The organism is Paenibacillus sp. V4I7 (assembly GCF_030817275.1).
Lineage (GTDB): Bacteria > Bacillota > Bacilli > Paenibacillales > NBRC-103111 > Paenibacillus_E.
In genome coordinates this window covers 6167962-6283304 of record NZ_JAUSZD010000002.1, presented here as the reverse complement: position 1 = coordinate 6283304, position 115343 = coordinate 6167962, and the positions used below count along the sequence as shown (strand labels likewise).

At 45.2% G+C, this 115343-nt stretch carries 101 protein-coding genes, 12 tRNA genes, 3 rRNA genes, 1 pseudogene and 1 riboswitch (2 of these 118 only partly in view); of the genes and pseudogenes, 93 read left to right on the top strand and 24 right to left on the bottom strand.

Annotation, left to right across the window (positions count from 1 at the left end):
• The 5 genes from QFZ80_RS29430 to QFZ80_RS29410 form a co-directional block, all read left to right on the top strand.
• Positions 1-1459, top strand: partial view of a sensor histidine kinase gene (locus QFZ80_RS29430; RefSeq protein ID WP_307562289.1) — the 3' portion only. The gene continues 338 nt to the left of window position 1, outside the view; the window shows 1459 of its 1797 coding nt (coding positions 339-1797); its start codon lies off the left edge, out of view; it ends in the stop codon at positions 1457-1459.
• Complete coding sequence (locus QFZ80_RS29425; RefSeq protein WP_307552213.1) at positions 1456-3015, top strand: response regulator transcription factor; 1560 nt, start codon at positions 1456-1458, stop codon at positions 3013-3015. Before QFZ80_RS29430 ends, QFZ80_RS29425 begins: the two co-directional genes overlap by 4 nt.
• A 122-nt stretch (positions 3016-3137) precedes the next feature.
• Complete coding sequence (locus tag QFZ80_RS29420) at positions 3138-4484, top strand: extracellular solute-binding protein (RefSeq protein WP_307552215.1); 1347 nt, start codon at positions 3138-3140, stop codon at positions 4482-4484.
• A gap of 72 nt (positions 4485-4556) precedes the next feature.
• Positions 4557-5432 (top strand): carbohydrate ABC transporter permease, encoded by an 876-nt coding sequence (locus QFZ80_RS29415; protein WP_307562287.1) that lies wholly within the window; start codon positions 4557-4559, stop codon positions 5430-5432.
• A gap of 28 nt (positions 5433-5460) precedes the next feature.
• Entirely contained in the window at positions 5461-6333 is an 873-nt protein-coding gene (locus QFZ80_RS29410; protein WP_307552218.1) for a carbohydrate ABC transporter permease, read from the top strand.
• Positions 6334-6864: 531 nt separating this feature from the next.
• Here QFZ80_RS29410 and QFZ80_RS29405 read toward each other — a convergent pair.
• The 4 genes and pseudogenes from QFZ80_RS29405 to QFZ80_RS29385 all read right to left on the bottom strand — a co-directional run bounded on the left by QFZ80_RS29405 (position 6865) and on the right by QFZ80_RS29385 (position 9975).
• The gene (locus QFZ80_RS29405; protein WP_307564264.1) at positions 6865-7716 is read right to left on the bottom strand and encodes an SDR family oxidoreductase; all 852 of its coding nucleotides are present in this window, start codon (positions 7714-7716) and stop codon (positions 6865-6867) included.
• A gap of 69 nt (positions 7717-7785) precedes the next feature.
• Positions 7786-8235, bottom strand: a complete 450-nt coding sequence (locus QFZ80_RS29400; protein ID WP_307552219.1) for an acyl-CoA thioesterase — start codon at positions 8233-8235, stop codon at positions 7786-7788.
• A gap of 195 nt (positions 8236-8430) precedes the next feature.
• Positions 8431-9017 (bottom strand): annotated as a pseudogene (locus tag QFZ80_RS29390) (AMP-binding protein).
• 160 nt (positions 9018-9177) lie between these two features.
• On the bottom strand, positions 9178-9975 hold the full coding sequence (locus tag QFZ80_RS29385) for a Cof-type HAD-IIB family hydrolase (protein ID WP_307552221.1): 798 nt from the start codon (positions 9973-9975) through the stop codon (positions 9178-9180).
• Positions 9976-10096: 121 nt separating this feature from the next.
• Here QFZ80_RS29385 and QFZ80_RS29380 point away from each other — a divergent pair, with 121 nt between their 5' ends.
• The 5 genes from QFZ80_RS29380 (at position 10097) to QFZ80_RS29360 (ending at position 14032) form a co-directional block, all read left to right on the top strand.
• Positions 10097-10780, top strand: a complete 684-nt coding sequence (locus tag QFZ80_RS29380) for a DNA alkylation repair protein (protein ID WP_307552223.1) — start codon at positions 10097-10099, stop codon at positions 10778-10780.
• A gap of 206 nt (positions 10781-10986) precedes the next feature.
• On the top strand, positions 10987-12033 hold the full coding sequence (add, locus tag QFZ80_RS29375; RefSeq protein WP_307552224.1) for an adenosine deaminase: 1047 nt from the start codon (positions 10987-10989) through the stop codon (positions 12031-12033).
• Between the two features lie 197 nt (positions 12034-12230).
• On the top strand, positions 12231-12434 hold the full coding sequence (locus QFZ80_RS29370; protein ID WP_307552226.1) for a copper ion binding protein: 204 nt from the start codon (positions 12231-12233) through the stop codon (positions 12432-12434).
• Entirely contained in the window at positions 12434-13267 is an 834-nt protein-coding gene (locus QFZ80_RS29365; protein WP_307562285.1) for a hypothetical protein, read from the top strand. The genes QFZ80_RS29370 and QFZ80_RS29365 overlap by 1 nt, the downstream gene beginning before the upstream one ends.
• Positions 13268-14032, top strand: a complete 765-nt coding sequence (locus tag QFZ80_RS29360) for a (S)-benzoin forming benzil reductase (protein WP_307562283.1) — start codon at positions 13268-13270, stop codon at positions 14030-14032.
• A gap of 18 nt (positions 14033-14050) precedes the next feature.
• Here the strand turns inward: QFZ80_RS29360 and mscL are convergent, their stop codons facing one another.
• The gene (mscL, locus tag QFZ80_RS29355) at positions 14051-14518 is read right to left on the bottom strand and encodes a large conductance mechanosensitive channel protein MscL (RefSeq protein ID WP_307552233.1); all 468 of its coding nucleotides are present in this window, start codon (positions 14516-14518) and stop codon (positions 14051-14053) included.
• 122 nt (positions 14519-14640) lie between these two features.
• Positions 14641-15756, bottom strand: a complete 1116-nt coding sequence (hisC, locus tag QFZ80_RS29350; RefSeq protein WP_307562281.1) for a histidinol-phosphate transaminase — start codon at positions 15754-15756, stop codon at positions 14641-14643.
• 166 nt (positions 15757-15922) lie between these two features.
• Between hisC and QFZ80_RS29345 the strand changes: the two genes are divergently transcribed.
• Entirely contained in the window at positions 15923-18616 is a 2694-nt protein-coding gene (locus tag QFZ80_RS29345) for a response regulator (protein ID WP_307562279.1), read from the top strand.
• A gap of 78 nt (positions 18617-18694) precedes the next feature.
• On the opposite strand, the gene QFZ80_RS29340 is transcribed toward QFZ80_RS29345, so the two are convergent.
• On the bottom strand, positions 18695-20845 hold the full coding sequence (locus QFZ80_RS29340) for a 5'-nucleotidase C-terminal domain-containing protein (RefSeq protein WP_307562277.1): 2151 nt from the start codon (positions 20843-20845) through the stop codon (positions 18695-18697).
• Between the two features lie 140 nt (positions 20846-20985).
• A complete protein-coding gene (locus QFZ80_RS29335) occupies positions 20986-21264 on the bottom strand; it encodes a hypothetical protein (protein WP_307552239.1) in 279 nt (92 codons plus the stop codon).
• A gap of 156 nt (positions 21265-21420) precedes the next feature.
• Between QFZ80_RS29335 and QFZ80_RS29330 the strand changes: the two genes are divergently transcribed.
• The 29 genes from QFZ80_RS29330 (at position 21421) to QFZ80_RS29190 (ending at position 42117) form a co-directional block, all read left to right on the top strand.
• Positions 21421-21642 carry a hypothetical protein gene (locus tag QFZ80_RS29330; protein ID WP_307552240.1) on the top strand — a complete coding sequence of 74 codons (222 nt, stop codon included), beginning with the start codon at positions 21421-21423 and terminating at the stop codon, positions 21640-21642.
• 66 nt (positions 21643-21708) lie between these two features.
• Complete coding sequence (locus tag QFZ80_RS29325) at positions 21709-22098, top strand: VOC family protein (protein ID WP_307552241.1); 390 nt, start codon at positions 21709-21711, stop codon at positions 22096-22098.
• Positions 22099-22645: 547 nt separating this feature from the next.
• Positions 22646-24187: ribosomal RNA gene (locus tag QFZ80_RS29320) — 16S ribosomal RNA — on the top strand.
• A gap of 278 nt (positions 24188-24465) precedes the next feature.
• A 23S ribosomal RNA gene (locus tag QFZ80_RS29315) occupies positions 24466-27382 on the top strand.
• A gap of 69 nt (positions 27383-27451) precedes the next feature.
• Positions 27452-27568: ribosomal RNA gene (gene rrf / locus QFZ80_RS29310) — 5S ribosomal RNA — on the top strand.
• Together the 16S, 23S and 5S rRNA genes with 8 tRNA genes alongside form the textbook arrangement of a ribosomal RNA operon.
• A gap of 5 nt (positions 27569-27573) precedes the next feature.
• Positions 27574-27649 (top strand) — tRNA-Asn (locus QFZ80_RS29305).
• A gap of 27 nt (positions 27650-27676) precedes the next feature.
• Positions 27677-27768, top strand: a tRNA-Ser gene (locus tag QFZ80_RS29300).
• Positions 27769-27804: 36 nt separating this feature from the next.
• Positions 27805-27879 (top strand) — tRNA-Glu (locus QFZ80_RS29295).
• Between the two features lie 23 nt (positions 27880-27902).
• Positions 27903-27978 (top strand) — tRNA-Val (locus tag QFZ80_RS29290).
• 71 nt (positions 27979-28049) lie between these two features.
• Positions 28050-28126, top strand: a tRNA-Met gene (locus QFZ80_RS29285).
• 69 nt (positions 28127-28195) lie between these two features.
• Positions 28196-28272: transfer RNA gene (locus tag QFZ80_RS29280), tRNA-Asp, on the top strand.
• A 20-nt stretch (positions 28273-28292) separates the two neighbouring features.
• Positions 28293-28365, top strand: a tRNA-Lys gene (locus QFZ80_RS29275).
• Positions 28366-28409: 44 nt separating this feature from the next.
• Positions 28410-28494 (top strand) — tRNA-Leu (locus QFZ80_RS29270).
• A gap of 176 nt (positions 28495-28670) precedes the next feature.
• Positions 28671-29726 (top strand): LacI family DNA-binding transcriptional regulator, encoded by a 1056-nt coding sequence (locus QFZ80_RS29265; protein ID WP_307552242.1) that lies wholly within the window; start codon positions 28671-28673, stop codon positions 29724-29726.
• A gap of 297 nt (positions 29727-30023) precedes the next feature.
• Complete coding sequence (locus QFZ80_RS29260) at positions 30024-30941, top strand: carbohydrate ABC transporter permease (RefSeq protein WP_307552243.1); 918 nt, start codon at positions 30024-30026, stop codon at positions 30939-30941.
• Positions 30938-31771, top strand: a complete 834-nt coding sequence (locus QFZ80_RS29255) for a carbohydrate ABC transporter permease (protein WP_307552244.1) — start codon at positions 30938-30940, stop codon at positions 31769-31771. The genes QFZ80_RS29260 and QFZ80_RS29255 overlap by 4 nt, the downstream gene beginning before the upstream one ends.
• Positions 31772-31833: 62 nt before the next feature.
• Complete coding sequence (locus tag QFZ80_RS29250; RefSeq protein WP_307552245.1) at positions 31834-33174, top strand: extracellular solute-binding protein; 1341 nt, start codon at positions 31834-31836, stop codon at positions 33172-33174.
• A 96-nt stretch (positions 33175-33270) separates the two neighbouring features.
• Complete coding sequence (locus QFZ80_RS29245) at positions 33271-34236, top strand: mannonate dehydratase (RefSeq protein ID WP_307562275.1); 966 nt, start codon at positions 33271-33273, stop codon at positions 34234-34236.
• A gap of 48 nt (positions 34237-34284) precedes the next feature.
• Entirely contained in the window at positions 34285-35673 is a 1389-nt protein-coding gene (locus tag QFZ80_RS29240; RefSeq protein WP_307555929.1) for a mandelate racemase/muconate lactonizing enzyme family protein, read from the top strand.
• Positions 35674-35702: 29 nt separating this feature from the next.
• Positions 35703-36611 carry an RraA family protein gene (locus QFZ80_RS29235; RefSeq protein WP_307562273.1) on the top strand — a complete coding sequence of 303 codons (909 nt, stop codon included), beginning with the start codon at positions 35703-35705 and terminating at the stop codon, positions 36609-36611.
• Positions 36612-36658: 47 nt separating this feature from the next.
• A complete protein-coding gene (locus tag QFZ80_RS29230) occupies positions 36659-39232 on the top strand; it encodes a beta-mannosidase (protein WP_307562271.1) in 2574 nt (857 codons plus the stop codon).
• A gap of 118 nt (positions 39233-39350) precedes the next feature.
• Complete coding sequence (locus QFZ80_RS29225) at positions 39351-39602, top strand: DUF1450 domain-containing protein (protein WP_307552249.1); 252 nt, start codon at positions 39351-39353, stop codon at positions 39600-39602.
• Between the two features lie 113 nt (positions 39603-39715).
• On the top strand, positions 39716-40225 hold the full coding sequence (locus QFZ80_RS29220) for a ferritin (RefSeq protein WP_057307929.1): 510 nt from the start codon (positions 39716-39718) through the stop codon (positions 40223-40225).
• A gap of 265 nt (positions 40226-40490) precedes the next feature.
• Complete coding sequence (locus QFZ80_RS29215; RefSeq protein WP_307552250.1) at positions 40491-40946, top strand: hypothetical protein; 456 nt, start codon at positions 40491-40493, stop codon at positions 40944-40946.
• Positions 40947-40974: 28 nt separating this feature from the next.
• Positions 40975-41673 (top strand): AIM24 family protein, encoded by a 699-nt coding sequence (locus QFZ80_RS29210; RefSeq protein WP_307562269.1) that lies wholly within the window; start codon positions 40975-40977, stop codon positions 41671-41673.
• A gap of 102 nt (positions 41674-41775) precedes the next feature.
• Positions 41776-41850, top strand: a tRNA-Gly gene (locus tag QFZ80_RS29205).
• A gap of 8 nt (positions 41851-41858) precedes the next feature.
• Positions 41859-41935 (top strand) — tRNA-Arg (locus QFZ80_RS29200).
• Between the two features lie 16 nt (positions 41936-41951).
• Positions 41952-42028, top strand: a tRNA-Pro gene (locus tag QFZ80_RS29195).
• Positions 42029-42046: 18 nt separating this feature from the next.
• Positions 42047-42117 (top strand) — tRNA-Gly (locus QFZ80_RS29190).
• A 294-nt stretch (positions 42118-42411) separates the two neighbouring features.
• On the opposite strand, the gene QFZ80_RS29185 is transcribed toward QFZ80_RS29190, so the two are convergent.
• The 5 genes from QFZ80_RS29185 to QFZ80_RS29165 form a co-directional block, all read right to left on the bottom strand.
• Positions 42412-44244: a right-handed parallel beta-helix repeat-containing protein gene (locus QFZ80_RS29185; RefSeq protein WP_307562267.1), complete on the bottom strand. Its 1833-nt coding sequence runs from the start codon at positions 44242-44244 to the stop codon at positions 42412-42414.
• A complete protein-coding gene (locus QFZ80_RS29180) occupies positions 44244-45239 on the bottom strand; it encodes a ComEC/Rec2 family competence protein (protein ID WP_307562265.1) in 996 nt (331 codons plus the stop codon). The genes QFZ80_RS29185 and QFZ80_RS29180 overlap by 1 nt, the downstream gene beginning before the upstream one ends.
• 81 nt (positions 45240-45320) lie before the next feature.
• Positions 45321-46949 carry an extracellular solute-binding protein gene (locus QFZ80_RS29175; protein WP_307552254.1) on the bottom strand — a complete coding sequence of 543 codons (1629 nt, stop codon included), beginning with the start codon at positions 46947-46949 and terminating at the stop codon, positions 45321-45323.
• A gap of 104 nt (positions 46950-47053) precedes the next feature.
• A complete protein-coding gene (locus tag QFZ80_RS29170) occupies positions 47054-47938 on the bottom strand; it encodes a carbohydrate ABC transporter permease (protein ID WP_307552255.1) in 885 nt (294 codons plus the stop codon).
• Between the two features lie 12 nt (positions 47939-47950).
• Positions 47951-48880: an ABC transporter permease gene (locus QFZ80_RS29165; protein WP_373460441.1), complete on the bottom strand. Its 930-nt coding sequence runs from the start codon at positions 48878-48880 to the stop codon at positions 47951-47953.
• Between the two features lie 244 nt (positions 48881-49124).
• Here QFZ80_RS29165 and QFZ80_RS29160 point away from each other — a divergent pair, with 244 nt between their 5' ends.
• The 9 genes from QFZ80_RS29160 to QFZ80_RS29120 all read left to right on the top strand — a co-directional run bounded on the left by QFZ80_RS29160 (position 49125) and on the right by QFZ80_RS29120 (position 59686).
• Entirely contained in the window at positions 49125-51371 is a 2247-nt protein-coding gene (locus QFZ80_RS29160; RefSeq protein WP_307552256.1) for a helix-turn-helix domain-containing protein, read from the top strand.
• Between the two features lie 102 nt (positions 51372-51473).
• Positions 51474-52277, top strand: coding sequence for a sugar phosphate isomerase/epimerase family protein (locus QFZ80_RS29155; protein ID WP_307552258.1), 804 nt, complete (start codon positions 51474-51476; stop codon positions 52275-52277).
• Positions 52278-52954: 677 nt separating this feature from the next.
• On the top strand, positions 52955-53887 hold the full coding sequence (locus tag QFZ80_RS29150; RefSeq protein WP_307552260.1) for a carbohydrate ABC transporter permease: 933 nt from the start codon (positions 52955-52957) through the stop codon (positions 53885-53887).
• Complete coding sequence (locus QFZ80_RS29145) at positions 53884-54708, top strand: carbohydrate ABC transporter permease (protein ID WP_307552262.1); 825 nt, start codon at positions 53884-53886, stop codon at positions 54706-54708. Before QFZ80_RS29150 ends, QFZ80_RS29145 begins: the two co-directional genes overlap by 4 nt.
• Before the next feature lie 77 nt (positions 54709-54785).
• Positions 54786-56159, top strand: a complete 1374-nt coding sequence (locus QFZ80_RS29140) for an ABC transporter substrate-binding protein (RefSeq protein ID WP_307552264.1) — start codon at positions 54786-54788, stop codon at positions 56157-56159.
• A 44-nt stretch (positions 56160-56203) separates the two neighbouring features.
• Positions 56204-56947, top strand: coding sequence for a glycerophosphodiester phosphodiesterase (locus QFZ80_RS29135; protein WP_307552266.1), 744 nt, complete (start codon positions 56204-56206; stop codon positions 56945-56947).
• Positions 56948-57021: 74 nt separating this feature from the next.
• Positions 57022-57702 carry an MgtC/SapB family protein gene (locus QFZ80_RS29130; protein WP_307552269.1) on the top strand — a complete coding sequence of 227 codons (681 nt, stop codon included), beginning with the start codon at positions 57022-57024 and terminating at the stop codon, positions 57700-57702.
• 78 nt (positions 57703-57780) lie between these two features.
• A riboswitch (cyclic di-AMP (ydaO/yuaA leader) is annotated at positions 57781-57939 on the top strand.
• 2 nt (positions 57940-57941) lie between these two features.
• Positions 57942-58844 carry a C40 family peptidase gene (locus tag QFZ80_RS29125; protein WP_307552271.1) on the top strand — a complete coding sequence of 301 codons (903 nt, stop codon included), beginning with the start codon at positions 57942-57944 and terminating at the stop codon, positions 58842-58844.
• A 182-nt stretch (positions 58845-59026) separates the two neighbouring features.
• On the top strand, positions 59027-59686 hold the full coding sequence (locus QFZ80_RS29120) for a hypothetical protein (protein WP_307552273.1): 660 nt from the start codon (positions 59027-59029) through the stop codon (positions 59684-59686).
• Here QFZ80_RS29120 and QFZ80_RS29115 read toward each other — a convergent pair.
• Positions 59683-61206: a stalk domain-containing protein gene (locus QFZ80_RS29115; protein ID WP_307562263.1), complete on the bottom strand. Its 1524-nt coding sequence runs from the start codon at positions 61204-61206 to the stop codon at positions 59683-59685. The genes QFZ80_RS29120 and QFZ80_RS29115 overlap by 4 nt on opposite strands.
• On the bottom strand, positions 61161-62330 hold the full coding sequence (locus tag QFZ80_RS29110; protein ID WP_307562261.1) for a glycosyltransferase family 2 protein: 1170 nt from the start codon (positions 62328-62330) through the stop codon (positions 61161-61163). Before QFZ80_RS29110 ends, QFZ80_RS29115 begins: the two co-directional genes overlap by 46 nt.
• A gap of 97 nt (positions 62331-62427) precedes the next feature.
• Between QFZ80_RS29110 and yyaC the strand changes: the two genes are divergently transcribed.
• The 5 genes from yyaC (at position 62428) to QFZ80_RS29085 (ending at position 67382) form a co-directional block, all read left to right on the top strand.
• The gene (yyaC, locus tag QFZ80_RS29105; RefSeq protein ID WP_307552277.1) at positions 62428-62961 is read left to right on the top strand and encodes a spore protease YyaC; all 534 of its coding nucleotides are present in this window, start codon (positions 62428-62430) and stop codon (positions 62959-62961) included.
• A gap of 120 nt (positions 62962-63081) precedes the next feature.
• Entirely contained in the window at positions 63082-64794 is a 1713-nt protein-coding gene (locus QFZ80_RS29100; RefSeq protein ID WP_307562259.1) for an ABC transporter ATP-binding protein, read from the top strand.
• Between the two features lie 446 nt (positions 64795-65240).
• Complete coding sequence (locus QFZ80_RS29095; RefSeq protein ID WP_307562257.1) at positions 65241-65540, top strand: iron-sulfur cluster assembly accessory protein; 300 nt, start codon at positions 65241-65243, stop codon at positions 65538-65540.
• A 97-nt stretch (positions 65541-65637) separates the two neighbouring features.
• Positions 65638-65946, top strand: coding sequence for a hypothetical protein (locus tag QFZ80_RS29090; RefSeq protein ID WP_307552280.1), 309 nt, complete (start codon positions 65638-65640; stop codon positions 65944-65946).
• Positions 65947-66872: 926 nt separating this feature from the next.
• Positions 66873-67382 (top strand): hypothetical protein, encoded by a 510-nt coding sequence (locus tag QFZ80_RS29085; protein ID WP_307552281.1) that lies wholly within the window; start codon positions 66873-66875, stop codon positions 67380-67382.
• A 115-nt stretch (positions 67383-67497) separates the two neighbouring features.
• Here QFZ80_RS29085 and QFZ80_RS29080 read toward each other — a convergent pair whose 3' ends face one another.
• Positions 67498-68277, bottom strand: a complete 780-nt coding sequence (locus QFZ80_RS29080) for a helix-turn-helix domain-containing protein (RefSeq protein WP_307562256.1) — start codon at positions 68275-68277, stop codon at positions 67498-67500.
• A gap of 197 nt (positions 68278-68474) precedes the next feature.
• Here QFZ80_RS29080 and QFZ80_RS29075 point away from each other — a divergent pair, with 197 nt between their 5' ends.
• From QFZ80_RS29075 to QFZ80_RS29035, 9 genes are all read left to right on the top strand, one after another.
• On the top strand, positions 68475-69956 hold the full coding sequence (locus QFZ80_RS29075) for an alpha-N-arabinofuranosidase (RefSeq protein WP_307552284.1): 1482 nt from the start codon (positions 68475-68477) through the stop codon (positions 69954-69956).
• On the top strand, positions 69953-70207 hold the full coding sequence (locus QFZ80_RS29070) for a DUF6171 family protein (protein ID WP_307552286.1): 255 nt from the start codon (positions 69953-69955) through the stop codon (positions 70205-70207). Before QFZ80_RS29075 ends, QFZ80_RS29070 begins: the two co-directional genes overlap by 4 nt.
• 13 nt (positions 70208-70220) lie before the next feature.
• Complete coding sequence (locus tag QFZ80_RS29065; RefSeq protein ID WP_307562254.1) at positions 70221-71177, top strand: glycoside hydrolase family protein; 957 nt, start codon at positions 70221-70223, stop codon at positions 71175-71177.
• A 169-nt stretch (positions 71178-71346) separates the two neighbouring features.
• Entirely contained in the window at positions 71347-73179 is a 1833-nt protein-coding gene (locus tag QFZ80_RS29060; protein ID WP_307552290.1) for a cache domain-containing sensor histidine kinase, read from the top strand.
• A 33-nt stretch (positions 73180-73212) separates the two neighbouring features.
• Entirely contained in the window at positions 73213-74373 is a 1161-nt protein-coding gene (locus tag QFZ80_RS29055) for a response regulator transcription factor (RefSeq protein ID WP_307562252.1), read from the top strand.
• A 122-nt stretch (positions 74374-74495) separates the two neighbouring features.
• Positions 74496-75782, top strand: coding sequence for an ABC transporter substrate-binding protein (locus tag QFZ80_RS29050; protein WP_307552294.1), 1287 nt, complete (start codon positions 74496-74498; stop codon positions 75780-75782).
• The gene (locus QFZ80_RS29045) at positions 75783-76667 is read left to right on the top strand and encodes a carbohydrate ABC transporter permease (RefSeq protein ID WP_307552296.1); all 885 of its coding nucleotides are present in this window, start codon (positions 75783-75785) and stop codon (positions 76665-76667) included.
• Positions 76664-76954, top strand: a complete 291-nt coding sequence (locus tag QFZ80_RS29040; protein WP_307562251.1) for an ABC transporter permease family protein — start codon at positions 76664-76666, stop codon at positions 76952-76954. Before QFZ80_RS29045 ends, QFZ80_RS29040 begins: the two co-directional genes overlap by 4 nt.
• Positions 76929-77489, top strand: coding sequence for a carbohydrate ABC transporter permease (locus QFZ80_RS29035; RefSeq protein WP_307562249.1), 561 nt, complete (start codon positions 76929-76931; stop codon positions 77487-77489). Before QFZ80_RS29040 ends, QFZ80_RS29035 begins: the two co-directional genes overlap by 26 nt.
• A 43-nt stretch (positions 77490-77532) precedes the next feature.
• On the opposite strand, the gene QFZ80_RS29030 is transcribed toward QFZ80_RS29035, so the two are convergent.
• On the bottom strand, positions 77533-78045 hold the full coding sequence (locus QFZ80_RS29030; protein WP_307562247.1) for a CBO0543 family protein: 513 nt from the start codon (positions 78043-78045) through the stop codon (positions 77533-77535).
• Positions 78046-78356: 311 nt separating this feature from the next.
• Here QFZ80_RS29030 and QFZ80_RS29025 point away from each other — a divergent pair, with 311 nt between their 5' ends.
• From QFZ80_RS29025 to QFZ80_RS29010, 4 genes are all read left to right on the top strand, one after another.
• On the top strand, positions 78357-78653 hold the full coding sequence (locus tag QFZ80_RS29025) for a hypothetical protein (RefSeq protein WP_307552302.1): 297 nt from the start codon (positions 78357-78359) through the stop codon (positions 78651-78653).
• Positions 78647-79282 (top strand): HAD hydrolase-like protein, encoded by a 636-nt coding sequence (locus QFZ80_RS29020; RefSeq protein WP_307562245.1) that lies wholly within the window; start codon positions 78647-78649, stop codon positions 79280-79282. The genes QFZ80_RS29025 and QFZ80_RS29020 overlap by 7 nt, the downstream gene beginning before the upstream one ends.
• Before the next feature lie 160 nt (positions 79283-79442).
• Positions 79443-79913 (top strand): signal peptidase II, encoded by a 471-nt coding sequence (lspA, locus tag QFZ80_RS29015; protein WP_307562243.1) that lies wholly within the window; start codon positions 79443-79445, stop codon positions 79911-79913.
• Between the two features lie 104 nt (positions 79914-80017).
• Positions 80018-80356 (top strand): hypothetical protein, encoded by a 339-nt coding sequence (locus QFZ80_RS29010; protein WP_307552307.1) that lies wholly within the window; start codon positions 80018-80020, stop codon positions 80354-80356.
• Between the two features lie 47 nt (positions 80357-80403).
• Here the strand turns inward: QFZ80_RS29010 and QFZ80_RS29005 are convergent, their stop codons facing one another.
• Positions 80404-82551, bottom strand: a complete 2148-nt coding sequence (locus tag QFZ80_RS29005) for a DNA topoisomerase III (RefSeq protein ID WP_307562241.1) — start codon at positions 82549-82551, stop codon at positions 80404-80406.
• A 200-nt stretch (positions 82552-82751) separates the two neighbouring features.
• Here QFZ80_RS29005 and QFZ80_RS29000 point away from each other — a divergent pair, with 200 nt between their 5' ends.
• The 6 genes from QFZ80_RS29000 to QFZ80_RS28975 all read left to right on the top strand — a co-directional run bounded on the left by QFZ80_RS29000 (position 82752) and on the right by QFZ80_RS28975 (position 89653).
• A complete protein-coding gene (locus QFZ80_RS29000; protein ID WP_307552311.1) occupies positions 82752-84359 on the top strand; it encodes a sensor domain-containing diguanylate cyclase in 1608 nt (535 codons plus the stop codon).
• Between the two features lie 108 nt (positions 84360-84467).
• Entirely contained in the window at positions 84468-85523 is a 1056-nt protein-coding gene (locus QFZ80_RS28995) for a DUF7847 domain-containing protein (RefSeq protein ID WP_307552313.1), read from the top strand.
• Positions 85516-86169, top strand: coding sequence for a DUF4129 domain-containing protein (locus QFZ80_RS28990; protein WP_307552316.1), 654 nt, complete (start codon positions 85516-85518; stop codon positions 86167-86169). Before QFZ80_RS28995 ends, QFZ80_RS28990 begins: the two co-directional genes overlap by 8 nt.
• A complete protein-coding gene (locus QFZ80_RS28985) occupies positions 86153-87403 on the top strand; it encodes a DUF4350 domain-containing protein (protein ID WP_307562239.1) in 1251 nt (416 codons plus the stop codon). Before QFZ80_RS28990 ends, QFZ80_RS28985 begins: the two co-directional genes overlap by 17 nt.
• Before the next feature lie 5 nt (positions 87404-87408).
• Positions 87409-88329, top strand: coding sequence for an AAA family ATPase (locus QFZ80_RS28980; protein ID WP_307552319.1), 921 nt, complete (start codon positions 87409-87411; stop codon positions 88327-88329).
• The gene (locus QFZ80_RS28975) at positions 88280-89653 is read left to right on the top strand and encodes a DUF58 domain-containing protein (protein ID WP_307562237.1); all 1374 of its coding nucleotides are present in this window, start codon (positions 88280-88282) and stop codon (positions 89651-89653) included. The genes QFZ80_RS28980 and QFZ80_RS28975 overlap by 50 nt, the downstream gene beginning before the upstream one ends.
• Here the strand turns inward: QFZ80_RS28975 and QFZ80_RS28970 are convergent.
• A complete protein-coding gene (locus QFZ80_RS28970; RefSeq protein WP_307552323.1) occupies positions 89648-90619 on the bottom strand; it encodes a stage II sporulation protein M in 972 nt (323 codons plus the stop codon). The two genes, QFZ80_RS28975 and QFZ80_RS28970, sit on opposite strands and share 6 nt — an antisense overlap.
• A 127-nt stretch (positions 90620-90746) precedes the next feature.
• Here QFZ80_RS28970 and QFZ80_RS28965 point away from each other — a divergent pair, with 127 nt between their 5' ends.
• The 3 genes from QFZ80_RS28965 to QFZ80_RS28955 all read left to right on the top strand — a co-directional run bounded on the left by QFZ80_RS28965 (position 90747) and on the right by QFZ80_RS28955 (position 93290).
• On the top strand, positions 90747-91544 hold the full coding sequence (locus tag QFZ80_RS28965; protein ID WP_307552324.1) for an RDD family protein: 798 nt from the start codon (positions 90747-90749) through the stop codon (positions 91542-91544).
• 170 nt (positions 91545-91714) lie between these two features.
• Positions 91715-92008 (top strand): Dabb family protein, encoded by a 294-nt coding sequence (locus QFZ80_RS28960; protein ID WP_307552326.1) that lies wholly within the window; start codon positions 91715-91717, stop codon positions 92006-92008.
• A gap of 259 nt (positions 92009-92267) precedes the next feature.
• Positions 92268-93290, top strand: coding sequence for a hypothetical protein (locus QFZ80_RS28955; protein WP_307562235.1), 1023 nt, complete (start codon positions 92268-92270; stop codon positions 93288-93290).
• Between the two features lie 257 nt (positions 93291-93547).
• Here QFZ80_RS28955 and QFZ80_RS28950 read toward each other — a convergent pair whose 3' ends face one another.
• Positions 93548-94402 (bottom strand): helix-turn-helix transcriptional regulator, encoded by an 855-nt coding sequence (locus tag QFZ80_RS28950; protein WP_307562233.1) that lies wholly within the window; start codon positions 94400-94402, stop codon positions 93548-93550.
• A 146-nt stretch (positions 94403-94548) separates the two neighbouring features.
• Between QFZ80_RS28950 and melA the strand changes: the two genes are divergently transcribed.
• A complete protein-coding gene (melA, locus tag QFZ80_RS28945; RefSeq protein WP_307552330.1) occupies positions 94549-95847 on the top strand; it encodes an alpha-glucosidase/alpha-galactosidase in 1299 nt (432 codons plus the stop codon).
• A 60-nt stretch (positions 95848-95907) separates the two neighbouring features.
• Here the strand turns inward: melA and QFZ80_RS28940 are convergent, their stop codons facing one another.
• The 3 genes from QFZ80_RS28940 to QFZ80_RS28930 form a co-directional block, all read right to left on the bottom strand.
• Positions 95908-96225: a dehydrogenase gene (locus tag QFZ80_RS28940; protein WP_307552332.1), complete on the bottom strand. Its 318-nt coding sequence runs from the start codon at positions 96223-96225 to the stop codon at positions 95908-95910.
• A 237-nt stretch (positions 96226-96462) separates the two neighbouring features.
• Positions 96463-96909, bottom strand: coding sequence for a cupredoxin domain-containing protein (locus tag QFZ80_RS28935; RefSeq protein ID WP_307552334.1), 447 nt, complete (start codon positions 96907-96909; stop codon positions 96463-96465).
• A 110-nt stretch (positions 96910-97019) separates the two neighbouring features.
• Positions 97020-97496, bottom strand: a complete 477-nt coding sequence (locus QFZ80_RS28930; RefSeq protein ID WP_307552336.1) for an HPP family protein — start codon at positions 97494-97496, stop codon at positions 97020-97022.
• Between the two features lie 120 nt (positions 97497-97616).
• Here QFZ80_RS28930 and QFZ80_RS28925 point away from each other — a divergent pair, with 120 nt between their 5' ends.
• The 5 genes from QFZ80_RS28925 to QFZ80_RS28905 all read left to right on the top strand — a co-directional run bounded on the left by QFZ80_RS28925 (position 97617) and on the right by QFZ80_RS28905 (position 101002).
• Positions 97617-98528 (top strand): LysR family transcriptional regulator, encoded by a 912-nt coding sequence (locus QFZ80_RS28925; RefSeq protein ID WP_307562231.1) that lies wholly within the window; start codon positions 97617-97619, stop codon positions 98526-98528.
• 71 nt (positions 98529-98599) lie between these two features.
• On the top strand, positions 98600-99199 hold the full coding sequence (gene uptA / locus QFZ80_RS28920; RefSeq protein WP_307552339.1) for an undecaprenyl phosphate transporter UptA: 600 nt from the start codon (positions 98600-98602) through the stop codon (positions 99197-99199).
• Between the two features lie 76 nt (positions 99200-99275).
• Positions 99276-99842 carry a thioredoxin family protein gene (locus QFZ80_RS28915; RefSeq protein ID WP_307552340.1) on the top strand — a complete coding sequence of 189 codons (567 nt, stop codon included), beginning with the start codon at positions 99276-99278 and terminating at the stop codon, positions 99840-99842.
• Positions 99843-99854: 12 nt separating this feature from the next.
• On the top strand, positions 99855-100478 hold the full coding sequence (locus QFZ80_RS28910) for an MBL fold metallo-hydrolase (RefSeq protein WP_307552342.1): 624 nt from the start codon (positions 99855-99857) through the stop codon (positions 100476-100478).
• Positions 100479-100726: 248 nt separating this feature from the next.
• Positions 100727-101002 (top strand): hypothetical protein, encoded by a 276-nt coding sequence (locus QFZ80_RS28905; protein ID WP_307552344.1) that lies wholly within the window; start codon positions 100727-100729, stop codon positions 101000-101002.
• Between the two features lie 84 nt (positions 101003-101086).
• Here the strand turns inward: QFZ80_RS28905 and QFZ80_RS28900 are convergent, their stop codons facing one another.
• Positions 101087-101389 (bottom strand): discoidin/SUN/FTP domain-containing protein, encoded by a 303-nt coding sequence (locus tag QFZ80_RS28900; protein ID WP_307552346.1) that lies wholly within the window; start codon positions 101387-101389, stop codon positions 101087-101089.
• A gap of 52 nt (positions 101390-101441) precedes the next feature.
• On the opposite strand from QFZ80_RS28900, the gene QFZ80_RS28895 reads away from it, so the two are divergent.
• From QFZ80_RS28895 to QFZ80_RS28845, 11 genes are all read left to right on the top strand, one after another.
• Positions 101442-102350 carry a LysR family transcriptional regulator gene (locus QFZ80_RS28895; protein ID WP_307552347.1) on the top strand — a complete coding sequence of 303 codons (909 nt, stop codon included), beginning with the start codon at positions 101442-101444 and terminating at the stop codon, positions 102348-102350.
• A gap of 241 nt (positions 102351-102591) precedes the next feature.
• On the top strand, positions 102592-103590 hold the full coding sequence (locus QFZ80_RS28890) for an NAD(P)H-dependent amine dehydrogenase family protein (RefSeq protein WP_307552349.1): 999 nt from the start codon (positions 102592-102594) through the stop codon (positions 103588-103590).
• Positions 103591-103809: 219 nt separating this feature from the next.
• On the top strand, positions 103810-106902 hold the full coding sequence (locus QFZ80_RS28885; RefSeq protein ID WP_307562229.1) for a gamma-glutamyltransferase: 3093 nt from the start codon (positions 103810-103812) through the stop codon (positions 106900-106902).
• Positions 106903-107132: 230 nt separating this feature from the next.
• Positions 107133-107849, top strand: coding sequence for a gamma-glutamyl-gamma-aminobutyrate hydrolase family protein (locus tag QFZ80_RS28880; protein ID WP_307552352.1), 717 nt, complete (start codon positions 107133-107135; stop codon positions 107847-107849).
• Between the two features lie 60 nt (positions 107850-107909).
• Positions 107910-109451 carry an ABC transporter substrate-binding protein gene (locus QFZ80_RS28875; protein WP_307552353.1) on the top strand — a complete coding sequence of 514 codons (1542 nt, stop codon included), beginning with the start codon at positions 107910-107912 and terminating at the stop codon, positions 109449-109451.
• Between the two features lie 106 nt (positions 109452-109557).
• Entirely contained in the window at positions 109558-110475 is a 918-nt protein-coding gene (locus tag QFZ80_RS28870; RefSeq protein ID WP_307552354.1) for an ABC transporter permease, read from the top strand.
• A 12-nt stretch (positions 110476-110487) separates the two neighbouring features.
• Positions 110488-111414, top strand: a complete 927-nt coding sequence (locus QFZ80_RS28865) for an ABC transporter permease (RefSeq protein ID WP_373460192.1) — start codon at positions 110488-110490, stop codon at positions 111412-111414.
• Positions 111415-111444: 30 nt separating this feature from the next.
• Positions 111445-112422 carry an ABC transporter ATP-binding protein gene (locus QFZ80_RS28860; protein WP_307562227.1) on the top strand — a complete coding sequence of 326 codons (978 nt, stop codon included), beginning with the start codon at positions 111445-111447 and terminating at the stop codon, positions 112420-112422.
• A gap of 25 nt (positions 112423-112447) precedes the next feature.
• Positions 112448-113464 (top strand): ABC transporter ATP-binding protein, encoded by a 1017-nt coding sequence (locus QFZ80_RS28855; RefSeq protein WP_307552358.1) that lies wholly within the window; start codon positions 112448-112450, stop codon positions 113462-113464.
• Positions 113457-114950, top strand: coding sequence for a gamma-glutamyltransferase family protein (locus tag QFZ80_RS28850; protein ID WP_307552359.1), 1494 nt, complete (start codon positions 113457-113459; stop codon positions 114948-114950). The genes QFZ80_RS28855 and QFZ80_RS28850 overlap by 8 nt, the downstream gene beginning before the upstream one ends.
• 15 nt (positions 114951-114965) lie before the next feature.
• Positions 114966-115343, top strand: the start of a protein-coding gene (locus QFZ80_RS28845; protein WP_307552361.1) for an NAD-dependent malic enzyme. 1044 nt of this gene lie beyond the right edge of the window; 378 of the gene's 1422 nt are visible here — the first part of the coding sequence; it begins with the start codon at positions 114966-114968; its stop codon lies off the right edge, out of view.

Here is a 115343-nt window from a genome sequence, read left to right as displayed (position 1 = left end):
TACGATTACACCGAAAAATGGCAACCCTGCTCTTTCTACAACGACCATAACCAATTCAGGATTATATCCTCTTTCACAGCAATATGAATCCGTTTACAGGCCAGCTTCAAAATGGTGGTCCCCGCTGTATGAAAACCAAACTTCGGACGGACCGAAGAAGGTCGTTTCACTCGTTAGACCCATTCGTGATGTCAGTACGTTCAAGACGTTAGGTACGCTTACCGTTTCGTTGGATCAGGCAGAGATCGAGCGTTATTTGACAAGTTCAGGCTGGGAAAGCAGCGGGTTCGTTCTTTTGTTAGATCAATATGATCAGATCATTTCGGGTGGCGATCCGAGTTGGTTAGCACGAACTGTCGGAGAAGTTTTTCCGAAAATGGGGGAGCTAGCGGAGACAAGCGGTGTGCTAAACGTAAAAAGAGACGAACAGCCGCATACGGTTTTGTATAGTCAGATTCCTCGGCTAGGCTGGAAATTGGTCGGTTTCATCCCTACACAGATTTATCAAAAGCAAAATGGTTACGTGCTCACAGTGACAGCCGTTACGATTGTAATTGCCCTGCTGCTTGCTATGGGGATGGTGCTTTACTTCTTGCAATGGGTAACAAAGCCCTTGACCAAATTGACCAAGTATCTGAAGGATCTGAATCCAGATGAGGCGATTCCTACCTATGAGGTGAAAAGCGTCGATGAAGTCGGACTGCTCGTACACAGTTATAATAAGCTGAGTGAAAGGATAGGAAGACTGAAGGATCAAGTACAGCTGAACGAGGCGATGAAAAAGGAAGCAGATATTATGGCTCTGCAGGCGCAGATTAATCCGCACTTTCTGTATAATACACTCTCCTCCATACACTGGATTGCCTTGATGAATAAGGATCGTCAAATTGCTGAAATGGTGGGCGCGCTCAGTGATTTTTTAAGATTTAGTTTGAATAAGGGCGAGGAGTTTTGTGCCGTTCAGCAGGAAATTTCTCATGCTCAGAACTATGCCTATATACAAGCTATTCGGTTCCCAGACCAGTTTGAGATTGAATTTTTTATCGATCCCGCGATGGTGCAAACCTCGATGCTGAAGCTGCTTCTACAGCCGCTGATTGAGAACAGCCTTATTCATGGTATCCAGAAGAAAAAAGCGAAGGGTTACGTCTATGTGCACGGAGAACTGCAGGATAGTCAAATGAAATTCGTTGTTGAAGATACCGGAATAGGCATGGAGGAGACGAAGCTTCATGAGATTCAAGATCAGCTCTTTTTGGCCAATCGTCAACTGGGTATGCGAAGCGAAGTCGCTAAAGAATCAAAGATAGCTGTTACTAGTTACGGACTCATCAATGTCCACCGGAGATTGTTACTGCATTATGGCGCAGAGTCTGGGCTTATTGTTGAGAGTACACTGGGTGTGGGGACGAGCATTTCATTTTCAATTCCTCTTGGGATGGGAGAACTGGCGACATGAGAATCTTGATTGTAGATGATGAGGTTATTATACGAACAGGTCTTTGTACGGTAATTGACTGGAAAGAGCTCGGGCTAGATCTGCTTCCGGCCGCCTCTTCTGCTGAAGAGGCTTTAGAGCGCATTCCTGAAGAGAAGCCGCATATTGTGCTGACCGATATTCGTATGTCAGGTATGGACGGTATCGAGCTTGCACGAGAGGTGAAAGCGATACTGCCGGATACGGAGATCGTTATCCTTACGGGTTACGATGATTTCAGTTATGCCCAGCAGGCACTGCGCGAAGGTGTGACCGATTACTTACTGAAGACAAGTCGTCCGGAAGAGATTATTAAAGCTGCGCTGAAAGCGAAGCAGAACATCATGGATAAATGGGAGTCGATCAAACAAGATAATCTTCAACAGGCTGCACTGCGTAATCAGTTGTTGGAACGTGTGCTCAATCGCGGTTTGAACGATGATAGGGAAGCTCAAGAGCAGCTGCAAATATGGTTTAGCAAGAATGGTGTGGATGTTCACCCTGAGTCAGGTGAATCTGCAGCCATGCAAGTTCTCCTGATCTCTGTGTCCGGATGGGGGGAGACGCCTATCTTAGAGCTTCTGCAAGGAGCCGCAGAGAATATCCTCTTCGAGCTGCTCCCGTGTGTTACGCTGATGAAAAAGGACCATCTGTTGCTTGTAGTGCGTCACGAAGCCGGGATGACCGATCAAGCTGGGCTCGCAAAGGCGCTTAAGCGCGTTACCGAAACGCTCAAATGCACGGCTTTCGCAGCGCTTGGAAACGTAACGCTGAATTGCGAAGGCCTTCGGGAATCTTATCGTGCGGCGAAAGAAGTTTTTGCTTATCAAGGGCTGCTCGGAGCACATGGACTGTTTGCCGTTGAAGATATCAGGGGGCGCAGCGGAGGTCGGACGGTTTGCACGGAGAAGGAGGAAGCGGAGCTTACAGCGATCTTGATGAGCGGCAATGCCACAGAGCTGAGGCACTGGGTGAACCAGAAGGTGAGGGCTCTGATGGAGGATGCCGCAGCGACGCCGCTTACGGTGCAGGGCTATTTGCAGTCGATGATCATAGCCGGTCATCGATGGCTTGAACGGGCCAGTTCTTCTCAAGACGGGACCGTTCCTCTTAGCACACTGCCTACCTATGAGGGGGAAGGGCGTCCCGAAGAGGAAGTCTTTAAGGTGCTTTCTGCCGTGATGACGCGTTTTCATCAAGGCTTGGATCAGAATCGCTACGCGTATATTCACAAGTCCATTGCCTATATCCGGGACAATCTGCATCAGCCGATTTCGCTGCAGCAGGTGGCTGGTTTCGTGCATGTGAATCCTAACCATTTTAGCGAAGTGTTCAAGCGGGAGACAGGCTGTACGTATATCGAATTCGTCACCCAAGAACGGATGAAACGCGCCGTGGATATCCTTCAGGGCACACAGACCAAAGTCAGTGATGTTGCTAGAAGAGTTGGATATGAAGATATCAAATACTTTACGCAGCAGTTCAAGAAGTATACCGGAAGAACGCCATCCGAATTTCGGCAAGGGAAAAAGGACTGAATAATGTCCCCCTCTGCGCCGAAGTTTCTCCCGTACCCCCTCCTGAATATGTCCTCTATACTAAAGTTCAGAGAGAAGCTTGAACTTATGTATCTACGAAAACTTTTAGGAGGTCAAACAAAATGAAAAAGTCATTGATCGTTACACTGGCGGCCACGTTGTCATTAGCTTTATTAGCCGGTTGTGGTTCAAGTGGAACAACAGAGGGTGCCGCAGGTACCACGTCTCCCAAATCGACAGATGCAGCCAAAGCAGCTGAGAAAGTAAAATTATCGATTTGGCACAACTATACAGGTGAAGATCTCCGCGCCAAAACGATGCGTGAATATATGGAAAAGTTCAAGAAGGATCACCCGAATGTCGAGTTAGATATACAGGGAATTCCGCCCGATGGGTACCGTCCACGGTTAAAAACGGTAGCTGCCGCTAATGAAATGCCAGATCTTTTCGTGATGTGGCCAGGTGTCATGACCAAGGAATTTGTCGGTGGTGATTTGATTCAGCCGATTAATGAGCTGCTCGATAGCAAAGCGGAATGGAAGAACGGTTTCATGCCAGGCTCATTTGATGATTTCACGATCTCAGGCAAAACCTACAGCGCACCGATGGCTCTATCTCCTACTTCGCTCCTTTATTACAACAAAGAAATCTTTAACAAATATAATGTACAGCCGCCTAAGACATGGGACGATCTCATGAAGCTGGTGGATACGTTCAAAAAGAATAATGTTACACCAATCGCACTTGGCAACAAAGCAGCTTGGGTTGCGCAATCCAGCATTCTCAGCTCACTTGCAGACCGTGTAACAGGTACGGAATGGTTCCTGAAAGCAGTGGATCAGAATGGTGCCAAATTTACGGATCCAGAATTCGTTCAAGCCTTGACGTATCTCCAACAGCTGGGTAAGGCTGGCGCCTTCCAAGAAGGCTTCAACAGCATTGATAATACACAAATGGAACAAATGTTTGCTCAAGGTAAAGCAGCCATGATGATCGATGGCGGTTGGGCATTACCGAACTTAGCGTCGAATACGTCCAAAGAAGCTTTAGCTAACATGGCTGTTACCGTTCTGCCCACCGTGCCTAACGGTAAAGGTGATCCGAACTCCCTTTCAGGCGTAGTAGGAACAGGACTTGGTATGAGTAAGAAAGTTACAGGCGCTCAGAAAGCCGCAGCCTATGAACTGATCTATACCTTGTCTGGCCCAGAAGCACAGAAAGCCATCTTGGAAAGCAACCAACTCGTTAGCTACAAAGTAGACTTGGATACAACCAAAGTATCTTCCTTGTTTGCAGAAGTGTACAAAATGATGAACACGGTCAAGAAAACGCCAGTTTACGATGGCAAGCTTAGCTCTGCTAGTGCCGATGTCGTGAACAATGGTCTTCAAGAGCTACTTATGGGTGGCAAGCCTGAGGATATAGCCAAAAAAATTCAAGACGCGCAAGCTAAAGCCGTCGGCAAATAAAGTACGGCCACAGGACTCCAGCCAAAGCCCGGCTGGAGCCTTTTTTCAAAAAAGATAGCAAGGAGGGAAGTTATGACCGTATCCGCAAGAATCAGAGGATTCATTACCATAGGGCTGCTTCCGGCCTTAATACTCTATCTGTTTTTTGTCATTGTACCGATTTTCTGGTCAGCCTACTACGGCTTTTTCGACTGGAAAGGTATCGGAGCTGCCAAATTTATCGGATTTGACAACTATGTAGAAGTGATTCAAGACTCAATCTTCTGGAAAGCTTTTAAAAATAACATGCTTATCGTTGCAGCTTCCGTTTTCGGTCAGGTTCCGATTGCTATGGTATTAGCGCTTCTGCTCATGCGCAGTACACTATTTCAACGTGTTATTCGAGCTTCTGTATTTATGCCCATGGTGCTTTCTTCGGTTGTTGTCGGGATCATCTGGGGATACATTTACCACCCGCAAATCGGTATTCTCAACTTCTTACTTGAGGGCATCGGGCTTGAAAGCTGGAAGAAATCTTGGCTCTCCGATCCGAAAGTATCGATGTTCGCGCTCATGGTGCCGATCATCTGGAATTATATTGGTCCCTACATGATTATGTTTATTGCTGCTCTACAAAATATTTCACCTGAGATTGAAGACGCTGCTCAGCTTGACGGCGTGGGTCCGGTGCGCAAATTGTTTGCAGTCACACTGCCTATGATATGGGATACAGTCAAAGTAGCCGTCGTGCTATGCATATCCGGAAGCTTGAAGGCGTTCGATCTCATCTATGTCATGACGGGCGGTGGACCGGCACACTCCACGGAACTGCTTGCTTCTTATATGTACAACAGCACATTCAATGTGTATCGTTTCGGTTTTGGCAGCGCCATTTCCACGGCAATCATTATTCTTAGTTTATTATTAATCGTTGGCAGTCAATATCTCATGAAACGAGACTATCGTTAGGAAATAAATTCTCTCAGGAGGGACATCTATGGAGCAGGTTGTATCGATGCAGACGGGTTTTCCCGCTGGAGGTAAGAAGCGAAGAGGGTGGGCGCGCGGTGTCATCAACGTCTGTTTGACCCTGTACGCACTTGTTACGCTTTACCCGTTAATTTGGTTATTTATGAGTGCTTTAAAGTCCAATGAGGAATTTCATTCGCGGCCCTTTTTACTGCCGACTGTTTGGAAATGGGACAATATCGTTCGAGCATGGAAAGTATCGGGTATGGGTCTCTCGCTCTGGAACTCTACCGTAGTGACGGTGGCCTCGCTCGTGCTGACCCTAGTCATTGGAGCACTGGCAGCCTTTGTTTTGTCGCGGTTTGAATTTAAATGGAAACCATTTTTCATGGGTTTATTCCTACTCGGAATGCTCATTCCGATCCATAGTACACTCGTACCTCTATTTATTATTATGAAAAAAATCGGCCTGCTGAACTCATACGGCGCACTCATTTTACCTTATGTGGCCTTTGAACTGCCATTAGCCATCTTCGTCATTGCGGCTTATTTAATTACGATTCCCAAAGAAATTGAGGAAGCAGCGTTAATCGACGGTACGGGCTATTGGGGTATTTTCTTTAAAATGATGCTTCCGCTTAGCTTGCCAGCGCTCTCTACGGTTGCGATTTTAGGATTTTTACGTTTTTGGAATGATTTTGCGTTCGCACTAGTCTTTATCAGCAAGCCTGCGCTTAAGACGGTTCCGCTGAGTTTATCTGCTTTTGCTACAGGGTATATGACCGATTACGAATTGACGATGGCTGCACTTGCCATTGCCGTACTGCCAACCATTATCGTGTTCTTGCTGTTCCAGGAGCAGATTATGAAGGGAATGACGGCTGGTGCTGTCAAAGGATAAGTTTGGATATAGAACAAGTCTTATACTATATACAGCAGTCTAAAACCAATAATTAATGGTGTGAATAAATAAAATCACTATCCTTGGATTCCAAATGGCGATACGGTGTTAAAACAGCCAAATCATCTGGTAGGAATTTGGTTTGTTCTAATCAATCCGCTTGATTGAAGCACAAAAGATCCCGACGCAAGTTCATCTTGCCGACCAGGATCTTTTTTTGTGGGGTATTTCGAGAAAAAGAAGAGAAGAAGTAGGGAGATTAGGTACAGGTAAACAGAGAAAACAGAGGGAACCAGGTCGGGAAATAGAGTTGTACATCGTACAACAATTTCCTTGATTTCTCACTGGGCAAGCAGAAGATGTTGCATAACGTGCAACAATGAAGCCTTTTTTTATGCTAGAAAGCTACTTTTTGGCTAGAATTGTTGTGTTAACTCTGCAACATTCACGGGGAAAACGTGGATTAACTTGCGTAATGTTGTGCAAAATACAACATTACGCAAATAAGTAAGCAAATAAGCGTACCTAAAATCACGACTTGCCCTTGCGTGTCATCTCCGCAAGCCCAATCCACTGCTCCTCGGTCACCTCGAGCAGGTCGTTGAACTGTCCGGCGCCCTGCAGCCATTCGCCGCCGTCGATTGTGACCACTTCGCCGTTAATGTACGCGGCGTAGTCCGAAATCAGATAAGCTGCAAGGTTCGCGAGCTCATCCTTCTCACCGACCCGCCGCAGCGGCACGCGGTTCAAGAGCTTCTCCGACAGCTCGGGTGTCGGAGCCAGTCGGCTCCACGCGCCGTCAGTTGGGAAGAGTCCCGGCGCGATAGCGACTTGCCGGATGCCGTGACGCGCCCACTCGACGGCAAGTGAGCGCGTCAGCGCAAGCACGCCGGCCTTGGCCGCAGCCGACGGTACAACGAAGGCCGAGCCGGTGGAGGCGTAAGAGGTGACGATGTTCAGCATCGTACCGCCGACGCCTTGCTCGATCCATCTTTTGCCCACTTCTAACGTGGTATAGAACGTTCCATGAAGGACGATATCCAGCACCGCATCCACAGCGCGCGGAGATAAACTTTCTGTCGGGCTGGCGAAGTTGCCGGCTGCATTATTAATCAGTACATCAATACGGCCATAGTGATGTTCCACGGCGGCTACCATTTCGGCAACTTGAAGCGGGTCACGCACATCACAGCTTTTGTAGAATACTTCTTTGCCATCACTGCCCATTTCGGCAGCCGCTTTAGCGAGTACCTCCTCGCGTCGGCTGGTTATCGCTAGTTTTGCCCCCAAAGTCAGAAATTTCTCGCCCATAGCACGGCCCAGACCGGTACCGCCACCTGTAATAAGAATGACTTTATCCTTCAGCAAGGTTGCATCGAACATATCCATCGCGCCTTTCATCATCAATTTACGCTGCTAATAATTAATGCTGTAAATGCTGCTCTATTGCTGCTACCCTAGGAACGAAGTTTCGAATTGCTCGATACGGCTTGCTAAATCTTCTGGGAGCGGGGTGCCTTTTTGTGTATGAACATCGACATAGACGCCGGTGCTGGTAGCGAAGCTCACAAGCTGCTTATTCTCCCGCTTAACAATGGCATACTGAGTTTCAATCGATGAAATGCCGATCCGGCTCACTTTCATATAAATATCGAGGTTATCGTTAAAATGCGCTTGAGACTTGTATTCGACACTTTGGCTGACGAGAAAGAAGGTTTTACCAGCCAGATTACCATCCGAATTTGCAAAAAATAAACCCAAACCGTTCATATACTCACAGCGGGCTTGCTCCATGTAAATGACAGAAGAAAGGTGACTAAGGTGTCCGTTCGCATCGGTTTCACAGAAACGAACTTTCGTTGGTGTAAAAAAGCGGAAGCCCTCTAATTCAAAATTATTCATTGCTATCTAGTCTCCTGTAAAATAGGTTTGATACTGCTCGCGAAGCTCGCGTTTCATAAATTTACCGACCGACGATTTAGGTATTTCGTTGATAAGTCGAGAGACGAAATCCATTCCCCGCCGCTTTTGACCAGATCCTTGGCCCTGTCCACCAGCTTCACAAATCCTTCACTGTCAATAACCGCGATATCTCCGCTATAGAACCAACCGTCCTGGAACGATTCCTGCTGTATCCGCTAGACCAATGGAGAGGGAATGCAAGTAGATCCCGCGATGAGAATACACCACACCCTTGGGATTGCCCGTTGTCGCAGATGTATAACAGATGCCTGCGGGAGCGCTTTCATTAATGTCGGCAGTGTATGTATACTGAGGGTCGCCGCCTTCTATCATGTTCTCATATAAATAGACGGGATGTAAAGAAGTAGGAGGCAATTCCTTTTTGTCCGTCATCAAAATATAGCCCTCTATCGTCGTAAGTTGATCCTGAATTTTCTCTATGATAGGGAGTAAGGTCTCATCGACGAAGAGAAAACGGTCTTCCGCATGGCGAAATAAGCCTCTAGATGCCAGTGGTGATTCCAGGCAAAAGTAGCAACCCGATCGCCGGGCTTCACACCGAATGCTTGCAGGGAGCTGGATAACTGCTTCGCACGTCTCCTGAAATCGGCATACGTATATCGATGGATGCCGGTGCTTGTACGTGAAACAACCTCTTTTTTGGGGAACAAGGTTTGTGAACGTTCAAAGAGAGAGCGCAGCGTTAATGGAAAAATTCCCATGTGGAAACACCTCCGGAGATGGTCTGATTCTATTGTAATATATAAGCCGGAGGGACAGGATATGTCCAAAAAACAAGCGATTGCAAATAAAAAACCGACTCCTGCACATGTGAACCATGCAGATGGAATCGGTTTAGCTCTTGCGTACTTTTAGGTACTCTTACGTATTCAAAATAAACTTTTCAATAACATGTCTAACGCCATCGTCGTTATTGCTCTTCGTCACGTAGTTCGCCAGCTCCTTGAGCTGCGGCAGCGCATTGTCCATGGCGACGCCAAGTCCAGCGACTTCCAGCATTTCACGATCATTCCAAGCATCGCCCAGAGCAATAACGTCATCTAAGGAGCAGCCGATATGCTCGGCAAGGAAAGTAATCGCATGTCCTTTGGTACCTTCCTTATGCATGAATTCCAAGTAGTGCGGTTTGGACTTCGTAATGTGCAGCTTATCTCCCAGCAGAGGCAGCAGCTCTTCGCGCAGTTGGTCGCAAACTTCCGGTGTATCTACGATAAGCATCTTAGGCTGAGGGATGTCAATCCATTGGCGCAGATCACCAATGATATAAGGCGTCTTGGAAAGACGCACGTAGGCTTTAATCTTTTCGTTATCTTCACCAGCATAAAGCTGATCTCCATGGTAAAGCTGTAGATGAAGGTCGCGCTTTTCGCAGAAATCGAGCAGGAGGCGGGCGCTTTCAACAGGGACTGTACGCTCGTAGAGGACTTCCTCATCAAGTAGATTTTTGATTAAAGCGCCTTGATAGGTGATAATCGGAACATTAAGTCCGATCTGGTTGGCAATCTTGGCGGCGGATGGGAAGCTTCTTCCCGTTGCAATCGTTACGGTTACGCCTTTGGCAACAGCCTGGTGCATAGCATCAATAGTTTCTTGTGAGATGGTTAGATCATCACGCAGCAGCGTATCATCTAAGTCAGCGGCAACTAGTTTGTAAGTCATGTAGTTCTCTCCTCCGATATGTAGTCTATAGCAAAAATTCTGCTATAAGCATACCCGAATTACTTTGGAATTGCTACAATAAAGCATATAGCCGATAGGTTAAAAAGGAGGTACGTAACCGATGGCATCCCCTTATACGGACAAGCTGGAAGCTTGGCTAAGAGCGCACCGTGACACGGCAAATGCACCAAGTATGGAAGCCTACATGAAGAATCATTTCTCATTTCTCGGGATCCGAAATCCAGCGCGAGTAGCATTGACCAAGAAGTTCACGAAGGAACATGGCATCCCTAAAGGTGAGGAGGGGGTCAAAGTTGCCAAAGAGCTCTGGGAATTGTCGGAGCGCGAGTTTGCCTACACGGCATTATTGGTCCTTACAGGGCTGCGAAAAACCGCTGAACGGGAGCATATCGATGTCTTGGAGCATTTCGTTGTGACAAAATCGTGGTGGGACACCGTGGATATGATCGCTGATCACTTAATCGGCTTTCATTTGCAGAGGTTTCCTGAGTTGATTCCATCCTATGTGGATAAGTGGCTAGCTTCGGATCATATGTGGCTGCAAAGAACAGCGATATTGTTCCAACTAAAGTATAAACAACGGACGGATGTACCGCTTCTGTTTAGCTGTATCAAACGCATGGCCGATTCAAAGGAATTCTTCATCCGCAAAGCAATAGGGTGGGCGCTTCGTGAGTATTCGAAGACAGACGCTGCGGCCGTACAGTCTTTCGTTGCAAGTACGGAGCTTTCGCCGCTAAGCGTAAGGGAAGCTTTGAAAGTGATTCATCGTAAGGAAAAATGATATAGGAGATCCACAGAGGGGGATGAATGACCCTGAAGTGGATCTTTTTTTATTTCGAGAATTTCATGCAATGTCACCATACCTAACGCATATATTAATAAAACGAAATATTTGTCATATATATTGACATAATCATGACATTCGAGTAAAGTTATTAAAATTCTTAAAAGCGCGTTACGAGATTAAAAGAAAAGGAGAGATGGAAGATGAATAACATGCGTACTAACGATCTATTAGCGAGATTACCCAAGGTTGATCTTCACTTGCACTTGGATGGAAGTGTGAAGCCAGAGACGATTCTGGATCTCGCTCGTAGGCAAGGCATTGAACTTCCTGTTTATGATACAGATGGACTCATTCCACATATGCGTGTAGGTGAGGAGTGCGGAAGTCTCATTGAATATCTAAGCAAATTTGATTTTACTACACAGTTTTTACAATCTGCTGAAGCTTTGGAGCGGGTTGCTTATGAGGTCGTCGAACAGTCTGCTGAGCATAATTGCAGATATGTGGAAGTTCGTTTTGCACCGCAGCTACACCGGAACAACGGTTTGACGGTTGAGGAAACGATTCATCATGTGGTCGAGGGAATGAAGCGGGGGCAGCGTGATTTCGGTGTGAGAGTCGGCGTCATTGCGATCTGTATGAGAAATCATTCTTGCGAAAGCAACTTAGAGGTGATCGAAGCGGCTGCTAAGTATGTAGGGAAAGGCTTAGTCGCTGTCGACTTAGCCGGTGATGAGGCGTCGTATCCGCCGGAATGTTTCCGGGAGGTTTTTGCGGAGTCAGGAAGACTTGGTATTCCAATCACCATCCATGCTGGTGAAGCAGCGGGAGCGATCAACGTGTTTGAAGCCGTTACGAACCTCGGTGCTGTTCGAATTGGGCACGGTGTTAGATTGAAGGAGAACAGGTCCATATTGGAAATGGTCAAGGATCGCCGCATCCCGCTCGAAATGTGCCCGATCAGCAACATCCAAACGAAGGCCGTTTCCGGTTGGGAAGCCTACCCGATTCGCGAATATTTGGAGCAAGGGCTGGTCGTGACGATTAATACAGATAACCCCAGCGTATCGGGTACGAACATTACCAATGAATACCGGGTGCTCGCGGATCGCTTTGGCTTTACGACACCGGAGCTGGTTAAGCTGATCATGAATGGCGTAGATGCCGCGTTTATGGAAGATGATGATAAGCTGTCGCTAAGACGAGAGATGGAAGAGGAAATGAGTAGTTTGGGCGTGCTCAACTAATAGCCTAATGAGAGAAGAATTCGTTGCGATCAGGCAGCGGGTTCTTTTTTTATTAATGAGACTTGACAATATAGGGTAGGGGGGTATACTATAAAAATAATAGTGGTATTCAAGAAGGCGACATGGCCGTTGTGGATGAACTGCTCAAAACATGAATACCCTAATGAAATAATTAACCCCATAAAGGAGTGTTGAAAATGTCTACTATTATTTTGAAAGTTGAAGGAATGTCCTGCAATCACTGTGTGAATTCGGTTGAGAAAGCGATGAAGGAGCTGGGTGCAGAAGGCAAAGTGAATCTGGCTAACAAAGAAGTCGAAGTACAGTTCGATGAAAGTAAGCTTAGCGTGGAAGCGATCAAAGAGGCGATCGAAGAGCAAGGCTACGACGTGGTGCAATAATGAAGAAAATAGGCGTAATTCTCCTCACGGCGGCTCTCTTATTGAGTGCTTGTGGTAAAGCAACAACTACGGAGCACTCCGCTCATTCCGAAAATAAAGAGCAGGAACATGCTGGCCATGGCAGTGGTGAATCAGCGGATAAAGAAGGAATTCAGGCTATATTTAAGCTTGCCCCTGACCCTGTTCAAGCTAAAAAAGAGACTGAGATGACGATACAGATCCTTGATAAAGACGGGAAATCAGTGGATGATTTTGAACTGAACCATGAGAAAAAGATGCATCTGATTCTTGTTAGCCAAGATCTTTCCTACTACAAGCACATTCACCCGACCTATCAAGGTAAGGGACTGTTCACGATTCGTGCAGCGTTTCCTGCAGGTGGCGACTATAAGTTGTTCGCTGATTTTAAACCTAGCGGGCAAGCACAAATAGTCAAGAGTCACGTCGTTAAAGCAGGTGGAGAGGCTGCGCCAGCCATTGCCCTGCAGCCAGACAGCAAGCTTACCGCAACGGTGAATGGTATGGAGATATCAATGGCGGCTGATCATCTCATGGCGGGAATGGATCTGGATTTGACCTATACCTTCAAGGATGCTGTTACGAAAGCTCCAATAACCAATCTGCAGCCCTATTTAGGTGCAGTAGGGCATGTGGTTATTCTTGATGAGAAAGCAGACCAATATCTGCATGTACATCCTGTAGATGAGAAATCATCAGGGCCAGAAGCCAAATTTAAGACGTCATTTCCCAAAAGTGGTATTTATAAAATTTGGGGCGAATTTCAAAGGGATGGTCAAGTAATAACAATTCCTTTTGTTGTAAAGGTGCCGTAAATGGACATATATATCATCACAGGCGGATCAAAAGGACTTGGTGCTGCGATCATCCAGCAGCTTCTACAGCTGGGTGCTGCGATTCACTGCATTTCCCGCAGCGACAGTAATGCTTTGCGCCAAGAGGCGCTGCGCGCGGAAGGTACACTTACCTTCCACGCTTACGACTTGGCGGACACGCAAGGCTTGGATTCGCTCATGGAGCGAATCCTCAGCACGGTCGATGGAGCGGATTCCATCACGCTCATCAATAATGCTGGCATGCTCGAGCCGATGACGTCGATCGGCCGAGCAGACCATGACGACCTGCAGCGCAGCCTGCAGGTTAATCTCATCGCGCCCACGCTGCTGACGAACAGCTTCATTCGGCTCACGCAGGCGTGGCCGATCATGAAGCGGGTCGCCATCATCTCCTCGGGCGCGGGGAAGAAACCCTACCCCGGCTGGGGGGCCTACTGCACCGCCAAAGCCGGGCTCGATATGCTGACGCGCTGCATAAGCGTCGAGCAGACGAACCAACCGCACCCGGTGGAGATTTACTCCATCGCGCCGGGTGTGGTTGACACGGATATGCAGCGGGAGATTCGCGCTGCTGCAGAAGTGGACTTCCCGCAGGTGAGCCGGTTCGTACAGCTCAAAGAGCAGGGCGAGCTGCAATCACCCGAAGCGACTGCGAGGCAGCTGCTCGACCTGCTTCAGACAAACGCTTTCGAGCAAGGCGAGATCGCTGATTTAAGAACAAAAAAGCCCGAATCACTAAAATGATTCGGGCTTTTATCATACCTATTGAATGCTCCCAGTCACAGCAGTACCTGATGACAGTTCTGAAGTACAGAACTTACAGCGTGTAGCTTGTACGGGAATTTCGGACAAGCAGTGCGGGCAAGATTTGGATGTTAACACCTTTTCTTTCGGCTCTTCTTTCTTGCGGAACTTGCTAAGCTGTCTGATAACAAGGAAAATGACAAAAGCAACAATTAGAAAGTCCAGGAAGGTCGAAATAAATTGCCCGTAATTAAAGGTAGGTGCACTGGCTGCAGCCGCATCTTTAAGGGTATCGTAATGAATGCCATTTAATGAAATAAATAGATCATTGAACTTCACTTTACCTATTAGCAGCCCAACTAGCGGCATAATCAAATCATTCACAATCGACGTAATGACTTTCCCGAAAGCTCCCCCGATAATAACCCCAACAGCCAAATCTACCATATTCCCTTTGAATGCAAAATCTTTAAATTCCTTCAGCATCGCTTCGCTTACCCCCATGAGACAATAATTGTTAGTATTGTAGCATATTTGATTGCACACAAACAATTCGGGGTAGGTTTCCGCTTGTCCTTTCATGGCGTTTTAGAGCTGTGGGGATGCAATCAGGTATGCTGAATAAATATTTCGCGAAGCGCCTTGATTAATATCCTATGATCTTCTGATGTCCCAATTGAAATCCGCACATGTTCAGGGAGGTTCCAAGCCCCGCCGTAACGGATAATAACTCCTTTATTCATCAGCTTTTCATAGATGTTTTTAGCGTCCGGCCCAAGCTCAACCAATAGGAAATTACTCATACTGGGTGTGAAATGAAATCCCATTTCCTGCAAACTATCATATAACTGCTCTCTCCCTTGGGCATTCATCTTACGAGTCGCATCAAGATGCTGATCATCTTTAATCGCCGCAGTAGCGCCAACTTGTGCTAATGCATTCACATTGAATGGTTCTTTGACCTGACGGATACTGTGCAAAATACTTGGTGACGCAATGCCATACCCAACACGTATACCAGCCAATCCATATATTTTGGAAAAGGTTTGTGTGACGACGATGGGGTAGCCCCTACGTACAAGCTCCAACCCATCACAATAATCATTCGCCGTTACAAAATGACTATAAGCCCCGTCAAAAATAACAAGAACATGGGAAGGGAGCTCATCCATAAGCCGATGTAAATCCTGTTTCTTCATATAGGTGCCTGTTGGATTGTTAGGTGAGCAAATATAAAGCAGTTTGGTCTGTTCTGTTACAGCAGCGAGTATATCGTCAACATCATAACGATAATCTTCGCGAAGCGGTACTTGCACGACAAGAGCGCCCATTAAATTAGCCCCGAATTCATATTCGCTAAAAGTTGGAGAAGGAACAATAATCTCATCCCCTGGGTCCAAAAATGTTTCTGAAATAAGCGTAATGAGTTCATCCGCCCCATTGGTTACGAGGACTTCATCAGAAGAAAACTGTAATTTCTCCGCAATTGCCCCCCTGAGGTCTACCGTGTCGGCGTCAGGGTAACGGTGGATATCGGATAGATATGATTGAATGGCTGCTAGTGCCAGTGGTGAAGGGCCTAATGGATTTTCGTTCGAAGCAAGCTTGGTGACCTTATCGATTCCTAATTCTCGTTGAACTTCCCAAATTGGTTTCCCAGGAAAGTAAGGTTTCATGCGAGAGAGAACGCTGCGAGGGCGGATATGTTTAAATGTCCGACTCATAATAATCACTCCTATTTAATTAAATTAGTTTGATTTACTGCGTTACTATAATAATACATTAACTCGGTAAAGTAGTAAAGGATATATAATCACCATATCCCATTTTTTAGGGAACATAGTATAATATATTTAATGAGGTGAATTCTACTAAGGGAAGGACGGCAGCATGATGAGGAAAAGTAGATTTGGTATCCGTTCCAAGATTATGATTGGGTATATGTTCATCATTATCTGTTTAACCATTTCATTTGTATTAGTTAATTATCAAGTGATCTCCATGCAGGAAGATAGAAATTATATCATCGAGCATGATTTTGCCGTCCATATTGAAACGAATCGTATCGAAAAATATGTGATGGATATGGAAAGTGGGCAACGGGGCTATTTACTTACGGGTGTGCTCAGCTATTTAGAACCCTACAACGTAGGAGAGTCGAAATGGAGGGAATCCTACAGTCGTCTCAGTGAGCTAACTCGAGATAATATCATACAGGAGGAAAATCTTGCTTCCATTAAGGCGTCAATCGAACGATGGCTTCAACAGAGTGGAGGAAAGTCCCTATCTTCACTGAGAAATAACGTTAATAACGAAACGTATTTTGATTATAATTTTTTACTTGGGAAGCAAGTTATTGATGATATTCGCTCACAACTGGATCGATTTCGCAGCGTTGAAATGGGACTTACCAAGGAAAGAGCGGCGCATTTAGATGCACAGAATCAGATGCTTACCATGTCTTTATTCGTCATGTTAGCGCTTGTTGTTATATTTTCAATAGCGGCTGCACAATTAATTTCCCGATCTATCGTAGGCACGATTAAACAAGTAACAAGAAGTATTATGAATTTAAGTTCATCGAAAAGAGATCGTTCTAAACGTATACAAGTTACCATGAATGATGAGGTGAAAGATCTTGCGGAAGCAACGAATCTTCTGCTTGAGAATCAAGAAGAGATGGAATGGCAGCAGCGAAAATTAACGGAAGTCGTTCATATGCTGCAAGGGATTTCGGACCTGGAAACGCTCGGGAAAACCTTTATTAGCAAAGCTGCAGAGCTGTTTGATGCTTCTTTCGGTCTTCTCTATCTTCGTTCTACCTATGAAGGCAAGGATTCCATGATTAAATTGGCTTCTTATGCGGTTATGGGGGGAAGTGATGGCATTGGAGTTCATCAATTCCAATTGGGTGAAGGATTAGTTGGTCAATGTGCGGTTGAGAAGCGAATGTTTCATCTAACGAATGTACCAGATAGTTACATTACCCTATCGTCTGGACTTGGAGCGGCGAAGGCTCAAAGTGTTCTGATCGTACCCATTCTACATAACAATGAAGTTATTGCTGTCATGGAGCTGGCCTCCTTTGATAAATTTACTCCGCTGCAGCTTGAGCTGCTTGAAGATATTCTCGAAGTATTAGGTACAATTGTACATAGCGTGCAAACGCGTGTTGAAGTTGAGCGGCTTCTAAAAGAATATCAGATCATGACGGAAGAACTTCAAACGCAACAAGAAGAACTGCACATGACAAATGAACAGTTAGAGGAACAGAATCGTTATGCCGAAGAAAGGTCACGGGAACTAGAGAATATTAAAGCATCTTTTGAAGAACATGCGATTCAGCTGCAGCAAAGTTCTCGATATAAATCGGAATTTTTGGCAAATATGTCACACGAACTTCGTACCCCATTAAACAGTGTGCTGATCCTTTCCCAAATGCTGCAAGAAAATAAACAGGGTTCGTTGACCAAAGAAGAGCAAGAGTACGCCCGTGTTATTCATTCTTCAGGGAATGATCTTCTGCATCTGATTAACGATATTCTTGATTTATCCAAAGTCGAAGCTGGCAAATTAGATATTCATGTCGGTGAAATGAATGTATCAGAGCTTCCAGATATATTGCGGAGTCAATTTGCTAAGGTAGCCGAACAGCAAAATCTCACTTTCAGCATCGTGCGCGATTCACAGGTTCCAGATATTTTCTATACGGATGAACAACGATTAAGCCAAATTATTAAAAATTTACTTTCGAATGCCTTTAAATTTACACATGAGGGCTCCGTTCAGGTGAATTTGAGTATGTGCAGTGAGGAGCAGATTAGAGAGTTTCTGCCATTGGCTAAACATAGACAAGTTCTGGTCTTATCCGTAAAAGATACAGGGATTGGGATATCTCCTGAGAAGCAGCAATTGATCTTTGAGCCTTTTCGCCAGGCGGATGGAACAACGAATCGTAAATATGGAGGGACAGGCCTTGGTTTATCGATAAGCCGTGAATTAGCCCGACTTCTTGGTGGTAGGGTTATTATGCAAAGCAAAGAGGGAGTAGGTAGTACCTTTACGCTTTATGTTCCTTCAATGGAGCATGTTTTTAACGAAACTGAGTCCATACAGAAGGAAGCTGCAGCTGCGTCTTCCCCGATGATAAGTGATTTTCTTCTTAGGGATGCCTATAAGAAAGCCGCTGATCCAGCAGAGAGGAACAATTTTAGTGGAAGAAAAGTACTTGTCGTCGACGATGACGTTCGGAATGTGTTCGCTCTAAGCAATGCTTTTGAGAAAGAAGGAATACTAGTTAGCGTTGCCCATAATGGACAAGAATGTTTGGAGATCATGAAGAAAGATCAAGACATCGATCTCATACTTATGGATATCATGATGCCCGTTATGGATGGCTACGAAGCCATGAGAATGATTAGGAAAGATACCCGATTTGAGAAAGTACCGATTATTGCATTGACAGCCAAGGCTATGAAACAGGACAGGGACATTTGCTTGCAAGCAGGAGCCTCTGATTATATTAGCAAACCGCTTAATTTAAGCCAACTGCTATCCCTGATGCGTGTATGGCTGACCAAATAGAAAGACCTTTGACCCTATCCATTATTGGATGCGGTCAAAGGTCCTTTTTATTTTATGAGGTTAATAATTAATGATAGCTTATTTCTTCAAATCCAAACGCACATCGCGACCATCGTCTTGTACAGATAGTTCTTTACCGGCAGCTTTCAGGGAATTGGCGTAATTCACCCAAGCGTCCAACATGATGGCGCCATCCTTCCAATCCTTCACTTCTCCAAATACGGCAAAGCCATCGCCACTGCCAGTAGCCATGAAATCATTGGTTGTTACTTTGAATGTGCGATCTGTATTCAACTTGCCATCGACATAGATTGGAGTACCATCTACCAGGGTGATTTTGGAATATTTTTCACCGAGTGGCTTCGTGCTGTCCCATTCTACTTTCAAACCTGAGAATTGAATAGCCGGAAGATTGGTATACTTGTCCGTAACTTCGAGTGCCTTTTTGATTTGTGCAGCAGTCATTGTACCCGTCACGTTGTAATTGCCGAAAGGGAACACTTCAAACATTTTGCCATATGTCAGCTCACCTTTGTCTACATCAGCGCGAATGCCGCCAATATTAGTGAATGCAATATCTGATTTCTCAGAAGCGCGCATGGCATCAGTGATGCTGTTTCCTAATTGGGATGCGCCGTCGCGATCAACTCCACCATTGGTAGCAAAGCGGAAAGATTTACGACTTAGCGGCTCTGCAACAACGACTTCAACTTCACCAGATTTCGCCGAAATTTTCGACTTATACTCCTCAACCGTTTGGTGAATCTCTGCGTCAGCAGTCGTCAGGTTTGTATACGTTTCAAGCAAGCTTGCGTTCGAGGAAACAACTTGCTTTGTCGATTTGTCTACAAACAGTTGAATGTGCCCAACCGCATATAGCCAGCTTTGAGCCTCAACAACAGGGATCCCATTCACGATGCCGGCAACGCGCATGTGGGAGTGACCACCAACGATCGCATCAAGAGTACCGTTTCCTGTACCTTGTGCAAGATCAGCAAGCTCACTAATGATTTCAGAGGACTTTTGGTTTTGCTCACCTGGCAGGTGGGAGGTAACCATAATGATGTCTACACCTTTAGCACGCAGTTCAGTAGATAATTCTTTAGCCATAGGAACTGGATTTACAAAGGAAAGGCCCTCAATGTTTGTTGATTTCGTTGTCGTTGTCGTTTGTGGCGTTGCGAAACCGATGATACCGATTTTCAGGCCATCTTTTTCAACAATTACATAGGGCTGTGTCCAGTCTACGCGTTTACCCGTTTTATCATCAATAATATTAGCACCGAGTATAGGGAATTTTGCTTTCTTAATGTTGTCGATCAGAACGTCACGACCGAAGTCGAACTCATGGTTTCCGATAGCCGCGGCATCATACTCCACTTGCGCCATCGTATCCAATACGGATTGACCATTTGTCGTATTAGAGATCAGCGTACCTTGCCATGCGTCACCACCGTCAACAACGACCGTTCCTTTTGGATTTACAGCACGGAAATCGGTCACGATACCGCCGAGTGTTTCGATACCGCCTTGACCTTGATTTCGTTTTTTATCGAAGCCCACTTCGATTTTACCGTGAATATCGTTAGTCGTTAAAATATCAACTACTTTAAATAAAATAGGCTTAAGCGCTTTAGCTACTTCATCACGCGTTACTTCAGCAGTAGGGTTGAAGTTTCCGTCAAGGGTAGGTGTGAAAATTCCGCTGATGACGGCATAAGCGACATAAGGGCGAGATTCTTTAACTATAGAAGAGGAATCTTTGAAGTAGTTCAACACATTCTCGTTTACTTTTGGCAGTTGGCCGCCAGTTACGACTTTAACAATTAACTCAGCAAGCTCTTGACGAGTAACGGGAGCATTCGGATGGAACGTACCATCAGCAAAGCCGCTAATGAGTTTAGCTGCAACGGCATTCGCAACCGCTTGTTTTTGCCAATTCGCAAGGTCCGTGAACGTGACAGAACCAAGATCTGCACTTTTCAGCTTGGCAGCACGGTTAATCATTGTTACCACTTCAGCACGAGTAGCGGCACTTCCACCACGGTAGTCGGTATCCCCGTATCCCTCAACAGCGCCGTTATCAATGGCAAGACGCATATCTGACTTCATTGAGACGGGGGAAGAGGGTGCTGCTGTTTCGGCAAATGCTAGACTACCAGCGAAAGAGCTAGTGAGAACGGTAACAAGAGCGAGCGCTGTAAGGCGGGTGGTCAATGTTTTTTTCATGTGTTAAAAATTCCTCCTTCAAATAATAGAACCGCGGTTAATAAACCCATCTATTAGTATAAGGGGAAATGGTAGATTTTGAGAAGTAAAGAAATTATTATTATATGAATGAACAAAAAAAGCCATTAACCTTCCAAAGGTTACGTGGCTTGACGTTCTGTATAAACTTCAAAATGATAGATGGTATTGCGTGTCAGAACCCGGAAATCCAAACCGTCCCGATCGATAGCTTGAACTCTAGTTGTTTTGAAGGGTATATATCGATGGACGCCTGATAGGATCATGGGGCACCCAACCTCAGTAGGGTTCATTTCACGAAATGTTTGCCCTTGAATTTCATCAAAATCGAACCGTTCCGATCGATGCTTGGGTGTAATCCCATCCACTTCATAGATTTGAAGAAGCTTTAGTAATCTCATATTTGCACCCTCCTACCCCATCTTCTTTACTCTAGTATACACTGACTTTATATCTAAGGCGAAATCTATGAACCTAACATAAACCTAATAAAGTCCTGACACTTTCCTAGATTACAAAATATACAATTGAACCATTGATAATGGGGGTGTTATAGGATGATGCATGCGAAAATCCTAGTCGGGGAAAAAGAAGTTCTTATGTTTTTTGAATCCATATATCAGGATCATTTACAGATTGCGGCCCAAACCATAATGAAGCATTTATCCAATGCTCAAGTGAGAAAAGTATTTGATGATATTGGTTTGGTCAATATTACAAATAAAGAAGTAACGCTCTTCTCGCTGGATGGGGAAATGGAGACGCTCCTTATCTCTTAAAAATGGTCTAGTCCTCTCGTGCTCTTTTCGTTACAATAGAAGGAGATGTTGGGAGGTTATGTACAAATGGCAGTTTTGAAAATGGAGCATGTCGGTATAATGGTAGCGAATTTGGAAGCATCAATTCGTTTCTATGAAGATGTGATTGGACTTAAGCACAAAGGTACCTTGTTACATACGAATGGTGTGATCAAACTCGGCTTTCTTGGTTTTGAAGCATTAAATGAAACGGAAGTTGAATTAATAGAGGGTTATAACGCGGGTTTACCGCAAGAGGGCAAAGTTCACCATTTGGCCTTTACTGTGGATGATATTGAAGCGGAATTTACAAGAATCAAAGGACTGGGAGTTGAGCAGCTGGATGCTGAGATTACGACCCTTCCGAATGGCTCCAGATACTTCTTCTTTAATGGTTTAGATGGAGAGCGTATCGAATTCTTTCAATCTACGCGTTGATTTGTTAATAATCTGCTAGATAATGCAGCCCTTTCACTAGATTTGTAGATTCCCCCTTGAATTTTCCTTCAATAAATAGAATGGAATACGAATGAGCTTTAAAGGATGCGGAAGGACTGCATCCTTTTTGTTTAGATTTTCTGTAGGAACAATTCAAAACAATTGCAATTGTGGAACATTTCCAAAGGGGTTGTAATTGGTTTCTCTGCGTGTTACATTATTCCTCGTTGCTTTGAAGCGGCAAATCACCATGAGACATTAAATGGAACTTGCATTCAAGCAGCAAACTATGTTACTATAGCTTTCCGACAGAGAGCGACAGAAATTGACAAGAAAAAAAGTGCTTGCAATTGATGAACGAGCTGTGGTATATTACTTCTCGCTGCTTCGGTAACACGGCAGTGAACGAAAGAAATTGATCTTTGAAAACTGAACAACGAGTGAGTAAGCACGAACGAGAAATCGTTCAAAAAAGAGATTGCAAAATCTCGCTAGCAAGTCAATGAGCATTTCAGCTTTCAAATATACGGACGAGCAATCGTCCACTATTATGGAGAGTTTGATCCTGGCTCAGGACGAACGCTGGCGGCGTGCCTAATACATGCAAGTCGAGCGGATTTATCCTTCGGGATAAGTTAGCGGCGGACGGGTGAGTAACACGTAGGTAACCTGCCTATAAGATCGGGATAACTATCGGAAACGATAGCTAAGACCGGATAACTGGTTTTCTCGCATGAGAGAATCATGAAACACGGAGCAATCTGTGGCTTATAGATGGGCCTGCGGCGCATTAGCTAGTTGGTAGGGTAACGGCCTACCAAGGCGACGATGCGTAGCCGACCTGAGAGGGTGAACGGCCACACTGGGACTGAGACACGGCCCAGACTCCTACGGGAGGCAGCAGTAGGGAATCTTCCGCAATGGACGCAAGTCTGACGGAGCAACGCCGCGTGAGTGATGAAGGTTTTCGGATCGTAAAGCTCTGTTGCCCTAGACGAACAGCAAGAGGAGTAACTGCCTTTTGTGTGACGGTATAGGAGAAGAAAGCCCCGGCTAACTACGTGCCAGCAGCCGCGGTAATACGTAGGGGGCAAGCGTTGTCCGGAATTATTGGGCGTAAAGCGCGCGCAGGCGGTCAATTAAGTTGGGTGTTTAAGCCCGGGGCTCAACCCCGGTTCGCATCCAAAACTGGTTGACTTGAGTGTAGGAGAGGAAAGTGGAATTCCACGTGTAGCGGTGAAATGCGTAGAGATGTGGAGGAACACCAGTGGCGAAGGCGACTTTCTGGCCTATAACTGACGCTGAGGCGCGAAAGCGTGGGGAGCAAACAGGATTAGATACCCTGGTAGTCCACGCCGTAAACGATGCATACTAGGTGTTGGGGATTCGATTCCTCGGTGCCGAAGTTAACACAGTAAGTATGCCGCCTGGGGAGTACGCTCGCAAGAGTGAAACTCAAAGGAATTGACGGGGACCCGCACAAGCAGTGGAGTATGTGGTTTAATTCGAAGCAACGCGAAGAACCTTACCAGGTCTTGACATCCCGATGTAACACCTAGAGATAGGTGCCCTCTTCGGAGCATTGGAGACAGGTGGTGCATGGTTGTCGTCAGCTCGTGTCGTGAGATGTTGGGTTAAGTCCCGCAACGAGCGCAACCCTTGATCTTAGTTGCCAGCACTTTGGGTGGGCACTCTAAGATGACTGCCGGTGACAAACCGGAGGAAGGTGGGGATGACGTCAAATCATCATGCCCCTTATGACCTGGGCTACACACGTACTACAATGGTCGGTACAACGGGAAGCGAAGCCGCGAGGTGGAGCCAATCCTTATAAGCCGATCTCAGTTCGGATTGCAGGCTGCAACTCGCCTGCATGAAGTCGGAATTGCTAGTAATCGCGGATCAGCATGCCGCGGTGAATACGTTCCCGGGTCTTGTACACACCGCCCGTCACACCACGAGAGTTTACAACACCCGAAGTCGGTGGGGTAACCCGCAAGGGAGCCAGCCGCCGAAGGTGGGGTAGATGATTGGGGTGAAGTCGTAACAAGGTAGCCGTATCGGAAGGTGCGGCTGGATCACCTCCTTTCTATGGAGACTCGGATCTGATAGATCCAGTCAAGTGATATATAGGGATCTTTGATCGTAGATCAAAGTCTCTCATTGTTCACACAAACCGCTTACTCACTCGTGTTCAGTTTTGAAAGAGCAATCTTTCAAAAGTATTATAGTTGTTCCTTGAAAACTAGATAACGAAACAAAACGTAAAGTAAGAACTTAGGTTGTGTTAACCTTCGGGTTACACAAAAATCTTTAACTCTTTCCAATAGGAGAGACTTTTGCTTAGCGCAAAAGATCCCTATAAATGGTTAAGCTAGAAAGAGCACACGGAGGATGCCTAGGCACTAGGAGCCGAAGAAGGACGTGGCGAACGACGAAATGCCTCGGGGAGCCGTAAGCAGGCTTTGATCCGGGGATGTCCGAATGGGGGAACCCAGCTGTGGTAATGCGCAGTTACCATGCAGTGAATACATAGCTGCATTGGAGGCATACCCAGGGAACTGAAACATCTAAGTACCTGGAGGAAAAGAAAACAAAAGTGATTCCGTCAGTAGCGGCGAGCGAAAGCGGAATAGCCCAAACCAAGGAGCTTGCTCCTTGGGGTTGTAGGACCTCGTTGTGGGGTTAGTTCGGTAGGCGAAGTGATCTGGAAAGGTCCGGCATAGAAGGTAAAAGCCCTGTAGCCAAAATCGAACGAAACCCCTAGAGGTATCCTGAGTACGGCGGGTCACGTGAAACCCCGTCGGAATCCGGCAGGACCATCTGCCAAGGCTAAATACTCCCTAGTGACCGATAGTGAAGCAGTACCGTGAGGGAAAGGTGAAAAGCACCGCGGAAGCGGAGTGAAAAAGAACCTGAAACCGTGTGCTTACAAGAAGTCAGAGCCCTCTATATGGGTGATGGCGTGCCTTTTGTAGAATGAACCGGCGAGTTACGTTCCCGTGCGAGGTTAAGTTGAAAAGACGGAGCCGCAGCGAAAGCGAGTCTGAATAGGGCGCTTTAGTACGTGGACGTAGACCCGAAACCGTGTGATCTACCCCTGTCCAGGGTGAAGGTGAGGTAACACTCACTGGAGGCCCGAACCCACGCATGTTGAAAAATGCGGGGATGAGGTGGGGGTAGCGGAGAAATTCCAATCGAACTCGGAGATAGCTGGTTCTCCCCGAAATAGCTTTAGGGCTAGCCTCGGATGTTGAGTTGTGGAGGTAAAGCACTGATTGGGTGCGGGGCCCGCCAAGGGTTACCAAGTCCAGTCAAACTCTGAATGCCACAAACTTAAATCCGGGAGTCAGACAGTGAGTGCTAAGATCCATTGTCAAAAGGGAAACAGCCCAGACCATCAGCTAAGGTCCCCAAGTGTGTGTTAAGTGGGAAAGGATGTGGAGTTGCACAGACAACCAGGATGTTGGCTTAGAAGCAGCCACCATTGAAAGAGTGCGTAATAGCTCACTGGTCGAGTGACTCTGCGCCGAAAATGTAACGGGGCTAAACACGCCACCGAAGCTATGGCTTGCACAATGTGCATGGGTAGGGGAGCGTTGTATGTACGTAGAATTCTGACCGTAAGGACAGGTGGAGCGCATACAAGTGAGAATGCCGGTATAAGTAACGAAAAGATCAGTGAGAATCTGATCCGCCGAAAACCTAAGGGTTCCTGAGGAAGGCTCGTCCGCTCAGGGTAAGTCGGGACCTAAGGCGAGGCCGAAAGGCGTAGTCGATGGACAACAGGTGGAAATTCCTGTACCACCGTAGCCGTTATGAGTGATGGAGTGACGCAGAAGGATAGTGACGCGAGCTGATGGATGCTCGTCCAAGCAGTGAGGCTGATGTGTAGGCAAATCCGCACATCGTTAAGGCTGGGCTGTGATGGGGAGGGAAATTTAAGTACCGAAGGTCATGAGTTCACACTGCCAAGAAAAGCTTCTAGCCAGGCGAAGGTGCCCGTACCGCAAACCGACACAGGTGGGTGAGAAGAGAATTCTAAGGCGCGCGGAAGAACTCTCGTTAAGGAACTCGGCAAAATGACCCCGTAACTTCGGGAGAAGGGGTGCCTCGGTAGGGTGAATAGCCCGAGGGGGCCGCAGTGAAAAGGCCCAAGCGACTGTTTAGCAAAAACACAGGTCTGTGCGAAGCCGCAAGGCGAAGTATACGGGCTGACGCCTGCCCGGTGCTGGAAGGTTAAGAGGAGTGGTTAGGGAGCAATCCCGAAGCTATGAATTGAAGCCCCAGTAAACGGCGGCCGTAACTATAACGGTCCTAAGGTAGCGAAATTCCTTGTCAGGTAAATTCTGACCCGCACGAATGGCGTAACGACTTGGGCGCTGTCTCAACGAGAGATCCGGTGAAATTTTAATACCTGTGAAGATGCAGGTTACCCGCGACAAGACGGAAAGACCCCATGGAGCTTTACTGCAGCTTGATATTGGACTTTGGTACGATCTGTACAGGATAGGTGGGAGCCTTTGAAGCCTGAGCGCCAGCTTGGGTGGAGGCATCGTTGGGATACCACCCTGATCGTATCGGAGTTCTAACCTGGTACCGTGATCCGGTATGGGGACAGTGTCAGGTGGGCAGTTTGACTGGGGCGGTCGCCTCCTAAAATGTAACGGAGGCGTTTAAAGGTTCCCTCAGAATGGTTGGAAATCATTCGCAGAGTGCAAAGGCATAAGGGAGCTTGACTGCGAGACCTACAAGTCGAGCAGGGACGAAAGTCGGACTTAGTGATCCGGTGGTACCGAATGGAAGGGCCATCGCTCAACGGATAAAAGCTACCCTGGGGATAACAGGCTTATCTCCCCCAAGAGTCCACATCGACGGGGAGGTTTGGCACCTCGATGTCGGCTCATCGCATCCTGGGGCTGAAGTAGGTCCCAAGGGTTGGGCTGTTCGCCCATTAAAGCGGTACGCGAGCTGGGTTCAGAACGTCGTGAGACAGTTCGGTCCCTATCTGTCGCGGGCGTAGGAAATTTGAGAGGAGCTGTCCTTAGTACGAGAGGACCGGGATGGACGTACCGCTGGTGTACCAGTTGTCTCGCCAGAGGCATCGCTGGGTAGCTATGTACGGAGGGGATAAGCGCTGAAAGCATCTAAGCGCGAAGCCCCCCTCAAGATGAGATTTCCCAGTATGTAAGACCCCTTGTAGACGACGAGGTTGATAGGTTCGAGGTGGAAGTGCAGCAATGTATGCAGCTGACGAATACTAATCGGTCGAGGGCTTAACCAATAAACCTAAAATTCTAACTTTACGCAAGTTTCGTATCTAGTTTTCAAGGCGCAAACCACGCTTTGACTGTTTGGTGATGATGGCGGAGGGGACCCACGCGTTCCCATCTCGAACACGACCGTTAAGCCCTCCAGCGTCGATGGTACTTGAACCGCAGGGTTCTGGGAGAGTAGAACGTTGCCAAGCAGTTTTCCCTGATAGCTCAGTTGGTAGAGCACTCGACTGTTAATCGAGTTGTCACAGGTTCGAGTCCTGTTCGGGGAGCCATTTTTTATAACATACCAGGCTTTTCATGGAGAGGTGTCCGAGCTGGCCGAAGGAGCACGATTGGAAATCGTGTAGGCGTCACAAGCGTCTCGAGGGTTCGAATCCCTCTCTCTCCGCCACCAATAAACTTTTACATAAGAAAAGCCTGTTTACGAGGCCCGTTGGTCAAGTGGTTAAGACACCTCCCTTTCACGGAGGTAACAGGGGTTCGAGTCCCCTACGGGTCACCATCTATATTCTAGTTATATCCCATGGAGGCTTAGCTCAGCTGGGAGAGCATCTGCCTTACAAGCAGAGGGTCGGCGGTTCGATCCCGTCAGCCTCCACCATTTTACCTTAAAAAGTGTAACGCATTAGCTAAACATTTTTCGGGGATAATAAAATATCATGCTAGTAATGTCGCGGGGTGGAGCAGCCCGGTAGCTCGTCGGGCTCATAACCCGAAGGCCGCAGGTTCAAATCCTGCCCCCGCAACCAACCTCTTATATAAGGAGAGACTTTTGATATTATCAAAAAGATCCCTATATTAGATGTCTTACATAGTGTGGAGCTGTGGTGTAGTGGCCCAACATGCCTGCCTGTCACGCAGGAGACCGCGGGTTCGAATCCCGTCAGCTCCGCCATTTTTTTTATTTATGTCCATGAGTCATTAGCTCAGTTGGTAGAGCACCTGACTTTTAATCAGGGTGTCGTAGGTTCGAATCCTACATGACTCAGTATTTATGGGGAGCTTTAGACCTAGTCTAAAGTTCTCTGTTTCGCGGTCATGGCGGAATTGGCAGACGCGCACGGTTCAGGTCCGTGTGGGCTAACCCCCCGTGGAGGTTCGAGTCCTCTTGACCGCATTATCGGTAAAGAAGAGTAGGTTGCTAATAAGCGCCTTCTCTTCTTTTTATTTTCTCCATCTACTAGAGATAACACTTCTTGTATACTTATATATGCTAATTTGTTATTATTATGAGAGTATTGTTTGGTTTACAAAATCAACACGAGTGTCGGATACTGATTTGGAGTGATAGCTTTGACAAAAACGAATAAAATTACCATGCAGGAGATCGCGGATCGAGTTGGTGTATCTAAATATGCAGTATCGAAAGCATTGTCCGGGAAATCTGGCATTAGTGCAGTAACGAGAGAAAAAATTTTTGAAATCGCTTCCCAATTAGGATATCTGAACCAGAAAACGATTAAAAAAATTCAGAGTCAGTCCACTTCGGAGCAAAGTGATAAAATCGTTTGTATTCTGATTCCGAACATTCGCAGCCAGAATAAAGAGTCCGGCTATTGGGGGAAAGTACTAGACGGCATCTCCAAAACACTTGAATCTGAAGGAATAGGCTCGATTATTGTCTCAGATGATAATCCTAGAAACTTTAATCTGGTTATGAAACCAGAGGGTCTGTTGGGGGTCATTGGTGTTGGGCTTGTATCAACGCCGATGCTGATGGAGCTAAGAAGTAAGGCAATCCCCTTTGTAATGGTCGATCATGAAGATGAGATGATTGAATCGGACACTATTTTCATGAATAATGTGGATATTATGCGCAAACTTACTAATTTTTTGATTGGCAAGGGTCACACCCGTATCCAATTCATCGGCAATTTGCGTTATTCGCGAAGTTTTTTTGACCGTTGGATAGGGTTCAGGTCTATCATGGAGGAGAATGAACTGCCTTATTTGCATAGAAGTCATGCGTTGTTAAATGTGATACCTTCTCTGAGAGAAGAAAATACGAATTTGCTGCTGACAGGTTTGCAGTCCATCCCGGCTAGTGAGTTTCCTACAGCATTCGTGAGCGCGAATGATCAAATTGCCGTGCTAGTGCATAATGCCTTAAAGGCAATGAATCTTCGTGTGCCTGAGGATTGTTCTTTAACCGGTTTTGATAACAATGTCGATATTGTTAAAGACTTTCCAACGCTTACAACGATCAATGCTGAGAAAGATGCACTCGGTATCAAAGCAGTAGACTTGTTGTTATGGAGATTGAAGAATAGGCATATGCCCTATGAAAAAGTATTGCTGCAAAGCGACTTAATTATTAGGGAAAGTATCAGTGCTTTCACAGAAAGTTAACGATTTAGAATAATTGAAGTAGCTCGATTTACAAAGTTCCCGAATCAAGTTTACAAGTAAACTTGATTCGGGAACTTTTTTATGTTGTTTGTCGATATATCCAAGAAATAAACGGATTATAAGTAAATAATGTGTTTTATGTTATGAAAGTAAGCGGTTAAAATAAACATAAAACTAGTTTAATTAACATAACATTCTTTATAAATTAGGTTGACACAATAAAATATTAGGATTACAATCGAAATACATTAAGTAACATTGACCCCATTTATTTTAAGCTGAGAGAAGGTAACAACTATGATTATAAGAAAGCGTAGGTTTCGCAATAAAGATGAGTATAATACTGCCGGGTATCTATTCATTTCCCCTTGGTTAATTGGCTTTCTATTGTTGACGCTATGGCCTATTATTCAGTCATTTTATTTATCTTTTACAGATTATTCATTACTGGATAAGCCATCATGGATTGGCTCGAAAAACTATTCGGAGATTTTTACAAAAGATCGATTATTCTTGAAATCGCTTTCTGTAACTTTCTCGTTTGTTCTCATCTCCGTGCCAGTCAAGTTGTTTTTTTCCCTAATGGTAGCGATGCTGCTGAATCGGAGTCTCCGTGGGATGAATGTGTATCGGACAGCTATTTATTTTCCATCGTTAATTGGGGGAAGTATTGCGGTATCTGCGCTTTGGCGAAACATGTTCGGATTGGATGGATATATCAATCACATTCTGGGATGGTTTCATATTACTGGAGTTGGATGGATATCGAACCCTGATACAGCTCTTGGCACTCTTATCTTACTGAATGCTTGGCAGTTTGGGTCCACCATGGTTATCTTCCTAGCGGGCTTGAAACAAATTCCGAAAGATTTATATGAATCCGCTTCCGTAGATGGTGCTGGAATCGTCCGTAAGTTTTTTACCATTACGTTACCAATGCTCTCACCTGTCATGTTTTTTAATTTAGTGCTAGGTATTATTGGATCCTTCCAAATGTTTACTTCTGCATTCGTCATTACGGCAGGAGGCCCTGCAAACTCAACTTATATGTATGTCATGTTCTTGTATGAAAAGGCTTTCAAACAATTTCAAATGGGTTACGCCTCCGCACTAGCATGGATATTGTTACTTATTATAGCAATATTAACGGCAATTAATTTTGCCGTATCCAAATACTGGGTCTATTACGAATCCGATGGGAGAGGATCTAAATGATCATACGGCGATATTCTTCATTAAAGGCACATTTCATTCTGTTGCCGTTTTCTCTGATCATGCTCTACCCGGTTTTTTGGTGGATGGGTGCCTCATTGAAAAGTTTGGCGGAACTAGGTTCACCAACGATTTGGCCGCAGGTGTTGATGTGGGAAAATTACACCAAAGGCTGGACGTATTCTTCCGAGTACACGTTCACAACCTTTTTTGCCAATACGCTTTTAATGGAATTCTGGAACGTATTGGGCGGCGTAGTCACGGCGGCACTAGTGGGGTATGGATTTGGGAGATTGCAGTTTAAACTACGGAGTTTCTGGTTCTCCGTGTTGTTGCTTACAATGATGCTGCCTTCTCAGGTGACTGTTGTGCCTCAGTACATTATGTATAACAAGTTGGGCCTTGTGAACAGTTATATTCCATTGATATTACCTCATTTCTTTGGAGGAGGTGCATTCTTCATCTTCCTAGTCGTCCAATTTATTAGGGGAATTCCCAGAGATCTGGACGAGGCCGCACAAATGGACGGTGCTTCTGTTTACAAAATATTTCTCTTCGTCATTGCACCTTTAATAAAACCAGCGCTTGTAACCGTAGGTATTTTCACATTTCTTTGGAGCTGGGACGATTTCTTCTCCCAATTGTTGTATTTAAGCTCCATTGAGAAATTTACAGTCGGTTTGGCACTAAGAATGTTTATTGACCAATTTGAAATCCAGTGGGGCCAATTGTTGGCTATGTCGCTTCTCTCAGTCGCTCCTTCTGCCATTGTGTTTTTCTTGGCCCAAAAGCATTTCGTGGAGGGCATCGCTACAACAGGAATCAAAGGTTGATGCCAAAAGCTGCACCTCATGTAGGCAACACATCATTTCACATATAAAGGGAGTGTTTATTCATGAAACAACGACAACCAATGCTCAAAGGGTTATCTTTAGCCATGATTGCTGCAACGATTGGTATTACTGGATGCAGCAGCGGTAGCCAGCCGGCGCAATCATCGACGCAGCCGCAAACGACGGCGAAAACAGCGACGTCTGCGCCTGCTTCTGACAAGGCGGTTAAGCTGAAGATCATGTGGTGGGGAACACAGGCACGTCATGATGCCACTTTGAAAGCGCTGGATTTATACACGAGTCAAGTGCCTAAAGTGACCTTTGCCCCAGAGTATACAGCATGGGATGGGTTTTGGGAGAAGCTTCCAACTTTAGCGGCTTCCAATACGATCCCAGATGTGCTGCAGATGGATGCGGCGTATATTCAAAGTTACGTCAAGCGGGGGCAGCTTGCTGACTTGTCGGATCTCGATTTGAAAGACATCGTCGATCCAAAAATTTTGGAGAATGTTAAAATCAACGGCAAGCTGTACGGTGTTCCCCTCAGTTTGAACGGTCAGGGGATGGTGTACAACAAACCTGATCTTGAAGCGGCAGGAATCAAGCTGCCATTCAATAATTGGTCCTATGATGATTTCTTTGCCTTTGCGAAAGAAGCACGCACGAAATTGCCTAAAGACAAATATCCGATCGACGATTTATCAAATGTTTGGGATTGGTACCAGTATTATCAAACGGCCCAAGGAAAAGGACCTATTTTCCAAGACGGCACGAAGTTCAACCTAGATAAGGACACTTGGTTCCAATTCCAAAACACATATGCTGGATTCCGCAAAGACGGCATCGTACCTTCGGCCGATTTGCAGATGTCTTTTAAAGAGAACGATCCAAAGCTCGACTCTTTGGCAGCCGGCAAAGTGATGCTCAAAGGAGCATCCGTGGGGTCTGCAACGGCTATCCAGGCACTAGTTCCAGGCAAATTGGTAGTAAACAGCAATCCGATAGGTCCGAAAGGGGGAGGCTGGGCGCAGTCGACAATCTTCCTCAGCATAGGTGCGAACTCAGCTAATAAAGAGCAAGCCAAACAGTTCATCAAGTGGTTTATTTCCAATCAAGAGGCTGGCAAAGTTCTGGGCACAACGAGAGGTATTCCGATTAATGAAACTATTTTCAAAAGTCTTGAATCTACACTATCCAAAGGTGATCTCTTCGGTAAAGATTTATTGAACGCAGCAAAAGACAAGGCACTGCCTTTCTACCCTGCTCCTCCAGGCACTGAAGATTTCGTGAAAACGTACAAATCGGAAATGGAAGCCGTGATGTTCGGCAAACAGACGCTTGAGCAAGCGTTCAAAACAATTACTGATAAAGGCAAAGATGCGGAAGCCAAGTTGAATAAATAAAGTCAGCCCTCTATTCATCCTATACATTTCTCTTGAGCCACTTCCGTTCTCCTTTGAGAATTGAAGTGGCTCAACATTCAAGGAGGTCATGTTAGCATGCAGTTAGCTGAATTTTTTTCATCAGAACCTGATCAGCTTTGGTCGCTTGCCAAACAAATGGGCGTGAATTATGCAGTGGGTCCATTGCCCCGAGAACTTAACGGTATGAAGCCGTGGGATTATCATAATCTGCTTCTAATGAAGCAAAGATTCGAGAACAACGGTATCGAATTAGCCGTTATTGAATCAGCTCCTTCGACGAATTTAATTAAATTAGGGCTACCTGGGCGGGATGAAGAGATTGCCGTCATGCAAACGTTGATTACGAACATGGGTGCTCTTGGCATACCTGTCCTTTGCTACAATTTTATGGCACAGTTTGGCTGGTTCCGCACATCAACGAGCATTCGTACACGTGGAGAAGCCCTTGTATCCGGTTATGATCATTCTTTGATGAAAGATGCACCTTTGACGGAGGCAGGTATCGTAGAGGAAGATCGGCTCTGGGACAATCTCCGGTACTATCTGGAGAAAATTGTACCAACTGCTGAGAAAGCCAAGGTGAAGCTTGCTCTACACCCGGATGATCCGCCAATTTCACCAATTCGAGGAGTTTCACGTATATTGACGAGCGCCAATGCCCTGCAGAGGGCTATCGATTTAGTTCCAAGCGAGTATAGCGGGATTACTTTATGTCAAGGGACATTGGCTACAGCTGGTGAGCATATTCCGTCTGTTATCACTCGTTTTGCGGAACAGAACAAAATATTTTTTGTGCATTTTCGCGATGTAAAGGGCAATGCGGAACGTTTCGAGGAAACATTTCATGATGACGGCAAGACGGATATGCTCGAAGCCATGAAGCTTTACTATAAATATGGCTATCAAGGTCCTGCAAGGCCCGATCATGTACCTACAATGGCAGGAGAGGATAATAAGAATCCGGGTTACGAGCTATTAGGCCGATTGTTTGGGGTTGGGTACATCAAGGGATTGATGGAGGCTGCAGCTTCAAACAATTAATGATAACGGAGAAGCAATTTATTTACAGTAAAGAAGGGATTGAGGATCATTCTGAAACCAGATACCTATGAAAGCACTTTAGCCCACGTTAACGGGCATTCAAATCCATCTGAGCTGAGGATCGTTGATATCCGCTTTGCCGATATTGTCAGCGCACCGATGCATTGCAGCCTAATTAAGGTGTATACCAACCAAGGTTTGGTTGGTTATGGAGAAGTTCGTGATGGTGCGGATAAAGTGTACGCTCAGATGTTGAAGAGTCGATTGCTAGGGGAGAATCCTTGTCATATTGATAAATTGTTCCGTCGTATTAAGCAGTTCGGAGGTCATGCTCGTCAAGGTGGGGGCGTCAGCGGTCTAGAAATTGCACTATGGGATTTAGCAGGAAAGGCCTATCAGATTCCTATTTATCAAATGCTGGGTGGCAAATTTCGCGATAAAATTCGAATGTACTGTGATACGGACGTAAACGGTAGAGACACCGGTCATGCGATGGGATTAGCGTTGAAAGAAAGAATAAATAAAGGATATACATTTTTGAAAATGGATCTTGGCATCAATCAGATTATTCATGAGCCAGGTACGTTAAGCGCGCCTCTTGGATTCTTAGAAGACATGCAGAGTCTATCGCGTTCCTGGTGGAAACGCCAGCCCGGAAGCCTGCCACAATCCGAAGAAAGAGCGCTGCGCAACCGAGTGTATGATATGTACAATATCGCGCATCCTTTTACAGGCATCCATGTGACAGAAAAGGGGCTTGATATGCTGGAACAATATGTAGCGGATGTTCGATCCGTTATCGGGTATGAAGTTCCCCTTGCTATTGATCATTTTGGACATATCGGTGTTGAAGATTGTATTAAACTTGGGCGTCGGATCGATAAGTTCAACCTGGCTTGGATGGAGGATATGATTCCATGGACGTATACGCAGCAGTACGCCAAGCTAGCGAGTAGTGTTACAACCCCGATTTGTACGGGTGAAGACATTTATTTAAAAGAAAATTTCAGACCGCTCCTTGAAGCTGGCGGAGTATCCGTCATTCATCCGGATGTGCTAACGGCTGGCGGAATACTAGAGACGAAGAAAATTGGCGATATGGCGCAAGAATATGGCGTAGCAATGGCGATTCATATGGCTGAAAGCCCAATTGCCTGTCTAGCGGCTGCACATGTGGCTGCTGCAACGGAGAATTTCCTTGCCTTGGAATTCCACTCCGATGATGTGTCGTGGTGGGATGATCTCATCATTTCTAGCTATGTGACGAAACCGCTTGTTCAGAATGGATTCATCACCGTGCCCGATGCTCCCGGTCTTGGTATTGAGGAACTTAATGACGAAGTGATTGCTCAGCATTTGCATCCAGAAGATCAGGGATTATGGGTATCGACGGATGAATGGAATCATCGTTGGTCGAACGACCGCTTATGGAGCTGACAAAATCGAAAACGCAGGAGGAATAACTCATGAAATTCGATAATGCTGAAGACATCATCCAACTTACGCCGTTATGGGAAGGGGAGCGATTCCCAAATGGACGTCCAAAAGTATCCGACGATGTATTGCGGCGTATGCGCCGGATTACGTTGGAGGAAGCATGGGGCCCCCTGTGGAACAGCGGTTACAAGTTTCAATTTGAAGGGGATTTCAAGATTATTCATCCCGAACAAGTCATGGTAGGTCGTGCAGTGACTTCGGTATTGCTACCACACCGCCCTGATTTGCATCATACACTTCTAAATTATGGACATGAACAAGAGAATAGAAAAGGCTTCTTCAATCAATGGATTATCGATTGTCTGGAAGAGGATGATGTAGCCGTAGTCGACATGTTCGATAAGGTCTATAAAGGTACATTCGTTGGCGGCAATCTATCAACAGCCATTTCCGCTCGTACGAAACGAGGCGGTGCTGTCATATGGGGAGGCATTCGTGATAATCAGCAGGTTGTCAAAATTGAGGGAATCAATGTTTATTATCGAGGAAGCGATCCAACCGCTATCGAGGATGTGACAATGGTCGGCATGAATGTGCCATGCCGGATTGGAAGAGCTGTATGCCTACCGGGTGATGTTGTACTCGGAACCCCATCCGGAGTTATCTTTATTCCTCCGCATTTGGCGGAAACGACGGTCGAGCTTGCAGAAAAATCGCAAGTGCGCGACGTCTTCGGATTTATAAGGCTGAATGAGGGCATATATACAACAGCTCAAATCGACGGGATGTGGACACCGACTCTTTGGCAGGACTTTAGGGATTGGTTTGACACCTCTAATGAAGCGGCCGAATACCGGCATCTGAATTGGGAACATGAGATAGAAGAAGCGAGACTGAAAGAAAGTAAGGGTACGAATACTAGCGATGTTCGACTATAGATGATAATAGCGGGTTTTCGATAGCACCGCTTATGATGGAGGATAGGATGAGCGAAACAGCAAATGTATGGAAAGAGTGGACGTTTAAAGCTAGTCATGGAAATAAATGGATGCCTGCTAAAGTTCCTGGTTGTGTCCATATGGATCTATATCATAACGGCATTATTCCGAATCCGTTTTATGGAAAGAATGAGAGCGAGCTGCAGTGGATCGACAAAAAAGATTGGGAGTATCAATGCTTTTTTGATGTTCCAGAGGAGCTGAAGGCAAGCTCACATTTGGAACTTGTGTTTGACGGATTAGATACGTATGCAGACGTATATGTGAATGGTCGGCACATCCTCTCGGCGGATAATATGTTCCGCAGCTGGCGAGTTGATGTTAAGCAATGGCTCACCGAATGTGATAACAAGCTGTCGGTTCATTTCAGATCGCCGATTCATGAAGATTTACCGAAGTTAGAGAGGCTGGGCTATGGACTGCCGGCATCGAACGATCAGTCAGATGTAGGCGGTCTCGTTGATAAGAAGATTAGCGTCTTTGCTCGTAAGGCGCCCTACCATTACGGATGGGACTGGGGTCCGCGCTTTGTAACAAGCGGAATATGGCGTGAGGTGAGACTTGAAGGCTGGACGGAATGCCGGATTACCGATGTATATATCAGGCAAGATGAAGTTACTCCTGTACTCGCTAAACTTACCGCTGTTCTTGAGATAGAGGTTTCAGAAGCATGGGAAGGATCACTACATGTTCTTACGGAAGGTCTCAGTTGGACCAGAAAAGTAAATCTGGTAAGTGGAATTAATCATATCGAATTGAATATGTCTATTGATCAACCCCGCTTGTGGTGGTGCAGAGGGTTAGGAGAGCCAGATTTATACAGCTTTAAAGTGGAATTAATAGGAACGAGAGGTTCTGCAGCACAGAAAAGTATTAGAACCGGACTTCGAACCATTAAACTGGTGACGAATCAAGATGACGAAGGAACCTCATTTTATATCGAATTAAATGGCGTTGCCGTGTTTGCCAAAGGTGCCAATCATATACCGAATGACAGCTTTTTAACAGAAGTTACTTACGAAACCTATAGACATGAAATTGCCACAGCGGCAGCCTCCAATATGAACATGCTTCGGGTTTGGGGCGGCGGGATCTATGAGCAGGATATGTTTTATGAGCTTTGTGATGAGTATGGGCTTCTCGTGTGGCAGGACTTTATGTTTGCCTGCAGTATGTACCCTGGTGACGAAGCTTTTTTACTAAATGTTAAGTTAGAAGCTGAGGAGAACATTAAACGACTCCGAAACTATGCTTGTATTGCGTTATGGTGTGGAAACAACGAAATGGATACGGCGTGGTCACATTACGATGAGCAGGCTGGATGGGGATGGAAAAAGCTTTACAGCTCCGAGCAGCGGGAACGTATTTGGCATGATTATGAGCAAATTTTTCATATGATTTTACCTGAAGCAGTTAACCGATGGGCTCCGGATATTTCTTACTGGCCTTCTTCACCTATGTGTGGGCTTAAGGGGAATGAGGATCAACATGCTCACCAGAATTCTTCCTCTGGGGATATTCACTACTGGGGCGTATGGCATTCTGTAGAGCCCTTTGAGAAGTATAATGAGCACGTTGGACGCTTTATGAGCGAATATGGTTTTCAATCATTCCCGGAATACGAGTCGGTTAAGACCTATGCCGAGGAAACAGATATGGCGTTAGAATCTGAAGTCATGCTGGCACATCAGAAGCACAAACGTGGCAATCAATTAATTAAGGAATACATGGACATCTATATGAGGGAGCCGAAAGATTTCCCATCCTTTCTATATATGAGTCAGGTATTGCAGGCGGAGGCGATGAAAACTGCCATTGAAGCGCATCGACGCCGTAAGCCATACTGTATGGGTTCTCTATATTGGCAGATGAATGACTGCTGGCCTGTGGCCTCATGGGCTGGGATGGATTACTATGGCAGATGGAAAGCCTTGCAATATTATGCACGGCGCAGCTTCAGCGATGTACTTCTCTCTGTGGATGATACAGATGAAAGCCGCCTCGATGTTTACATTATTTCCGATTTACGATTTCCGATTCACGGGACGCTTAGGATAGAGTTATTGAATTTCTCTGGAGATGTTATATGGTGCTGCGTGGGGCCGGTTGAGGTTGATGCTTTATTAGGTGTTAAAGCCCTCTCGGTCAATAAAGAAGAGTTGCTGGCAGGAAACGATGAGACATCCGTTCTGCTCGTTGTACAGTTGGAGACGGATGGAACAGTCATCGGAAGCTGCGAACATTATTTGGTGCCATTCAAGGAAATGAAACTAGCTGACCCAACCATTCAAATAACCGAGGTGGAAGGAAGCGGGGGAACCCGGTTTGTATTGGAAACAGATACGTTGGCCAAACAGGTGCGATTATCTACGTCGATAGAGGGTATATTTGATGATAACTATTTTGATTTACTGCCGAATCGCCCTAAGACAGTTACCTTTATGGCCCGGAGTGCGGGTCGCACCCCTTTTGTCTTCTCTGCACCTGCACAGTTAGAAATCTGTTCAATGATAGACTGTGTCACTCGTCATACTAAAGATTTAAAAAACTCAATGGCCTAGCGGCTATTGAGTTTTTTGCGTTCTATGGACAAGCAACTTTAAATTTCAGTTGACATTGATTATTATTATCACTAATATCAATTATAGTGGTAAAAGCGATGGCGGGGGGAGATCGAACATGAAAACGATTAAATACTGCTGTAGAAATGAAAAGTTCGGATCCAAACAAATATATAAGTCCTTGAAAAACGAATATCCGGGCCTTAAGCAGAAGAAGAAGGACTGCTTAGGTAATTGTAAGCATTGTAAGAAAGAGTGTATTGCCATGATCGGTAAAAAGGAGCTGTTGTGTGCAGCATCGCCTGACTTACTTTATGCTCAGATCAAACAAATTATAGCTGAATCTAGGGCAGAAAGCGTGATGGCTTGAACTTAACCCTTCTTAAATTGTTACTTCCGTTTGTATTTGTATGCGGAGTTCTGGTAATCTTGTATGTATGGGGAATACGCAAGAGATAACCATACAGAAAGGTGTGTGCATCTATGTTAAACGATACACTTACAGAAGCGCTCAATGAGCAGATGAACTATGAGTTTTATTCCGCGCACGTCTACTTGGCTATTGCTGGTTATTGTGCTGCGGAAAGCTTAGACGGCTTTTCCAACTTTTTTATTGTACAAGCTGAAGAAGAGAAATTCCATGCAATGAAAATTTTCAAATTCATAAATGATCGTGGAAAAAAGGTTAGCTTTGCTGGTATGGATACGCCTGTGAATGAGTACAAATCGATCCTAGATGCTTTTGAACATGCTTATCAACATGAGCAAGAAGTAACAAGACGTATCTATCATCTATCCGATTTGGCATTGAACGATAGAGAACATGCGACTATGCAATTCTTGAAATGGTTCATTGATGAGCAGGTAGAGGAAGAAGCAATGTTCGACAGCATTATTAATAAATTGAAACGCATTGATAAAGACAGTAACGCTTTCTACATGTTAGATGCTGAATTTGCTCAGCGTTCATTCACGCCACCAGCAGCGGTATAATTACATACGATTTTTTATGAGCATGAGACTTACCTGTTTCGCGAAATTTGGCGAAGGGTAAGTTTTTTTATGTCTGCTGACTGAACATAGACGGAAGATCCGCGGTCTCCATCATGAGTTTTATTTATCAGACCCGAGAAAGGTGGAGTCTTTGAGAATGATGACGATCTTGCGGTATCCCATAGCAGCTGTAGAAGTGGTGAAGGGGTGACTTTTGCGGTAAAATAGAAGAAAATGTCGATATCCACAGGGGGAGGGGCGGCAGATGCAGACACGTTATTTAGCGCGGGCTATTAAAATCTTGAGCATACTTGTCATCTTGTTTGGATTTATGTATCCAGCTTCTGCTGTCCAAGCTTCATGGTTGGATCGGGTGAAAGACATATATCAACTACCAGAGAATGTGGAACAAATTCAGAAGGACTATGAGGCAACAAAGCAGCAATTAGAGGACCAGAAGGATAAGCTTTCCGAAGCCATACGACATTCGCAAGAAACGGAGGAACGGCTTCTTGGGCAAAACGAAACGCTTAAAAGGGAAAATGAACAATTGCAAGAACGCTTGAAGGCCATGGAACAAGTAGCCCTAGATAAAGAAAAGCGAAATCGGAAATTAACCTATATGGCTGTGACGGCTGTTTTGCTGGTTCTTTTTTATTTTGTGCTAGGCCGCGTGTTTCGATTCATGGTCTGGAGGAGGCAAAAGCGCGGAATGAGATAAATGTAGTCTTACGAGGAGGTCGGTGTGTATGGAGGTATCTTTCGAGGAAGTGAGCTCACATGCAAAGATAGCTACAATGTGCATCGAACAGGGTGAGTCTGTTCATGTGCTGCATCCGAACCAAATTGTCGCTTTCCAAGGGAAGTCTGAGCAGAGAGAAGATTCGTTAATGAAACTGCCGAGTATGTATAGGAAGAAGCGTTTTGTTCAGTCACGGCTGCATGGTCCTGCCAATGTAATGCTAGGGCTGCCTGAAGGATACAGCATGGCTGTTATACCGATAGGAGTGGATGATGAACTTCTATATGAATTCCGGCATGTTTTGTTTTACACAGAGGGAGTCAGCTACACTTCTCATCTGCAAAATATTAAGAATACACTGATTACGCAGGATCTTGTGAAAATGCAGTTTAAAGGTCCAGGCAAACTAGGACTTCTGACTACAGGACCGATTTACCAAATGGCATTGGATGTTAAGCAGCCCTTATATGTTGATACAAGCTGTCTTGTTGCGTATCCGCAGAATGCTCAGCTGCGTCTGTGTGTGTACGGCAATACACTGGCCAGTCAGCATATGAATTATCATTGGGAAATGACGGGGCAAGGCCATGTTCTCATGCAGCCCTGTAAGCCGGATCGCAAATTGGATGAGCATATGAAAAATGACAGCCTATTGCGTCGTATTGCCAAAGAAGTATTGCCATTTGGCGGTATTTTCATCAAATGAAAAAAGGAAAGAAAAAACATTTGCATTTGTCTTCAATTCCTGATATATTATTCCTTGTCGCCTCGGAGAAACGTTAGCGAGAATGACAAGCAATTATACGATGCGGAAGTGGCTCAGCGGTAGAGCATCGCCTTGCCAAGGCGAGGGTCGCGGGTTCGATCCCCGTCTTCCGCTCCAATTAATTTGCGCCCTTAGCTCAGCTGGATAGAGTATTTGACTACGAATCAAAAGGTCGGGAGTTCGAATCTCTCAGGGCGCGCCATTTTCATAAACCGCATCGGGACGTAGCTCAGCTTGGTAGAGCACCTGCTTTGGGAGCAGGGGGTCGCATGTTCAAATCGTGTCGTCCCGACCATCAATCCCTTTATAATACGCGGGCGTAGTTTAATGGTAGAACTTCAGCCTTCCAAGCTGATCGCGCGGGTTCGATTCCCGCCGCCCGCTTCACAGAAAAAGATCACCATCGGGTGGTCTTTTTCGTTTGAACGGGAAAGGAAGAGAAGCCGTATGGGTTCGACCGTCCGTGAAGACATCATAGAATATACTCAAGTAGGACGCGCGTCCCAATATACCAATAGCCGCTTCCGTAGGAAGCATTTTAAATAAGTATTTGGAGTATTCCCGCCGCCCGCTTTACAGAAAAAGATCACCTTCGGGTGATCTTTTTCGTTTGAACGGTAAGGAAGTGAAGCCATATGGGTTAGACTGGTGATCCGGGGCTTGTATTTAAATACTTGCTTATGCGGGGCTATGCATCATAACGCCATCGTTACCAATGGTCATCTTATACCGCATTCCGTTCGGACTATGTAAGTAAATTCCGTCAAAGTTCGTGGAACCTTGAATAGACACGGCGGCCGTCATGCCTTCGGCCATGTTGTCAGCGACCTGCACATCGCTGCAAGTAGCGGTAACGCTTATGCCATATTGGTTTTGATTGCCGGTCAAAGCTTTAGTAATATGGTTACCTGCGACCTTCCCTTTTTTAGCTGAATTCGCAACAAGGATGCCACTTCGCGTATTGTTAGTTTCAGTTGCCGGGGAATTAATGATATTTCCAATAATCTGAAATTTCTCCATGCTTTGAATATAAATACCGGTCCTGCCGCAGCGATCGATCTGATTATGAAGTACCTGAATGTCGGCCGTGAGTCCGCGGTTTTTGTAATCTGCGTCTGGTTCTTCGGAGAATATAGCCTCCATATTGATGTCCTGAAAGACGTTATGACTAATACTTGCTTTGGTTACGTATGATAACCAGATTCCACGATATTGGTTGTGGAACAAGTTCCCGGTAATACTCACCTTATGCACCCATCGCAGGTTGATGCAGTTTTTGCTGGATGATCCCTGCGCGAACACATTGTTGGTGATGATAACCGACTCCACTTTGGCATATACCAAAGCCGTTTTGGGCCATCCTACGCAATAAATCGTTTCGAGCTGCGTCCCCTTAAATATATTACCGGAAATTACAATATTTTTACTGGATTGCGGTAGACCGGTTTGGTTACCAGCAGCATCTTTGGACGAATTGGTATTTCCCGCCGGATTAGACATCATAACGCCCCTGTTGCAATTGAGGAATAAGTTGTTCGAGATGAATAGTTCAGCGAACTTGAAGCTGCGTACCCCGGCAAAAGTCATACCTTCGAAGGTATTGTCAACTACTTTGATATTCGAGTTATAAAGGTCATAAACGGCGTAATGATTGCCTACACCCGCAGGCCATGCTTGTGTCCCCGGTGTACCGCTTGCCCCAAAGTAGCAGCTTCGGACAGTAATGTTACGGCATGGGGTTCCGTCGAAGGCGCCCATTTGGCTAAAACCTTCCTGTGTATGATTGGCTAATTGAATCGCTTCCGCATAATTTCTGGATTGATCGGGCGTACTATCCCGATATCCAAGGAACCGACAATTCTCAATTACGACGTTCTCGCAAGCGTTCATATCGACACCGTGAGCGGTAACGACATCTCGCATTTCGATGTTGCGGATTATGATGTTCCTGCCTCTGGCCAGGCCGAACCCATTATAGGTATCAGGATACTGGAGGATGTTCCCTTCCCAAATACCGCCTTCGATCCATAAATCTCCATGCCCTTCGTAGCCTTGGAAGCCAGGGCCGTTATCTCCATTTACTAAAAATGAATGATCATGGCAGCGTAGAATTTTGGCATCTGCATCTAATGTCAGACGTGTATGACGGTAGATCCGCAGTGTGTCCGTGACTTTGTAGGTCCCTTTAGGAATGTGAACATGCGAGCCCGTCCCTTGAAGAGCTTGATTCAATGCGTTCTGAATTGCGGCAGTATCATCGGTTGAGCCGTCCCCAACAGCACCGTAATCACGAATATTTTTCATTGAAACTGCTTCTAACGTAAAGATAGGATGGCCTTTCTGACCGTAGACCTCTTCAGTTACCGAGTTGGCAGAAACACCGGAAGTAGATTGGAATAAGTTAGTACCGGTCGCAAGGGCTACACTTGTCAATCCCAAAGAGGCAAGCAATTTTCTTCTGCTAATTTGACGTGTTGCTTGTTCCACATGTTCCTGTTCCTGTTTCGACATCAATGATTCCTCCTTAACCAATCTTTTTCAGTCGTTACGTTCATCGTCGTACCATCGGAGCGAAGCATAATATTGCCGTGCATGCCGGTGGAGTAAACCTTCGCGCCTTTTTTCTCCAAGCGCTCCAGCAGGTTCGGGCTTTGGAACAGGTTTTGACTCATGATGACGATCTGCGGGGAAACGGCCTGCAGGAACGCCTCCGAAGAGGAGGTTGATTCGCTGCCGTGATGAGGAATATCCATCATGTCTGACTTCAGCTTCTCTTTCCAGGAGGAAGAGGTAAGCTCAATTTCCCGGTGCTTGTAGATATCAGCGGTAAACAAGAATGTGCGTTCACCATAAGTCATCTTAAGCACCATGGAATAATCGTTAATTTCCTGAGCGGAAAATGTTTTCACCGCTTCGGGCAACGCTCCCTTGGGTGGACTGAGCACCTCGAATCGCACATGCTCGCCCAGTTGGAATACATCTCCCTCCTCAAGCGTTTTCATAGGCACCGCTTCAAGAGGGGCCATGGCATTGTTGTAAGCGGAGGATTTGGTATACGGCAAATTCACCATATAAAAGGACTTGATTGGCTTCTCCTTCGCAACGGTAGCGAATCCCCCAATATGATCAATATGCGGGTGGGTGTTCAGTGCGATGTCTAGTAGGTTAATTCCAAGCTTATTTAAATAATTCACCACTTGCGGTCCGACTTCCGGCAGTCCAGCGTCTACCAGCATCGTCTTGCCATCCGGAGAAACAATCAAAAAGCTGTCACCCATCAAATTATCTCCATCCAAATAAAAATAACGGATGGTCAGTTGTCCTTTACCAGCGTCCTTATCAAATATTTGCTCCGTTCGTACACTTGGCACTGTCTGCGGACTCTGAATTGTCAAGGCGACTGGAGTCACCTGAGGCTTGGTATCCGTGCAGGCCGTAAACAGCAAGGAAAGAATGACCGCAATGCACACTAGCTTTGCAACAGCAGTCCAGTGCTTCAAGAACATGATCTCATCGCCTTCCCATTCTGAAGGATAAGCAGGAGGGCGACTGGGCCGCCCTCCTTAGAATCTGCTAGCATGACTAATTTACTTCTTGTAACGATCGTACGCTTGCTTGTAGATTTTCATATATTCACCAACCCCCATTTTATCAACGGTAGAAACGTATTTATCCCACTCTGACATCGGTGCGGAACCGGAAATAAACTTTGCTTCCATTTCACTGATATAATTTTGGATGTCGTTTCCAACTGTCGATCTGAACTCGGTTTCTTCCTGTGTAAAGTTGAATGCATTCCATAGCTCTTTGACTTTGTGTTGTTCCGCTTTCTTCCCTACAGCGATCGATTCTGGCAATGTCTCGGAGCCTTTGAAATATTTTTCCTGCACATAGCCTGGATAGCTTCCTCCGAGCCAAGTGATGTATTTCGCTAATGCCTGATCCATAGTCAGTCCGTTCGGATTTTTCGTAATTTCTTCTACGAATTCCAGCTTGCCATCCGCAGCCTTTTTATAAGTTTGTCCTTCAACGCCCATGAAATAAAACGTGGCTCCTTCGTCGCCGTATAAGTGGTCGATCCAGCGGATCGTGGCTTCAGGGTTCTTGTTTTTGTCTGTGACAACAAATGATCCAGGCCATACAATAGGTACCTTAATTTGAGTAAACAATTGATCGCCGTGCGGCCCCTTTAATGCACCAAGTCCATAATAGCCCGGCTGGCTCATCTGTGTCATCGGATTAGGATTGATCGTTGAGCCAAAGACTCCCTTCTGGCCTTTAGCGTACAAGGCAGCCGGTTTAACCGTGAAAATTTCCTTATCGATTAGGCCTTCTGTATATAGCTTGCGCACGTACTCGATGACCTCTTTGTACTTCGGATCTGTTCGGAAGAAGCGCAGTTCATTCGATTTAGAATCGACATCTACAAATTTGTGGCCCAACCCGCGGTTACCGAAGTCCCATGCACCTCTTATTTGTTCAATCAACGGATTGATGCCCTCTCCAGCGTAAGGAACTTCGTCCGCCTGACCATTCCCATTCAAATCGGTATTTTTGACTGCCTTCAAATATTGATAAAACTCCTCGGTTGTCGTTGGTTCCTTCATTTTGAGCTTCTCCAGCCATTCCTGCTTGACCCAAAGCGGGGTTCCGATGAGCATCGGAAGGAAGTCCGGACTATAAAAGGACGGGAATGAATAGATACCGCCATCAGGCATAGTCAGCCCTTTTTTCAAGTCTGGGTATTTCTCCATCAGTTTCTTGAAGTTAGGTGCATAATTGTCAATCAGGTCGTTCAATTTGACAAAGGTTCCCTGAGCGCCATATTTCGCTAAATCTGCAGAAGATACTCTTGAGGAATAAAAAGCGTCTGGATAATCCCCGCCAGCTAACACAAGGTTGCGTTTTTCGTTTAAATTCTCAAAAGGAACGAGCTGGAATTTGACGTTAACATTCGTCATTTTCGCATATTCTTTCCATACGAGTGTTTCTTCAAAGTTATTGCCATTGGTAGGCGCTTTGCCCGTGAAAAAGGTCAGTGAAATTGGCTCTTTTACGATCGGCATGCCCTTTTTGTTTAAGTTTGCAACGTCCTTCGTATTGGCAGTTGGACTGGTCGAACTTTCTACTGTACCTTGCTCTTCACTACAAGCCGATAATAGGCTTCCGGTCATGACAGCTACTATAGTTAACGATAACCAGCTCTTACTTTTCATTAATTTTTCTACCTCCCTTATTTTCCTTTACATCTATGGCTAAAAGGTATTACCTTAATAGCTAACCTTATAAAACGCAGCATGAAAGTTCTTACAAAGAGCCCTTATCCTTTGATCGCACCGATCATAACGCCCTTGGCAAAATATTTTTGAAGAAATGGGTACAACAGAAATATTGGCAAATTAGCAACGATGACCAGTGCATACTTGATGGCTTCACCTTCCATTACGACATTAGCATTCGTATCGTCGCCTACTCCTAACATCTCCTGCATTTGTCCCTGAATCAGGATTTCGCGCAAGAACAGCTGCAACGGGTATTGATCACGATCGGTCAAATAAATGAGGGCACTGAAATAGGCATTCCAATGTCCTACACTGTAAAATAGGATCATGACCGCTATAATTGGCATCGATAGCGGCAGCACAATCTTCACAAGCGTACCTAAATTCGAACAACCATCAATCGAAGCGGCTTCTTGCATCTCTTGCGGAATACCGTTTTGAAAAAAAGTTCGCATGATTAAAATATTATAAACGGATACGGCTCCCGGAATAATTAGCGCCCACATCGAGTTCAGCATCCCCAAATCTTTGACCAATAGATAGGACGGAATCATGCCCCCGCTGAAAAACATCGTAAACACCATCAAAGCAGCAAAAAGATTGCGTCCATAAAAATCTCTTCGTGAAAGAGGAAAAGCTGCTGCGACCGACATAACCAGATTGATGGCGGTCCCGACTATGGTATAAATAATCGTGTTCGTATAACCAGTTAAAATTTCACTGTTTTGAAAAACTCTATAATATCCAATTAACGTAATTTGTTTCGGCCAAAGCCAAACCTCACCTCGCATGACCGAGTCGGGACTGCTAATGGATGCCGCCAGAACGAACACTAACGGATATAACACAACGATGCATATAAGCGCCAATAATGCATGGACGAACCAGTCGAATAATTTCTCACTGTTGAATTGCTGCTGCATCTTCCTGACCTCCTACCATAAGCTTGTGCCGTTTACTTTACGGGCCATTCGATTGACAATTACAAGTAAAGTGAAATTGACGATTGAATTGAACAGACCGACGGCCGCGGAATAACTGTATTGCCCATCAATGATCCCTTTGTGGTATACATGGGTCGAGATAATATCAGATGAAGACATATTGAGCGAGTTCTGCATCAGGTATACCTTCTCGAAGCCAACACTGAGCAAGGAACCCATATTCAGGATGAGCAAAATGATGATCGTAGGTATAATGCCTGGTAAATTGACATGCCAGATGCGCTGCCAGCGGCTCGCTCCGTCCACCCTTGCCGCTTCGTGAAGCTGTGGATCGATACCGGTTAAAGCAGCCAGATAGATGATGGAGCTCCAGCCCATTTGCTGCCATACACCCGAACCAACATATATACTTTTAAACCACGCTGGCTCCGTCATAAAATCGATGGGTGTTCCCCTAAACCAGGTGATCAGTCCATTCACGATTCCCGTTTGTGGCGAGAGGAAAATGAAGATCATTCCTACCATAACGACCGTGGACAAAAAGTGAGGCGCATAGGTAACGGTTTGTACAAAACGGCTAATCCTCTTAGATCGCAGCTCGTTGATTAAGAGCGCTAGCGCGATCGGTACCGGGAAGCCAATTAGTAACTGGTACACTCCAATGCCGAGTGTATTTTTGAGTAATCTCCAAAAATAGTAGCTTTCAAAAAAGCGCTCAAAGTGTTTGAAGCCGACCCATGGGCTTCCCGTAATCCCCTTGGTTGCGATAAAGTCTTTGAATGCAATCTGCACACCGTACATCGGCACATACTCGAATATAATAAAGAAGGCCATGACAGGTAAAATAAGTAAGTACAAATCCCAGTTTTTTTTGATTCGCCTCACCGTTGCCGAACTTTTTTTTCGGGTACTTACATTCATTTCTGCTGTTGACATAGAAGTTTGGTTCGACAAATTCTCACCCGCTTTCGTTTTTTCAATTCAGATCGTAGCATGGCTCTAAGGAAAAAGGTATTTACAATTCTTATGTTCCTTTGCTAAATCATGCTCCACCCAAAATAATGATAACTACATAAAAAAAAGTAACTTATTTACAAAACCACATTCATGTAGAATAAATACAACCAGATAAAGATAGAACCTCACTAGAAAAGGAGCACTCTCATTGAAATGGCCTATCTTTAACCGACAAACGCTTGTTTTTAAAATATTCATTAGCTTTCTTGTCATTATTTTATTGTTTTCCTCATTTAACCTGCTGTCCGTCCACTTATTCGGTAAGGGCGTACAGAAAGAGATTATTCAGTACAACCGCTTGATGCTTAAGAATACCGCAGAGCGGTATCAAACTCATTTTGAGCGAATGAAGACTATACTGTTTGATCTTTATTCAGATGAATATGTGGTTGCTTTCAACCGTCAACTTCTTAGGAAGAGTCCGTTAGATATCGAGTTTTCCTCTGCGACAGAATTTATGAAGCCACTGCGGGCCCAGGCGTATAATCCGATGCTCTATCTCCATAATGTGTTGATTCATTTCAACACGCCATCGATCGTTTTTGAAAAGGAAGGCAGCGTCGAAGCGGACATGCTTTTCTCGCAATTCTACGTGAGCGAAGATTACCCGCTCTCATTCTGGGAAAATAATTTGCGTGATTCCCGCAATTACAGGCTGCACGCCGAAGAAACATTTACGGTGTCTACCCTGAATTCCGCATTGGAGCTACAGCTTATTCCATTTTCGTTTCGGGTGCCAGCATCCAATTATCAGGTGATTGCCTTGCTTGATGCCAATCTGATGCGAGAAGCCTATTATGGCGAGGAGGACAATCGGCAGTTCATGATCTTAGAGAAGAATGGATCGCTTCTATACAGCACCTCTGGTCGGCTGGCGGCAACCGATATACCCAAGTTTAATGATAGTGAAGATTACATCTTATCCGGCGATTATTACTTTTTTAGAGACACGCCTGCCGAATCTAGTCTCACCTATGTAACAGCTGTTCCTTATTCCAATATCGCGACAAGAGTCAGGACTGCCACACTTACTCTGATCTTGATCTCTGGCGCTGCGATCATCATCGGCATCCTTGCTTCCGTGTTCTTTAGCCGCAAAATTAATCGACCGGTCAAAGATATGGTAACTTTGCTTTTACGCAGGGATTCGGGCAAGTTGAAAAGCACCATTCACGAGTTTGACTTGATCCATCAGAACATCCGGGATTTGATGCTGGAGAAGGAGGCCACCCTCAAGGATCTAATCGACAAACGATCTCTTCTGACTAGCTTTGGTTATATCAATAAATTGAAAGCTATTATGTCCGACATTAACGACTGGAAGGATATCGCCGAAATGAACGAACCGTTCTTCATCGTATTGTATCAGCTCCACTTTAAGATGCTATCGGTTGAGAACAGTCAGATGAAAACGGATCGCATGGCTTACTATATTCAGGAGTATATTAATGTGGTCATGTCCGAATCTGTCCCCTCTTCCCATACCTTTCAAATCGAAAATAATCAAATTTTATCTCTAATTAGAGGTAAGGATGTGGGAGAAGAGTTGGAGCAAGGACTGGGGATGTTGAAAATGATACTCGACCGGGATAAAGATTATTTTCTTGCAACTATTGCAATCAGCTCGGTTTACGAGCATTCCAGCCAGTTTAATGATGCCTATCTCGAAGTTCAGGAGATGGCTCAGCGAGCCAGGCCAGTAGATGAAAGTCAAATCATTCGGGAACGTCGCCATGTACCGCCTCAACTGGTATTCACAGTTCAGCAAGAGCAGGAGCTGTACGCGAACTTGCAGGCAGGCAACCATGAGTTCTGTATTTCATTCTTGAATCGGATGCTCGAACAATACGATCGAAAGGAAGCAAGCATCCAGCAGCTGAAGCAACTGGCTGCAGGAATCATAGCAAGGGTTGTGAAAATATTAGCACCCTATGGAGTCGATGCAGAATCCTCCATGCAGCAGCGCCATATGGCACTTATGAAAGAATGCTACACGCTGGACCAGTTCAAACAGTTCTATGAGCATCTTTTTCTCACATCCGCCACAATCATCTTATCTATCAAAGATGAACAAGATCCAACCATCTCGTTCATCTTGGACTATGTAGAGAATCGGTATGCGGAGGATCTGTCACTTGAACTGCTTGCTGATAAACTGAATTTATCCGTTGCCTACTTGTCGGTGTATATTAAAGAGAAAACGGGCACTAACTTCAGTGAGCACTTAAATGCTATCCGAATTCGCAAAGCGAAGGAGTTGCTTACCGAGCATAATCTTAGTGTACAGGAAATCGGCCTTCAGATCGGTTACCAGAATGTCACTTCTTTTATACGAATGTTTAAGAAAATAACCGGCATTCCGCCCGGTGAGTATCGGAAATCAAAACGAATGTAAACCATCTAAAAAATCGTCAATTGCCTGCCGACCCGTGCGGAAGTAGGATAATCTTGTTGTAGACAATCTCGTTGTCACAATCAAAGAATGGGGGGCGTTTCAATGGAGTGGACGATCAGTTATTCCGATTTATTGATGCTAGGGAAGCCAGTGGAAGAAAATGTGGAAGCGCTTGTTAGAGAAGGGGCGAAGCATATTGAGCTTCTGCTTGATGGAGGGGCGTGGAACGATATAGAAGGAACCATGAACAGGTCTGTCCCTTACCTCCTGCATGCCGGCGTTTCTTATAGCGTGCATCCTCCTGCTTGGGATACGAATCTAACCAGTGAAAATAAAGCAATACGTGATGCTTCATTCGATGAATACCGCAAATCGATCTTATTTGCCCACCGTATAGGGGCTAAACATGTCGTGATTCATCCGGGGTTTTGCTTTTCACCGGCTTTCAGTAAACAAAATGCAATCGCTCAGGCTGAGGAGGCAGTAAATAGGTTATGCCGAATAGCTTCTCCTCTCGGGATTCAATTAGCTATCGAGAATGTTGGATATCACGGTCATTCGCTATTTACGGAGGATGAGTATGTGCAGTTCGTCCTGCGGCTGGAATCTGCGGCTGTCTATTTGGTAGACACGGGGCATGCCCACCTTAATGGCTGGAATATTCCAGCTTTACTCCAGAAGGTAGCCCCTAGGCTTGGTTCCGTTCATCTGCATGATAATTTCGGGAGTTCCGACGAGCATCTTCCCATCGGTGAAGGTTCGATAGAATGGGAACCTATTTATGAGGTGCTGCGTTCAGTGCGCGATTGCCAGTTGATTCTTGAATACGCACCTGGAACCGAGCTTTCCAGACTTCGTTCTGATACAGCCCTTCTCCTAGAGCAAATAGATAGGCATGGAGAATAAGCGCTGACAAATAGGCCTCACGATACGGGGGCTTGATCATCTTATTTTAATGCGAGAAAATTCTGGGATAGCAGATTTTTCTTAACCATGATTTGATTTTTCGCTACGTAACTCGAAAATTGTTGAAAACGGTTTAGGGGAATGGGGTTTGCATTACCGCACAATAGAAGATCATTGTAGGATTGCAAGAAAATTCGATCTTCGAAATTTGGAGCTGGGAATTGGTGGGGATTTTCCCGGTCGAATTCAAAGGGATATCGGTCAACAAAACAATCTCCGCACCTGCATGAATGACTATGGTATCAAAGCTCCTCCGTTCGTGGTTTTGGAGAACGATTTTACTCTGTGGATTCTGAACAATTAAGAATGATGAAAAACCGTGTAGCTCATGACATACGTCTTGCCTCCCGTCTTGGTGCTTCGTGGAAAATCTTGGTTGACAGTATCCGTTACTAGCGTGTATGATGTGAACAAGTTAATAATTGTGATGGAGACAAGGAGATCACGTAGATTGCATGTCAATGGGCATGGCAATTTATGTGTTTTTTTTCGCTCTTTTCAACCGTTTCCTCTAGATGAGCGTGACGGAAAATAACGAGTTACCAAAAGCGTTATAGGGAAGTCGAATGCCCTCTAACGTGAAAAATGTAACTTTTAGAAAGAGAGGGGTTTGCCGTATGTCAGTAAATGAAAGCGTTTTAAATCGGGGGATAACGGAAAGTGTGTCAGCAAGGAAAAAGAAGTGGGAGGAGAATATATTAGCTTATTTATTTCTAGCGCCTTCCTTGGCTTTGTTTATTGCTTTCCTTTTTTATCCAATGGTCAAATCTGTTTACTTGAGCATGACGCTCACGGACCCTCGCGGTAGGGTCGTTGAATTTGTTGGGCTGGATAATTTCATCGATTTACTCGCATCGGGACAGTTTTATTCGAATTTGAAAGTGACGTTGCTTTTCATCTTGTTTACAGTACCTACTTCAATCGTATGGTCCCTGTTTTTGGCGGCAATCACACATAACAAACTGCGGGGTATGAAAGTATTCCAGTTCATATTTTCTCTGCCTATCGTCATTTCGGTAGGTACGGGGTCGATTATCTGGTTCTTGCTCTTCCATCCGACAGCAGGCATGCTGAATTACTTTTTAAGCATTGCAAACATCGATCCGATCCCTTGGCTAACGAGTCCTTCGTGGGCGTTGGTTTCGATCTCCCTGTTGACGATATGGATGAATATGGGATTCCTGTTCATTGTGCTATCCAGTGGTCTTCAAGGGGTTCCGGAAGAAATTTATGAAAGCGCTAAAATTGACGGTTCAGGACCAACACGGACATTTATCCAAATCGTTTTGCCGCTTCTGTCGCCAACGATATTTTTTGCTCTTATTGTGTCCGTGATCGGAGCCTTCCAAGCCTTTGGACAAATTCATATTTTGACAAAAGGTGGTCCGATGAATACGACTAATGTGATCGTGTATTCCATCTACCAGGACGCTTTCGTTAATTTCCGTTTCGGAATTGGAAGTGCACAGGCTTTAGTTCTCTTCGTAATTATCATGATCTTGACTGTGGTGCAGTTTAAAGTATTAGAAAAGAAGGTGCATTATCAATGATCGCGAAAAGGATTGCACCCACCCTGAATTACTTATTGCTAGTTGTGCTGGCCCTTATCGTTTTGTATCCGCTGTTATTTACGGTATCCTCATCGTTTATGACAGAGCAGGAAGTATCTAACTTCCCACCGCCATTATTTCCTTCTCAGTTGTATCTCGAGAACTTCAAGAACGCTATTTCTGGCTTTCCAATCGTACGCTTTATTCTGAACAGTTTTATTGTATCTTCGGGGATTACGGTAAGTCAGGTTATCACGTCCAGTTTGGCCGCCTACGCTTTTTCGTTCTTGAATTTCAAAGGAAAGAAAGTTTTGTTCGCCGTCTTTCTTTCAACCATGATGATTCCATGGGAAGTCACCATTATTCCTAATTATTTGACCATCAAAAATTGGGGATGGATGGACAGCTACCAGGGGCTGATCGTTCCCTTTATGGCTGGGGCCTTCGGGGTTTTCCTGCTTCGCCAGTTTTTCCTTCAGCTGCCTAATGAGCTGTTTGATGCGGCAAAAATTGACGGATGCGGGCATCTGCGGAATTTTTTCTCGATCGTACTTCCGCTATCCCGTCCTGCACTTTCTACTTTGGCGGTCTATGTCTTCCTTACGCACTGGAATCACTATTTATGGCCTCTGTTAATTACAAATAGGGCATCCATGCGAACGGTGCAAATCGGGGTTTCGATGCTGCAGCATGCTGAAGTCATGTCGTGGAATTTGATTTTAGCGGGAGTTACACTGGTTCTGCTTCCATCTTTCATTTTATTGGCCTTTGGCGTGAAACAATTAGTACGTGGGATTACAGCAGGCGCTGTAAAAGGTTAAACGAGCGATGATCCGTCTGTTACCTAACAGACTTATCATATATATTTATCCACTTTGAGCGAGGAGAGATAGAGACAATGGGGAATAAAAGGTTAACGGGTTTAGCTTTAACGGCAACGATGGTTTTCCTTGCAGCATGCAGCGTAAATATGGGGGAAAGTACAGAAAGCAAGAAACCAGAGACAACGAAATCTGGAGCAGCAGTTGAGATAAGCGGGACTAAAAAAGTCGTTTTCTGGCATGCGATGGGTGGAGCAAATACGAAAGTTGTTGATCAACTGGTCGCCAATTATAACGCTTCTCAGAATAAAATCAAAGTAGAAGCGGTCTATCAAGGAAATTACGACGACCTGCTTAGTAAACTGAAGGCGTCGATGGGGACAAGTGAAGGTCCTTCAGTCGTCCAGATGTATGAAATCGGTAGCCGCTTCATGATTGATTCCAAAGCAATTACACCGATGCAAAACTTCATTGATGCAGATAAGTGGGATTTGTCACAGTTGGAGCCGAACATCGCTGGTTACTATACGTTAGGCGGCAAACTTTACTCGATGCCGTTCAACACATCGAATCCGGTTCTTTATTATAACAAAGACTTGTTTAAAGCTGCCGGCCTTGATCCTGCGAAACCTCCAAAGACTTTCGAGGAATTGAAAGCTGCAGCTGACGCAATTACCAAAACTGGTAAAGCGACAGGAGCAAACTTTGCGATATACGGCTGGTTCATGGAGCAGCTTTTTGCCAACCAAGGCGCGGAATATGTAAACAACGGAAACGGTCGCAGCTCGATGGCAACCCAATCGCAAGTGAACTCGGAAGCTGGAGTAAAAGTGTTGACTTGGTGGAAAGACTTGGTGGACACTAAAGCTGCAAACAACCTGGGACGTAAGACCGACGATTCCAAGAAGGCATTTTCTGCTGGACAGGTGGGTATGATCTTAGAGTCCACTGCTCAAGTTAAAGGGCTTGTTGACAGCGCTAGCGGCAAATTCGAAGTTGGCACCGGTTTCTTGCCGAAGCCAGCAGATGCGAAAGAAGGCGGCGTAGTTGTCGGCGGAGCCAGCTTGTGGGTCATGAACAACCGATCGGATGACGAGCAAAAATCGACTTGGGATTTCATCAAATTCTTGACTTCACCTAAAGAGCAGGCCTACTGGCACGTGAACACTGGATACTTCCCGATTACTAAAAAAGCTTATGACGAAGATATTGTAAAGGAAAACCTGAAAAAATTCCCTCAATTCCAGACCGCCATTGATCAACTGCACCAAACGAAGATGAACCCAGCAACGCAAGGCGCGGTAATGGGGGTATTCCCTGAAGCAAGACAAATTGTTGAAGGGGCGATCGAAGAAGTGCTCAACAACAAGAAGTCGCCGAAGGAAGCATTGGATGCAGCGGAAAAAGAGATCACTTCGAAGATTCAAACTTACAACAAAACAGTCAAATAATTATGTAAAAAGGCTTGAGTCCACTAGCCTGAAAGGAAATAGGAATGCTAAGTAATAAACCAATGATTATTGCACATCGTGGGGCCAAAGGAATGGCTCCAGAAAATACGCTCGCTGCTTTCAGGCTTGGGTTAAGCCAGGGATGCGAAGGGATTGAGCTTGACGTACATTTGACCGCCGATGATGAAATTGTCGTTTGTCATGATATGACGTTGGATCGGACTACAGACGGGAAAGGCCTGATAGCGGAGAAAAGCTTATCGGAAATCAAAACCTATGATGCTGGTTTCTGGTTTGGCAATGAGTTCAAAGGGGAGACCGTTCCTACTTTAGACGAAGTCTTTGATCTAGTACCTGAAAGCATTATGATTAACGTGGAAGTTAAATATGCATACGAAGGCAGAATGGAGCGTAAGTTAGTTGAATTTCTACGCAGACGTCACCGTTTAAATCATGTCATCGTTTCATCTTTCGACCATAAGTGTGTCAGAAGGATCAAGCAAATGGAATCGGAAGCCAAGATCGGTCTTTTGTATCAATCTAAATTGCTTGATCCTACCGCATACGCGCGAAGTTTTGATGTCGAGGTGTACTCGCTTCATCCGTACTTTCAAATGCTGGATGCCGAGGATGTGCTGAAGGCTACAGAGAGCGGGCTTTATGTCTACCCTTATACGGCAAATGAAGTCAATGATCTGCTGCATCTAACTGGGTTTGGGGTTTCGGGTATCATTACGGACTTCCCTGGAAGATTAAAAGATTTGTTGCATACGCAGGATTCCAAGTGAAAAAAAATCTATGCGTAAAGCCCCGGTTTCCGGGGCTTTACCTTTCATTTTATCTTTAGGAATGGGGACATGAAATGAGTCTTCTTGTTTTGGAGAAACTAGGGATGGCGCTGTTATTAGGTCTGTTGATCGGGATTGACCGTCAACTCAAGCATAAACCATTGGGTATGAAAACGAGTATGGTGATTTCAGTGGCGAGCTGCTTAATCACTATTGTATCGATAGGAGCCGTTCAAAAGTACTCCATCCCCGGATATACGAATATGGATCCTATGAGGCTAGCTGCTCAAATCATAAGCGGAGTAGGTTTTATCGGGGCCGGCGTTATTTTAAGACGAAGTAATGAGATTATTTCGGGACTTACGACAGCGGCCTTGGTATGGGCAGCATCCGCTCTAGGCATCGCAACGGGAGCAGGTTTTTTTCAAGAGGCGACTATGGCTGTCATTCTCATTATTTTCGCTATCAATCTGTTTCCGATTTTTATCAAGCTGCTTGGCCCGCAAAAACTGAGGGAGAAGGACTTGGCGATCAATATTATATTCAGTCCTGAAGGGGACATGTCTACACTTATTGATCAAATCAGCGCAGAATACATGAAGGTGAAGCATATCAAAATCAAGGACTTGAACGAGAACCAACAAATTCAGTTGGTCATTTCCACGGCAGACAAACATCGTACGACAACTGTTTATACCAAAATCAAGAAGATCGAATATGTGCTAGCTGCCGAAGTTGAAACGATAAGCAATTAGTACGAAAGAATTTCATGTGGAAACTATTACCACTATGCAAAAGTTGAAATTAATAGTCTAACTATGCTAGTCTAACATAGACAAAAAATGCCGAATCTCGGAGCAGCAAAAGCTCCGGGTACGGGGGACTTCTTTACTTGGGGTGAATGAATGCTCAGCTTTTTAGAAACTGAGCGCGCTAGGGAAACCTCTTCCCGAACCCGTCAACTAACCTCGGAGGCTTCAAGGAGGCAAAATTTTTGAAATATTTCACAAAAAGCTTTATTTGTTCATGCGCACTTGTTTGTGCGGCAGTATCTCTGTTTTCCGCTCCCTCGGTTCAAGCCGCATCATCAACATCCACTGTGAAAGTCCAAGTCAACGATGAGTTGATTAAGTTCCCAGAAGTACAGCCATTTATTGACAATGCAGGAACGCTGCAAGTTCCACTACGAGTGCTATCTGAGAAATTGGGTTATCAAGTAGGCTGGGCTAGGCAAGAAAACGACATAGTGGTTACGTTGATGAACAAGCAGCAGACGATTCAACTGACAACCGACGAGAAGCAAGCGATCGTGAACAGCAAGACGATTAGTCTGGAAAGCAGTCCGACGCTTTATCAAGGTAATACGTATGTACCCTTGCGTTTCATTACTGAAACATTTGGTTCTCCAATTGAATGGAATGAAGTGAATCGTATCGCGATTGTGAATGTCGATGGCAAGTCGCACAAGCCGGCCTGGATTGCACCGCCACCAACGCCAGTCCTAGCCTCAGCTCCAAAGGTCGCAGCGGTAGCTAAACCATCCGTGTCTGATCAAATCGTGCAAACAGCAAATACGTTCATGGGTACGCCATACGTTTGGGGAGGCACAACACCCAGAGGGTTTGATTGTTCCGGATTTGTGCGCTATTTGTACGAAGCTAAAGGCATTGATCTACCCAGAACTTCGGTTCAAATGTATGATCAAGCCGGAACTAGAGTTACGGACTTGAAGGTTGGAGATCTTGTGTTTTTTGCAGCAGGCAGTGTAAATCACGTGGGTATTTATCTGGGGAATGATCAATTCATTTCAGCAACAACGTCTAGAGGTGTAACGATAGATAGTCTCGCCAGTTCCTACTGGGGATCCAGATATGTGGGAGCCAAAAGAGTTCTGTAATTCAGCCATGTGGTGAAAAAGGTTAAATCATCGGGCATTTGTTCTCTATGAATCTTTCGAATGAAAGCATAGAAGGCAAATGTTCTTTTTTTTACGCGAAATATTGCGATTTTTATCGAAATTTTATGGTTTTTAGCCTATAATGAAGAAATGTTTGGAAGAAAGCAGGTGACACGAACGGCATGCAATTAAGTGTCTGGAAAAGTTGGTTTTATAAAAAAAGACATTCGAATAAAGCAAATAGCATGTATATCGTGGAACAAGGTCCTGCCATACCAGAAGAGATTCGGGGAGTCATTGATCGATTTTTTCTTACGTATAATCATTTCAAAGGGGCAAGAAGCCTACAGACGGATACGTTTATAAAAGAAGTCTTTTACGCAACGAAACAGGATCCGAAGGATCAAAGGACAATAGAAGAGATGGAAGCCTATATTCAGCAGAAAAACGTGCATCGCTTGCGATTAAAATCCTTTGTTGTCGATGAGTATCTTCGTATAGGCGAGAAGGTTTGCATGATTGGTGTGACGAGGGAATTCAGTAATAATCAGAGAAATCGCGTGCTTTATTTTCTAATAAAAGAGGATCAGTCTTGGCGCTTTCATCATATCGCAAGGTCTCACCATGGGACTGTTCTAGATAAGTTTCAAGTGAATGAGCAAACGGGGTTCGTAGTTGGAAATGAGAAAGCCGCTCTCCTCTTTCTGACACACTCCGGATCTGCCGATGCATCCACCTTTATATTGGGTGATTATGTGCATGTGGAAGGCTATTTGGAAGTGGAGCAAGAGGTGAGCAGCCAACTGTATTACCGTATTGTACGAATGAATCGCGTGCACTAAAAGCGAAGTGAAACCCGGTAAAGCTGCGGATCCCACTGGATCTGTCCGCCTAAGGATTCAATAATGGCTCGTAAGGGCATATAAATATGACCATCTATTATGGTAGGTGCTTCAGGGAGTAGGACCGATTGCCCATTCACAGTCATCACGGAAAGATCTGGCCGAAGCTGAAGATTAGTAGAGCCATGATGAACGGTTAATGTACGGGTTGTCCCGTTCCAATCGAATTTGGCTCCGATTCTTTCTAGAATGCCCCGAAAGGGTACCATACTTGTTTCTTGCAATAAATACCCTCGGAACTCATGCACGAATTGTCCATTTACCTCCAATTGGATTTGTGGATGATCTAGACGTTCCACGACAAGTGCATTGCTCAGCGCCCGACCCGGACTTCGCAGCATGGAGCCGTTCGCATACAGAGATGAACTTGCACCACCATCCATATTCATCGCATCCGTTAAACCTAGCTTTAGAAGAACCTGTGCCATATCCGCCATCGTAGCTGCGGAGAGTGTCCCCATGACGAACTGATGGGAAGCGTCTAACCCAATGAAGCTGCGTACGTTCGCACTCGTTGTGATTTTGGGATCGGTAAAGCCATCGCGTTTGACATCTAGATCAACAGCGCCATTGGTAAGCAGATGCGGTCCTGCGCCGATAGAAGCATCAACCGCCGCAAGAGTAGAGCTTGCTCCGGTATCTTGATTATGGAGAGATGATGTCAGCTTCACTGTATCGCCAATATGGATATTCGGCAGCACGTAGGTCTTATTGTTGGCACTATTTCCGAGTAGGAACACCTGCCCATCTTCGGGAATATCGACACTCTGCGTCGTAACATCTGTAACTTTGCCCTCGCGAAGGACAACTTTGGTTGAGTTAGGAAAGCCGATCGTCGGCCCAAAAGCGCGGGTGTACCAGACGACTTGATCATTGGCGGAATCCCCGTAATATTTGTTCACACCCCAAGCAGTGAATGTGTAGGCTTTGCTCTGATGAGTAACGCTTATTTGGTGTTCGGTTTGGATTCGTTGTAAGCTGGCTGTTTTGTCGGCGTGAACGAGAAAGGCAGGATTAACGCCTGAGTGCATGATTTCGCCGGAGCCGATGAGTAAACCATTCGGGTAGCGCTGGGTATCATCTTTTTCATAGGCGTCAAAGAAAGTCCCATTGATCCCTGCAATCGCATGGTTCCTCGTTAACATGGAGGAGAAGGACTCATCATGACCGATGCCGCCTTCAGCCGTTACAGGCTTAACGCGCAAGTAGGGATCAGTGAGATCCACTGTGACCCATTGTACAGTAAACGACTTGCCATTATGAGCAATCGTTCGGCTTTGTGTTTGAACGGTACCTTGTGCTGAAGTAGATGCTGGGAAGATAACGGCTGCTGAAAGCAGGCTGCTGAGCATCACGGCGTAAGTAAGAGTGCGGAAACGAGCAAGAGGCATGGCAGCTATCATCCTTTCTGAATTTACTTCTTTTTTAATTCGCGCAGGGAGTAGAACGTTCCTCTCCAATTGATGCCACCTTGTTTCCAAGTTAGCCAAACGGAGCGGACAATCGTATAGAGGAGTAGGGAAGCGCTGATAGGGAGCAGGAAAGCTTCATCTCCGCGTTTGCTCATGAGGCGGAACATTAGCTTGCGGTATAGCCATATTTGTAAAATGACAGCGACAGCATAGACGGCACCTCTCCAGTCCCAAAGGAAGATAAGACCGAGCCAAGGGAATATAAAAAAGATAAGCTGACCCAGACAAGCGAGTAAAGCAATGGTGTAGCTGTAGCGAAAGCCGGAGAAAAGGTTTTTCTCCAGACCGATGATCGCTTCCTTGAGGGAGCGGTACCATTCGACTTGAAGGATGTGCTTGCCGGACAGAACCTTCTGCCTAAATCCAGCTCGTTTGAGGGAGATGCCTAATTGAAGGTCATCATCAGGTCTTAGGGCGATCGATTTGTGCGTGCCTATCGCTTCATACGCGCTGCGACTAACCATGTTGAAGGCTCCAATTCCGATACCTGGTTCACGGGCGCTGTCAAGATTGGCACGCCACGGGCGAACGAATAAAGAAAAAGAGAAGAGGAAGAAATGAACGAAACCTCTGAGCAATGTGCTTCGCGCAACCATGTTAGGGGTCAGCGTGAGATGCTGTACGTCATGTTCCTTCATATAAGCAACGCTATCTGAAATTGTTCCAGGTGCAAAGATGATATCCGCATCTGTAAAAAGTAAATATTGGCCTCTCGCTTGCTGATACCCTTGGTAGAGGGCATGGTTTTTGCCAAGCCAGCCTTCAGGCAGAGAAGTGATGTGAATGATTTGCAGCGGTGTGTGAATATCCGTTTTGCGCTGTGACCATTTCCGCAGCTCTTCGAGCCGGACGCCGGTAGCGTCCTGAGAGCGGTCATTGACGGCGATGATCTCGAGGCGCGGATAATTTTGCGAGAGAAGGTGACGGACGGTTTCTAGGATGGTACTCTCCTCTTCTTTGGCGGCGATAATGACCGAAACGAGTGGAGGCTTGTCCGGGAGCTTCGTGGATTTGGGCAGAGAATACAGTAGATGTATGCCTTTAAGCACATCGAAAGTGATATAAAGCCAATAGAGGAGGGTCAGGATCGCGATCATTCCTAGGGTGGACATGGTGTACCTCCTTGTGAAAGAATAGAAGTTGACCGCATTATATCATTCATCAGGAGTGAGGGGAAATTTTGCTGAATGCGTGTTAAGGGAGGATCAGATGGGGGAAGAACGGATTGAACCGCGGGAGCAGTATTGGAAAAAGATGAATGGCGAACAGTTGGCCATCTTTCTCAAAGCGATTGGGAAAAAGTCGGTGATGAAGCCGGATAAGTTGGCTTTTGTATGTATAGGAACAGATCGATCTACAGGTGATTCACTGGGCCCGCTTGTAGGGAGCAGACTTATGGAACTCGGGTATCCGCATGTAATAGGAACACTTGAAGCGCCTTGTGATGCTAGTAACATAGCAGCGCGCTTACGGGAAATTCCACATGGCTGTGTGGTGATTGCGATTGATGCTTGTTTGGGTCAAAAGCTGTCTGTGGGCATGTATCAGGTGTCTAATCAGCCATTGGCTCCGGGGAAGTCAGTTGGGAAGGTGCTGCCTCAGGTTGGGGATTATACGATCGCCGCTATCGTCAATGCAGACGGTCCAAGACAGTATAGTGTTCTACAAACGACATCGCTGTACAGCGTGTTGAAGATGGCAGATGAAGTGACGAAAGCAATCGAGCATGCTTTTCCTATTTAGAAGGCAGCTTAGGGTAGAACGGAGAGATGAATAGTGGGACCAGGCGGTATGGGGCGACTTTCCGATAGGAATCGGCCTAAAGCGAAGTTAAAGGATGTTTCGGTAAAAAGGATTTTGCGGTTGTTCAAGGGATATTGGGGACAACTGCTGGCGATTATAGGATTGGCGTTGTTTGCGGCAATTATTGGTTTAATCCCTCCATTGGTGATGAAAGAGATTATTGATACAGCGATTCCAAAGGGCAATGTGAAGCTTCTGGCAGGGATGGCGCTGTTAATGCTATTTCTGCCTGTCGTTAGCGGTATACTTGGGGTATGGCAAAATCATCTCAATACCAAAGTAACCCAAGGGGTTATTCGAGATTTAGGACAGTCCTTGTTTCATAATTTGCAGCGGCAATCGATGGCATTCTTTACGGATGCTCGGTCGGGGGAAATTGTTCAGCGGATCACGGGAGACGTACAAGCTGTGCAGAGTGTCGTGACCTCGCTGGTTGTGTCCTCAATTACTCAGATTGTCATTGTTGTTTCGACGATTGGTATTTTGTTTGCCCTTGATTGGAAGCTGGCCATTATCTCTGTGCTTATTCTTCCGCTGTTCGTGCTGCCTGTGAAAAAAGTATCAAGGTTAAGGAAATCGCTGCGCACGGAAACGCAGAAAGTGCGTTCGGATATTACTTCTCAGCTTAGCGAAAACTTCGGGATTTCCGGTGCTTTGTTGACGCGTATTTTCGGCAGGGAGAAGCAGCAGGAAATCGAGTTTACGGCTATGAATCAGAAGGTCATGGATTTGGAGCTGCGGCTCAATCTAATCGGCCGTTGGTTCGGGATGGCTACTAGTACGCTGGGGCCGTTAGGCACAGCGATTATTTATATGTACGGCGGCTACTCCGTCATATCCGGCAGCATGACGTTGGGCTCGATCGTCGCTTTCGCGGCATATCTTGGCCGGTTGTACATGCCTGTAGGTACGCTGCTGAACCTGCATGTCGAGGTGGCCACTGCGCTAGGCGTATTCCAGCGCATCTTTGAGTACCAGGACATGGTGCCGGATGTCATGGACTCTGTTGGGGCTGCGCCGCTGAAGCAGGTCGCGGGTCGGGTGGCTTATAAGCAGGTTTCTTTTGCTTATAAGCCAGGGCAGTACGCGTTGCGGGACGTTACATTCGAGGCGCAGCCAGGTGAGATGGTCGCGCTCGTCGGACCAAGCGGCGCGGGGAAATCGACGCTGATCGGCATGATCGCGCGGCTGTATGACTCGACGTCGGGTGTCGTCGAGGTCGATGGCGTGAACGTCCGCGACGTTCAGCTGGCTTCGCTGCGCGCGCAGATCGCGTACGTGACGCAGGAGTCGTTTCTGTTCCACGCGACGATAGGCGACAACCTGCGCTTCGCGCGGGAGGACGCTACGCGTGAGGAGATGGAGGCCGCGTGTCGGCAGGCCTACATCCATGACTTTATCGTGTCGCTTCCCGAAGGGTATGACACGATGGTAGGAGAGCGCGGCCACCGGCTCTCCGGCGGCGAGCGCCAGCGGATCGCCATTGCTCGCGCGATCCTGAAGCGCCCGCGCATCCTCATCCTCGATGAGGCGACGTCGCACTTGGACTCGGAGTCCGAGTCCTATGTGCAGGCGGCGCTCGAGGAGCTGATGCAAGGGCGCACGACGCTCGTGATCGCGCACCGGCTCTCCACGGTGCTGGCCGCCGATCACATTCTGGTGATCGAAGCGGGCAGCGTCGTGGAGCGGGGCACGCACAGAGAGCTGCTTGCACTGGATGGGCTGTATGCGCGGCTGTACAGCACGCAGTTCGCTCACGCTGCTGAGGAGTAGCTGTACGCGGCGGTTGATGTAACTAGCTGCCCCAAGAATAAATAAATACTTTAGAGGGATTAGCCTCTTCATGGATAGGCATTCATTTTCCAAAGGTAGGCTCCACTTAGAGGAACGTAGATTCGCTATTTACGTGAAATTAGCTAAAATTCAAGCTTACGAGGAACGACGCTTCGCTATTACGTTGTTATCTTCGGATAGCAAATTTCCATCGAATAACGCACTCACGTTCCGCTACACTTGATATTCGGTTACATGGGAAGAAACAACTCAAAGAATAACAGCTCAACGTCAAGGGAATAAGATTAACAAAGGTGTCATTGCTTATCGGAGTAAAAGGAGTCTCCTTTGATGACAAGAGAAAGGAAACTATAGTTCGAATATCTTGACAAACCCTTCTGTAACTAATATTATTACAGTATAAAAATGAATAGGGGTCGTAAAACATGAAATGTAAAATCAATCGAAATGCAGCTAAGGTCTTAAAAAATATGTTGAGTAGTGAAGAAGCCGAAGGGAAGATGATTCGTGTATTTATTACGCTGAATCACGGAGATCACGCGCATTATGATGTGAAGCTTGATACACCTACTGAACATGATGAAATCGTAGAAACAGACAAAGACATTAAAATTTTACTAGATAAACGAGAAAATCTTTTAGATGGGGTTTGGATTCAATATTTTCATGTACCTGAAGATGGCTTTTTCATAACGAACCCTTCAACAGGATTTCTTGAAAAATAAGTGAATACTTGCTTAAGTTAAAATCTCAGATTGTTGAGAACCCCCATGTTTTCTAAACGTGGGTTATTTTATATTCAAAGGGCATGGAGGTATTTCAATGAGTCAACGCTATCGAATTACAAGAGAATTTCAGGAAAAGGACAATTCGGCGAAAACAATATCTTTGGAAGAGTGCAAACAGTATTTTACGTCCAAACCTGATTTTTCCTATACATCAGTGTTTACGGTATCAGGTTCTACCAGCATGTCTATTGAGGGGGATTTTTTCATGTGGAGCTACGGCGATATAAAGATCCCATTCCGGCATTATCAGGGAGATATTTACGTATCTGGCACCCATGAAGCCGTGATTCCCAAGATGGTTGAGGTTGCAGGCGAATTGGGGGCGGATGTGTTGGAAGGGTAATAACAGGAGGCGTTTCAGCTGTTGCTTTCCGATCCAGGCCAAATACAAAAAAAAAGCACAATGAACCAGGAGAATATAGTTCCTGATCCATTGTGCTTTTTTGCTTCGCACTGTTCCAACATCCTTAATGTAATGCGGAGGGTTCCTGCATGTTAAAGCTTTAGCCGCGCATGAGGAGATGTTAAGTCTCGTCCAAGGTATTTTAAAAACATGGATTATAACGGAGAGGATTGTTTAATAAATTAATAACCTTTAATGGTAGCAAAAGCTTCTTCGATCATTTAGAAGCGCTTGGCCGATACGAGAATTTCGCACTTGTCGGAATAGCAGGGCTAAATGGACAGAGGGAGCGTAGCCATATTAATGTACATGCCAAAATAATGCTGATCGACGATGCGTGGGCGACATAGGTTCCTGCAACCTTCACTGGAATTCACTCTTTGGTCATACGGAGATGAACGCTGCGTTTTGGGACCCCAAAGTGGTGCGATCGCTCCGCAATCAACTATTTTCCGAACACCTGGGTCAAGACACTATACAGTTTAACGACTCCGAGGCGCTTCAACTTTACCGGAACATTGCTCATGAAAATCTACTTAGAGGAGCACGAGGCGATTTTGACTGGAAAAGTCTTGCATTCGCCCTAGACCCGACAACTTACGGCAAGTAGCAGCAAGAGTTATTGACAAGCCTTATTATATTTATTGTACAAAAAGACCCCTTCGATAGGATGAATTGTGTTGCTCGCCACTTCACAAGTTACCCAGAATGGGTTTCTTTTTGTTTGTACTTTTTATGAAAAGAGGCTGCCTTTAATGTCTCTTCCTACATTTACCAATGCTTCTTGTGAACAATCCGTCTTGTTCTAGAGTCAAATAAAATAAACACCTAAATTACGTAAACATATAGAAATGAAGGAGAACTTAATGAAAAAAAGTTTGAGATCACTATTTAACTGGCATACATTTATGGATCAACTTGAGACTTATACGGCAGCTACATGGTTGAAATTGAAAAAATGTTTGAACCCATTAACGAACAAAATCGGGTTTGGTATTTACTTTTACAAGGATATCACCATAAATTTAAACCGTTTGAACAAAGATATGCTGGCGATTGTCGCCGATTTTGTTACACTTTCGCATTTCGACAAGCGTACATTGCCTAGCTTTGTATCGGTTGCCGATGGGATTTACGCGACGATGTTTACGAAAGTGCCTAACCATATTATTAAACGGATTACCACTTTGGTCACTGCGTTACCAGGTTATAAAGCGCTGCAATCCGCATCCCGTTCATACGGGTATAAATGTGAGCTTCACTACAATCAGGGGAAAATATTTTTTGGCTCGTTACAAATTCATTTTAAGAAAATACAAAACGAACTCTGCACACCTAGTTACACTGCCATCCCAAGGATAGGCGGGACTAATTAAAAAAAAACATCCATGGCTTTTTAACCGCAACCTCGACATGAAATTGATTCGTGCTGGGTTTAGCGGTTTTTTGTTTTGGAATCTGAATTGCTTTCATATCAACTAGTTACCTTATTCAGCGTCCGGACTTGAATTGACTAGGAGTAAGGCCCACGAATTTTTTAAACTGGCGCATAAAGTGGGTATCATTTTCATACCCGCACATTTTGGAAATGGCGGCGATGGATAACGAACTGTTAACCAAAAGATACTTGGCGTATTCCAGCCTGCTGTTGATGATGTCTATAACCACAGAACACCCGAATAGCTCCTTATAGATATGCTGGAAATAAGATTTACTTAAATTCATGCATGAAGCAAGATTTTCTACGGACCTATTCGTTTGAGGGGAACTGTAGAGCTCGTTGCGCAGCTCGGTAAATTGGCTGAAATATCGGCTCGTTTTGTCGGGCAGGGCGGGTCTTTCAAGTAGATTGCGAAGCTTCATAAAAAGAGTTCTTATATCCGAGTCAATGATTTTATCGCGCAGCGGCCCGCCCAAGCGGTTGATGCTATGCAATTCCATAATGCATCTTGTAATTAAAAGAGGATCTGCGGCTTTGACGGGCGTGTCAAGGGGGAAATCCAACTGCATAAGAAAATCCTGAATGTCATTGCCGTCACAATGGAACCAGTCGTTAACAAATGGTTTATCCAATTCCCTGTAAAGTTGGGGGGTTGTAGGGCGAAACAAGATATAAGAATTTTTTTCGGCTACGAATTGCTTGCCGTCGAGAATAACTTCTGAATTATTTTTCAAAAAAACAAAGGCAAAATCCCCTGCGCCTACCGGACGGTCAATAGTGATCCCATCCCAATGGATAAAATTATATCCGCAACTAATTAAATGAATCATCCTGCATCTCCTTAAATAGCACGATAGGTCAGTTTTTGACTATTATAATTTATTGTATCTGAATTACCAAGTACGTACAATTTAATTAAACAGTATGGACAAAGTGGAGAAGAGTAGAGAGCATAATAGGCATGTTTACATGAACTTTGGGTTGATTGCCGCATACTGAAAATAGTGAATCAAAGGAGCATGAATACATGGCAAAACTTACTATCAATGCAGACATTCGCTTAAGCACAATCGACCGCAATATTTACGGACACTTTTCTGAGCATTTGGGACGCTGCATTTATGAAGGCATCTATGTAGGAAAGGATTCGCCGATTGCAAACACGGAGGGGATGCGAAATGACGTTCTAGAAGCGTTGAAGCAGCTTGAAATCCCCGTGCTTCGTTGGCCGGGTGGATGCTTTGCCGATGAATATCACTGGAAAGATGGCGTTGGTCCGAAAGAAAAACGGAAAAGGATGATTAATACGCATTGGGGCGGTGTCGTCGAGAACAATCATTTCGGCACTCACGAGTTTTTGCGTTTATGCGAGCTCATCGGTACTGAGCCTTATATTAGCGGTAATGTCGGAAGTGGAACGGTGGCTGAGATGTCCGAATGGGTTGAATATATGACGTTCGACGGAGAGTCGCCTATGGCCAACTGGCGGAGGGAGAACGGACGCGAGCAGCCGTGGAAGATAACCTATTTCGGGGTGGGCAATGAGAACTGGGGCTGCGGCGGCAACATGCGCCCTGAGTATTATGCGGATCTGTATCGGCAATATGCCTGTTATGTCCGGAATTACGGCGATAACCGAATTTTCAAAATCGCTTGCGGGCCCAATGTCGACGACTATAACTGGACTGAGGTGCTGATGCGTGAGGCGGCCCGCTTTATGGATGGCTTGAGTCTGCATTATTATACAGTCCCTACCGGTATTTGGAGTGACAAAGGGTCGGCCACCGAATTTGACGAAAAACTGTGGTTTGAAACACTGAAGAAGACACTGTTCATGGAAGAGCTCATCGAGCGCCATGATACGATTATGACTCGTTACGATCCGGACAAAAGAGTCGCGCTCATCGTGGACGAATGGGGGACTTGGTACAACGTAGAGCCCGGAACCAACCCCGGCTTCTTGTATCAACAAAATACGATGCGCGATGCGCTTGTTGCCGGAATTAATCTGAACATTTTCCACAACCATTCCGACCGTGTACGCATGGCAAATATCGCTCAGGTTGTTAATGTACTGCAAGCGATCATTTTAACGGAAGGCGCCAGTATGATTCTGACCCCAACCTATCATGTATTCGATATGTATAAGGTTCATCAGGGTGCCAGCCTCGTTGCCGCAGATATGGAAAGCCCGTCTTACGAAATGGATGGACAGAGCATAGATCAGCTTAGTGTGTCTGCATCCGTGGATGCGAATAATCGCCTGCATATTTCTTTATGTAATCTGCATCATGCTGAAGCTTTGGAAGTGGCCTGTACAATCCGCGGTGGGAAAGTTGGCGATGTTGCAGGGCGGATACTAACCTCCGATACGATTCAATCGCATAATACGTTTGGGGAACCGGAAATTGTGAAAACGTCCGTTTTTAGCGATTTCCGCATCGAAAATGACCAACTCATCGTCAAGCTGCCTGCTAAGTCGGTAGTGACGCTTGGAGTCAACCTATGACGGATTGCAAGGGTTGCTCGGCAACGGTGCATGTTTCTTCAGAAGAAATTGCACAATTATTCGGGGAAACACTTCGCATTCGCAATGTCAAACTTACGACTGAAGAAGAGTATGACCGGCGAATGTCGGTATGTCAAAGCTGCGAGGCCTACCAATTCGGTACAACTTGCCGTTGGTGCGGCTGTCTGATGGCTGTAAAAGCTAAGCTATCCGCAGCCAACTGTCCGGCACCGCAAGGGAGCAAATGGTAAAGGAGGAGAAAGCATGAAAGCACCATTATTTCGTGATCCGATTTATGATGGAGCCGCTGACCCCACTGTTATCTGGAACAGACAGGCTCAAGAGTGGTGGATGATTTACACCAACCGGAGAGCTACGGCCGAAGAAATAGGTGTCGCATGGGTGCATGGAACCGATCTTGGTGTCGCATCTTCCAGTGATGGTGGGAAAAATTGGGTTTATCGTGGTATTCTTTCCGGTTTGAATATAGAGTGGGGCCGAAATACATTTTGGGCGCCGGAGATTATATGGCACGACGGTCTCTATCACATGTATGTCAGCTACATTCAAGGTGTACCGAACGAATGGGCCAGCCATAAGCGCAGCATGCTTCACTATACGAGTCCCGATTTGCTTGCATGGACCTATCGATCTGTAATCCAGCTCAGCTCGGACTACGTCATTGACGCCTGCATATACCAGATGCCGGATGGCCGATTCCGGATGTGGTATAAAGATGAGGCCAATGGATCGACAACCTATGCTGCGGACAGTGCGAATTTGTATGATTGGCATGTAGTTGGCTCAGTCCTCACGGAACGCCCGCATGAAGGACCAAACGTATTCTTTCTTAAGGGCTACTATTGGATGATTGTCGATGAATGGCGTGGCCAGGGCGTTTACCGTTCTAACGATTTGGAGAAATGGGAACGAAGCGGTCTCATTCTCGACCAACCCGGCAGTCGTGAAGACGACGGAACAATTGGCCTTCACGCCGATGTCGTGGTGCAAGGTGACACCGCGTATATTTTTTATTTCACCCATCCGGATCGGAAAAGCGACAAACCAGTTTCCCAAGGCTCATCCTATGCAACCCGTCGGTCCTCTATTCAATCTGCACGGCTAGATGTAATCGATGGCATCCTGGTATGTGATCGTGACGAACCCTTCGAGCTGTTGCTCCGTCAGGAACCGCAGCTTTGGGAAAAGTCGACTATATAAACGGAAAACGAAAGGTTAGAAGCAAAAGAAGGCTGCCGATGGCAGCCTTCTTTTGCTAAACCGTAACTGTCTAACAGTCTAAGAAGACGTTTATGATAAAAATCAAATAACATTAAAATAAATAATATCCAATTAATGAGTATATTAATCATGATGAGTGGTGATTAAGGTGATTCAAAGATTACGTGGAATGAGTTTCAATAACGGGATTGCATTTTTGATTCGCTCACTGCTGCAAAGAACGATTATTCGTACGATCTTATTATCGTATCTGGGCATTAATGTGTTATTGCTCGCTACTCTTGGGCTGCTGTCCGTCCGTGATTCTACGGCTGCGCTGACTCAGGAAATGACGCAATCCAGTTTTAAAATAATGGAGCAGGCTGCTCGGGGGTTAAGCTTTAATTTTGAGGAAGCGACCCGTCCGCTAGTCCTCATGGCAGGTCACTATTCAGTCATCTCGTTAATGGCATACGGCGACAAGATTTCGATCGAAGAGCGAATTCAGCATGAGCGGAACATAGCCGATCTGGCATTTGGTGTAACTTCGTTTCAATCGTTGATTAGCGATATTTTAATTCTAGGAAAAAATGGTTATATCAACAATCTGGATGGTCGCAAAACGCTCCGTTGGGATTATCCTTTCACTAACCAACCATGGTTTCAAGAAGCTGTTTGGGCAAATCCGAATAAGGGTTTCGTAACACTAGGTCTCCATAAACAAAATTACTATGTAACATCGAGTATTTCCAAATATAATCAACCTACCCTATCGATTGCGTTTCCGGTGACAGATAGCATGAGAACGACCGTCGGCGCGGTCATCGCTAATTTGGATTTAAACAAAATTAACTCGATGTTCGAACTTAGCTCTTATCAAAAAAATGAAAATATTTTTATGGTGGATGAAAATAGAACAATAATGGTTCATAAAAGTAAGGAGTCTATAGGCCAAATCTTATTTTTCCCAGGCATTGCTAACATTTACAAAGAAGATTCCGGAAGTTTCATTTCTACAATTGAGGGAAGGGAGCAGCTTGTCATTTATCACACAACCGCGGTGAAAGGGCTGCGCATGATCTCTACGATTCCAATGTCGGAGATTAGTAAGCAATCCTCACAACTCAGATCGAACCTTATCGGATTTCTTTATCTTTTCCTCATATTGAATGCGCTTACGTCAGTCTTGATGACCATTCACATTGCTCGTCCCTTTAGGCGGCTGCTGTCCACGGTTGATAGTACGGGAGAAGACAGTCTCTTCGTCGTTCCCAAAAATTACAAATATCAGGAGCTGAACGTAATTGGCAACAAATTTAAGGAATTAGTTAACAGGATCGAACTTCTGGTTAAGCAAAATTATGTTGCGCAAATCGCAATGAAGGAAGTAGAGCTTAAAACACTGCAGTCGCAAATCCATCCGCATTTTCTGTTTAATACGCTTCAACTTCTACAAACAGAAATCGTCTGCGGCCATACAGAGGACTCCAACCATTTGGTGCTTTCGCTTAGTAATTTACTGAGGTATTCCATGCGGCGATCAGATGAAACCGTTGAATTGAAACAAGAACTGCAAAACGTCAATGATTATTTGTTTATCATCAACCGCAAATATGACAATCGAATCCTCATTCAGACCCATATTCCGAATCCTGCTGTACTGAAATGTCAAACGGTGAAGCTAATTCTACAACCAATTGTTGAGAACGCCATTCTACATGGCTTTAAGGAGAATCCGCAAGGTGCGAAGTTATCCATCCACATTGTATCTGTGAAAAAGGGCGTTTTGATCGAAATTAAGGATAATGGGGGCGGTATGACGAAAGACCATTTGAGGGTGCTTGCTTCCAAGTTAGAGAATACAGAATCTTCAGAAGGAAGTATCGGTTTATACAATGTTAACCAGCGATTAAGGTTAAAGTTCGGTCCTGATTATGGTCTTAGGATTCGAAGCGTGCAACATTCGTTTACAAGCGTATACATTGTACTTCCTGATCGATAAAAAAATAAATCCTTTGAACGCGAGGTGTTCCACATGAAATTGATGATAGCTGATGATCAAATGTCACTTCACATTTTTTTGGATAAAATGATGGACTGGGCGTCTCTAGGTATTACAGATATTCTGCATGTCTACAACGGGGAAGAGGCAGCCGCGCAGGCGGTTACTTATAAGCCAGACATTCTTATCATCGATATCCGGATGCCTATCCTTGATGGACTTGGTGCACTTAAACAGCTGCAATCGATGGATAAGCGACCGAAGAGCGTCATTTTGAGTGCCTATGATCAGTTTGAATATGCGAGGGATGCGCTCCGGCTTCATGTTTTCCAATATCTCCTAAAGCCAGTGGATACACGATTATTGGAGAATGTGATTATTGAGCTTGTACAAGAGATTCATGCAGAGAACCATTTGCTGATTACAAACTGCTTGGACAAGGCTGCGCATCGCATTCCTTTATCCAATACAGATCTAATCATCCTGAGGGATAGTTTTCAATTGTTGGGAATTACTCGGTATGCTGTATGGACAGTATCAGGTAACGTGCCTATGCCGGAGTTCCTTTCGGATAAGTGCATGTCAAGTATAGATGTTCAGAACGAATTGTTTTCGTTTAAATCTACAATCAGTAGTGAAAATAGGATTATTTGCTTCGGGATGAAAAAGGCTTATAACTACGAATATCTCATGGAACTCCGTGAATCTTTGTTGAAAAAATGGGGAGAAGAAGCGCCTGATCGTATCCTGAGCATTGGTATGAGTCGTATCGAGACGAATATCGAAGAACTTTCTTCGGCAATTAACGTTAGTGCGCATGCCGCCCAAACAAATCTTAACCAATCCGGAACATCTAAGCTTGAACATACCGTGCGTAAAATCAAAGCGTATGTGGAATCGAAAGTAGATGATGATCTTTCTTTACAAACCGTTGCTGATCAATTCCAAATCGATAAGTATCAGCTAAGCCGTATTTTTAAACAGGAAATTGGCGTCAATTATTGGGCTTTTGTCACCAAAATAAGGATGCAAAAAGCAGCACATCTCTTGCTGGAGACAAGTTGGAAAAATAACAGCATAGCTGAACGAATTGGCTTTGTAGATGAGAGTCATTTCAGCCGGACATTTAAGAAATATTTTGGCGTAACACCGAAGGAATATCGATCATCCCAAATCGTGGACAAGGATGCATGATGAGTTAGGGCGTGCAACAATTGACAAGAAATCGTGCAACAATATGAATTCAAACAAGGGCTAGAAAGGGGTTACAATCAGATTGTAAGTGCTTTCAAAAACCGTTACGGGGGTATGTAAAGATGAAAAAAGTATCGAAGTTGACCATGGTTGGGCTCGTCAGTTTGTCTGTGATCGCAACAGGATGCAGCAGTGGTACGAGTTCTGATGCGAACAGTAACGGGGGGAATGCTGCTAAAGGATCCGAAAAAGGAGTAAAGCTAAGCCTTCTTTCCTGGAATAACGAGAAGGAGATGAAGCCAGTCATGGATGGTTTTATGGCGCAAAACCCGAATGTCTCCTTTGACTTCCAGACGGCTCCTCCAGTTAAAGATTATATTGCCAAGCTGCAGACTATGTTATTGTCTGACTCTGCAACAGACCTTTTCATTATCGCGGCCGAAAACCGCAATGAAGTCATTGACGGGGGCTATGCGTTGGACTTAACGAACCAGCCATTCGTCCAAACAATGCTTGACGGCAATAAGCCGATGCTCAGCAAGAATGGGAAGGTATATGCTTTTACACAAACGGGCTGGGTTGGCGGATTATTTTACAATAAAGCACTATTTAAGAAAGCTGGGATTGAGCAGGAGCCTCAGACTTGGAACGAGTTCATAGAAGCTTGCAAGAAGCTAAAGGCAGCAGGCATCATTCCATTTTATGATAACATGCAGGATGTCACGATGATGCATGACGGACTATTCGCAAATTTGACACTCTCGGGTGATCCGAATTTTGATGAGAAAATATTTAAAGGCGAAAAAACGTTCGAACAAGGCTGGACAGAGCCGCTTAAAGCGTTCAAGACAGGCCTTCTCGATAATAAAATCTTAACAGCAGATATGATAGGCCTGACTGGCGACCAAATTGTTAATGAATTCGCATTAGGGAATGTGGCCATGTTTACTGGCGGTCCATGGAGTATCAATACGATCCAACAGGCGAACCCGAATCTTGCATACAGCATGATGGCGATTCCGGGACCAAAACCAGGGGGCAATTACTACGCTGGAGCGCCAGGCGTTGGATTCGCAGTGAACAGCAAAACGAAACGCAAAGACGAAGCACTAAAATTCATCGAATACTTGGCTTCGCCAGAAGGTCTGAAGAAGTTCGAGGAAGGTACTGGAGCCATTATTACTGCAAAAGGATATGAGAGTAAGGTTCATCCCTCGATTGAGAAGGCATATAAGGAAGGACTGCTACAAGGGAAATTCTATCTGCCTATGGTTTCATGGTCCCGCAATCAAGAGGCATTACGGAATCAGCTGACCATCTCCACACAGGATATGGTTGTCGGTAAAATCACGCCAGAGGATGCGGCCAAATCTCTCGACAAGAAAATGAAAGAAATGGACAAGAAATAAATGGTCAAATTCATGCGGCAGTTTCAATATCAGGTTTTTCTAATTCCGATCTTGTTCTTCTATACCTTGTTTACGATATACCCGCTCATCAAGTCTTTTTTACTCAGCTTAACTAATTTTAACGGCTATACCAAAGTCTACAACTTCGTTGGATTTAAAAATTATACGAAGATTTTCTTCGACGACGCGATTGTTTCAGGTCTTTCCTACACACTTTTCTATGCCATAGCAACGACTGTTATTATAACACTCTTAGCTATACCGTTAGCTTTAATCCTAGATCAGAACTTTCTCTCAAAAAATGTGTATCGGGCTATCTTCTTCTTTCCATCTATCCCTAGCGGGCTGCTTCTAGCTTATATTTGGGGATTTATACTTGCTCCCATCTCTTCAGGGGTGCTTAACAAAGTGCTTAAGACCTTGTTCCATCTCGGTCCTCAACCATGGCTGTCTGATCCTTTGCTCGCCAAACTTTCGACGGTTGTTGTATCCGTTTGGGCGGGAACAGGGTGGCACGCTGTGCTGTACTTAGCCTTTCTACAGTCAATTCCCAAAGACTATTTCGAAGCCGCATCGATCGATGGTGCCAGCAAGTGGCAGCAGATTCGCCATATCACCCTGCCACTGCTTGCACCGGCCATGACGGTTAGTGTCATGCTGCTGTTAACCGGAGGACTGAAGGTATTTGAAATTCCGTTTGCACTGACGAAAGGCGGACCTGGCTTTGAAACGTATACCATCACACAAGTCATTGTTCTTCGGGGTATTTCTGAAACCAATTACGGGCTTGCATCCGCCATGTCCATTATTTTCTTCCTCATCGTGTTGGTTCTGACTTATTTCCAAGTGATGTGGATGCAAAAGCGGGAGGATAAGATCCAATGATGGTCACGAACAAACGCAACTGGCTGCTTGATATTTTGATGCTTCCCGTAGGGATTATGACCTTTTTTCCATTCTACCTAATCATCGTCAATACCTTGAAGAGCACTCAGGAAACGGCAAGAAGCCCAATGAGCTTGCCTCAACGTTTGGATTTTTCTAATTATGTCAAAGTATTCAAAGAGACTGATCTTCTGCGCAGTTTCGAAAAACAGTCTGATTTTAACCGTTGTGTCGGTCCTATTCATGGTGCTGATCGGCGCTATGGCGGCGTATCCCATTGTTTTTAATCCGAACAGGCTTAATAAATGGATCACAACCTATTTACTAGCCGGATTTCTCATTCCGTTCCAAACGACGTTGATTCCATTGTTTGAATTGATGACAGACTTTCATCTGACGGATAAATTGTCGGGGCTGATATTACTCTATATGGGCGGTTCTGTTTTCGTATTTTTTCTGATGACGGGTTATATGAAGACGATTCCTCGCGAGTTGACGGAAGCTGCAATCATTGATGGATGCAGCATTGGGGGGATTTTCTGGAGAATCATCCTGCCTCTGCTGAAGCCGATTACGGTAACGAGTATTATCTATCAAACGATGTGGATCTGGAATGATTTCCTGGCTCCGATGCTGTTTCTTAATTCACAGAGTAAAGCTACACTTGTTCTACAAATTTATAAAGCCAAGGGTGAATTCTCCGTGAATTGGCCAATGTTTATGACGCTAACGGTGATTGCCCTGATTCCGATCTTTATCTTCTTTATTTTGATGCAAAAGCAAATCGTGAAAGGCATTGTTGGTGGAGCTATTAAAGGCTAGAAAATAAAAAATTATAAGAGTGACAAGCTTCTAAAAGCGAGATTCATTTCATTTTATCAAAACCTACATTAAAAATAATCATCAATAATCCGGTATAGGGTACCGACATGAGCAGGCCGAATAATGGTTTGCGATAATGAATACGCAGCATGATAAACATGATCATATCGAATAATGAGGACCAAAGTAGGTTCCATCCGTTATGATACGTTATTGATCCACATTTTACAGATACAAATTCAAGCAAAACAAAAATACCAGTGAAAAGGATGATGTAATAAGCTTGGGAAAGAAGTTTGCGATTTCGCGGGTAGTTCGACAAGTATACCCAAGTCGATACAGGCATGCCTATCAGAATAAGCAATAGGATCGGAATCGTTGCAACAGGAAGACCATTCGGCTCCATTTGCCAAAGTTGATATTGATAACAGATAAACTCATATAGAGCATTACAAAGCGCAGCAAAGAGGAGTGTTGGATAGTACTTCTCCCAGTTTCGGTCCGCAAACCGAAGAGCTACTAGTAACCATAAAACCGAGTATATAATCGCAACCAAGGGGTTTCGAGCTCCTTTGTTTATGTTAAGTCCTTATTGTTCCAATTAACCCATCGTTCATACAAATTCAATGAAGTTATTTCGTAAAAGAGGCCCACTCTCATAAGAGAGCGGGCCTCCTTTTGGAGTTAGGGATTACCATTTTTGTATTAAATTTCCTCCAAGAGAACGTGGTTTTTCCCTTATTGTAACAAATTTAGGTGGTTTGTCAGAGAAAAAATATTTCGTTTACAAAAAACTGTCATACACTTAATGATAGCGCGATAAACTTACTATTACACACAAAAAGTGCCGCAAGGAGTTGACAGTCAATGGCTCTAATCACCCATGTTAATGTATGTAATACAGAGAATGAAATTTACTGCTGTCTTCGTAATAAAATTGTGAAGCTTGATGATCAACAGAAGGAGCAATTTTGCAATGGATGTAAAATGTTTGCCGGTGATGCCGATGAACATGGTCTTGGTGTATCCTGTGTATGGGAAGATGTACGTGTCGTTAGCAATCCGCATATCGCTGTGGACCCGCTTGAGGAGTTTATTCATAATCAAATCCGCCAAGTGCCGCCCGAGGGTCCGGTCATATTTCTATATACAACAGAATGGTAAAACACATCCTCTTTGATTTTGATGGGACACTGGTCGATTCTAGAGCATTGCTTGTTAAGCTTTATAATGAAATGGCCATGCAGTATCAATTTCGCAGGATTCGAGATCAAGACCTTGCGATTCTGAGATCACTTTCGATCTCTGAGCGGGTGGATCGTTTAGGTGTTCCGGTACTCCAAATTCCAAAGCTAGTAACGGCCGGAAGACAGCTCTATCAAGAGAATATTCGTACACTACACATTGTACCTGGGATGAAAGAGGTTATTGCCAGAGTTTCGTCACAAGGGATGAAAAGCTCCATTCTCTCTTCCAATTCCGAGGTAAATATTCGTCAGATTCTTAAAAATAATAAGCTGGATGGCGCGTTCAAGGAAATCATTTCGGCTAAACATATTTTTGGTAAGCATCATTCGATTCGCAAAGTAATGAAACAATGGGGGACTTCCCCCTCGCGGATGATCTATGTTGGAGATGAATTAAGGGATATCGAGGCTTGCAGGAAACTAGGCGTACCCATAGTTGCCGTTACATGGGGCTATGACTCGCAGCATTTATTGCTCAGCGGAAAGCCCGATTACTTAGTAAACTCTCCCAGAGAGCTGCTAAAAACACTTCTGTCCTTAACCTGAGTGGAAGGATAAAAGAGGGAGCAAATAGCTATCACAGACAGAGTCTGAGGTAGTTATTTGTGTTTGCTTGTTGGAAGAGCTATTGGCAACATTCGCAGTCGAGTGGTGTCATCATGTAAAATAGATCTTATGAGGTGATATTTGCGGAAGGAGGCGTCTAATGTTATTTTATCTCATCATATTTGTAGTGACAGCCGTGGATCAAATTACGAAGGTATGGATTCGGTCTATCCTAAAAGTAGGCGAATCTATGCCGTTTTATAAAGACATCATTTCGTTTTCGCATTATCAAAATAGTGGAGCAGCAGGCAGTACGCTGCAGGGCTCAGCTCGTTATTTAGGAATTCTTGCAGTTGTAATTATTGCTGTTATTTTGTATTACCGGAAAAAAGGAAGCTTTCAAGGATTCTTCAAAGAGTGTGGTGCCGCATTTTTCGTGGGCGGGGCGATTGGTAATGGAATCGAACGATTATTATTTGGCAAAGTGACCGACTTCATCGTGTTTCGCTCTGGCAATGGTGTGATGAATTTGGCTGACTTAGTCATTAATTTGGGTGTAGTGTTTTTTGTACTGGATATGTTGCTCTCTTACAGGCATAAATTGCTTCCAAAAGAGAAAAAATTTCAATAAACATAGGTATATTAAACTATATAGGTAGATCTAAAGTACCATTTGTGATATCCTTCAAATAGACGGTTTTTGATCGAGAAGACGTTAAACTGGGGGATGGTCACATGAGGCCGGATAAACAGATATTGATTGATGAATTTTTTGCAATGATTCGAAAATTGACGCGTACGGGTGCTGATATTATGTTAGTGAGGGATTTCTTCTGGAAAGCTTCCGAAATCCGTTCATTTATCCCTCCAACGGTAGAATTTATGACAGTTCTTAAAACGTACAACGCTGTCTTATTTCATGAATTCCGAAAATCACTTGTACCTAATACGAGTATGCATATGCTAGCGAATGTCCACATGGAAGCGGGTGAAGCGCTCATTAGTTTGGGGATTACGAGTTTGGAGCAGCTTCAACTAGCCGTAAGAGGAAAAGTAGCTGTGAGTAGTAAATAAAGTTAAACCAAGCGACGACACTGTCTCGCTTGGTTTTTTTTGTTTGGTTACTCGTCTTTCTTCTGCTGCAGCGCAGCCATCAATTTGTCAGCGAGCGAGTTGCCCAGCTGGGTTTGATCGGAAAACTTCTCGATCAGCTGACGGTTCGCTTTGGCAGAGGCGCGACGGCCACCGCCGGTTGATTCGTTATCTATTTTCTCCACGACGTTGCAAGGACGGCATTGGAAATACTTGCCGGATTTGCCGGTGTGGATCTCCATTTTCTTATGACACTGCGGGCAGCGGTGGTTGGTCAGTTGTCCGTCAGCTTCGCGTTTATAGGAGCATTCTCGGCTGGAACAAACGAGGTAACGACCTCGTTTCCCCTTCACTTCTTGAAGAAACTCACCGCAATCCGGGCATTTGCTGCCTGTTAAATTATGCGGCTTATAGGCTGCAGAGCTTTTCTTGACCTCATCGACCAGCTCGGCTGCTTTTTTGCGAATGCCGCTTAGGAATTGCTCCATGCTTCCTTTGCCTTTGGAAATGCGTTCAAGCTCCAGCTCCCAACGTGCTGTAAGCTCAGGAGAACGCAGCTCCTCCGAAGCAAGCTCAATAAGCTGAGTGCCTTTGCCAGTCGGAATGAGTAAGGAGCCTTGACGTTCGATGGTGTCGGAAGACACAAGCTTCTCAATAATATCAGCGCGTGTAGCGGGTGTGCCCAGGCCCCATTTTTCCATTTGAGAAAGCAAGGAGGCCTCGTTGTACCTAGCAGGCGGTTTTGTCTGGCGGCTTAATTGACGGGCGTTACGGACGGTTACTGCATCTTTTTCGGCAGCTTGGGGCAGCAACTGAGCAGAGTCTTCATCAGACTCGGATTCTTCCCGATCTGGATCGGTGAAATCAGTGGCTCCGTACACGTCTTTCCAACCGGCTTGTTTAACCACTTTACCCGATGCATACAGCTTCTCTCCGGCTATTTCCACAGTCAGCTTGGTTTCATCATAGCGGCAAGGACCGCAGAACAAGGCCAGGAATCTCCGCAAAATGAGATCATAGAGACGGCGTTCGTCAGCGCTTAAGGTGGCGAGTGAAATGGCTTCACCGGTTGGAATAATCGCATGGTGATCGCTGACCTTGGAATCGTCTACAATGCGTTTCGTAATCGTTAAGGGTTTACGAATAAAAGGAGCCGCTAGCGCTGCGTAGGGGCCAATAGCTGCGCCCTTAAGTCTGCCAAGCAGGGTCGGCACCATGTCCGAGGTCAAGTAACGTGAATCCGTGCGCGGATAGGTGACCAACTTGTACTGCTCATACAATCTTTGCAGCACATTCGACGTCTGCTTGGCAGAGAAACCAAATTTGCGGTTAGCATCGCGCTGCAATTCGGTTAGGTCATAAGCAAGCGGATGCGGAATCTGCTTTTCGGTTTTTTGGACGTGCAGGATTTTGCCGCTATGGCCTTGCAGCTTCGCTTTTAAGGCATCTGCGCGCTCGCGGTCAAAAATGCGCGTATCGCCTGTTTTGGGGTCTCGCCACACCACGCGGAAAGAGCCCAGATCGGCTTCGATCAACCAATAGTCGACGGACCGGAAATCCCGGATTTCCGCCTCGCGGTTGATCATCATGGCTAGCGTTGGCGTCTGCACACGCCCAGCAGACAAGGACGCGCCGAACTTGCTGGTCAGCGCGCGGGTGACATTCAGGCCGATCAGCCAATCGGCCTCGGAACGGCAGACGGCTGCTTGATACAGCCGGTTGTAGTCCGTGCCAGGCTTCAGCTGCGCGAAGCCTTCGCGAATCGCTTGATCCGTCTGCGACGAGATCCAAAGCCGTTTGAACGGCTTCTTCCAGCGGATCAGCTCCATAATCCAGCGCGCGACGAGCTCGCCCTCGCGCCCCGCATCCGTCGCAATGACCAGCTCTGCAAGGTCCCCCCGACGGCTAAGCTGTTCGATCGCACGGTACTGCTGCGATGTTTCCTTCATCACCTTAAGCTTCATGCGTTCAGGGATGATAGGGAGATCTTCCAGGTTCCATGTTTTGTACTTGGGATCGTAATCGTCGGGCTCGGCAAGGGTGACGAGATGGCCAAGTGCCCAAGTGACGACATATTTGGCACCTTCATAATGGTGTTTTTGCTTTTGGTTGCAGCCAAGGACACGGGCAATTTCTTTGGCGACGCTTGGTTTTTCGGTGAGTACAAGAATTTTCATAGGGAAAATGACCTCATTTCTGCTTACAAATTAGCATAAGCGAAAAAAGCACGCTTTTCAATGCGCTGCATCTCGAAACAGAAGCTCAAATCTATTCAAATGAGAGCTTTTTTAAGTTGAAAAAGGAGAAAATTGTCTGTTCTTGTCCTAATATAAGGGTATAATGAAGAAATAAGGGATGAGGAGGAGCAAAAAGCTTAATGAAACCGATGTATGCTTATTTTTCAAATCAAACGATAAAAATGAGGTTTCAATTATGGATTGTTGTTGTCATTGTGACACTAGCCTTTTCAATTATTGTCCCTTTTTATTTTATAGAGAAGAAAAATCGCTTAGATGAAGCTGGAAATCAATTAAAGCAAGTGATTGCCTTGCAAAGCTTATATATCGAAAGATGGAATCAGGAAAAACTGGATACGATTACACGATTCGCCTTATCCGACCATGCAAAATTTCATGAAATAGGCGAACTGAAAAGAGAATTTCAAGATTATTCAAGAGTGAATTCTGAATTCTTGTTGATTAGTTACGTAGAAAAAGATGGCTATATTCGTTCGGATGCGGATCCTAGGATCCAGATGTATGTCGGAGATACACTTTATTTTAAACGTGCGCTTGAGAAGAAAAGCTTTATCTCCGGCGTTATTCTATCTAAAGATTCAGGGAAACCCGTCATAACGTTCTCTGCTCCCGTGCTTGGCGACCATAATGATTTCAAAGGTGCTGTGCTAGGCGTAGTAACGCTGGAAATGCTGAATAGTTTAATGAAGCAGCTAAGCTTTGGTGAAACTGGGGAAGTCTATGTGTTGGATTCGGACGGGTATATTGTCACAGCCTCAAGTAATACAAGCAAAAGCGAAGAATTCGTCAATGTCCCGATGAAAACTGAAATTATTCAAAGAGCCAAGACAGGCAGCACTTCAAATGATTCCTACATCGGATTTCGCGGTGAAAAGGTATATGGTCAGTATAAATGGTCTACGGGAAAAAGCTGGGTAGTCGTAGGTGAGATCACGCAGAGAGAAGTGTTTCAGAAATTAAATCAATTAAGTATTGCGATTATTATCATTTCGCTTATTGCACTTATTTTCAGTATCGGTGCTGCTGTTACGATTGCTTCTAGAATTGAGAGACCGATTCGATACTTGCTACGCGGTACCAAAATTATTCAGAACGGGAACTACGACTATCAGATTGATGCGGAAAAAATTAAAATGGCTCCGATTGAATTGCGGCAGTTGGTCAATACATTCAACATAATGTCTGATAAGCTCAAGAAGAATATTTCTCTATTGGAGCATTCCGCATTGGTGGATCAACTGACTGAGATTCCTAATCGCCGTTATATGATGCAAGAAGGAAATAAACAGCTTCAAGCCTGCATTGCTGCTGGGCAAATGTGCTCCGTGATGATGTTCGATATTGACCATTTTAAGAAAATCAATGATACCTATGGGCATTTGGTGGGTGATCGTGTCCTTCATCGCGTTGCTTCTATACTACAGCGGCATTCGGGAACAGATACGATTGTTGCACGCTATGGAGGCGAAGAGTTTATCCTACTTGCCCTGCGTAAAAATGCACAAGAAAGTGTAAGCTTGGCAGAGGATTTGAGACGACATATCATGGAAGAACCATACTCGGATGAGCAGGTTACTGTACTACTAACAGCGAGCATAGGCATAGCAGAATATTCTCCTACACTGGAGTTCGGTACGATTGTGCTTGAAGATATGGTTTCTAGAGCAGACCATGCGCTCTATCGCGCGAAATCCAGTGGACGAAACAGAGTAGAACTAGATCGATGATGGGTATTGATCTAGTTTTTTTGTGTATAATTTGATGGTCAGAAATTGGAGGGTTTGGTGTATAATAGTCAGAGAGTATTTGAATTACCAACATTTAGGGGGTTTACCATGCAAAACGCATCGTTAAGGCCAATGGGAATTGGAAGAATATTAGATCGCAGTTTCCAGTTGTATCGTAAGCACTTTGTGACACTGACAATTATCATGCTGATCTTGTATGGTCCATTTTACTTGCTGCAGCATTTGCTTACGTATCAAGAGACGGCAAGTACGTCATCATCCCTTCTTGAACAGATTCGCAGTGGAGCATCCATGCAGGATTTGTTTGGATCTGGTTCTTTCATGCAAAATAATCCGACACCGCAAGACATAGGGAAGACACTCCTCTTGGTGTTGGTATTAATTCCAATCCTGATTTTTGGCCTTATGCCAGCTTCCGTGGCTTCTGTCTTACATCTGGTTAAAGCAAGCCTCTTCGGCGAAGAAACACCGGGAGTCGGGGAGCTATTGCGCAAATCGTTCCGTCGATTTTGGCCGTTAGCAGGAAGCACGTTCTTGGATGCTCTTATCATGTTTGGCATATACATAGGTCTCGCTATTATTATTGTCATATTTGCTGTCGTCTTTGCGATAGGTGGAAACTTATCCAGTTCGGTAGGAGGTTTTGGTGGAGGTGCGGTGGCACTATCCATTATCTTCTTCATCATCCTTGGTCTTGGAGCCATTTTCACCTTTTCCTATTTTTTCATTCGCTGGTGCTATTATTTGCCTTTTGTTGCAATGGGTGAAGAGTCTGTTGGACTAGGCCGCAGTTGGAAATTGACCCGCAAAAGCTTTTGGCGCTTATTTTTGATGTACTTCGTACTTACGCTCATTTTGTATCTTTTCCTGTTCGTCATTCAATTGATTATTGCTGCAATCTTTGGATTAGGACTAGGCGCTCAGTTATTACAAAGTTTAATTTCAATTCTAGTCATGTCTCTATGGTTTCTGCCTTATGCAGTAAGCTTCTTCGATCTCAAGGTTCGCAATGAGGGTCTGGGACTTGAATCGTTGATTGAAAGCACCATACAAACTTCTCCAACTGAACCAGCGGAAGAACTGGAGCCGTTTGATACTTTTGATGATCTTCGTCCGATAGACTTGGATAAAAAGAATGATTAATGCAGCTTTAGCGACTTCTTTGCAAGAGGATAAAGAGCAATTAAAACAAATCTTAAATCAAAGCGAATACACGGCTTATGAGGTCAAAGAAAACAGCTCGTTTTGGGCATGGTTGAAGCCGCTTTTTCGAAAAATACGGGGCTTGCTGCCAGATTTTCAAGTTTCTGATTCGGTAACGGACTGGCTGACCATTGGTGTTGTCGTTATACTTCTTGGTATTGCTGCATTCGCGATTTATTGGTTCTTGAAACAAATGATTTGGCAAAAGAGGATCCGCTCTGACGCTTACTTGCCTGTAGGAGAAATAAGCCGTTCTTATCGCTTCTATTGGCAGCAAGCAGCGGAACTGAGGGGAACTGGGTACTTGCGAGAGGGTGTACGCGCTGTCTTTCTGTCGCTTCTGTTCTTTATGGAAGCTAAACGTATGATTCGTGTGGAGACATGGAAGACGAACTGGGAGTATGCGGAGGAGCTGGAAAGTTCAGCTTCATCCCTAGTCCCTTTGTTCCATGATAGCTCGCTTTTATTTGAGCGTATATGGTATGGCAAGGAAGTTGTAACGAAGGAGCAGTTCACTTTCATGTATGAACAGGTTGCCCGTGTTATCAGCAGGGAGGAGGGCTTTGCACATGAGAGGGCTGAATAAGCTGCATGTGGGACTAGCACTCAGCATCCTGTTATTTTTCGCATTAGGCTACTGGCTAGTGAAGCCAAAGCTCCCAGACCAACCTCCATATCTGTCTTTTTCGGCGGATATAGACGGCACGAAAGCTTGGAAAGAGCTGCTGAGTACGAAGCAGAAGGCTGTAAAGGAATGGCGTCTTAACTGGAAAAACCTACCTAATGGTGAAGCGATGCTGTTGGTTGCCTTACAGCCGGTTGGTGTGACCAAGGCCGATCGTGAGGAGCTTCTGGGTTGGGTTCGGAAGGGTAATGATGTTGTTCTGTTTGATCGTAATCCCGAGGGGTGGGGGCCATGGGTGACTGAATTGGTGGCGGAAAGTACGAAAAAAAGTACGGATGAAAGTACGGAAGAAAATACGAAAGAAAGTACGGATGAAAGTACGGTTGAAAATACGGTTGAAAATACGAAAGAAAGGGCATCTGTCTCGACGATTAGGGTCTCGACGGATTATACGCCAGCAGAGGGGCTGCTTACGGGGCGGGTTGATACACCGTACCGGCTTAAGCCCGGTGAAAACGGGCGGGTGCTGTTCGAAGATGAACACGGCGTGCTCGCCAGCCGTATGGAAGACGGTTCGGGCAGCATCACCGTGGTGCTGACCCCGAATTGGATGCAGAATGGGACGATTGATCAGGAGTCCCATTTTGAACTGATCTGGCCGCTGTTCGCGAAGTCCTGGGATGTCGTGTGGGTCGATGAGACCCATCACGGCTTCGGGACGAAGCCCGGACTGCTTGCCGTCTACCCCGCGTGGCTCGTGCTCGCGAGCGTGCAGCTTGGTCTCGCGCTGCTGCTGTGGCTCTGGCTGCGCGGCAAGCGCTTTGGCCCCGTCCACACGCCGCGGGCGTGGACGGTTCGCCGCGGCGACGAGGGCGTGCACGCCGTCGCCGCTTGGTACGAGCGCCTCAGCTACCAGCACGAGGCGCTTGCTCACCAGCAGCTGTTCCTGCGGCAGCTGCTGCATCAGCGCTGGGGGCTTAGCCCCAGCGCAAGTGCTTTGCAGGCCGCGGAAGCTGCGCGCGGCCGTATGTCTGAGGCGCAGGCGGCGCAGCTCGCGCGCCTGCTGGAGGAGCCGCCTGCTAGCGGCGGCTCTGAAGGGCCCCGCGCTGCGAAGCAGCGGGGCGTGAGCACCCAAGCGTTCGTGCAGCGAACGCGGGAGATGGGCGAGATGATCGCCTACTTGGAGAAGGAGTGAGCGCAATGAATGAATTAATCCAATCGATGGAGCAGCGCTTGTTCGGGCAAAAGCTGAACATAAGGCTGCTCGTCACCGCCCTATTGGCTGGCGGCCATGTACTGCTTGAAGGTGTGCCGGGTCTAGGAAAGACCAAGATGGCGCGGACCCTTGCGGAATTATCAGGCGGCGACTACCGCCGTATTCAATTTACACCAGACCTGATGCCCGGTGATATTACGGGCAGCGTCATATATCATATGCAGGATCATTCATTTACTACGATTCAAGGTCCTATTTTCACGAATGTTCTGTTGGCTGATGAAATTAACCGTTCCGGACCGAAGACACAAGCGGCTCTGCTAGAAGCAATGGAAGAGCGCCAAGTAACGATTCAGGGGAACACGTACAAGCTGCCAAATCCTTTTTTTGTCGTAGCTACCCAAAATCCTGTCGAGTACGAAGGTACCTATCCACTTCCGGAAGCACAGCTCGATCGTTTCTTGTTCAAGCTTGTGCTTGATTATCCTGGTGAAGAAGCAGAAGTAGAAATTCTTCGCCGTCATGTATCGTTCGGGCAGCATCAAGAGGAGTCACTCGCGGCCATACTGACCCCAGAACGCATCATGGAGCTGCAGCGCAGGCTTTCCGATGTGGTTGTGGAGGAATCCTTATTCACTTATATTGCCACTATTATTCGCAAAACCCGCGAGTCCAAACGCGTACAGCTGGGAGCCAGTCCCCGGGCGGGAATTGCCGTGCTGATGGCTAGTAAGGCTTGGGCCTTACTGGATGGTCGAACGTATGTGACGCCAGATGACATCAAGCTTGTAGCGCGACCTGCGCTGCGGCACAGACTGCTGTTAACACCGCAAGCGGAATTGGAGGGCGGAACAAGTGACCACATCATCCAAGAGACGCTCGGCTCTATTCCGGTTCCTCGATAAAGTCCTGCTTCAGGATTTTATCCTACCAACGAACCGATTCATTGTACTCGTAATCGTAGGTGCTGTTGTGACCTTAATATCCTCAATATTTGATGCCGCCCTACCTGTATTCTGGAGCTGGAATGCGCTGCTCTGCGTGCTAAGTGGCGTTGATCTTATGCTGCTTCCTAAACGCAAGAGCTGGGGAATTCGTCGCAAACTTCCGGAGCTGATGGATGTCAGAAGCAGCTTCGAGGTGGGTCTTGAGCTTGAATCTGAGGAGCAGCAATCCGTTCACGTTGAATTAATGGATCATTTGCCCCAAACATTTCGTATGGTCCGCAACCATTTGAGCGGCGCGTTTCGAGGAACTGCTGCCTCCTTCTTTTATACAACGTTGGCTCTCGAAAGAGGGGAATACCTCTTCGAACACGTCTATATACGCTACTCTGGAGGCATGGGTCTTTGGAAGAAGCAAGTGCGATTGAAACAAGTAGATAAGATTGATATTTATCCTGATTTATCTCAGGTCCGAGGTGTACTAGGTGCTGTACAGGATGCCTTAATATTAGAAGGCCAGCGACTATTCAAAAAACAGCGCAGCGGCTCCGAATTCCACTATATCCGTAATTATGTGCAAGGAGACGACATTAGGCATATCAATTGGAAAGCGTCTGCTCGCACGACGAATCTGATGACGAATCTTTTTCAGCCGGAAAAAGGGAAGATCGTGACCCTCGTACTGGACTGTGGTCGGCAAATGGCTATTGAGCTTGAGGGACAAGTGAAGCTTGATCGGACACTGGAAGCTGCATTAACACTTGCTGCGGTAGCTCTTAAACAAGGGGATCAAGTAGCGTTAATTGCTTACGCGAGCCAAGTGAAAGTCTACGTACCAGCTGGAAAAGGGCTTCCCCATCTTCAGGAGTTAACGAGGGCAGTTTATGATCTGCGTACGGATTTCGTGGAGTCGAACACACAGATTGCCTTCTCCCATGTGCTGCGTTTTCTGAAAAAACGCTCGCTTGTCGTGCTATTTTCCGATATGGAAAGTTATCTGTATGATCAAGAGTTATTGCCTTATGTGCAGCGACTGCGCAGAAGTCACCATGTGCTGCTCTTGTCCTTGCAGGATCCGCTTCTTCATCAATGGGTACGTATTCGTGCTGAGGATAGCCGCCAAGCTTATCGGCAAAGTATTGCCCACCACTTTACGACAGACCATTACGCCTATGTAACCAAAATGGCCGGCCAAGGCATCCCGGTGATGGATGTCCCTGCCGACCAACTGACGCTTAGCGCCGTTAATGCGTATCTGGATTTGAAATCGCGAGATCGTTTATAGCGTTAATTGTTTCTGCTTAGATGATTTGCTAATGCCATATCCGTAATAGAGTGCGAGTAACAATAAAGTCACTCCGGCAATGAGATATTTAACCTCAAGCGACATCGTGGACGGTGTAATGTAACCTTCGATAATCCCTGCAATGATGAATAAAGGAATGGTGCCGATGAGGAGCTGGGCGGATTCCTTGGCTGATTCCAGAAAGCGCAGCTTGCGCGGATAGGGTCCTGGAACGAAGAAACGGTACCCCATATATAAGCCGGCGCCGCCTGCGATGAAAATAGCGGTAAGTTCAATAATGCCATGCGGTAATATGTAGGCCCAGAATACATAGCTTTTCCCGGACTGCATGAAAACAGCAGCTAACGCTCCTACAATAAGGCCGTTGCTTATCATTAAATAGATGGTCCCGATCCCAAGCGTTACACCGCTTATGAAGGCGAGAACGGCGACCCGAATGTTGTTCGTCATGATAGCTGTTGATACGAGTGGGGAGTGCAGGTCGCCGCGTGGATCGGCAGTTTTGGCAGGGTCAATACTATCGGCCATTGCCCCAGGAATGATCATGGATAGATTTAATGGATCGTTCCATACGGACAGGAAGCCGAGCAGCCCGCCAAGCAAAAATAAGAAAAGGGCAAAGCCCACAAATAGACTTCTCACGCGTATTAGCGATGGAAAGTAGTGGAGGAAAAACTCCTTCATCTGTTTACTGCTTTTGTTATTTTCTTTATACATCGCATTGTGAGCTTGAGATACGAGATGATTCAAATATAGGGTTGTTTCATGTGTAGGCATGTGAGTTTGTAAGGTAGCAAGATGAGCGGATGCGACTTTGTAAAGTTCAGTGAATCGATTCACATGGCTGGCCTGCAAACTGCTCTTCCGTTTACTAAGCTGAATCAGCAGCTGCTCAAGCTCTGTCCATTGCGATTTATGTTCTCGAATAAAGCGCGAGATATTCATGGGGGGACCTCCTTAGAGTTTTGCTTTAGCAAAACTTGCATCGTAAGCATAATCTCTGAGTTTTGCTTGTTCATTTTAGCATATCAATGACATTCGTTACCATAATTTTGAAATATAAGGAGATGCTATGAACGAGTCTCTGGATAAAGAACTAACCGTCGTTACACCTGAGCAGGTGCAATTGCAATTTCATACCGCAGGCATTGGCAGCAGGGCGATAGCGCATCTACTTGATTGTTTAATTTTGCTTGTGATGAATGGCCTATTATTCTTATTCGCTATTTTGATAAGCAGGTTATATTCGGGTGACTGGCTGCCGGCTCTTGCTGATTATTTGATCGCGATTGCCATCATTTTTTGGATTGTAGTGAACTTAGGCTATTTCGTTTGCACAGAAGCCTTCCTGGGAGGGCAAACACCCGGGAAAAGAATACTAGGACTACGCGTGCTTCAAAATAACGGGCAGTCGGCAACCTTATTATCGATCTTGATTCGTAACTTGTTTCGTCTGCTGGATATAATGCCAACTTTCTACTTCATTGGTGCAGTCAGTATCATCTTTAATTCAAAAGATAAGCGCATCGGTGATATGGTAGCCGGAACCATTGTTGTGATTGAAGCTCGTTTTGAGCGAATGAAACGTCGTCAACATATCGATAAGGCAATCTCCAAAAAGAATTTCCCCATACTCACCGTGGAGATAGAGGAAGCCAAAAGACAAGAGATCACTGCGATAGACTGGCAGCTTTTACAAGCCTGGGTCGAGCGAATACCGACGATGCATCATGTAAGATTACAGGAGTTAGCCGTACCCATTGCTCAACATTTTGTTAAGAAGCTAGAACATGACCAAGGGTTTACACGGAATTCTGCGGCATACTTAGCCCAGCTTTATGAGAAGCTGAGAAATGATTGGGAAGTTTAAATAGGACAGCTCATATGTCAGATAGGCGCATATTTGCTACTGTTAGCTCAGATTTCTGAGCTTACTTCAAAGTAGAGGCTCCATATCGACGTGTACACGCCTTCCTGTTATGATTAAAGGCGTTAATTATAAACACACTAAAACATGTTGGGGAAAGTAGGTTTTATATCATGATCGATCATATTGTACTTGTAAAATTCGGTGAAACAACGACGCAGGAGCAGCTCCAAGAAGTCGTTAATAGATTTAAAGCGTTAAAAAAACATCTAACAGGCATAGTAGATATTCAAGCGGGAATTAACTTTTCAGAAAAGAACAAAGGCTATCAAATTGTTTTATCTGTACGGTTTGAGGATAAGGCAGCTCTTGAAGCTTATGGTCCAAATCCGGAGCACCAAGCGGTTGCTGCATATATTAGAGAAGTAGGCAGAGTCGATAGTTTGATTGTTGATATTGAAATTTAATGAAGATAAAAACTGCTGATAGGGATTCGTCCTTAAAGAGTGTACTACTAATCCTATTTATAAATCCGGTTTTAAATGATACATCCCTCGGGCATACACTCGAATAAACAACTCAATACTAACCCACAGTTTATCTAAAGAACATTTTTTAAATACAGCCGGGATAAGGGTACAGGAGAATCCCATGCTACCGCATAGGATGATGATAGGTTTATGTATAATGAGGACAAAAGGACGGAAAACACGGGGTGCTGCAAAAATGAGCGAAGCGAATAAGGCGGCAGACGACGTCAACTTGCCCCCTTTCCTAGGGAGAACCGTTAAAGCCAGCGACATAAACGGGAACCAGGTGATTGGCCAGTTAAAGGCGATCAATAAAGATCATCTGACGTTGTACGACGCCGTTTCCGGGTGGATTTTTCTTCCAAGACACCAGTTGAAAAACATGACTGTCAGCGTAACGGACGACCCTAACAGCCTTTCATTAGAAAATTTGCAGGACAAGACTCTTCCTGAAATGCTGATGCTCCTAAAATATCGTCCCGTGCAAATTAGGCAAAACGATGCCGAAATCCTGCAAGGCTTGCTTGTCGAAGTGGGAGACCACCATCTGGTTTTGACCCGGCATAATGAAGTCGTATATGTGTCAACCGAACATATTTTAAGCATCCGCTACGGGACGAACGACAACGGGGTATCCTACCAGCCTATCGCTTTGCAATCTGAAGCTTTCGATTCACTGAGCACTCAAAGCGTCTCGAAAGATGAACCCATTCAGAGACTGGATGCTGGCACTGGCACAATAGAAGCAATGCCTGTATCAGCCGAAGGGGAAGCTGATGATGGAGCAAGCAACAACAACCAAGAAATCGACGGAAACTCTAACTATACCCCTAACTATACCCCTAACTATAGCCCCAGTTACCAGGCCACAACCGTATCCCAGGTTTCCGAATCGCAATCGTATCAAAACGTATACAGCCCGATAACCAATTCGAACAACGAGGGCTTAAATCAGTGTGAAACCCCTATCAACTCTTCCCAAACGAAACTCGTACACAAGGAAGATGGGAGCACTTCTTCAAATAGGAAAACGATGAAAAAAAAGAAGCCCGCTCTTTCGCGTCGCCGCAAGCGTGCATCCAAAGGAAGAAAATCGAAGACCCCGTATTCCAAGAAAAGAAACGTCATTTGCAAGCGAAACAGAAAGCAGCCTGTCAAACGGCGGCGGCTAAACGCAGCTCGCTCGGTTATTTCAAAAACCGATTCAAGGAAAGCTTAGTTGATCACACTGAGGGCGTAACCCTTTTTCTCCAGAGGAAAGAAAGACCTGAGCCGCTACCTGATAAGAAGACATGTGCTTGCAGAATAATTTAACTACCTCATAATCGAAATGTCTATCTCCGTTCCCCATGATATGGGACATGAACCCTTGCGTTCTCCGTATGATCTAGATAAATAAAGAAGCCTCCAGCCCCAGAAAAACTGAGGGGTTGGAGGCTTTCTTTTCCATAGAAGCGGATTCATAGAGAAGACCTATTAGGCTTTCTGTTCTTTACGATAAACCGAAGGTGCTAACCCACTCCATTTGCGAAATTGTTTGGAAAAATAGAGGGCATCGTTGAATCCGACAGAAGCCGCTACTTGGTCAATGGTCATGGATGTCTCTAACAACTGTTTGGCCCGTTCCATGCGAACTTTTAATAGATACTGCATAGGGGCTAAGCCCGTAGATTGTTTGAACATTTTACATAAATACGTACGGTGATAGCCTAGATTGTGTGCGAGTTCCTCGATAGATACCGGCTGTGTATATTGTAGTTCTAAATATCGGATGGCCTGTCCGACTTGACGCTCGATATCGGTTTCGGTTGTTGGGGTAAAAGCAATCTGGTGGCTGTTCACGCGCCCAAGTTCCCGGATTAAGAGGCGAAGCCAAGCAGCGGATTCCATATCCTCAAGCACTGGTGTGTCAGAATGCTGGAAACTTGAGCGAATATGGCGGTAATAATGACGAATGGAGCGGGGGTTACTCCCCGAAATGACGGCCTGATGGGGTGAAACGCCGATTTGCGAAAGCAAGGTTCCTGCTGCGCGGCCTGAAAAGGCAACCCACGTATAGTGCCAGGGATGATGGCTGTCTGCGATATAGCTGAACAACTCTCCGGGATAAATAACGAAGGTATCTCCGGCGGAGCATCGGTAACTGCGGTTATGCATCTCGAACGTGCCTTCTCCCGCATGCACGGTATGGATAAGGTAATAATCATGCACAGCCGGTCCCATTTTATGTAGAGGAATAGGCTTGCCTTCGCCACTGAAAAGTACAGATAATTCATTGGTACTATGGAGCGGATTGATATGAACGCTGAAATAGGAATGATCCTGATTCATAGAAGCCTCTTTTTGTTTTTGTTTCTAGGGTACATGAATAAACTACAAATGTCCATATAGGAGTTCATTCAATCCATATATTTGGGAGCTGTCCTGCGCTATAGTGAAGATAAGAAACAAGACCACACATTGGAGGAGATTCACACATGTCCAAGATTACTTTTCTAGGTGCCGGAAGTACGGTTTTTGCGAAAAATGTACTTGGTGATTGTTTGCTCACACCTGCGCTGCAAGGCTTTGAAATCGCTCTCTTTGATATTGATCACGAACGTCTGCAGGATTCAGCTAACATGCTGAATAACATCAAAAAAACTAGCGGAAGTACGTCAGTTATAAAAGCATATACCGACCGTAAAGAAGCTCTGAGCGGAGCTAAATATGTGGTGAACGCCATCCAAGTAGGTGGGTATGATCCATGTACAATAACTGATTTTGAAATCCCTAAAAAGTACGGCTTGCGCCAAACGATTGCTGACACGGTCGGTATCGGAGGTATTTTCCGAAATCTGCGTACGATCCCTGTGATGCTGGATTTCGCTGCGGATATTCGCGAGGTCTGTCCGGATGCCCTGTTCCTTAATTATACGAATCCGATGGCGGTATTAACCAATGTTATGAACACATATGGCGGTGTTCGTACAGTTGGCTTATGTCACAGTGTGCAAGCGTGTATTCCGGAGCTTTTCAAAAGTCTAGGTTTGGAAAAAGAAGGCGTTAAAGCCAAAATCGCCGGTATTAACCATATGGCATGGCTGCTGGAAGTAACTAAGGATGGTGTAGATCTCTATCCGGAGATTAAGAAGCGGGCTATCGAGAAGCAGAAGGAAAAGCATAATGACATGGTTCGCTTTGAAATGATGCTTAAATTCGGCCATTATATCACGGAGTCGTCCGAGCATAACGCTGAGTACCATCCGTATTTCATCAAACGTAATTATCCAGAGCTGGTTGACCGCTTTAATATTCCACTCGACGAGTATCCACGCCGCTGCATCGAGCAAATTAGCAGATGGAAACAAATGCGCGAGGATCTGGTGAATGATGCGAATTTGACCCATAAGCGTTCTCATGAGTATGCTTCCTACATTTTCGAAGCGATTGAGACTGATATTCCGTTCAAAATCGGCGGTAACGTGATGAATACTGGCTTGATCACGAATTTGCCGCGCGAAGCATGCGTTGAAGTGCCTTGTTTAGTGGACCGTAACGGTGTTACACCTACCTACGTTGGCGATCTTCCTCCGCAGCTAGCGGCGCTGAACCGTACGAATATCAATACGCAGTTGCTGACGATTGAAGCAGCTATCACACGTAAACGCGAGCATATTTATCACGCTGCCATGCTGGATCCACATACATCAGCAGAACTGTCGATGGACGATATCGTTGCGATGTGTGATGAGTTAATTGAAGCACATGGCAAATGGCTGCCTGAATATCACTAAATGTTCATATGAAAAAGAAGGTCGTGGCGTATGTCTAACATACCCATGGCCTTCTTTGCTTTAACCACCGAATGCGTCACGAAACGCATGGTTTAATACGTCAAGCTCCACATTCCAAAGCGGGGCAATTTCTGGTCCTACGTTTTCGTCGAACCAGTCGGAAAGCGCTTTGCGGTTGCTGCCGTTCTCCATGATGAATGGAAGATTCAACATCACCTTTTTCACATAGAGCTCCTCAGCAGCCCTAATCTGCTCGGGGGAAATCCATACTTTCAAGCGTTTAATCGTTCGGTATAATTCCTTGCTGCAAGCTCTCCGAATTCCACGTGCACTGGGGAACTGCTGCTTATGTTTTTCATTCGGCTTATTATTGATCATGACTGTATCCACACTCCTCTATGCTATTTGTATGCATGGAGAGGGCACAGAGCCACTGGGGACAGGAACCTAAGTCGCCCATTTGGGAGAGTGTTATCGATTTACTGCCTTATTTGAAATCATTGAACTTTGCAACAGTGTAAACGAAAAAAAACCTTACTGCTTCACCTGATATCTGAACGCCACGAGAGGAGTTAAGAGACCTGAGAGCAGATAAGGTTTTCGTCAGAAAAGCTGCTAATCCACCACGATGTAGCCGATCATCGGACCGCTATGGGCAATATCCGTGTGCGTCAAGCAAATGAGGCGGTAAGTCCCTTCCTGATCGGCTGTGAAATGTACAACGGTTTCCTTCCCTTTCTTGACTTCACCGCTAATATTTAGCCCTTCAATGAGAAAAGGGTGGCTCTGACCGTTCACACCATAGATGCTAAGCTTGATTCTCTCGCCCTTTTGGACAACGACGGTGCCTGGATCCCATCGATAGGCTTCGATTGTTTTACCGTCTGCCGTGGTTGATTTAAACTCTCCGGCAACCATGTGAATCGTTCTTTCTGCAGTCGGCTCGGCTGCTGTTGAGACAATGCTCCCACGGTTTAAATACAGCAAGCCGGAGAGGAGCAGCAGCAGAGCAGCGGCTGCCAGATAGAGATGCTTACGTTTAACAATCCATACTTGGGACATGGTTGGTCCGCCTCCTGTACAAGGTTCTTGTACATCTTATGCAGAGGCTTGTCAGCGCATGATAATGATCTGATGAACAGTTCTAGCCGCTGTTCGAGTGAGGGTTCTAATTACCACCATGCTGTGGGGTAATGGGTTCGGGTTGCCCGGTGATAAACGAGGGCAACCAGCACGAGCAGCGCGGCGCCGAGCAGCACCGGCGTGAGCAAGAAGCCCCAGCCCGCGCCCGTGAGCATCACGAGCAGCGGGTCAGCGCCGGCCGGCGGATGCAGCGTGCGCGTCAGCTGCATGAGCGTGATGGCGGCGCCAACGGCAAGGGCGAGGCTCCACGCGTGGACGCCGAAGGCGGAGAGTGCGCATAGCCCGACGAGCGTGCTCAGCAGGTGGCCGCCGATAAGGCTGCGGGGCTGCGCGAGCGGGCTCTGCGGGAGCGCAAAGGCGATGACGCAGGAAGCACCGAAGGGCGCCATAAGCAGCGAGAATCGGGTGAAATCGCCGAGTAAGCTGCAAACCAGAATGGCGAGAAACCCGCCGATTCCGGGGATGAGCAAAGTGAATACTTTTGGGAATGATGCAGGGCTATTCATTGCTGGTGTACACCTCTTTTCCTTTATTAATTCTCATGGTATCATGAGTTAAAATCATTTGAATAACGAATGATTTCGATGTCAGGTATTCGAAAATTAAATAGGTGGGGGTGGAGTACGATGCTTGAACATATGGACGGGCGCAGCATGAAAACCTTCATCACGGTGATGGAGGAGAAAAGCTTCAGCAAGGCAGCCCTCAAGCTCGGATACGTACAATCAACGGTTACAATGCATATACATCAGCTTGAGCAGACATTGGGTCAAGCTCTGTTTAAGCGATTGCCCCGAGGTGTAGAGTTAACAGCTGCGGGCAAAGAAGTTGCCCCCTATGCGTATCGTTACCTACAGCTTGGCGAATCCCTTCAAGATAAATTAACCGGCCTGCATGAACCCAAAGGAGTGGTGCGGCTCCGAGCGCTTGAATCCTTCTGCGTGCCGCATCTCCCGCAGCTGCTGCCTACTATATTTGAACAATATCCTCAGATTCAATTGCATCTGGAAACCGGGTTTCAACGTGATATTATCCAAGAAGTGTCAGCGTACCGCGTTGACCTTGGTATTGTTCCTCGCGACCCGAAAGCTAACAATCTTACTTTTATACCGCTTATCCAAGATGAATTGGTATGGGTAGGGGCTCCTGCATTGATAAGTCGAATGGAGAACGATGGTTGGGAAGCGATAGCGGATACCAAGGTAATCGGATTTGGAAGCCGCTGCATTTATCAAACGATGGCCTCTCAGGTCTTAGCAGACAAAGGATTATCCACTTTTACAGCAATGGAGTTCGACAGCACGGAAATGATTAAACAGACCATGATGTTTGGAATGGGACTGTCCTTAATGCCGTTAACATCCGTTCAGGAAGAACTACAATCGGGCAAGCTGATGAGACTGCAGCAGGAAAAAACAATTCTGCTAGAGCATGGGCTCATTCATCGCACAGGCAAAGACTTAAGTGCACCTGTACAGGCCTGCAAGGAGCACATTATATCCTATTTTTTAGCGCAAAAAGAGCGTGAAACTGGTTGATAGGAGCCCGTCTGTGATAGAATGTTTTATAGACTAGAGACGGATATTATAAGTGGAGAGAGGTTTCATGGATGAGTGAGATAATTCATAATGTTTTACTTTATTTGGAAGGGCTTGGGTATTGGGGTATTTTCCTCGGATTAATGATGGAAGTTATCCCTAACGAACTGCTGTTGGCTTATGCAGGCTATCTGGTATCTAAAGGTGAAATTAACTTTGTTGGCGCCATTATTTGCGCAGTAATTGGAGGTACCTTAGCACAAGTGGTACTCTATTGGATCGGACGCTACGGAGGCAGGCCTTTTCTTGAGAGGTACGGCAAATATTTGCTTATCAGCAAGCATCATATTGATGTAGCCGAGTCTTGGTTTAACCGCTATGGGACAGGCATGATCTTCACTGCTAGATTCATTCCCATTGTCCGTCATGCGATATCCCTTCCCGGCGGTATGGCCAAAATGCCACTAGGGAAGTTTACACTCTACACAGGTCTAGCTTTAATTCCATATTCCTTTCTCTATGTCTACTTGGGCATGAAGCTCAAAGATAACTGGGAAACGATTGACGAAATTGCAGGACCTTACATTAAGCCATTAATTATCGCAGCAGTTGTCTTAACAATCTTATATGTAGGTTATCAATTATATTTGAAAAGAAAAGCGAAGAAATAGGCCACAAAAATTTGGCGCTTTCGCTTGCATTTGCTACAATAAAAGAAACGAATGCGATTAGAGAGGATGATCAGCGATGAGTACGAATCTTGCAAGCAAACTGCGCACTGGCTTAAAGCCACAACAGTTCATTGACAGCATGGAGAAAAATCAAGAGCAATTTGTAGCTTATTACAATGGATTTGAATGGGGTAATGAAGAGGATAAGGAGTATTTTGATTCTCTTAACAACCGGGATGATCTGCGCTGTCTGATCGTTGCTGCGGATTGGTGCGGCGACGTTGTTCGCAACGTACCTGTCGTATTTAAAGCGCTAGAGAACAGCGGTATTCCTACGGAAGTACTTATCATTGAACAAAACTACGACGTCATTGATCAGTTCCTAACGGGTGGCGGTCGTGCTATTCCACTTGTTATATTTACAGATACAGGCGGTTTTGTTTTGGGACAATGGGGTCCGCGTCCGAAACACGTGCAAGCTGTCATGAATCAATTCAAAAAAGAAAATCCAGATCGTGAAGCGGCAGATTATAACGAAAAAATTCAAGTAGCCAGAGCCGAAATGGGCCGTCAATATGGTGAAGGTAACGGATATCATGCTGTTATTGTGAAAGAACTTCGTGAATTAATCGAGTCGTTCTAAAGGTGAATACATATGATTAAAATAGAATCATTTGTTCTAGGTCCGGTAAGTACGAACGCGTATTTATTATCTGATCCAGAAACGAAAAAGGGCATTATCATAGATCCTGGTATGAACCCTAAGTCGCTGATTAAAAAGATTGCTGATTTGGAAATCGAAGCGATTCTCCTCACGCATGCTCATTTTGACCATATCGGTGGTGTTGATGAGATTCGCAAGCTCAAACGCTGCCCCGTGTATATTCACGACCTAGAAGCCGATTGGCTGACAAATCCGAAGAAAAACGGCTCAGCTCGCTGGCCTGATCTAGGTGCTCCGATTGAAACGGACCCGGCTGAATATGCGCTAGATGAAGGGCAAACGCTCGAGTTTCTTGGCATTAAGCTTAAGGTGTTCCATACCCCCGGTCATTCACCGGGAAGTGTGAGCTTCTTATACGAGAAGCACCTGTTCAGCGGAGATGTTCTGTTCAAACTGTCGGTAGGTCGAACGGACCTTCTCGGTGGGGATAACAACGTGCTGCTGGATTCCATTCAAGATAAGCTGTTTTTACTCGAAGACGACGTCATTGTGTATCCTGGACATGGCGCCAAAACAACGATTGGTTTCGAACGAGAAAACAATCCTTATGTGTAATAAAGAAGGACTGTCCATGATGTAGTGGACAGTCCTTCTGTCGTTTCATTAGCAGCATGAATGCTCGTTCGCCCATGACATCTAACCATTTTATTTGGATCTGGGTGTTTACCGTGTTCAAGGTAGGTGCTCCCCCATAGACTGATGTTGTAAGCTATTCACCTAACCTAAACGAAAACAAAGTTTAAGACCATTTAATTTTATGATGAAAGTTTTCCTTAAGGAAAACTATGAGGAGGTGCTCTTTCATGGAATATGTAAAAGCTCCAACGTATCCGATAGCCCCGATGCCGATGCCAACCCCAATGCCGTTACCGGTACAACAGCAGCAAGCGCCAATGATGCAAAGCCCGGTTCACAATGATATCCATTTGCATGCATCCTACCAACAAACATCGTATGTTTTCCCAAAACCAGTTGCCGCGCAGCCTGTAGCCAAAGTTAGCTCTTATAACTCAGTAGGAAGTATTCTCGTTCTGTTCATTTTGCTTGTCATTATTACACGTGGGATTTGTAAATATTAATTCGTTGATCGTCAACAAAAAAGTAATCCACCTCGGGGATTCCGACCGGAGTGGATTACTTTTTTGTTATTATTCAATGTGAACTTAAGAGCCGTAAACCTCGAAATCGAATAATGAATATCCGTATGTTGTTCCTCTAGCTGTACAAAGCACTCTCACATATCTTCCGTTTTTCGCGGTAAACGCATTATCGTCAATACCGCCATTGCCGGTTGTTGTTACAAAGGCATCCGTCCAGGTCGTGTTATCAATTGAAGAGCGATGGTTGCACAAGCAGCAGGCTATAATTGTTTGCCAACATTCACCGTGGACGGAAAGAGCATTAACGTAGATAGTTCCTAGTTGAGATGATAGAATAGATAACAAGAATTGCGAGTTTGACGTCATGAATTGACTCTTGTTAGTATTCTACTCAATCAATAGAAACAGGTGATGCATTATGAACTTATTAGGTCTGCGTTACTTCTTGAAAGTGGCCAAAAGCTTAAATTTCAGCTTGGCTTCCCAAGAGCTGCATATCTCTCAGCCTGGACTTAGTCAGCAAATATCTACACTAGAAAAAGAAATTGGGTTGAAATTATTCAACCGCACCACGAAAAAAGTAACCTTAACTGAAGAAGGAGAGTATCTTTATAAGAAGCTTTCCCCTTCATTTGAAAATATCGAATTTATTGTGAATGAAATTTCCAATAGAAAAATTATTCCCCAAACGATAATCCGCATATCAACGGTCCCTTCCGCTGCGAGCACCTGGCTGCCCAAGCTATTTAAAACACTGCATTCAGAATTGCCGGAAGTTGAAATTTATGTTCAAGAGACATCTTCTACTAAAGCTATTGAAGATGTTAAGCAGCAAAGTAGTCACATTGCATTTATTCGTACACCAATCGACAAAAAAGCGATTACGGATCAAGGGCTAAATCTTATTGAGTTTACAAAATACCCCATGCAGGCCGTTGTTTCATTAAATCACCCTTCTGCACAAAATGAGTCGATAGATCTGTATGAGCTTAGAAATGACCCCTTTTTTCATTATGATAAAGAACAAGCACCATCCCTTCATTTTCTACTGGAAAAGGCTTGTCTCACTGCAGGCTTTCAGCCCAAAACTCTTTGTGTAGGATCAGAGATCCTAACGATTGAAAATCTCATTGCTGATGATCTTGGGGTCACCTTAATGCCAAGCGACATGGTCAATTTACTGAAATCTAATAGAGTTAAATCATTAAATTTGAAGGAAATATTACTGAACAGTTCGATTTCGGTCATTTGGAGAGACAGCAATTATGTGCCTCTTACCACACAGCATACCCTGAATATTATCAAGGCCAGCATGCTTAGCAAATAATCTCTGATAAAAACTGATAAATTCGATATAAACAAGAATCTAGCATACGGATAGATAACTTCTCTTAAGAGAGTCTTTTTTAAAGACTCTCTTTTCTCATTTCTTTGATATAATTTTACCTTAACAACAGGCGTTATTTATAATCGATTATTATAAATATATAAGAAATAGGTATTTCCGACTATTCTAATATTTTGATACGATTCACATGCAAAGACAACCAACAAGGAGGAGTATCGCAATGAAATTAAATATGGTGCAATTTGGACTTGGTCCAATAGGAATGGAAATTTTGAAAATGGGTTATCACTCTCCCGATGTTCTCGTGATCGGAGCTGTTGATGTTGATCCTGATAAAATCGGTAAGAACATCGGTGCATTAGCTGAAGCAGAAGGAAGTGATAGTTATGTCGTCTCTAATATAAATAGTCTTCCAAGCAACAAGGGCAAAAAGGTTGCTATTCATGCAACTGGATCAAATCTTGTTAAAGTATGGCCTCAGATTAGAGAGCTTTTGGACCACGGCTTTTCAGTAGTATCTACTTGTGAGGAATTATCTTATCCCTTTCACCGTTACCCGGAATTGGCCAAAGAAATAAACGAGTATTCCAAGCAAAAAGGGCAAATCGTGATCGGAACTGGTGTAAATCCTGGGTTTATCATGGATACGATGGTGCTTTGTTTAACGGCAGTAACCAAATCTATATCCAAAGTAACGGTGTCTAGGAAAGTGGATGTTTCCAAACGGAGGATTCCTCTTCAAAAAAAGGTTGGGATTGGCATGACCAAAGAGGAGTTTGAAGGGTTAGCGAGAGATAATAAAATCGGCCATGTTGGTTTGGAAGAATCCTTACGCCTGATTGCTTATGGCTTGAATTGGGAAGTAGGCGAGGTCAATAACCAAATCGAGCCAACGGTTTCCTCAGAAAATGTGGACTTAGCATTAACTTCTTTGAAGGTAGGCCAAGTGAGCGGACTGCACCAAGTTTCAACAGCAAAAACAAAGGATGGTAAGGAAATCATTCTTGATTTGGTTATGTCAGTTGGAGTCCAGCAAGCGGATGAAATCATTGTTGAAGGGGATGCCATACACCGACTGTTGATCCCAGACGGAATTTTTGGTGATACTGCAACGTCGGCCATAGCTATCAATTGTGCCAAGCTTGTTAACCAGTCCAATCAAGTAGGGCTATTGACGATGGCTGATCTTGGATTGCCAAGAAATATACATAATCTCTAATCCCGGATATTCAATCTATGAAGGGAGGTGGATCAATTAATGACGGTTCAATAACGCTCCGATCTTGCAAGAACGCTTCTTTCCAGAATTCCTGTCGTGAATAGAATGGGAGCGCAAGGCCAAGCTCGTCACATTTTCTGAATTTCTTACATCATGGTTCTTACATAAGAACGAGGAAGGAAATACAAGAAATTATATTTGTGAGAGGTAGGTTGATGTATGGTTAGAAAACATGTAAGGTCACTGATTTGTGCCACGTTAACAACCATCCTGGTGTTGTCGACTCCCACAGCTATATTCGCAGATCGTCTCCCTTGGTATCAACAAAGTCCGGTTGCTACGGGGACTGGGGGGGCTGCAGCTACAGAGCACCCTCTTGCCTCGCAGGCTGCCATGGATATTCTTAATTCGGGCGGTAATGCAGTAGAGGCTGCCATTGCTGCGGCAGCCGTTCATGGTGTGGTAAGACCATTTTCTGGAGGCATTGGCGGCGGCGGATACATGCACATCTACTTAAAAGATCAAAACAAATTCGTCGTCCTTGATCATCGTACTACGGCAGGAAGCAGTTTTGGCGCTCACTCATTTCTAGACACGAATGGCATAGAGTATGCGGAAGATATCCGTGATAGTAGCGGCCCGAGCGCCGGGGTTCCAGGTGTGGTTAAAGCTTGGGAAAAGGCACTGCAAGAGCATGGAACAGGAAAAACCTTGAGCGAACTTCTGCAGCCAGCTATCCAGGTGGCGGAAAATGGCTTCTACGCAGATGATAATTTCATCCGTGAGATAACCGAGAATGCGCCTCGCTTTCGCGCCTATCAATCGACAATTGATTTGTACTTAAATCCGGATGGGAGCGTGCCGCCAGTTGGAACACTCATGCAAAATCCGGATTTGGCTAACACTTACCGTCTCATAGCACAGCATGGAAGTAGTAAATTCTACAACGGAGAGATTGGGCAAGCTGTGGTGGATGCGGTGTATAATCCGCCAGTCGTAGCTAATCCCCCTTACCAAGTCATCCCAGGTGACCTGACCTTAAGCGATTTTCAAAATTACAATGTTCTTGAATATGCACCCGTCAAGGTGAATTATAGGGGTTATGATATTTATGCTCCTCCTCCTTCTTCATCCGGTGGGACTACCGTTGGGCAAACTCTCAATATTCTTGAAGGGTACAATATGGGGACAATTCCCCGTGATGCGGCTCTGCATTACTTTATAGAAGCATCGCGTTATGCCTTTGCCGACCGCAAAGCTTATTTAGGTGATCCTGCGACGTATACGGGGACTATGCCTGTTACAGGATTGTTGTCCAAAAACTATGCGGAAAGAGTCAGACAAAATATTGGAGATATCGGTACCCAACGCTTGGTGGAAGCAGGAGATCCTTGGCCGTACGATGCGAACCCTAACCTTCCGACTAATCCGATACCGGCTGCTGGTAAGCATACATTTTCCTACAATTTTGCCGGTATAGCGAATGGTTCTACCTGGGATTCCACGGGGAAGTTTATAACCGCAAAGGGTGGAAATGGAACCGTCGCGATTCATGTTCAAAACGAAACGGGTAACATGCAAATTTCAGGAAGCAAAAACGCTTATGTGCGAGCCCAATCGGTGATGGCACCCATTAGCGACAGTGAACTGCTTGTTAAGTTCAAGATGAATGAACTAACCGGAAACCGCAGCTTACGGTTTTGGTTGAGGGCTGATTCATGGAATAGCACTACCGTTCCGAATAACGGCTATGGTGTAGAATTAAATACAAATACGGACAGCGTAAAGCTCATAAGAGCAGCAGCAGGCGGCCAAATAACAACAATTGCAACATTTGCACATACTCGCATCACGGATTGGCAGTGGCTGCGTTTCCGTGTGGAAGACAATCAACTCCAAGTGCGTATTTGGAATAATGGCGTGAATGAACCTAGGGAAGACTGGAAATATTCCATGCAAGATAGTCAAGTTACTGGTACAGGTAAATTGCTGCTGAGCGCTATTGCATTATCAAACGGAAGTTTAGGTGGCAGCTTCAACGTAGACGATATTCATGTAACTGATCTGCATCCACTAGCATTCTCATCGAACTTTAACGGTGTAGCGAACGGCTCCTCATGGGATTCCACAGGATTATACACAACCCAATTGGGTACAGGAGCAAGTAACCCAGGGGTAGGGGCACAGATCGACGTGCAGAGTGAAACAGGAAGGATTTATCTGGATAAAACCCAATTTGCTTACGCAAGGGCCGAATCGTCGATGAATACTCTCTCAGACTCCGAATTGTTAGTTAAGTTCAAAATGAATGAGCTTACAAACGATCGTAATTTGCGGTTTTGGTTGAGAGCTGATGGATGGAACAGCACGAGTGCTCCTCATAACGGTTATGGTGTGGAGATAAAGACCAATTCTGACAAGGTGAGGATTCTTCGAACAAGACAAAGCAACGGAGCCTTTGCTCTCACTGAAATCAACCATCCTCGAACTACAGATTGGCAGTGGCTGCGTTTCAGTGTCGAAGGCAATGTAATTAGGCTTAAAATTTGGAAGGATGGGGAAGTAGAGCCCGTTGGTTGGCTGCATCAGCGCACGAATAGTGATGTTGTTGCACCTGGGAAATTCCTGCTCAGCGCAGTCGAGCTAACTGGAGGTACTGGGGTGACTGGGGGAAGCTTCCAAGTGGATGATATGCAGGTATTCGACCTAGATGTATTCAAGAATCAAGGATCTACTATTCACTTGAGCGTATCTGACAGTGATGGAAATATCGTTTCTTATACAAGCACCATTAACTCCATTGGCGGCAATGGAATAGTTGTACCAGGGTATGGGTTTCTTCTGAATAACGATTTGGCCACGCGTGTACCTTCCAATTCTCCAGTCGGAGCTCCTAATGGGCCACGTCCTGGAATGCGCGCCTTAAGCAGTATGTCACCCACTATTGTTATGAAAGATGGGATTCCGGTGATGGCTTTGGGTTCACCTGGAGGAGAGACAATTATAACCTCGGTCGTACAGGTATTATTGAATCGCCTTGATTTTGGGATGACTCTTCCCCAGGCGGTTGCGGCTCCTCGTTTATCCCAGCGCAACCATAGCTTTTTTGGAAATACGCTTATTGAGGCTGAATTTCAAAATGCGGTGGAATACCAGCAATTACTGGCTCGTGGGCAGCAATTATTTGTTACTTCGGGAGTAGAGGGTATTGGAGCAGTTAATGCAATAGAGTTCTTTCCAAACGGCGAAGTGCAGGCTGTTTCCGAACCTTCCCGAAGAGGTGGAGGAAGTGCAATGGTTCAAAATCCATAATAGAATTGAGTAGCAAAAATAGAGGCTTTCCTGAAAGTATTTTAATTGAAGGAGAGTCTCTTATTTGTTGCTTATCTGGATATATGTAAAATTAACTAATAAAAGTGCTTGTATATATAACTTCTGATTATAATTATATAAGAATCTTGTATTTACTGCCTTGAAATGCTTCATGGTAGAATAGTAAAATAGTAAAAATTTTCAAGCAATTCAATGAATGAGCAAAAGGAGTGTACGATTTGAAACCAATTATCGGTATTACCTCTAACATCAGAGAAGAGAAATTACTCACAACAGGCATAAGCAATATACACGCGATTGTGAAAGGAGGAGGTGTACCCATTGTATTACCGAATTTATCGGATGAATCTATGATCGATCGTTTGGCCGATTCAATTGATGGTTTATTGGTGACTGGCGGTAACGATGCTGATCCGACTCTTTATGATGAGGAACCTCATCCTAATCTCGGTGAGGTTTGTCCGGAAAGGGATTACTTCGAAATAAGGCTCATAACCAAGCTGTTGACAAGAAATAAGCCCATTCTAGGAATTTGCCGAGGGTGTCAGATGATCAACGTTGCTGCTGGCGGTAAATTGTATCAAGACATTCATGTACAATATGGCAAGCCCCTCTTGCAGCATACTCAAAAAGCACCTAGATCACATCCCACCCACTATGTAGATGTAAAGGAAAGCTCTTTAATTCATGACATTGTTCAGTCCACCCGCTTCAAAGTAAACAGTTTCCATCATCAAGCGGTTCGGAGCGTTCCAGAGGGATTTGATGTCACAGCATTATCCAGTGATGGTATCGTAGAGGCGTATGAAAGCAAACAACATCATTTTGTTCTAGGCGTACAGTGGCATCCCGAAAATTTGGCGCAAAAAAATGATGTATATTCGTTAAGACTATTTAACGCATTCATTGAAGCCTGTCGACGATAAGGTGACCAATTGTTAAGCTGATTTTCCGATTATTTTTTAAAATAAAAAGGGGGTAATACTATGCGTATTATGAAATCAGCAGTAATTTGTTTGCTTACAATTTCAATTCTAATAGCGGGTTGCAGTAAAAAGGAAGTTCCAACCGATGTAAAGGACGAACAGCGTACGCTTACCTTCGCGTTACCGACAGAAATCAAGACGATGGATTTATATGCACATAACGACCATGTCACATGGATGGCGATTAATAACCTATATAGCACTTTGTTTAAGCGTAATACGAAGGGAGAAATTGTTCAAGATTTAGTAGAGAAATACATAAGTTTAAACGAAACAACATGGGAGTTTATCCTGAAAAAAGGGGTGAAATTCCACAACGATCAAGAATTAACGGCCGAGGATGTTAAATTTTCATTAGAGAGAGCGGCTACTGATAAAACGCTGAACGAAAGTAGTGCTTACAAGTCGATTAAAGAAGTTAAAATAATAGATTCACATAGATTCCAAATTATCACGCCAAAGCCAGATCCTTTATTATTAGGAGTGCTTGCTCGAACCAGCGCTGCTATTTATCCAAAGAAATATATCGAAGAAAAGGGTATGGACTATTTTAACGAACATCCAATTGGTTCGGGACCCTATAAATTTGTCGAATGGAAACGAGGAAGTCACGTTACTATGCAGCCTTTTGAGTCCTATTTCGAAGGACCTGCTAAGGATTGGAGCAAGTTGGTGTTTCGTATCCTTCCTGAGAGTACGACAAGGGTTGGAGAGCTGCTAACAGGTGGTGTAGATATCATTCCTGGAGTTACTAGCAACGAATGGGAACGTATTAAAGGAAACAACAAAACGGAATTAGCTTCTGCGGTATCCAACCGTGTAGCAATGATAGTGCCGAAGGCTACCTCCGGCACTCCTACTGCGGACACTCGGGTAAGAGAAGCCATAGAATTAGCCATCGATAAGAAGCTGATCATTAATAAGTTACTGGGAGATGGAGCTACGCCAGTTCGAACTCGTATAACACCTGGAAACTTTGGAGCTAATGATAAACTATATAATGTTGCTTTGTATGATATTAATCGGGCTAAAGAGTTATTGAAAGAAGCCGGTTACGAAAAAGGCTTGGAGCTAACCATGCAATCTTCTAATGGTCGCTATGCAAGGGACAAAGAAGTTGCTGAAATGGTTGTTGGTATGTTGGCCAACGTAGGAATCAAAGTGAAATTGGAATTAATGGAATGGAACAGTTATTTGGAAATGAGAAATGCGAACAAGATCGGTGATTTGCATATGGTATGGTTTGCAAACTCATTCTTTGATGCACATATTATGATAGGCGAGCATCTCACATCGAGTAGAAAAATGGAAAATCTGGGGTACGTAAATCAGGAACTTCTTAACTTGCTTAAACAGGCAGAGAACAACATGAATACAGAAGATCGTACTAAGCAATATCTACGAGCTCAAGAGATCGAAGCCCAAGAGCGGATGCGTATTTACCTCTATTTAGAACACAACACTTATGGTGTTAACAAATTGGTAGACTTTAAACCGCGATTGGATGAAATGTTCAAAGCTTATGACATTACGAAACGCTGATTATCAATTTAATTAAGCCCTAAAGGGGAAGGAGCCGTGTATAGCTCCTTTCTTTTAATAATGGACAACTGCGTGCCCATTTTGCGTAACTTAAGGAAGTGAATCCATGAAGCACTATGCGATTAGACGTTTGATTCAGATGATACCTGTATTATTTATTATTATTTCTATTGTGTTTATCTTGATGTACATATCGGGTGATCCTATTGTACTTATGCTTCCTGAGGATGCAACTCAAGAAGATAGAGATGCGCTTAGGACAGCGTTAAACCTGGATGAACCCTTCTATGTTCAATTTGGCACCTATTTATGGAATATACTGCATGGTGATTTTGGAAATTCCTTCAGGTACAACCAAGCAGCTTTGCCGCTTGTGCTGGAAAGGCTGCCTGCAACTGCTCAGCTAGCTGCTGCCTCCATGATTATTGCCATAGCTATGGCTGTACCACTAGGTATTTGGTCGGCAACCCGTAAAAATTCGGCTATTGAATTAATAGTAACAACTGGAACGGTTTTGGGGAAAGCGATGCCCAACTTTTGGGTAGGAATTATGCTTGTATTATTGTTTGCCGTCAATTTGCAATGGTTTCCCGTTTCCGGAAGCGGTACACTTGCACATCTTGTCCTGCCAGCTATTACACTCGGCACATCCGTTGCCGCATATATTGCTCGTTTAACACGTTCCAGTATGCTGGAGTCCTTGAATCAGGATTATGTTAGGACAGCAAAAAGCAAGGGCTTGAAACACTCGATTGTGATCTATAAGCATGCTTTGAGAAACGCATTGATTCCTGTCGTTACGATTATTATGCTGCAGACGGGTGGTTTGGTCGGGGGGGCTCTTGTTACCGAATCGATTTTTGCTTGGCCGGGATTAGGTCAGCTTCTTGTTCAATCCATCAATGCAAGGGATATGTCTGTCGTACAAGCCGCAATATGTGTTATTGCCGTTATGGTTATAGTCATGAATCTGATAACGGATATTGTGGTAGGATGGCTCGATCCGCGTATTAAATATAGATAGGAGAGTAGATGGATGATGACGAGTACGCAAACGGTCCTAGTAAGTGAAGCCTTGCAAGAAAACCAAATAGATAACGAAAAGTCTCGAATCTCCAAGTGGGGGAAACTGCTGCTTAAAAGCAAAACAGGGACAATAGGGTGCATTGTTTTAACTATTGTTACACTGACAGCCATATTTGCTCCTTGGATAGCACCCTACGATCCGGGAGAACAGCACATTGCCGATATGCTGGCTCCGCCTTTTTGGATGGAAGGCGGTAGTGCGCAATACATACTAGGTACCGATAACTTGGGCAGAGATCTTTTAAGCAGAATTATCTACGGCTCTCAGGTTTCCGTCATTGTTGGTTTATTTTCAGTTGTTGTTGCAGGTGTGATTGGGATGACCATTGGTCTCCTTTCGGGTTATTACGGTGGATGGCTCGATAACTTTTTTATGCGTCTTGTCGATTCGTTTCTGGCTATTCCAAGTATTCTTTTTACGTTGGTCATCTTGAAGCTGACAGGTCCGGGGTTAATGACGTTAATTGTTGTGCTGGGGATAACGAATTGGGTAGTTTATGCACGGGTAATTCGAAGTGAAATTCTCAGTCTGAAGGAGAGAGAATTTGTAAGAGCAGCCAAATCGATTGGTGTCCGCGATTGGCGCATCATAGTCAAACATTTGTTGCCCAATGTATTTTCATCTTTTAGTGTAATCGCTACGTTGAGTATGGCTACGACCATAATTGCTGAGGCTTCCTTGAGTTTCTTGGGATTAGGTATTCAACCACCGGCAATCTCTTGGGGAGGGATGCTCAGCACTGGACGGGATTATTTGGCGACGAATTGGGGACTGGCGACGTTTCCTGGTTTGGCGATAACCATTACAACCCTGGGAATTATTTTTGTGGGGGATTGGTTGAGGGATATTCTCGACCCCCGTTCTGGAGATGTATAAGAATTGAGACTGTAATGAGGGGGAGAAAAATTGAACCAGCCGACTTTGCAAGTTACAGGATTACAAACACATTTCTTTACAGGGAATGGTGCTGTAAAGTCCGTTGACGGTGTTACCTTCAGCTTGCTGGAGGGAGAAACGCTTGGAATCGTGGGGGAGTCAGGATCAGGGAAAAGTGTTACCTCTTTATCGATTATAGGATTAATCGAATCCCCGGGCAGGATCGTGGGAGGTGAGGTCAGATTTCTGGGTCGGGATTTACTGCAGCTGAAGGAAAGCGAAATGAGGAAGATTAGAGGTAAGGAAATCAGTATGATTTTTCAAGAGCCGCTGACCGCATTGAATCCGGTCTTTCGAATCGGGCATCAAATTCAGGAAGTACTGATGAACCATAATCAATTGCATAAGGCAGATGCCAAACGGCAAACTCTGGAGCTGCTTAAAAAGGTCAAAATTTCAAGACCTGAAAGCGCATACGATTCATACCCTCACGAACTTAGCGGAGGAATGAGACAAAGGGCTATGATTGCCATGGCGATTGCTTGCAAACCTAAGATTTTAATCGCAGATGAGCCAACCACCGCCTTGGACGTTTCAATTCAAGCGCAAATTTTGAAGATTATGAAAGAAATTATCCGTGATGAAGGCAGTTCTATTCTTTTGATCACTCACGATTTGGGAGTTATTGCTGAAATGGCAGATAGGGTCGCGGTCATGTATGCAGGTCAAATTGTCGAACAATGTGACGTATATACCTTATTTAAAGCCCCCAAGCATCCCTATACCCAGGGACTGCTCAAGAGTACCCCCAAATTGCATAATAATGAAGAGACTTTGGATTCCATTGAAGGCTCTGTACCCCATCCCTTGAATATGCCAGTAGGCTGCCGCTTCCATCCGCGCTGCTCCTACGCTACGGATAAATGCAACCAAAACGAACCTCAATTGAGGGAATTAGAGTCAGGCCATCAGGTGCGGTGTTTACTTTATGAGAACGGATTCCAATAAGCTGAACAAGAGAAGAGGTGCTGCCATGAAAACAACGGAAGGACGAAAGGTGATCTTGCAAATTCAGCAATTAAGCAAGCAATTCGACATCAGTCACGGGATATTTAATAAGAAAAAACAAATTCTCAAAGCGGTGGACCAGGTTGATCTTACTGTGTTTGAGGGGGAAACCCTAGGTATAGTGGGAGAATCCGGATGTGGCAAATCTACCTTGGGCAACATGATGATGTATTTAACGGAGCCTTCTTACGGAACTGTTGAATTTGACGGTGTTGACTTTAGTAAGTTGTCACGTGAGACGCTGCGGCGAAAGCGTAAAGACATTCAAATGATTTTTCAGGATCCATTTTCGTCCCTCAATCCACGTATGAAGATTTTTGATATCATCGCAGAGCCCCTGCTCACTCATGGAATTGCCAGAGGTAAGGAACTGAAGGAACAAGTGCATAATATTTTGGAAGCTGTAGGCTTATCACCAGATTATGCCAATAGATTTCCTCATCAATTCAGCGGAGGTCAGCGGCAAAGGGTGGGGATAGGTCGTGCCATAGCGCTGAAGCCTAAGTTGATCGTATGTGACGAGCCCGTATCTGCACTAGATGTATCTATACAATCGCAAATTCTCAATCTTCTATCTGTTCTGCAAAAGCGCTATGGCTTAACCTATGTGTTTATTGCGCATGGATTACCGGCTGTCGCTTATATCAGTGATCGTATTGCTGTGATGTATCTTGGAAGAATAGTCGAAATTGGGAATAAGGAGGATTTGCTTCATGCGCCAGATCATCCCTACACCGAAGGCTTATTGGCATCCATACCGATCTCTGATCCGGAACATCGTGGAATCAAAAGAAAGGCCTTGGAAGGGGAAACCCCGAATCCAATCAATCTGCCCTCCGGGTGTGCGTTTCATACACGCTGTCCCTATGTGCAGGACCTTTGTAGAGCTGAAGCGCCGCCACTTGCTTCAAGTGGAGTGGATCGTTTGGTTGCTTGTCATTATCCACTGACGAGCAAGCAGGAGGTGCAAATTCATGGGTGAGCGTCAATACGGTGTTAGTGCGGCACATCCTTTAGCTGTGGAAGCAGGCTTATCCGTTTTGAAATCAGGTGGTAATGCGGTAGATGCAGCCATTGCGGTTTCTTATATGCTCGGAGTTGTCGAGCCCTATGCTTCCGGAATTGGCGGGGGCGGGGTTATGCTCATATTTCCTGAGTCCGGACAAGAACCAGTGGTATGTGATTATCGTGAAGTGGCTCCGATGTCAGGGATTGTCTCTATGGAGGAGGTTGGCGTCCCGGGATTCGTCAAAGGTATGCAAGGGGTGCATGAGCGATTCGGCAGCATAGATTTACGGACCTTGCTTGATCCGGCTATTAAAGCCGCGGAGGAAGGAATTCCTGTCGGAGAAGCGTTGCATCGCCAATTGATGAAGGTACAGCATGTCCAGCCGGAAAACTTTCCAGAGTTCTTCCCGGAAGGAACAGCCGCGGTTCAGCCAGGTGAACCATTAAAGCAGCCTCTGTTAGCCCAGACCCTGCGAGCTATTCAGGAGCATGGTTCAGATTGGTTCTACCAAGGAGAATTGGCGCGCGAGATTTCATCGATCGTTGACGGAATGAAGGAAAGCGACTTTCAGAATTATAAGATTTCTTTCAAGCAACCTCTTTATAGTGAATATGATAATTACGATTTGATCACATGTCCTCCTCCATTCGGCGGAGTTAGCTTGATTCAGGCGTTGAAGATGAGCGAAGCACTGGGTCTACATACTTTTCCGCAAGGATCAGTGCCTCATGTCCACTTGTGGGGAGAAATTATGAGTAAATGCTATGCACTGAGAAGTACGACATTGGGAGATCCAGATTTCTACGATTTTCCAAGCCGACGACTGATTAGTCGAGAATATATGAATCCACTAGTTGAAAGCATCAGATTGGATCAATCGTCTGAGGCAGCAGTAACAATGGGGGATGTAGGCAATACGACGCACTTTGCTATCGTCGATCGTGATGGCATGCTTGTATCCACAACCAATACAATCGGCGGCTTCTTTGGGCCTGGTATAGCTGCGGGCGGGTTTTTCTTAAATAACCAGCTGCGCAATTTTTCTAGTAATGTGGATTCACCCAATGCATGTGAACCTGGAAAAAGGCCGCAAAGCTTCGCTTGTCCAACAATTCTGCGAAACCACCAACAGAGCATAGTAATCGGTTCAGCTGGAGGTAAACGAATCCCAATGACGATGTCCATCATTCTGGAGAATATGGTGAAGCGGGATAAAGGTATAGAGGAAGCAGTCGCTGCCCCCCGTTTTTTTATAGACGAAAAGGTAGTTCAAACGGAATACAAGCTACAAGCAGAAGTTGAAGAAAAGCTGATCAGGCTTGATTATGAGGTTGTACATAATCCTGATGCCTTGTTTTATGGCGGGGTTCATGGACTGAAGACTACTCATGCTGCTGGTCAAGTATGGGGTGCTGCCGATCCAAGAAGAGGTGGATCATGGGGTGTTGGTAAATATTGATTAGGAGGATTAACAATGGGGAAATCATCTTTTTTTGAGGGGAATAATATTATTCTTCGTATTGAAATGGAGACACATATTAAGTTCGGCGAAGTAGCAACAGCTATTGCTAGAGCCGGAGGGGACATTGTAGCCATAGATATTGTCGATTCTAGCGTAACGAATACAGTTCGTGACGTTACGGTTAATGGTTCCGATGCAGGACTAACTAATCAAATTACGGAAGCGCTATCCCTGATTACAGGGATCAGACTTGTACATGTCTCCGATCGAACTTTCTTACTTCATCTCGGTGGAAAGATCACCACGGTTCCCAAAAGCCAGATCCAAAATCGCGATGACTTATCACGGGTGTATACGCCGGACGTGGCAAGAGTATGTATGGCCATTCAT

What these genes read in the sequence shown, in the direction of transcription:
- QFZ80_RS29425 (WP_307552213.1), top strand. Translation starts at nt 1,456, where the DNA reads ATGAGAATCTTGATTGTAGATGATGAGGTTATTATACGAACAGGTCTT.
- QFZ80_RS29420 (WP_307552215.1), top strand. Translation starts at nt 3,138, where the DNA reads ATGAAAAAGTCATTGATCGTTACACTGGCGGCCACGTTGTCATTAGCT.
- QFZ80_RS29415 (WP_307562287.1), top strand. Translation starts at nt 4,557, where the DNA reads ATGACCGTATCCGCAAGAATCAGAGGATTCATTACCATAGGGCTGCTT.
- QFZ80_RS29410 (WP_307552218.1), top strand. Translation starts at nt 5,461, where the DNA reads ATGGAGCAGGTTGTATCGATGCAGACGGGTTTTCCCGCTGGAGGTAAG.
- QFZ80_RS29405 (WP_307564264.1), bottom strand. Translation starts at nt 7,716, where the DNA reads ATGTTCGATGCAACCTTGCTGAAGGATAAAGTCATTCTTATTACAGGT.
- QFZ80_RS29400 (WP_307552219.1), bottom strand. Translation starts at nt 8,235, where the DNA reads ATGAATAATTTTGAATTAGAGGGCTTCCGCTTTTTTACACCAACGAAA.
- QFZ80_RS29385 (WP_307552221.1), bottom strand. Translation starts at nt 9,975, where the DNA reads ATGACTTACAAACTAGTTGCCGCTGACTTAGATGATACGCTGCTGCGT.
- QFZ80_RS29380 (WP_307552223.1), top strand. Translation starts at nt 10,097, where the DNA reads ATGGCATCCCCTTATACGGACAAGCTGGAAGCTTGGCTAAGAGCGCAC.
- add (WP_307552224.1), top strand. Translation starts at nt 10,987, where the DNA reads ATGAATAACATGCGTACTAACGATCTATTAGCGAGATTACCCAAGGTT.
- QFZ80_RS29370 (WP_307552226.1), top strand. Translation starts at nt 12,231, where the DNA reads ATGTCTACTATTATTTTGAAAGTTGAAGGAATGTCCTGCAATCACTGT.
- QFZ80_RS29365 (WP_307562285.1), top strand. Translation starts at nt 12,434, where the DNA reads ATGAAGAAAATAGGCGTAATTCTCCTCACGGCGGCTCTCTTATTGAGT.
- QFZ80_RS29360 (WP_307562283.1), top strand. Translation starts at nt 13,268, where the DNA reads ATGGACATATATATCATCACAGGCGGATCAAAAGGACTTGGTGCTGCG.
- mscL (WP_307552233.1), bottom strand. Translation starts at nt 14,518, where the DNA reads ATGCTGAAGGAATTTAAAGATTTTGCATTCAAAGGGAATATGGTAGAT.
- hisC (WP_307562281.1), bottom strand. Translation starts at nt 15,756, where the DNA reads ATGAGTCGGACATTTAAACATATCCGCCCTCGCAGCGTTCTCTCTCGC.
- QFZ80_RS29345 (WP_307562279.1), top strand. Translation starts at nt 15,923, where the DNA reads ATGATGAGGAAAAGTAGATTTGGTATCCGTTCCAAGATTATGATTGGG.
- QFZ80_RS29340 (WP_307562277.1), bottom strand. Translation starts at nt 20,845, where the DNA reads ATGAAAAAAACATTGACCACCCGCCTTACAGCGCTCGCTCTTGTTACC.
- QFZ80_RS29335 (WP_307552239.1), bottom strand. Translation starts at nt 21,264, where the DNA reads ATGAGATTACTAAAGCTTCTTCAAATCTATGAAGTGGATGGGATTACA.
- QFZ80_RS29330 (WP_307552240.1), top strand. Translation starts at nt 21,421, where the DNA reads ATGATGCATGCGAAAATCCTAGTCGGGGAAAAAGAAGTTCTTATGTTT.
- QFZ80_RS29325 (WP_307552241.1), top strand. Translation starts at nt 21,709, where the DNA reads ATGGCAGTTTTGAAAATGGAGCATGTCGGTATAATGGTAGCGAATTTG.
- QFZ80_RS29260 (WP_307552243.1), top strand. Translation starts at nt 30,024, where the DNA reads ATGATTATAAGAAAGCGTAGGTTTCGCAATAAAGATGAGTATAATACT.
- QFZ80_RS29255 (WP_307552244.1), top strand. Translation starts at nt 30,938, where the DNA reads ATGATCATACGGCGATATTCTTCATTAAAGGCACATTTCATTCTGTTG.
- QFZ80_RS29250 (WP_307552245.1), top strand. Translation starts at nt 31,834, where the DNA reads ATGAAACAACGACAACCAATGCTCAAAGGGTTATCTTTAGCCATGATT.
- QFZ80_RS29245 (WP_307562275.1), top strand. Translation starts at nt 33,271, where the DNA reads ATGCAGTTAGCTGAATTTTTTTCATCAGAACCTGATCAGCTTTGGTCG.
- QFZ80_RS29235 (WP_307562273.1), top strand. Translation starts at nt 35,703, where the DNA reads ATGAAATTCGATAATGCTGAAGACATCATCCAACTTACGCCGTTATGG.
- QFZ80_RS29230 (WP_307562271.1), top strand. Translation starts at nt 36,659, where the DNA reads ATGAGCGAAACAGCAAATGTATGGAAAGAGTGGACGTTTAAAGCTAGT.
- QFZ80_RS29225 (WP_307552249.1), top strand. Translation starts at nt 39,351, where the DNA reads ATGAAAACGATTAAATACTGCTGTAGAAATGAAAAGTTCGGATCCAAA.
- QFZ80_RS29220 (WP_057307929.1), top strand. Translation starts at nt 39,716, where the DNA reads ATGTTAAACGATACACTTACAGAAGCGCTCAATGAGCAGATGAACTAT.
- QFZ80_RS29215 (WP_307552250.1), top strand. Translation starts at nt 40,491, where the DNA reads ATGCAGACACGTTATTTAGCGCGGGCTATTAAAATCTTGAGCATACTT.
- QFZ80_RS29210 (WP_307562269.1), top strand. Translation starts at nt 40,975, where the DNA reads ATGGAGGTATCTTTCGAGGAAGTGAGCTCACATGCAAAGATAGCTACA.
- QFZ80_RS29185 (WP_307562267.1), bottom strand. Translation starts at nt 44,244, where the DNA reads ATGTCGAAACAGGAACAGGAACATGTGGAACAAGCAACACGTCAAATT.
- QFZ80_RS29180 (WP_307562265.1), bottom strand. Translation starts at nt 45,239, where the DNA reads ATGTTCTTGAAGCACTGGACTGCTGTTGCAAAGCTAGTGTGCATTGCG.
- QFZ80_RS29175 (WP_307552254.1), bottom strand. Translation starts at nt 46,949, where the DNA reads ATGAAAAGTAAGAGCTGGTTATCGTTAACTATAGTAGCTGTCATGACC.
- QFZ80_RS29170 (WP_307552255.1), bottom strand. Translation starts at nt 47,938, where the DNA reads ATGCAGCAGCAATTCAACAGTGAGAAATTATTCGACTGGTTCGTCCAT.
- QFZ80_RS29165 (WP_373460441.1), bottom strand. Translation starts at nt 48,880, where the DNA reads ATGAATGTAAGTACCCGAAAAAAAAGTTCGGCAACGGTGAGGCGAATC.
- QFZ80_RS29155 (WP_307552258.1), top strand. Translation starts at nt 51,474, where the DNA reads ATGGAGTGGACGATCAGTTATTCCGATTTATTGATGCTAGGGAAGCCA.
- QFZ80_RS29150 (WP_307552260.1), top strand. Translation starts at nt 52,955, where the DNA reads ATGTCAGTAAATGAAAGCGTTTTAAATCGGGGGATAACGGAAAGTGTG.
- QFZ80_RS29145 (WP_307552262.1), top strand. Translation starts at nt 53,884, where the DNA reads ATGATCGCGAAAAGGATTGCACCCACCCTGAATTACTTATTGCTAGTT.
- QFZ80_RS29140 (WP_307552264.1), top strand. Translation starts at nt 54,786, where the DNA reads ATGGGGAATAAAAGGTTAACGGGTTTAGCTTTAACGGCAACGATGGTT.
- QFZ80_RS29135 (WP_307552266.1), top strand. Translation starts at nt 56,204, where the DNA reads ATGCTAAGTAATAAACCAATGATTATTGCACATCGTGGGGCCAAAGGA.
- QFZ80_RS29130 (WP_307552269.1), top strand. Translation starts at nt 57,022, where the DNA reads ATGAGTCTTCTTGTTTTGGAGAAACTAGGGATGGCGCTGTTATTAGGT.
- QFZ80_RS29120 (WP_307552273.1), top strand. Translation starts at nt 59,027, where the DNA reads ATGCAATTAAGTGTCTGGAAAAGTTGGTTTTATAAAAAAAGACATTCG.
- QFZ80_RS29110 (WP_307562261.1), bottom strand. Translation starts at nt 62,330, where the DNA reads ATGTCCACCCTAGGAATGATCGCGATCCTGACCCTCCTCTATTGGCTT.
- yyaC (WP_307552277.1), top strand. Translation starts at nt 62,428, where the DNA reads ATGGGGGAAGAACGGATTGAACCGCGGGAGCAGTATTGGAAAAAGATG.
- QFZ80_RS29095 (WP_307562257.1), top strand. Translation starts at nt 65,241, where the DNA reads ATGAAATGTAAAATCAATCGAAATGCAGCTAAGGTCTTAAAAAATATG.
- QFZ80_RS29090 (WP_307552280.1), top strand. Translation starts at nt 65,638, where the DNA reads ATGAGTCAACGCTATCGAATTACAAGAGAATTTCAGGAAAAGGACAAT.
- QFZ80_RS29085 (WP_307552281.1), top strand. Translation starts at nt 66,873, where the DNA reads ATGAAAAAAAGTTTGAGATCACTATTTAACTGGCATACATTTATGGAT.
- QFZ80_RS29080 (WP_307562256.1), bottom strand. Translation starts at nt 68,277, where the DNA reads ATGATTCATTTAATTAGTTGCGGATATAATTTTATCCATTGGGATGGG.
- QFZ80_RS29075 (WP_307552284.1), top strand. Translation starts at nt 68,475, where the DNA reads ATGGCAAAACTTACTATCAATGCAGACATTCGCTTAAGCACAATCGAC.
- QFZ80_RS29070 (WP_307552286.1), top strand. Translation starts at nt 69,953, where the DNA reads ATGACGGATTGCAAGGGTTGCTCGGCAACGGTGCATGTTTCTTCAGAA.
- QFZ80_RS29065 (WP_307562254.1), top strand. Translation starts at nt 70,221, where the DNA reads ATGAAAGCACCATTATTTCGTGATCCGATTTATGATGGAGCCGCTGAC.
- QFZ80_RS29055 (WP_307562252.1), top strand. Translation starts at nt 73,213, where the DNA reads ATGAAATTGATGATAGCTGATGATCAAATGTCACTTCACATTTTTTTG.
- QFZ80_RS29050 (WP_307552294.1), top strand. Translation starts at nt 74,496, where the DNA reads ATGAAAAAAGTATCGAAGTTGACCATGGTTGGGCTCGTCAGTTTGTCT.
- QFZ80_RS29045 (WP_307552296.1), top strand. Translation starts at nt 75,783, where the DNA reads ATGGTCAAATTCATGCGGCAGTTTCAATATCAGGTTTTTCTAATTCCG.
- QFZ80_RS29040 (WP_307562251.1), top strand. Translation starts at nt 76,664, where the DNA reads ATGATGGTCACGAACAAACGCAACTGGCTGCTTGATATTTTGATGCTT.
- QFZ80_RS29035 (WP_307562249.1), top strand. Translation starts at nt 76,929, where the DNA reads ATGGCGGCGTATCCCATTGTTTTTAATCCGAACAGGCTTAATAAATGG.
- QFZ80_RS29025 (WP_307552302.1), top strand. Translation starts at nt 78,357, where the DNA reads ATGGCTCTAATCACCCATGTTAATGTATGTAATACAGAGAATGAAATT.
- QFZ80_RS29020 (WP_307562245.1), top strand. Translation starts at nt 78,647, where the DNA reads ATGGTAAAACACATCCTCTTTGATTTTGATGGGACACTGGTCGATTCT.
- lspA (WP_307562243.1), top strand. Translation starts at nt 79,443, where the DNA reads ATGTTATTTTATCTCATCATATTTGTAGTGACAGCCGTGGATCAAATT.
- QFZ80_RS29010 (WP_307552307.1), top strand. Translation starts at nt 80,018, where the DNA reads ATGAGGCCGGATAAACAGATATTGATTGATGAATTTTTTGCAATGATT.
- QFZ80_RS29005 (WP_307562241.1), bottom strand. Translation starts at nt 82,551, where the DNA reads ATGAAAATTCTTGTACTCACCGAAAAACCAAGCGTCGCCAAAGAAATT.
- QFZ80_RS29000 (WP_307552311.1), top strand. Translation starts at nt 82,752, where the DNA reads ATGAAACCGATGTATGCTTATTTTTCAAATCAAACGATAAAAATGAGG.
- QFZ80_RS28995 (WP_307552313.1), top strand. Translation starts at nt 84,468, where the DNA reads ATGCAAAACGCATCGTTAAGGCCAATGGGAATTGGAAGAATATTAGAT.
- QFZ80_RS28990 (WP_307552316.1), top strand. Translation starts at nt 85,516, where the DNA reads ATGATTAATGCAGCTTTAGCGACTTCTTTGCAAGAGGATAAAGAGCAA.
- QFZ80_RS28985 (WP_307562239.1), top strand. Translation starts at nt 86,153, where the DNA reads ATGAGAGGGCTGAATAAGCTGCATGTGGGACTAGCACTCAGCATCCTG.
- QFZ80_RS28980 (WP_307552319.1), top strand. Translation starts at nt 87,409, where the DNA reads ATGAATGAATTAATCCAATCGATGGAGCAGCGCTTGTTCGGGCAAAAG.
- QFZ80_RS28970 (WP_307552323.1), bottom strand. Translation starts at nt 90,619, where the DNA reads ATGAATATCTCGCGCTTTATTCGAGAACATAAATCGCAATGGACAGAG.
- QFZ80_RS28965 (WP_307552324.1), top strand. Translation starts at nt 90,747, where the DNA reads ATGAACGAGTCTCTGGATAAAGAACTAACCGTCGTTACACCTGAGCAG.
- QFZ80_RS28960 (WP_307552326.1), top strand. Translation starts at nt 91,715, where the DNA reads ATGATCGATCATATTGTACTTGTAAAATTCGGTGAAACAACGACGCAG.
- QFZ80_RS28955 (WP_307562235.1), top strand. Translation starts at nt 92,268, where the DNA reads ATGAGCGAAGCGAATAAGGCGGCAGACGACGTCAACTTGCCCCCTTTC.
- QFZ80_RS28950 (WP_307562233.1), bottom strand. Translation starts at nt 94,402, where the DNA reads ATGAATCAGGATCATTCCTATTTCAGCGTTCATATCAATCCGCTCCAT.
- melA (WP_307552330.1), top strand. Translation starts at nt 94,549, where the DNA reads ATGTCCAAGATTACTTTTCTAGGTGCCGGAAGTACGGTTTTTGCGAAA.
- QFZ80_RS28940 (WP_307552332.1), bottom strand. Translation starts at nt 96,225, where the DNA reads ATGATCAATAATAAGCCGAATGAAAAACATAAGCAGCAGTTCCCCAGT.
- QFZ80_RS28935 (WP_307552334.1), bottom strand. Translation starts at nt 96,909, where the DNA reads ATGTCCCAAGTATGGATTGTTAAACGTAAGCATCTCTATCTGGCAGCC.
- QFZ80_RS28930 (WP_307552336.1), bottom strand. Translation starts at nt 97,496, where the DNA reads ATGAATAGCCCTGCATCATTCCCAAAAGTATTCACTTTGCTCATCCCC.
- QFZ80_RS28925 (WP_307562231.1), top strand. Translation starts at nt 97,617, where the DNA reads ATGCTTGAACATATGGACGGGCGCAGCATGAAAACCTTCATCACGGTG.
- uptA (WP_307552339.1), top strand. Translation starts at nt 98,600, where the DNA reads ATGAGTGAGATAATTCATAATGTTTTACTTTATTTGGAAGGGCTTGGG.
- QFZ80_RS28915 (WP_307552340.1), top strand. Translation starts at nt 99,276, where the DNA reads ATGAGTACGAATCTTGCAAGCAAACTGCGCACTGGCTTAAAGCCACAA.
- QFZ80_RS28910 (WP_307552342.1), top strand. Translation starts at nt 99,855, where the DNA reads ATGATTAAAATAGAATCATTTGTTCTAGGTCCGGTAAGTACGAACGCG.
- QFZ80_RS28905 (WP_307552344.1), top strand. Translation starts at nt 100,727, where the DNA reads ATGGAATATGTAAAAGCTCCAACGTATCCGATAGCCCCGATGCCGATG.
- QFZ80_RS28900 (WP_307552346.1), bottom strand. Translation starts at nt 101,389, where the DNA reads ATGACGTCAAACTCGCAATTCTTGTTATCTATTCTATCATCTCAACTA.
- QFZ80_RS28895 (WP_307552347.1), top strand. Translation starts at nt 101,442, where the DNA reads ATGAACTTATTAGGTCTGCGTTACTTCTTGAAAGTGGCCAAAAGCTTA.
- QFZ80_RS28890 (WP_307552349.1), top strand. Translation starts at nt 102,592, where the DNA reads ATGAAATTAAATATGGTGCAATTTGGACTTGGTCCAATAGGAATGGAA.
- QFZ80_RS28885 (WP_307562229.1), top strand. Translation starts at nt 103,810, where the DNA reads ATGGTTAGAAAACATGTAAGGTCACTGATTTGTGCCACGTTAACAACC.
- QFZ80_RS28875 (WP_307552353.1), top strand. Translation starts at nt 107,910, where the DNA reads ATGCGTATTATGAAATCAGCAGTAATTTGTTTGCTTACAATTTCAATT.
- QFZ80_RS28870 (WP_307552354.1), top strand. Translation starts at nt 109,558, where the DNA reads ATGAAGCACTATGCGATTAGACGTTTGATTCAGATGATACCTGTATTA.
- QFZ80_RS28865 (WP_373460192.1), top strand. Translation starts at nt 110,488, where the DNA reads ATGATGACGAGTACGCAAACGGTCCTAGTAAGTGAAGCCTTGCAAGAA.
- QFZ80_RS28855 (WP_307552358.1), top strand. Translation starts at nt 112,448, where the DNA reads ATGAAAACAACGGAAGGACGAAAGGTGATCTTGCAAATTCAGCAATTA.
- QFZ80_RS28850 (WP_307552359.1), top strand. Translation starts at nt 113,457, where the DNA reads ATGGGTGAGCGTCAATACGGTGTTAGTGCGGCACATCCTTTAGCTGTG.